General features: G+C 30.1%; 122 protein-coding genes, 2 tRNA genes and 1 riboswitch (1 of these 125 cut by a window edge). Of the genes, 117 read left to right on the top strand and 7 right to left on the bottom strand.

What is annotated here, in order from left to right; translation table 4 throughout:
* Nucleotides 1-55: 55 nt before the first annotated feature.
* Together E7Y35_RS03370 and coaD are read right to left on the bottom strand one after the other, a co-directional pair.
* Nucleotides 56-844 carry an SDR family NAD(P)-dependent oxidoreductase gene (locus E7Y35_RS03370; protein ID WP_283272937.1) on the bottom strand — a complete coding sequence of 263 codons (789 nt, stop codon included), beginning with the start codon at nt 842-844 and terminating at the stop codon, nt 56-58.
* Nucleotides 845-863: 19 nt separating this feature from the next.
* Nucleotides 864-1,286, bottom strand: coding sequence for a pantetheine-phosphate adenylyltransferase (gene coaD, locus E7Y35_RS03365; RefSeq protein WP_283272936.1), 423 nt, complete (start codon nt 1,284-1,286; stop codon nt 864-866).
* Between the two features lie 230 nt (nt 1,287-1,516).
* Here coaD and E7Y35_RS03360 point away from each other — a divergent pair, with 230 nt between their 5' ends.
* The 16 genes from E7Y35_RS03360 to E7Y35_RS03285 all read left to right on the top strand — a co-directional run bounded on the left by E7Y35_RS03360 (nt 1,517) and on the right by E7Y35_RS03285 (nt 19,959).
* Complete coding sequence (locus tag E7Y35_RS03360; protein WP_283272935.1) at nt 1,517-3,184, top strand: ribonuclease J; 1,668 nt, start codon at nt 1,517-1,519, stop codon at nt 3,182-3,184.
* Between the two features lie 102 nt (nt 3,185-3,286).
* Nucleotides 3,287-6,262 (top strand): DNA translocase FtsK, encoded by a 2,976-nt coding sequence (locus E7Y35_RS03355; RefSeq protein WP_283272934.1) that lies wholly within the window; start codon nt 3,287-3,289, stop codon nt 6,260-6,262.
* A 153-nt stretch (nt 6,263-6,415) separates the two neighbouring features.
* Entirely contained in the window at nt 6,416-7,282 is an 867-nt protein-coding gene (locus E7Y35_RS03350) for an energy-coupling factor transporter ATPase (RefSeq protein ID WP_283272933.1), read from the top strand.
* Nucleotides 7,270-8,187 (top strand): energy-coupling factor transporter ATPase, encoded by a 918-nt coding sequence (locus tag E7Y35_RS03345; protein ID WP_283272932.1) that lies wholly within the window; start codon nt 7,270-7,272, stop codon nt 8,185-8,187. Before E7Y35_RS03350 ends, E7Y35_RS03345 begins: the two co-directional genes overlap by 13 nt.
* 5 nt (nt 8,188-8,192) lie before the next feature.
* A complete protein-coding gene (locus E7Y35_RS03340) occupies nt 8,193-9,158 on the top strand; it encodes an energy-coupling factor transporter transmembrane component T family protein (protein ID WP_283272931.1) in 966 nt (321 codons plus the stop codon).
* A complete protein-coding gene (locus tag E7Y35_RS03335) occupies nt 9,158-9,898 on the top strand; it encodes a tRNA pseudouridine synthase A (RefSeq protein WP_283272930.1) in 741 nt (246 codons plus the stop codon). The genes E7Y35_RS03340 and E7Y35_RS03335 overlap by 1 nt, the downstream gene beginning before the upstream one ends.
* A 102-nt stretch (nt 9,899-10,000) precedes the next feature.
* Complete coding sequence (locus E7Y35_RS03330; RefSeq protein ID WP_283272929.1) at nt 10,001-11,797, top strand: AAA domain-containing protein; 1,797 nt, start codon at nt 10,001-10,003, stop codon at nt 11,795-11,797.
* Nucleotides 11,798-11,943: 146 nt separating this feature from the next.
* Complete coding sequence (locus E7Y35_RS03325) at nt 11,944-13,512, top strand: PDDEXK-like endonuclease domain-containing protein (protein ID WP_283272928.1); 1,569 nt, start codon at nt 11,944-11,946, stop codon at nt 13,510-13,512.
* A 144-nt stretch (nt 13,513-13,656) separates the two neighbouring features.
* The gene (locus E7Y35_RS03320) at nt 13,657-14,805 is read left to right on the top strand and encodes a hypothetical protein (RefSeq protein WP_283272927.1); all 1,149 of its coding nucleotides are present in this window, start codon (nt 13,657-13,659) and stop codon (nt 14,803-14,805) included.
* Between the two features lie 160 nt (nt 14,806-14,965).
* Nucleotides 14,966-15,042 (top strand) — tRNA-Ile (locus tag E7Y35_RS03315).
* Between the two features lie 16 nt (nt 15,043-15,058).
* Nucleotides 15,059-15,134 (top strand) — tRNA-Ala (locus tag E7Y35_RS03310).
* Nucleotides 15,135-15,353: 219 nt separating this feature from the next.
* Complete coding sequence (locus tag E7Y35_RS03305) at nt 15,354-16,280, top strand: hypothetical protein (protein WP_283272926.1); 927 nt, start codon at nt 15,354-15,356, stop codon at nt 16,278-16,280.
* A 102-nt stretch (nt 16,281-16,382) separates the two neighbouring features.
* Nucleotides 16,383-16,832, top strand: coding sequence for a 50S ribosomal protein L9 (gene rplI, locus E7Y35_RS03300; RefSeq protein ID WP_283272925.1), 450 nt, complete (start codon nt 16,383-16,385; stop codon nt 16,830-16,832).
* Between the two features lie 3 nt (nt 16,833-16,835).
* Nucleotides 16,836-18,209 (top strand): replicative DNA helicase, encoded by a 1,374-nt coding sequence (gene dnaB, locus E7Y35_RS03295; RefSeq protein ID WP_283272924.1) that lies wholly within the window; start codon nt 16,836-16,838, stop codon nt 18,207-18,209.
* Nucleotides 18,210-18,274: 65 nt separating this feature from the next.
* Nucleotides 18,275-19,492: a lipoprotein gene (locus E7Y35_RS03290; protein WP_283272923.1), complete on the top strand. Its 1,218-nt coding sequence runs from the start codon at nt 18,275-18,277 to the stop codon at nt 19,490-19,492.
* Nucleotides 19,492-19,959, top strand: coding sequence for a 23S rRNA (pseudouridine(1915)-N(3))-methyltransferase RlmH (locus tag E7Y35_RS03285; RefSeq protein WP_283272922.1), 468 nt, complete (start codon nt 19,492-19,494; stop codon nt 19,957-19,959). Before E7Y35_RS03290 ends, E7Y35_RS03285 begins: the two co-directional genes overlap by 1 nt.
* A gap of 31 nt (nt 19,960-19,990) precedes the next feature.
* On the opposite strand, the gene E7Y35_RS03280 is transcribed toward E7Y35_RS03285, so the two are convergent.
* Nucleotides 19,991-20,476 carry a hypothetical protein gene (locus E7Y35_RS03280; protein ID WP_283272921.1) on the bottom strand — a complete coding sequence of 162 codons (486 nt, stop codon included), beginning with the start codon at nt 20,474-20,476 and terminating at the stop codon, nt 19,991-19,993.
* Between the two features lie 331 nt (nt 20,477-20,807).
* Between E7Y35_RS03280 and rpsJ the strand changes: the two genes are divergently transcribed.
* The 30 genes from rpsJ (at nt 20,808) to E7Y35_RS03130 (ending at nt 36,758) form a co-directional block, all read left to right on the top strand.
* A complete protein-coding gene (gene rpsJ, locus E7Y35_RS03275; protein ID WP_040092918.1) occupies nt 20,808-21,116 on the top strand; it encodes a 30S ribosomal protein S10 in 309 nt (102 codons plus the stop codon).
* Nucleotides 21,117-21,180: 64 nt separating this feature from the next.
* Nucleotides 21,181-21,951 carry a 50S ribosomal protein L3 gene (gene rplC, locus E7Y35_RS03270; protein ID WP_283272920.1) on the top strand — a complete coding sequence of 257 codons (771 nt, stop codon included), beginning with the start codon at nt 21,181-21,183 and terminating at the stop codon, nt 21,949-21,951.
* 22 nt (nt 21,952-21,973) lie between these two features.
* A complete protein-coding gene (gene rplD, locus E7Y35_RS03265) occupies nt 21,974-22,600 on the top strand; it encodes a 50S ribosomal protein L4 (RefSeq protein ID WP_283272919.1) in 627 nt (208 codons plus the stop codon).
* On the top strand, nt 22,600-22,887 hold the full coding sequence (rplW, locus tag E7Y35_RS03260) for a 50S ribosomal protein L23 (RefSeq protein WP_070406459.1): 288 nt from the start codon (nt 22,600-22,602) through the stop codon (nt 22,885-22,887). Before rplD ends, rplW begins: the two co-directional genes overlap by 1 nt.
* A gap of 55 nt (nt 22,888-22,942) precedes the next feature.
* On the top strand, nt 22,943-23,779 hold the full coding sequence (gene rplB / locus E7Y35_RS03255) for a 50S ribosomal protein L2 (RefSeq protein ID WP_283272918.1): 837 nt from the start codon (nt 22,943-22,945) through the stop codon (nt 23,777-23,779).
* An 84-nt stretch (nt 23,780-23,863) separates the two neighbouring features.
* The gene (gene rpsS, locus E7Y35_RS03250) at nt 23,864-24,139 is read left to right on the top strand and encodes a 30S ribosomal protein S19 (protein ID WP_283272917.1); all 276 of its coding nucleotides are present in this window, start codon (nt 23,864-23,866) and stop codon (nt 24,137-24,139) included.
* A 28-nt stretch (nt 24,140-24,167) separates the two neighbouring features.
* A complete protein-coding gene (rplV, locus tag E7Y35_RS03245) occupies nt 24,168-24,506 on the top strand; it encodes a 50S ribosomal protein L22 (protein WP_004028427.1) in 339 nt (112 codons plus the stop codon).
* A gap of 19 nt (nt 24,507-24,525) precedes the next feature.
* The gene (gene rpsC / locus E7Y35_RS03240) at nt 24,526-25,284 is read left to right on the top strand and encodes a 30S ribosomal protein S3 (RefSeq protein ID WP_283272916.1); all 759 of its coding nucleotides are present in this window, start codon (nt 24,526-24,528) and stop codon (nt 25,282-25,284) included.
* Entirely contained in the window at nt 25,284-25,697 is a 414-nt protein-coding gene (rplP, locus tag E7Y35_RS03235) for a 50S ribosomal protein L16 (protein WP_283272915.1), read from the top strand. Before rpsC ends, rplP begins: the two co-directional genes overlap by 1 nt.
* Nucleotide 25,698: 1 nt before the next feature.
* Entirely contained in the window at nt 25,699-26,853 is a 1,155-nt protein-coding gene (rpmC, locus tag E7Y35_RS03230) for a 50S ribosomal protein L29 (protein ID WP_283272914.1), read from the top strand.
* Entirely contained in the window at nt 26,850-27,110 is a 261-nt protein-coding gene (rpsQ, locus tag E7Y35_RS03225; protein WP_283272975.1) for a 30S ribosomal protein S17, read from the top strand. Before rpmC ends, rpsQ begins: the two co-directional genes overlap by 4 nt.
* A 19-nt stretch (nt 27,111-27,129) precedes the next feature.
* Entirely contained in the window at nt 27,130-27,498 is a 369-nt protein-coding gene (rplN, locus tag E7Y35_RS03220; protein ID WP_283272913.1) for a 50S ribosomal protein L14, read from the top strand.
* A gap of 11 nt (nt 27,499-27,509) precedes the next feature.
* Nucleotides 27,510-27,830, top strand: a complete 321-nt coding sequence (gene rplX / locus E7Y35_RS03215; protein WP_040092936.1) for a 50S ribosomal protein L24 — start codon at nt 27,510-27,512, stop codon at nt 27,828-27,830.
* Between the two features lie 21 nt (nt 27,831-27,851).
* Nucleotides 27,852-28,394 carry a 50S ribosomal protein L5 gene (rplE, locus tag E7Y35_RS03210; protein WP_283272912.1) on the top strand — a complete coding sequence of 181 codons (543 nt, stop codon included), beginning with the start codon at nt 27,852-27,854 and terminating at the stop codon, nt 28,392-28,394.
* Between the two features lie 12 nt (nt 28,395-28,406).
* Entirely contained in the window at nt 28,407-28,592 is a 186-nt protein-coding gene (locus E7Y35_RS03205; RefSeq protein ID WP_283272911.1) for a type Z 30S ribosomal protein S14, read from the top strand.
* A 19-nt stretch (nt 28,593-28,611) separates the two neighbouring features.
* Nucleotides 28,612-29,001 (top strand): 30S ribosomal protein S8, encoded by a 390-nt coding sequence (rpsH, locus tag E7Y35_RS03200; RefSeq protein ID WP_349306601.1) that lies wholly within the window; start codon nt 28,612-28,614, stop codon nt 28,999-29,001.
* Between the two features lie 24 nt (nt 29,002-29,025).
* The gene (rplF, locus tag E7Y35_RS03195; protein ID WP_283272910.1) at nt 29,026-29,565 is read left to right on the top strand and encodes a 50S ribosomal protein L6; all 540 of its coding nucleotides are present in this window, start codon (nt 29,026-29,028) and stop codon (nt 29,563-29,565) included.
* A 21-nt stretch (nt 29,566-29,586) separates the two neighbouring features.
* The gene (gene rplR / locus E7Y35_RS03190; RefSeq protein ID WP_283272909.1) at nt 29,587-29,952 is read left to right on the top strand and encodes a 50S ribosomal protein L18; all 366 of its coding nucleotides are present in this window, start codon (nt 29,587-29,589) and stop codon (nt 29,950-29,952) included.
* A gap of 162 nt (nt 29,953-30,114) precedes the next feature.
* Entirely contained in the window at nt 30,115-30,588 is a 474-nt protein-coding gene (gene rpsE / locus E7Y35_RS03185; protein WP_283272973.1) for a 30S ribosomal protein S5, read from the top strand.
* 12 nt (nt 30,589-30,600) lie between these two features.
* The gene (gene rplO / locus E7Y35_RS03180) at nt 30,601-31,038 is read left to right on the top strand and encodes a 50S ribosomal protein L15 (RefSeq protein ID WP_283272908.1); all 438 of its coding nucleotides are present in this window, start codon (nt 30,601-30,603) and stop codon (nt 31,036-31,038) included.
* Entirely contained in the window at nt 31,038-32,465 is a 1,428-nt protein-coding gene (gene secY / locus E7Y35_RS03175; RefSeq protein ID WP_283272907.1) for a preprotein translocase subunit SecY, read from the top strand. The genes rplO and secY overlap by 1 nt, the downstream gene beginning before the upstream one ends.
* Before the next feature lie 18 nt (nt 32,466-32,483).
* Entirely contained in the window at nt 32,484-33,122 is a 639-nt protein-coding gene (locus E7Y35_RS03170) for an adenylate kinase (RefSeq protein ID WP_283272906.1), read from the top strand.
* Nucleotides 33,123-33,146: 24 nt separating this feature from the next.
* The gene (infA, locus tag E7Y35_RS03165) at nt 33,147-33,365 is read left to right on the top strand and encodes a translation initiation factor IF-1 (protein WP_283272905.1); all 219 of its coding nucleotides are present in this window, start codon (nt 33,147-33,149) and stop codon (nt 33,363-33,365) included.
* Between the two features lie 41 nt (nt 33,366-33,406).
* Entirely contained in the window at nt 33,407-33,520 is a 114-nt protein-coding gene (gene rpmJ, locus E7Y35_RS03160; RefSeq protein WP_004028447.1) for a 50S ribosomal protein L36, read from the top strand.
* A 17-nt stretch (nt 33,521-33,537) separates the two neighbouring features.
* Nucleotides 33,538-33,903, top strand: coding sequence for a 30S ribosomal protein S13 (gene rpsM / locus E7Y35_RS03155; RefSeq protein ID WP_040092949.1), 366 nt, complete (start codon nt 33,538-33,540; stop codon nt 33,901-33,903).
* A 17-nt stretch (nt 33,904-33,920) separates the two neighbouring features.
* Nucleotides 33,921-34,310 carry a 30S ribosomal protein S11 gene (rpsK, locus tag E7Y35_RS03150; RefSeq protein WP_283272904.1) on the top strand — a complete coding sequence of 130 codons (390 nt, stop codon included), beginning with the start codon at nt 33,921-33,923 and terminating at the stop codon, nt 34,308-34,310.
* A gap of 15 nt (nt 34,311-34,325) precedes the next feature.
* Entirely contained in the window at nt 34,326-35,279 is a 954-nt protein-coding gene (locus E7Y35_RS03145; protein WP_283272903.1) for a DNA-directed RNA polymerase subunit alpha, read from the top strand.
* A gap of 18 nt (nt 35,280-35,297) precedes the next feature.
* Nucleotides 35,298-35,657: a 50S ribosomal protein L17 gene (gene rplQ, locus E7Y35_RS03140; protein ID WP_283272902.1), complete on the top strand. Its 360-nt coding sequence runs from the start codon at nt 35,298-35,300 to the stop codon at nt 35,655-35,657.
* A gap of 69 nt (nt 35,658-35,726) precedes the next feature.
* A complete protein-coding gene (map, locus tag E7Y35_RS03135) occupies nt 35,727-36,470 on the top strand; it encodes a type I methionyl aminopeptidase (RefSeq protein ID WP_283272901.1) in 744 nt (247 codons plus the stop codon).
* 108 nt (nt 36,471-36,578) lie between these two features.
* Nucleotides 36,579-36,758, top strand: coding sequence for a hypothetical protein (locus tag E7Y35_RS03130; RefSeq protein ID WP_283272900.1), 180 nt, complete (start codon nt 36,579-36,581; stop codon nt 36,756-36,758).
* A gap of 46 nt (nt 36,759-36,804) precedes the next feature.
* Here E7Y35_RS03130 and E7Y35_RS03125 read toward each other — a convergent pair whose 3' ends face one another.
* Nucleotides 36,805-37,287: a hypothetical protein gene (locus tag E7Y35_RS03125; protein WP_283272899.1), complete on the bottom strand. Its 483-nt coding sequence runs from the start codon at nt 37,285-37,287 to the stop codon at nt 36,805-36,807.
* A gap of 144 nt (nt 37,288-37,431) precedes the next feature.
* On the opposite strand from E7Y35_RS03125, the gene E7Y35_RS03120 reads away from it, so the two are divergent.
* The 22 genes from E7Y35_RS03120 to E7Y35_RS03015 all read left to right on the top strand — a co-directional run bounded on the left by E7Y35_RS03120 (nt 37,432) and on the right by E7Y35_RS03015 (nt 60,046).
* A complete protein-coding gene (locus tag E7Y35_RS03120) occupies nt 37,432-38,403 on the top strand; it encodes a glycosyltransferase family 2 protein (protein WP_283272898.1) in 972 nt (323 codons plus the stop codon).
* 6 nt (nt 38,404-38,409) lie between these two features.
* A complete protein-coding gene (locus tag E7Y35_RS03115; RefSeq protein WP_283272897.1) occupies nt 38,410-39,168 on the top strand; it encodes an RDD family protein in 759 nt (252 codons plus the stop codon).
* A gap of 39 nt (nt 39,169-39,207) precedes the next feature.
* Nucleotides 39,208-41,400, top strand: a complete 2,193-nt coding sequence (locus tag E7Y35_RS03110) for an ATP-dependent helicase (protein ID WP_283272896.1) — start codon at nt 39,208-39,210, stop codon at nt 41,398-41,400.
* A 15-nt stretch (nt 41,401-41,415) separates the two neighbouring features.
* Entirely contained in the window at nt 41,416-42,324 is a 909-nt protein-coding gene (locus E7Y35_RS03105) for a hypothetical protein (RefSeq protein ID WP_283272895.1), read from the top strand.
* Between the two features lie 84 nt (nt 42,325-42,408).
* Nucleotides 42,409-42,672 carry an HPr family phosphocarrier protein gene (locus E7Y35_RS03100; RefSeq protein ID WP_283272894.1) on the top strand — a complete coding sequence of 88 codons (264 nt, stop codon included), beginning with the start codon at nt 42,409-42,411 and terminating at the stop codon, nt 42,670-42,672.
* A gap of 199 nt (nt 42,673-42,871) precedes the next feature.
* The gene (locus tag E7Y35_RS03095) at nt 42,872-44,407 is read left to right on the top strand and encodes a Kelch repeat-containing protein (RefSeq protein ID WP_283272893.1); all 1,536 of its coding nucleotides are present in this window, start codon (nt 42,872-42,874) and stop codon (nt 44,405-44,407) included.
* 269 nt (nt 44,408-44,676) lie between these two features.
* Nucleotides 44,677-45,633, top strand: coding sequence for a tRNA (adenosine(37)-N6)-threonylcarbamoyltransferase complex transferase subunit TsaD (tsaD, locus tag E7Y35_RS03090; protein WP_283272972.1), 957 nt, complete (start codon nt 44,677-44,679; stop codon nt 45,631-45,633).
* 6 nt (nt 45,634-45,639) lie between these two features.
* Nucleotides 45,640-46,455, top strand: coding sequence for a MurR/RpiR family transcriptional regulator (locus E7Y35_RS03085; protein ID WP_283272892.1), 816 nt, complete (start codon nt 45,640-45,642; stop codon nt 46,453-46,455).
* A 3-nt stretch (nt 46,456-46,458) separates the two neighbouring features.
* Nucleotides 46,459-47,289 carry a MurR/RpiR family transcriptional regulator gene (locus E7Y35_RS03080; protein ID WP_283272891.1) on the top strand — a complete coding sequence of 277 codons (831 nt, stop codon included), beginning with the start codon at nt 46,459-46,461 and terminating at the stop codon, nt 47,287-47,289.
* A 78-nt stretch (nt 47,290-47,367) separates the two neighbouring features.
* Nucleotides 47,368-48,078: a purine-nucleoside phosphorylase gene (deoD, locus tag E7Y35_RS03075; RefSeq protein WP_283272890.1), complete on the top strand. Its 711-nt coding sequence runs from the start codon at nt 47,368-47,370 to the stop codon at nt 48,076-48,078.
* Between the two features lie 21 nt (nt 48,079-48,099).
* Nucleotides 48,100-49,467 carry an asparagine--tRNA ligase gene (gene asnS, locus E7Y35_RS03070; RefSeq protein ID WP_283272889.1) on the top strand — a complete coding sequence of 456 codons (1,368 nt, stop codon included), beginning with the start codon at nt 48,100-48,102 and terminating at the stop codon, nt 49,465-49,467.
* Between the two features lie 122 nt (nt 49,468-49,589).
* Entirely contained in the window at nt 49,590-49,907 is a 318-nt protein-coding gene (locus E7Y35_RS03065) for a helix-turn-helix domain-containing protein (protein WP_283272888.1), read from the top strand.
* Nucleotides 49,908-50,073: 166 nt separating this feature from the next.
* On the top strand, nt 50,074-50,562 hold the full coding sequence (locus E7Y35_RS03060) for a hypothetical protein (RefSeq protein WP_283272887.1): 489 nt from the start codon (nt 50,074-50,076) through the stop codon (nt 50,560-50,562).
* A complete protein-coding gene (locus tag E7Y35_RS03055) occupies nt 50,562-51,038 on the top strand; it encodes a hypothetical protein (RefSeq protein ID WP_283272886.1) in 477 nt (158 codons plus the stop codon). The genes E7Y35_RS03060 and E7Y35_RS03055 overlap by 1 nt, the downstream gene beginning before the upstream one ends.
* Entirely contained in the window at nt 51,038-51,529 is a 492-nt protein-coding gene (locus E7Y35_RS03050; RefSeq protein ID WP_283272885.1) for a hypothetical protein, read from the top strand. The genes E7Y35_RS03055 and E7Y35_RS03050 overlap by 1 nt, the downstream gene beginning before the upstream one ends.
* 32 nt (nt 51,530-51,561) lie before the next feature.
* Nucleotides 51,562-52,383 (top strand): Pr6Pr family membrane protein, encoded by an 822-nt coding sequence (locus E7Y35_RS03045; RefSeq protein WP_283272884.1) that lies wholly within the window; start codon nt 51,562-51,564, stop codon nt 52,381-52,383.
* Nucleotides 52,384-52,681: 298 nt separating this feature from the next.
* Entirely contained in the window at nt 52,682-53,467 is a 786-nt protein-coding gene (locus tag E7Y35_RS03040) for a MurR/RpiR family transcriptional regulator (protein WP_283272883.1), read from the top strand.
* 78 nt (nt 53,468-53,545) lie between these two features.
* On the top strand, nt 53,546-55,177 hold the full coding sequence (locus E7Y35_RS03035) for a PTS sugar transporter subunit IIBC family protein (RefSeq protein ID WP_283272882.1): 1,632 nt from the start codon (nt 53,546-53,548) through the stop codon (nt 55,175-55,177).
* A gap of 3 nt (nt 55,178-55,180) precedes the next feature.
* A complete protein-coding gene (locus tag E7Y35_RS03030; protein ID WP_283272881.1) occupies nt 55,181-55,612 on the top strand; it encodes a PTS mannitol transporter subunit IIA in 432 nt (143 codons plus the stop codon).
* Nucleotides 55,613-55,628: 16 nt separating this feature from the next.
* Nucleotides 55,629-56,531 carry a phosphogluconate dehydrogenase (NAD(+)-dependent, decarboxylating) gene (gnd, locus tag E7Y35_RS03025; protein WP_283272880.1) on the top strand — a complete coding sequence of 301 codons (903 nt, stop codon included), beginning with the start codon at nt 55,629-55,631 and terminating at the stop codon, nt 56,529-56,531.
* 682 nt (nt 56,532-57,213) lie between these two features.
* On the top strand, nt 57,214-57,648 hold the full coding sequence (locus tag E7Y35_RS03020) for a DNA cytosine methyltransferase (protein ID WP_283272879.1): 435 nt from the start codon (nt 57,214-57,216) through the stop codon (nt 57,646-57,648).
* 556 nt (nt 57,649-58,204) lie between these two features.
* Nucleotides 58,205-60,046 (top strand): hypothetical protein, encoded by a 1,842-nt coding sequence (locus E7Y35_RS03015; protein WP_283272878.1) that lies wholly within the window; start codon nt 58,205-58,207, stop codon nt 60,044-60,046.
* Nucleotides 60,047-60,159: 113 nt separating this feature from the next.
* Here E7Y35_RS03015 and E7Y35_RS03010 read toward each other — a convergent pair whose 3' ends face one another.
* Nucleotides 60,160-60,405, bottom strand: a complete 246-nt coding sequence (locus E7Y35_RS03010; protein ID WP_283272877.1) for a hypothetical protein — start codon at nt 60,403-60,405, stop codon at nt 60,160-60,162.
* A 164-nt stretch (nt 60,406-60,569) separates the two neighbouring features.
* On the opposite strand from E7Y35_RS03010, the gene rpsP reads away from it, so the two are divergent.
* The 14 genes from rpsP (at nt 60,570) to E7Y35_RS02940 (ending at nt 71,193) form a co-directional block, all read left to right on the top strand.
* Complete coding sequence (gene rpsP, locus E7Y35_RS03005) at nt 60,570-60,860, top strand: 30S ribosomal protein S16 (RefSeq protein WP_502957510.1); 291 nt, start codon at nt 60,570-60,572, stop codon at nt 60,858-60,860.
* Between the two features lie 28 nt (nt 60,861-60,888).
* Nucleotides 60,889-61,140, top strand: coding sequence for a hypothetical protein (locus tag E7Y35_RS03000; protein WP_283272875.1), 252 nt, complete (start codon nt 60,889-60,891; stop codon nt 61,138-61,140).
* On the top strand, nt 61,141-61,632 hold the full coding sequence (rimM, locus tag E7Y35_RS02995) for a ribosome maturation factor RimM (protein WP_283272873.1): 492 nt from the start codon (nt 61,141-61,143) through the stop codon (nt 61,630-61,632).
* Entirely contained in the window at nt 61,633-62,358 is a 726-nt protein-coding gene (trmD, locus tag E7Y35_RS02990) for a tRNA (guanosine(37)-N1)-methyltransferase TrmD (protein WP_283272872.1), read from the top strand.
* Between the two features lie 50 nt (nt 62,359-62,408).
* Nucleotides 62,409-62,765 carry a 50S ribosomal protein L19 gene (rplS, locus tag E7Y35_RS02985; protein WP_349306599.1) on the top strand — a complete coding sequence of 119 codons (357 nt, stop codon included), beginning with the start codon at nt 62,409-62,411 and terminating at the stop codon, nt 62,763-62,765.
* Nucleotides 62,766-62,830: 65 nt separating this feature from the next.
* Nucleotides 62,831-63,679: a putative GTPase gene (locus E7Y35_RS02980; protein WP_283272871.1), complete on the top strand. Its 849-nt coding sequence runs from the start codon at nt 62,831-62,833 to the stop codon at nt 63,677-63,679.
* 53 nt (nt 63,680-63,732) lie between these two features.
* Entirely contained in the window at nt 63,733-64,611 is an 879-nt protein-coding gene (gene ylqF, locus E7Y35_RS02975) for a ribosome biogenesis GTPase YlqF (RefSeq protein WP_283272869.1), read from the top strand.
* Nucleotides 64,612-64,614: 3 nt separating this feature from the next.
* Entirely contained in the window at nt 64,615-65,238 is a 624-nt protein-coding gene (rnhB, locus tag E7Y35_RS02970; RefSeq protein ID WP_283272868.1) for a ribonuclease HII, read from the top strand.
* Nucleotides 65,239-65,297: 59 nt separating this feature from the next.
* Entirely contained in the window at nt 65,298-65,948 is a 651-nt protein-coding gene (locus tag E7Y35_RS02965; RefSeq protein WP_283272867.1) for a DNA-processing protein DprA, read from the top strand.
* Nucleotides 65,949-66,140: 192 nt separating this feature from the next.
* Nucleotides 66,141-66,238, top strand: a riboswitch (purine riboswitch).
* 108 nt (nt 66,239-66,346) lie between these two features.
* Nucleotides 66,347-66,871 carry a hypoxanthine phosphoribosyltransferase gene (gene hpt, locus E7Y35_RS02960; protein WP_283272866.1) on the top strand — a complete coding sequence of 175 codons (525 nt, stop codon included), beginning with the start codon at nt 66,347-66,349 and terminating at the stop codon, nt 66,869-66,871.
* Complete coding sequence (guaA, locus tag E7Y35_RS02955) at nt 66,872-68,410, top strand: glutamine-hydrolyzing GMP synthase (RefSeq protein ID WP_283272865.1); 1,539 nt, start codon at nt 66,872-66,874, stop codon at nt 68,408-68,410.
* A 348-nt stretch (nt 68,411-68,758) separates the two neighbouring features.
* Complete coding sequence (locus E7Y35_RS02950; protein WP_283272864.1) at nt 68,759-68,944, top strand: hypothetical protein; 186 nt, start codon at nt 68,759-68,761, stop codon at nt 68,942-68,944.
* Nucleotide 68,945: 1 nt separating this feature from the next.
* Nucleotides 68,946-69,107, top strand: a complete 162-nt coding sequence (locus E7Y35_RS02945; RefSeq protein WP_283272863.1) for a hypothetical protein — start codon at nt 68,946-68,948, stop codon at nt 69,105-69,107.
* A 601-nt stretch (nt 69,108-69,708) separates the two neighbouring features.
* A complete protein-coding gene (locus tag E7Y35_RS02940; protein WP_283272862.1) occupies nt 69,709-71,193 on the top strand; it encodes a uracil-xanthine permease family protein in 1,485 nt (494 codons plus the stop codon).
* A gap of 68 nt (nt 71,194-71,261) precedes the next feature.
* On the opposite strand, the gene E7Y35_RS02935 is transcribed toward E7Y35_RS02940, so the two are convergent.
* Nucleotides 71,262-72,089 (bottom strand): S1 family peptidase, encoded by an 828-nt coding sequence (locus E7Y35_RS02935; protein WP_283272861.1) that lies wholly within the window; start codon nt 72,087-72,089, stop codon nt 71,262-71,264.
* Between the two features lie 261 nt (nt 72,090-72,350).
* Here E7Y35_RS02935 and E7Y35_RS02930 point away from each other — a divergent pair, with 261 nt between their 5' ends.
* From E7Y35_RS02930 to E7Y35_RS02795, 28 genes are all read left to right on the top strand, one after another.
* Complete coding sequence (locus tag E7Y35_RS02930; protein ID WP_283272860.1) at nt 72,351-75,305, top strand: chromosome segregation protein SMC; 2,955 nt, start codon at nt 72,351-72,353, stop codon at nt 75,303-75,305.
* A 93-nt stretch (nt 75,306-75,398) separates the two neighbouring features.
* Complete coding sequence (ptsS, locus tag E7Y35_RS02925) at nt 75,399-76,721, top strand: phosphate ABC transporter substrate-binding protein (protein WP_283272859.1); 1,323 nt, start codon at nt 75,399-75,401, stop codon at nt 76,719-76,721.
* Nucleotides 76,722-76,723: 2 nt separating this feature from the next.
* A complete protein-coding gene (gene pstA, locus E7Y35_RS02920) occupies nt 76,724-78,826 on the top strand; it encodes a phosphate ABC transporter permease PstA (RefSeq protein ID WP_283272858.1) in 2,103 nt (700 codons plus the stop codon).
* Nucleotides 78,826-79,635: a phosphate ABC transporter ATP-binding protein PstB gene (gene pstB / locus E7Y35_RS02915; protein WP_283272857.1), complete on the top strand. Its 810-nt coding sequence runs from the start codon at nt 78,826-78,828 to the stop codon at nt 79,633-79,635. The genes pstA and pstB overlap by 1 nt, the downstream gene beginning before the upstream one ends.
* Before the next feature lie 20 nt (nt 79,636-79,655).
* Nucleotides 79,656-80,315: a phosphate signaling complex protein PhoU gene (gene phoU / locus E7Y35_RS02910; RefSeq protein WP_283272856.1), complete on the top strand. Its 660-nt coding sequence runs from the start codon at nt 79,656-79,658 to the stop codon at nt 80,313-80,315.
* Between the two features lie 132 nt (nt 80,316-80,447).
* Nucleotides 80,448-82,124 carry a phospho-sugar mutase gene (locus E7Y35_RS02905; protein WP_283272855.1) on the top strand — a complete coding sequence of 559 codons (1,677 nt, stop codon included), beginning with the start codon at nt 80,448-80,450 and terminating at the stop codon, nt 82,122-82,124.
* Nucleotides 82,125-82,164: 40 nt separating this feature from the next.
* Nucleotides 82,165-84,435: a 2-oxo acid dehydrogenase subunit E2 gene (locus E7Y35_RS02900; protein WP_283272854.1), complete on the top strand. Its 2,271-nt coding sequence runs from the start codon at nt 82,165-82,167 to the stop codon at nt 84,433-84,435.
* A 62-nt stretch (nt 84,436-84,497) separates the two neighbouring features.
* On the top strand, nt 84,498-85,439 hold the full coding sequence (locus E7Y35_RS02895) for a 3'-5' exoribonuclease YhaM family protein (protein WP_283272852.1): 942 nt from the start codon (nt 84,498-84,500) through the stop codon (nt 85,437-85,439).
* Nucleotides 85,440-85,676: 237 nt separating this feature from the next.
* Entirely contained in the window at nt 85,677-87,035 is a 1,359-nt protein-coding gene (locus E7Y35_RS02890) for an FAD-dependent oxidoreductase (RefSeq protein WP_283272851.1), read from the top strand.
* A 2-nt stretch (nt 87,036-87,037) separates the two neighbouring features.
* Nucleotides 87,038-88,024 carry a lipoate--protein ligase gene (lplA, locus tag E7Y35_RS02885; protein ID WP_283272850.1) on the top strand — a complete coding sequence of 329 codons (987 nt, stop codon included), beginning with the start codon at nt 87,038-87,040 and terminating at the stop codon, nt 88,022-88,024.
* 35 nt (nt 88,025-88,059) lie between these two features.
* The gene (gene pdhA / locus E7Y35_RS02880) at nt 88,060-89,163 is read left to right on the top strand and encodes a pyruvate dehydrogenase (acetyl-transferring) E1 component subunit alpha (protein WP_283272849.1); all 1,104 of its coding nucleotides are present in this window, start codon (nt 88,060-88,062) and stop codon (nt 89,161-89,163) included.
* A complete protein-coding gene (locus E7Y35_RS02875; RefSeq protein ID WP_283272848.1) occupies nt 89,163-90,152 on the top strand; it encodes an alpha-ketoacid dehydrogenase subunit beta in 990 nt (329 codons plus the stop codon). Before pdhA ends, E7Y35_RS02875 begins: the two co-directional genes overlap by 1 nt.
* Before the next feature lie 18 nt (nt 90,153-90,170).
* Complete coding sequence (locus E7Y35_RS02870; protein WP_283272847.1) at nt 90,171-91,451, top strand: dihydrolipoamide acetyltransferase family protein; 1,281 nt, start codon at nt 90,171-90,173, stop codon at nt 91,449-91,451.
* A gap of 16 nt (nt 91,452-91,467) precedes the next feature.
* The gene (gene lpdA, locus E7Y35_RS02865; protein ID WP_283272846.1) at nt 91,468-92,853 is read left to right on the top strand and encodes a dihydrolipoyl dehydrogenase; all 1,386 of its coding nucleotides are present in this window, start codon (nt 91,468-91,470) and stop codon (nt 92,851-92,853) included.
* A 118-nt stretch (nt 92,854-92,971) separates the two neighbouring features.
* Nucleotides 92,972-93,286 (top strand): hypothetical protein, encoded by a 315-nt coding sequence (locus E7Y35_RS02860; protein WP_283272845.1) that lies wholly within the window; start codon nt 92,972-92,974, stop codon nt 93,284-93,286.
* Complete coding sequence (locus tag E7Y35_RS02855; RefSeq protein ID WP_283272844.1) at nt 93,273-94,343, top strand: oxidoreductase; 1,071 nt, start codon at nt 93,273-93,275, stop codon at nt 94,341-94,343. Before E7Y35_RS02860 ends, E7Y35_RS02855 begins: the two co-directional genes overlap by 14 nt.
* Before the next feature lie 2 nt (nt 94,344-94,345).
* The gene (locus E7Y35_RS02850) at nt 94,346-95,188 is read left to right on the top strand and encodes an aldo/keto reductase (RefSeq protein WP_283272843.1); all 843 of its coding nucleotides are present in this window, start codon (nt 94,346-94,348) and stop codon (nt 95,186-95,188) included.
* Between the two features lie 141 nt (nt 95,189-95,329).
* A complete protein-coding gene (locus E7Y35_RS02845; RefSeq protein ID WP_283272842.1) occupies nt 95,330-97,378 on the top strand; it encodes a hypothetical protein in 2,049 nt (682 codons plus the stop codon).
* A gap of 60 nt (nt 97,379-97,438) precedes the next feature.
* The gene (locus tag E7Y35_RS02840; protein WP_283272841.1) at nt 97,439-97,726 is read left to right on the top strand and encodes a lipoprotein; all 288 of its coding nucleotides are present in this window, start codon (nt 97,439-97,441) and stop codon (nt 97,724-97,726) included.
* A gap of 102 nt (nt 97,727-97,828) precedes the next feature.
* Nucleotides 97,829-98,902 (top strand): hypothetical protein, encoded by a 1,074-nt coding sequence (locus tag E7Y35_RS02835; protein WP_283272840.1) that lies wholly within the window; start codon nt 97,829-97,831, stop codon nt 98,900-98,902.
* 113 nt (nt 98,903-99,015) lie between these two features.
* The gene (locus E7Y35_RS02830; protein WP_283272839.1) at nt 99,016-99,597 is read left to right on the top strand and encodes a hypothetical protein; all 582 of its coding nucleotides are present in this window, start codon (nt 99,016-99,018) and stop codon (nt 99,595-99,597) included.
* Between the two features lie 11 nt (nt 99,598-99,608).
* Nucleotides 99,609-100,364 carry a hypothetical protein gene (locus tag E7Y35_RS02825; RefSeq protein ID WP_283272838.1) on the top strand — a complete coding sequence of 252 codons (756 nt, stop codon included), beginning with the start codon at nt 99,609-99,611 and terminating at the stop codon, nt 100,362-100,364.
* A 12-nt stretch (nt 100,365-100,376) separates the two neighbouring features.
* Complete coding sequence (locus E7Y35_RS02820; RefSeq protein ID WP_283272837.1) at nt 100,377-101,117, top strand: hypothetical protein; 741 nt, start codon at nt 100,377-100,379, stop codon at nt 101,115-101,117.
* Nucleotides 101,118-101,153: 36 nt separating this feature from the next.
* The gene (locus E7Y35_RS02815) at nt 101,154-103,901 is read left to right on the top strand and encodes a hypothetical protein (RefSeq protein ID WP_283272836.1); all 2,748 of its coding nucleotides are present in this window, start codon (nt 101,154-101,156) and stop codon (nt 103,899-103,901) included.
* A gap of 86 nt (nt 103,902-103,987) precedes the next feature.
* A complete protein-coding gene (locus E7Y35_RS02810) occupies nt 103,988-104,656 on the top strand; it encodes a hypothetical protein (protein ID WP_283272835.1) in 669 nt (222 codons plus the stop codon).
* Nucleotides 104,657-104,669: 13 nt separating this feature from the next.
* Nucleotides 104,670-106,214 (top strand): AAA family ATPase, encoded by a 1,545-nt coding sequence (locus tag E7Y35_RS02805; RefSeq protein WP_283272834.1) that lies wholly within the window; start codon nt 104,670-104,672, stop codon nt 106,212-106,214.
* Between the two features lie 26 nt (nt 106,215-106,240).
* On the top strand, nt 106,241-107,800 hold the full coding sequence (locus E7Y35_RS02800; protein WP_283272833.1) for a VWA domain-containing protein: 1,560 nt from the start codon (nt 106,241-106,243) through the stop codon (nt 107,798-107,800).
* Nucleotides 107,790-108,299 carry a dUTP diphosphatase gene (locus E7Y35_RS02795; protein ID WP_283272832.1) on the top strand — a complete coding sequence of 170 codons (510 nt, stop codon included), beginning with the start codon at nt 107,790-107,792 and terminating at the stop codon, nt 108,297-108,299. Before E7Y35_RS02800 ends, E7Y35_RS02795 begins: the two co-directional genes overlap by 11 nt.
* A 34-nt stretch (nt 108,300-108,333) precedes the next feature.
* On the opposite strand, the gene E7Y35_RS02790 is transcribed toward E7Y35_RS02795, so the two are convergent.
* Complete coding sequence (locus tag E7Y35_RS02790) at nt 108,334-108,579, bottom strand: ferredoxin (protein WP_283272831.1); 246 nt, start codon at nt 108,577-108,579, stop codon at nt 108,334-108,336.
* A 102-nt stretch (nt 108,580-108,681) separates the two neighbouring features.
* Here E7Y35_RS02790 and E7Y35_RS02785 point away from each other — a divergent pair, with 102 nt between their 5' ends.
* The 7 genes from E7Y35_RS02785 to gpmI form a co-directional block, all read left to right on the top strand.
* Nucleotides 108,682-109,383, top strand: a complete 702-nt coding sequence (locus E7Y35_RS02785) for a hypothetical protein (protein ID WP_283272830.1) — start codon at nt 108,682-108,684, stop codon at nt 109,381-109,383.
* Between the two features lie 16 nt (nt 109,384-109,399).
* Entirely contained in the window at nt 109,400-110,068 is a 669-nt protein-coding gene (gene cmk, locus E7Y35_RS02780; RefSeq protein WP_283272829.1) for a (d)CMP kinase, read from the top strand.
* Entirely contained in the window at nt 110,069-111,385 is a 1,317-nt protein-coding gene (der, locus tag E7Y35_RS02775) for a ribosome biogenesis GTPase Der (RefSeq protein ID WP_283272828.1), read from the top strand. It begins immediately after the preceding gene.
* A 14-nt stretch (nt 111,386-111,399) separates the two neighbouring features.
* Entirely contained in the window at nt 111,400-112,407 is a 1,008-nt protein-coding gene (locus tag E7Y35_RS02770) for an NAD(P)H-dependent glycerol-3-phosphate dehydrogenase (RefSeq protein ID WP_283272827.1), read from the top strand.
* 71 nt (nt 112,408-112,478) lie between these two features.
* Nucleotides 112,479-113,642 carry a hypothetical protein gene (locus E7Y35_RS02765; protein ID WP_283272826.1) on the top strand — a complete coding sequence of 388 codons (1,164 nt, stop codon included), beginning with the start codon at nt 112,479-112,481 and terminating at the stop codon, nt 113,640-113,642.
* Between the two features lie 70 nt (nt 113,643-113,712).
* On the top strand, nt 113,713-114,525 hold the full coding sequence (locus tag E7Y35_RS02760; RefSeq protein WP_283272825.1) for a Cof-type HAD-IIB family hydrolase: 813 nt from the start codon (nt 113,713-113,715) through the stop codon (nt 114,523-114,525).
* 45 nt (nt 114,526-114,570) lie between these two features.
* Nucleotides 114,571-115,343, top strand: the start of a protein-coding gene (gene gpmI / locus E7Y35_RS02755) for a 2,3-bisphosphoglycerate-independent phosphoglycerate mutase (RefSeq protein ID WP_283272824.1). The gene runs 805 nt beyond the window's last position; 773 of the gene's 1,578 nt are visible here — the first part of the coding sequence; its start codon is at nt 114,571-114,573; its stop codon lies beyond the right edge, outside the window.

The following is a 115,343-nucleotide window of genomic DNA, read 5'->3' as shown; positions in this document are numbered from 1 at the left end:
AAATAAAAAAATATTGAAATTCAATATTTTTTTATTTTTTAAAGTTGTTTTTAAATTATAAACCAGCTTTTTGTATTTTATAAACTTGTTTTAAAATTATTTTGCGTGGTAAATGTCGTGCTAAAAAAGCATTAACTTTATTTTTATTACCGATTAAGACAATGTCTTTTTTTGTCTGATTAATTTTTTTAAAAGCAATTTTAGTAAATTTAGTAACACTCATACTGCCAGGGGGCAGTTTTTTGCTTTGATAGTTGGCGGTAGTTCAAAAATCAGTTGCAATTGGACCCGGACATAATGTAATAACTTTTAATTTAGCCTTTTGTTGCTGTAGTTCAAAATTTATAGCACAACTAAAATTTAAAACATAGCTCTTTGAGGCAAAATAAGTAGCGTGTAATGGTCCTGGTTGAAAGGCAGCGGTCGAAGCTAGATTTATAATTCTTTTTTCAGTGGTAGTTTTATGATATTTTAAATAAAAGTATTTAGTCATAAATTGTAAACTTTTAATATTTAAATCAATTAAGTTTAGTTCATCATCAATATTAGTTGTATCAAACATTCCAAAAACACTAACACCAGCATTGTTGATCATAATATCAAAATCAATTTTGTTAAGTTCAGAAATTAAATTTCTGTTTGTTGCAATTTGGGTTAAATCACAATTAAATGTTTGTAAATAAGTTGTTAGGTTTTGTTCTTTTGCTCATGATGCAATTGGAGTTGTATTTCGTGCTACACAAAAAACATTAATATGATTTGTTAAGTATTGTTTTGTTAATTCAAAGCCAATTCCCTTGCTTGCCCCTGAAATAAAGACATTTTTAATGTTATTTAATTTCATTTTAGTATCTCCTTTATTATTATTTTTTTAGTTGTTCAATTTGTTTTAAAAAGGTAGAAGAAATTTCAGTTAAGCCATAATCAGCAACAAAAAAGATTGTTTCAAGGTTTTCGTTCAATTTTTTATTAGCAAAGGCTAATTCCATTTCATATTTTAAATCATTATTATTACGTAATCCGCGAATAATATAGTTAACTTCTAATTTTCTTGCAAAATCACTAGTTAACATTTGATCATTAATAACAACTTCAATGTCGGGATTAATTTTTTGACATAGCGCAATAACTTTTGCTGCTCGAATGTTAATGTCTGTTTGTCCTGTTTTTTCTAAGTTATTGGTCACAACAACATATAATTTTGAAAAAAGAACACTGGCCTTTTTAATAATATTAAGATGCCCATCGTGAATAGGGTCAAAACTACCCGGAAATATTGCTTTCAATGTTATTTTCACATCCTTTTTAATGCTTTTATTATTTTAACTGAAAAAATGTGCTATTATAATAGTAATAAGATATTTTTTTAATTATTTATGTATTTTTTTAATACTAATGTATAATAATTAAGATTACATTTATTTAATTTAAAAAAACAATGTAAAAAAACATTTAAATAATGAAATGTAAATGTGTACTAAATAAAGAAAGAATAGAAAGAAGTAGATTTTAATTTATGGCAAAAATTAGTTTTTTCGCTCTTGGTGGCCTAGATGAGCGAGGTAAGAATTTATACTGTATCGAAGTAGAACAAGATATTTTTATTTTTGATGCAGGAACAAAAAATCCAGAACGGGGAATTTTAGGAATTGATGTAGTAATTTCAAATTTTGATTATTTAAAAGAAAATCGTGCCCGAGTTAAGGGGATTTTTATTACAAAACCATCTGATGAATCTTCAGAAGCAATAACTTATATGTTAAAAGAATTAGCAGTCCCAGTTTATGGAAGTGATTTAGCATGTAATATTTTAAAATTCCATTTGCAACGTTTTAAAGTACGTGGAAAAGAAGAATGTTTTAATATTATTAATGCAAAAGATGTGCTTGATTTTGGAGTTTGTCAAGTTGAAGCTTTTTCAACAACAACAAATATGCCAAATAGTTTTGGTTTTGCATTGCATACGCCAGATGGAACAATTATTTATACGGGTGATTATATTTTTGATGCCAAAGCTGATCCAAACTTTGCAACTGATTTACAACACTTAAATCAAATTATTACTAAAAATAAGGTGTTATTATTTTTATCTGAAGCTTCAACTGCATCACGACGCGATTATACAGCACCAAATCATAAAATTAAGAATTATATTGAACGAGCAGTGAAAGAAGCAGAGGGGCGGATTATTTTAGCTTGTTTTGACCAAGATTTGCATAAAATTAGTGAGCTTTTTGATTTAGTACGAGAAAATAATATTTCAGTTGGGATTTATGGTCAAACTTTATTAGAATCATTAAAAGTGTTATCAGATAGTAATAAATTAAATTTTAATGGAATTAATATGAAAGGTTTACAAGAAGCTGTTAAAGAAGAAAAATCATTAATTATTGTAACTGGTAGTGGTGAGCGTTTATATAGTCGTTTAATTAAAATTGCTTCTGGTAATGATGATATTTTAGATATTAAAGAAAGCGATATGATTATTTTAGCAACTCCACCAAATCCAGGAAGTGAATTAAACCATGCTAATGTTTTAGATGAATTAGCACGAACTGTTGCAAAAACAATTGCTTTATCAGATAAAAAAGTTTGAACAATGACGGCAAGTTATGAAGATGTTAAGTTAATGAGTTCAATTATTAAACCAAAATATTTTATTCCGGTTAAGGGATTATATAAAGATTTTGTTCAAGCAAAAACTGCGGCGATTGAAGCTGGAATTGATCCAGAGCATATTTTTATTGTTGATAATGGTGATGGTGTTGAATTTGTTGACGGGGAATATACAAAAACAACAAGTAAGGTAAAAACAGCAGATTTATATGTTGATGGAATTGGTGTTGGTGATATTGGTGCTGTTGTTTTAAATGAGCGAAAACAATTGGCAACGGATGGTGTTGTTATTATTGGGGTTTCAATTGATGGTAAAACGAAAGAATTGGTTTCTTTAATTGATACGCAAATGCGAGGTGTAATTTATATTCAAGAAAACAATGATATTTTCCGTAAGATGCAAAAAGTAATTATTGATATTATTGAAAAACATTATAAAAAAGCTGTTGCTGGTGAAATGTATGATGTTAATGATGTGAAAAATGAAATTAGATCAACAATTAGTTCATTTGTTAAAACAGAGACAGGAAAAACACCAATTATTTTAGCAATTGTGAATGAAATTTAATTTTATGATATATTTATAGTAGATAAATATTTGAAAACTTTTAAATGTATGGTCATATTTAAAGTAATTCTTAAATATTTAGAATTTTAGGAGGGCTGCACCATGAAAAAGAAATCTTATGATGATCACCTTTTAAATGATCATAATGAGAACACTGCAATCTTAAAAGTTGAAAAAAAACAACGTCGCAATGATTCAATCGGGTGAGTAATTGGCGCATTATTAGTTACTTTTTTTACGATTCTTGCGGTGGGCCGAATTACTTTAATTGGGCAATTTTTAGATGACATTTTATTTACTTTTGCCTTTGGTTGATTTAAGTATTTACTATATTTAGTGTGCTTAGTCTTGGGGGTAACTATTTTTATTGGTGTACGGATTAAATTAAAACGTCGTGTATGCTGAATGATTATTCTTTTTGTGCTTTTATCATGTTGGTTGGTAAGCAGTGTATTATTGATTTACCAATATGCTAATGGTCAAATTGCCTTTTTTAATAAGACTGTTTTTTTAGATGTTATTAATAATTATTTACAACATTGACAAGACGCTTCGATTTTTAATTCTAATCCAAGTCATCCAATTACTTTTATTGGTTTCAATGGAGCTTGAATTACTTTATATGCTGGTGGGGGAATTATTGGTAATTTTTTGGCGGGAATTTTTAGTTATACAACAATTTTTGGATCACTAATTTTTTGCTTATTAGCCTTTTTATTATGAGGCAGTTGAGTCGCAACTGGAACCGTTTGGGGCGTATTTTTGCCAAAAGCACAGCGTCAACAACAAGGGTTACGAGTTCTAAGATTATCAGCTAATCGTCGCCAAAAACAGAATATTTACCAATCATTTAATATTCCTGATGAGGAATTGTTTTCAGCTCGGCAAGTAATGCATACAACAGAAGCATCAGATATTACAATTCAAATGCCATCTTATACAGCCTTACATGATCAACGGTTGATTGATGATTTAATTGCCGATGATTTTGTTGGAAAGAAAAAAAATAAGCAAAACTATGTTCGTTTTGATGACCAAGAAGTAATGCAGTCAGGAATGCATCCGGATAAATTTAATGATTATAATCCAATGCCATCACCACGTGTCCCAAAGGCCGCCCCGCCAACCCCAGACCAATATATTCAACCACGTAATCGTCAAAATAATAATTATCTTAATAAGAAGATTGAGGACCTTCCAGTTTATAGTTCTGCTTATGGGAAAGATGTTAATATTGATGCTGCTCGTGATAAATTAAATTCTGAAACAAATATTACACCGTTTGGAAAAATTAATCGCAACCTTAATCCAAGTAGTGTTAAGCAAACCTCATTTTATGATGACCAGATTCAAGGTGAAGACTTTAATACATCAGGACAACAAGATTATGAACAATATGAGCCCGTTGTGCTTAATGATGATGGGATTTATCATCGTCAAGGTAATCAACCGATTTTTAATGAGCAAGACTCTTATCAGTCAGAGTATTATCCCTCTTATGAACCACCATTAATGAGTGGAAATACTTTTAGTATGCCTCCTCAACAACAACGTCGTGTGGCAAAACCAAAAACAATTGAAGTTAATAAAAAACTGAGTCAGACAACATCGCGTCGTAGTAGTTTTAACAATCCCCATTATAAATTACCAAACTTAGGTTTGTTAAGTCCAAAAGAAGATAATCGTCGTAATAATGACCGTAATAAAATTTCTGCCCAGAAAAAAGCGGTTAAAATTAATGAAGTTTTTCAGCAGTTTAATATCGCTGCTAGTGTGCAAGGGGTTAATATTGGTCCAACAATTACTAAGTTTGAAGTTCAAATGCAACCGGGTGTTAAAGTTAATAAAATTATGAATTTAGAAAATGATTTAAAATATGCGTTAGCAACGCAGAATGTTCGAATTGAAGCACCAATTCAAGGGAAGTCAGCAGTTGGAATTGAAATTGCAAATGAAATTAGTAACAAAGTGACTTTACGTGAAATTATGGAACGTGTTCCATTAGAAAAACAAAATAAAAAATTGTTAGTGGGAATTGGTCGTAGTGTTAATGGAGAAATTATTTTTGTTGAATTAGATAAAATGCCCCATTTATTAGTTGCGGGGTCAACGGGAAGTGGAAAATCAGTATGTATTAATACTATTTTATCATCGTTATTATTACGAACAAAACCGTCAGAAGTTAAATTATTATTAATTGATCCAAAACAAGTTGAGTTGGCGGTTTATAATAATTTACCTCATTTATTAGCACCAGTTATTTCTGATACGAAATTTGCAAATGCGGCTTTAAAAAAAGTTATTGCGGAAATGGAACGTCGTTATAGTATGTTATCAGAACGTGGAGTAAGAAACATTGAAACATTTAATAACAAAGTCCCACCAAGGGAACGTTTACCATACATTGTTGTTGTGATTGATGAATTAGCAGATTTAATGATGACAGCGGGAAAAGATATTGAAGACTCAATTATGCGAATTACTCAATTAGCCCGAGCAGCTGGGATTCATATGGTGATTGCGACCCAACGTCCGTCAACAGATGTTATTACGGGGGTAATTAAAACAAATATTCCATCGCGAATTTCTTTTTCAGTTGCTTCTGCGATTGATTCGCGAACAATTTTAGACCAAGGAGGCGCTGAAAAATTAATTGGTTATGGTGATATGTTATATGCTCCAGCTGGGCAAAATATTCCAACTCGTGCTCAAGGTGCCTTTATTTCAGATGATGAAATCCAACGGTTAGTTGAATTTTGTCACGCGCAACAAGAACCTGATTTTGATGAAGAATTCTTAAATATGGAGAATTCTAATGATGCTGGTGGTGGACATGAAGGAGAAGACATTGACCCCATGTATAATGAAATTAAGCGTTTTGTAATCTTAAACCAGAAGGCATCAACATCATTAATTCAACGTAAATTTTCAATTGGTTATAATCGAGCAAGTCGGTTAATTGATGCTTTAGAGGACAATGGGGTAATTGGGCCACAAAATGGGGCTAAACCACGTGATGTTTATATTCAAAACATTGATTTAGATGATAATGACTTTAATAATGGTGGACAGTGGTAATTGCTTTTGTGAAAAATAATTTTTTTATTGTGTATTTATAATTTTTATATATAATTAAATATGGAATTGGAAAGATAAAATTTCAATTAATATTTAAAAATATTAATATATAATTAAACTATTATGTAATATTAACATTAAGGATGAGAAGAGATGGCAAAAAAAGTAAAAAAAACAAATTCAAAATTAGAGAAACTAAATGATATTTCATTAAAATTAACTGATGTTGAATTTCGCTACCGTGAAAATCATCCTAATGCCGTGGATGGAGTTAGTTTTGAAGTCAAACATGGTGAATATGTGACGATTATTGGTCATAATGGGAGTGGCAAATCAACAATTAGTAAGATTATTATTGGTGTTTTACGTCCCCAAAAAGGAAAAGTTGAAGTTTTTGGAAATGAAATTCATTCATCAACCTTGACTGGAATTCGTAAGTTTTTGGGAATTGTTTTTCAAAATCCAGATAATCAATTTATTGGGTCAACTGTTCGTGATGATATTGCTTTTGGGTTAGAAAATCGTCAAATCGCTCAAAAAGATATGCAAGCAATTATTGACAAAGCTGCGGCAAAAGTAGGAATGAGTAATTTTCTTGATCATGAACCATTAATGTTGTCAGGAGGACAAAAACAGCGGGTGGCGATTGCTTCAGCATTAGCGTTAGCGCCAGATATTATTATTTTTGATGAAGCAACAAGTATGTTAGATCCCAAGGGTCGTAAAGAAATTAAACAAATTATGGTTGACTTAAAAGAATCGCGTGAAAAAACAATTATTTCCATTACCCATGATATGGATGAAATCTTAAATGCCGATAAAGTTATTGTAATGAACAAAGGACAGATGGTTAAATGTGGTAAACCACATGAGATTTTGTATGATGAGGAATTTTTAAAATCAATTCATTTAGATGTGCCTTTTGTTTCGCGTGTAATTGATAGTTTACGTTTACACGGGTTAAATGTTAAAAATACGCTAGACCTTAGAGAGTTGGTGGATGAAATATGTCAAAAGTAAAAAAGAAAATTAAAGTTGAGGCTTTACAAAACATTGATATTACATTTACGGATGTCTCTTATGTTTATGCACCAAAAACACCATATGAATATAAGTCATTACAAGATATTAATTTAGTTATTAAATCAGGGAAAATTACGGCCATTATTGGCTCAACGGGAAGTGGAAAATCAACTTTAATTCAGCATATTAATGGTTTATTAATTCCAACAACGGGGGTTGTTGATGCAAATGGTTTTATTATTAAAGCAAAGCAAAAACGGATTAGAAATATTAAGCAATTACGAAAATCAATTGGTTTAGTCTTTCAGTTTCCTGAATACCAGTTATTTGAAGAAACAATTGAGAAAGATATTATGTTTGGTCCCGTTCATTTGGGAGAAAGTAAAGAAGTTGCGCGAGAAAATGCAAAGAAATACTTAACAATGGTTGGTTTACCATTAAACTATTTAGAACGTTCACCGTTTGATTTATCGGGAGGGCAAAAACGAAGAGTTGCCATCGCTGGGATTTTAGCAATGGAAGGAAATACTTTAATTTTAGATGAACCAACGGCCGGATTAGATCCTGAAGGAGAAGAAGATTTTATTAAGTTATTCCATCGGATTAATCAAGAACAAAATAAACGAATTATTTTAGTTACTCATAATATGGATCATGTTTTAGAAATTGCTGATGAAGTTGTTGCCTTAAAGGATGGGAAAATTATTAAGATTGGAACTCCGTTTGAAATTTTTAAAGACAAAGATTTGTTACAAACACTTTTAATTGAACCACCAAAGATTTATAATTTAATTTATCAATTAAAAGAAAAAGGATTTGATTTAACAGATGCTAATATTCGTAATATTGATGAATTAGCAAAAGAAATTATTCAACGTAAAGGACAAAAAAGAAAGGGATAGAAAAGATGCGCTTATCATTTGGACGTTATATTGCCTATAATTCCGTTGTCCACCGGATGGATCCACGGGTAAAACTATTTATGTTGTTATCATTAATGGTATCAATCTTTTTTTCAACGGGATTTACTGGTTATGCAATTCTAGGGTTAACCATCTTTACGTTGTTCTTTTTAGCAAAATTACCACCACGTTTGTTAGTATCGTTATTAAAACCAATCTTATTTATGTTTGTTGTTTTATTATTAATTAACTGTTTTTTAGTAACTGACGGTTATATTGGTTGACATTGAGGTGGAAAAGCAACGGCAACTGGTCCTTCCGCACCTGGGGGAAAGAGTTGATTTGCCTTTTCTGAAAAAGCTGTTTTTAACGCGTTATATATGGCTTCTCGGATTTATTTAATGATTTTAATTACAACAATTTTAACAGCAACAACACAACCATTAGATTTAACATTAGCATTAGAAGATTTATTAAGTCCTTTAAAATTAGTTCGTTTTCCTGTTCATATTTTATCAACAATTATTTCAATTGCATTGCGTATGATTCCAACATTAATCGAAGAGGCGGGACGGATTATGAAGGCCCAAGCTTCGCGAGGGGTAGATTTTCGGAATGGACATTTTAAAGATAAAATTAAGTCAACAACAGCTCTAATTATTCCATTATTAGTATCAGCTTTTCAAAAAGCAGAAGATTTAGCTTATGCAATGGATGCTCGTGGTTATGACCCACATGCTAAAAGAACACGCTATCGTCATTATCGTGTCCATTTTCCTGATATTTTATTATTTATTTTTGGGGTTGGAATTGCAAGTATTATTATTGCCCAATCAGTTACGATGGGACAATATCAAACTTTTTACGAGGTTTGATATTGAGGCACAAATGGATGAACATTTGGTAAAATTCCAACAGGATTTTTACAAATTCGCATTCCTCATATTGATAATTTTGTTTTAGGATGATAATGTTATCATTATTATTAACACTTGAATACGATGGTTATGATTATAGTGGTTGAGTTAAACAGAAAAATGCTAAAACAATTCAAGGTGAATTGGAAAAAGCATTTTTTGACATTTGCCAGCAACCAATTTGAACATTAGGAGCTAGTAAAACTGATGCTGGTGTTCATGCTTGTGATCAAAAAGTCTTAGTTAAGATTCCTTTTCAACCACGAAACGTGGCGTTTTTTATTAAAACAATTAGTAAAAGTTTGCCAATCAATATTAATATTAAAGGTTATCAAGTAGTTGCTGAGAACTTTAGTGTGCGCACAACAAAATTAAAAGAGTATGTTTATACGATTAATGATCACGCTTATGATTTGTTTAATCATCGGCATGAATTAAAAGTTGATGAATTGTTGAATATTAAAAAATTGCAGCAAATTAGTCAAGTGTTTGTTGGTGAACATAACTTTGCTTATTTTTCAGGAGTAAAAGTAGGTGAAGAAATTACTACTTGTCGCACAATTAATAAAATTTATGTTAAGCGGAACAAAGCAAAAAAAATTGAGTTCCATTTCATTGCAAAAGGGTTCATTCGCTATCAAATTCGAATGCTAACACAGAATATTTTAGCGTGCTACTGGGGTAAAATTAGTTTAGAACAATTACAAAATAATTTAAAACATCCCCCAGTTGGCCAAACAACAAAATATTGTGCAAAGCCGTATGGTTTATGTTTAAAAAAAATTAAGTATTAGAGAAAGATAATTTTTATCTTTCTTTTTATTTTAATAATTTTAAATTTATGAAATAATAATATTAGTAGATTGCAAATTTATTTATTTAGGAAGAGGTTATAAATGAACATACAAGAGATTAAAGAACGTGTTGTAGCAAGAAGTAAAAATAGTTTAGCAAATTTTGTGGATTTAAAACGCCAATCTTTTAGAGTTATTGATTTGTTTGAAATTAAAAATTATTTAGGAAATCAAAACTTATTTCAAGAATTACTAATGAAAGGAAATGTATCATTAAATTTTTTAAATAAGAATACTGATTTAAAGCCTAATTTATCAATTTTAACAGATTATGAAACAGATAAAATTTATGAAAAAAATAATAAAATAGATGTTAATGATGATATTAATGAATATATTCGTTGAAGAAAAAATGAATTATATAATAAATTACTTAAATTAAGTAGAACTAATGCTGAGTCGCTTCGAGAAACGGGAATTTCACATTTGAAAATTGGGTTTCCTTTTGTATCAGGGACATATTATGATGAAAACAATAAATTAGATTATTACCGGGGACCATTATTCTTTTTTAATGTTATGGTTGAACAGTTAAGTAATAAATTTGTTATCAATTGAGATCAAACTATTAATCCAAATATTAATTTATTAAGCAGATTAGGATATTTTTTAAAGATAGATTTAACAAAAGAGATTGAAGAACTTGAAAATGATGAAAATGACAATAGTTCAATTTTTGAAATTATTAAAAATAAATATGATTTAATGCTTAAAATTTTTCGTGAAAAATTAGGGATTGATTTTCCAAATTTAGAATTTACAGAAGAATTCGAACTTATGAAATTTCCGTTTAAGTCGGAGTCATTAACAACATTAAAACGGAAAGGAGAAAATATTGTTACAACTTTAGCCTTTAGTGCTTTAATTGGATTTTATAAAACTGAAAGTGCAGAATTAATTCATGATTTAGATAATTGAGAAAATTCAGAAGAATATTTTAATGAATTAGAAAACCAATTAAGTAATAGGGATTCTGTTGATAAAAATTATAATCCAATTAAAGCAATGGGCGAAATTGTTCAAATTTCAGAATTAGATTTTTCGCAAAAATTAGCGATTTCATCAGCTTTAAAAAAGAACCTTGTTATTAATGGCCCACCTGGAACAGGAAAATCACAGACGATTGTTAATTTGTTAATTAATATTTTAAGTAATAGTAAAAAAGCTCTTTTTTGTGCCGAAAAAAGAGTTGCAACAGAAGTTGTTTATAATAGACTAAAACATTTTCAGACCTTTGCTTTATTAATTTATGATTTAAAAAATGATAAAAAATTGTTTATTAATCAATTACGAAAAAGTTTTTCTTCTTTAATAATGTGAAGTTCACAATCAGTTAAACCAACAATAGATATTTCAGCAAAAATTAGTAATTTATTAAACAAGATTAGTAATTTTCATGATGTTTTAGCAACTGCTGATGCACAAATGTATATTAATGATTTAACAAAATATAGTGGTAAAGTTTCAGATGAAATTGTTACTAAAGTAAAAGATTATAAAATTTTTAGCAATATTTTATTAAATAATTTTGATGAACAATATCAAGAAATTAAAACATATTTTCAAGCAAGTGATTATTATGATTATCTTTTAGCAAAAAGCAAGATTGTTAAAAATTTTACAAGTTTTAAAAAAATAGTAAATTTTAATTGGAATGCTGTTACAGACAGAGAGTTAGTTATTGTTCAATACTATTTAACAAATAAATTAAGAAATAAAGTTAGTTTTTGAAATAAAAGAAAAGTAAAAAAATATTATAATAGTAATACGCTAAATTCAGAATTTTCATTATTTGATGAATTTATAAATGAATATCAATATCTGGGGAAAAATGAGTAAATAAGTATTCTACAAGTTTTGATAATGAAATAAAAGATACTCGTAATCTTTTAAAAATTAATAAACTTAATTTAGAACATCTATTAAAATGTATTGGTTTAAAAAAATTTGAACCTAATTATTTAGATGTTTTTAAATTAGAAGAAATGGATTGAAAAGTTGAATATAAAAAATTAATTAAAGAAAAACAGGAACTAGATTTAAAAAATTTACATATAAAATTTGCAAAACATGCAATATTTAACATTGAAATTTTAAGTCAGGAATATCCAAAATTGTATGCAAAATTTAGAAATTTAATAGAAAATAGTAAAAGATTACCAACACTTAAAAAAATTATGGAGACATATAAAGTCTTTATTTCTGAAATTTTTCCAATTATTATTTCTTCAATTGAAGGTGGAATAACACTATTTCCAAATAAAAAAGGAAGTATTGACTATGTGATTTTTGATGAAGCATCACAAATCTTTTTAGAACGAGGTATTAGTTTAATGAATCGTGGTCAAAAAGTTATTGTGGCAGGGGATGGCAAACAATTACAACCATCAAATTTTTTTATGAAAAATCTTGATGATTATGATGATGAAGAAGATGATATTGATGAATTTAAAGCTAGTGAGTATTCATCACTACTAGAATTTGCGACTATTTTCTTTGCAAAAGAAATGTTGAATTATCATTATCGTTCAGAAAACCGTGAGTTAATTGAATTTTCTAATAAAATATTTTATGAAGGAAAACTAATAGTTTGTGAAAAACCTCATAATAAACAAAATGCAATTGAAGTTCGGAATGTTGATGGAAAATGAATTAATCAAACGAATGAAGTTGAAGCAAATGCTGTTGTGCAAGAGGTCCTTCATATTTTAGATAATAGAAAAAACAATGAGACAATCGGAGTTGTTGCTTTTAATAAAAATCAGGCAAATTTAATTTTGGATAAATTAGAAAAAATAAATGATCCATTAGTTGAATGAGAAATGAGTGGTAAATCAGATATTAATAAATGTCTATTTGTGAAAAATCTTGAAGAAGTGCAAGGAGATGAAAGAGATATTATTATCTTTTCAGTTGCGTTTGCAAAAGATAATGTTACAGGTCGTTTGAAACGAAACTTTGGTCCTATTAATAAAGCAAATGGTGAAAATCGAATTAATGTTGCGGTTTCGCGAGCTATTAAAAAAATTATTGTTGTAAAATCAATTAATGGCTCTGATTTTGGTTATGATATTTCAAATCTAAAAGAAGGTGCAAAAGTATTTGCTGATTATATTAATTATGTTGATTATTTGCAATCATCCAAGTTAGATGATGAGATTTTTCAATCAATTTGAAGTAAATATCTGATAGAATATGACAATGAGAATCATTATCAACAAATGGATAGTATTTTAGAAGAAGAAATTTATACTCAGTTGAAGCTTCATTTAAACACAGAAAGATTTGAAATCATTCCCCAAGTGAAACAATCTGGTTTTCGGATTGATTTGGGAATTAAGGATAAAACAACGAATAGTTTTGTGTTAGCAATTGAGTGTGATGGCCATGCATATCATTCTAAACCAATGGATCGGGCTCGAGATATTTGGCGACAATCAATTTTAGAAAGTAATGATTGAAAATTTGAACGAATTTCATCGTTACAATGGTGAAAAGGAAATCAAAAGAAAGTAATTAATCGAGTTTTAAAAAGAATAGAGGAGTTAACTTAAATTTAGAATAATTAATTTTTAGTTTTTAAAGCAATAATCTATTAATAAAAAAATAAATATGATACTATATATTATTTACTTTTTTTTATGCTATAATATACTTAATAAAGTATGGGTAGAAGATAGGGTAAATGAGGTGTAGTAATGAATAATGGCTTTTATATCTTACCAAATGAAGAAGGATATTTAGTGAAGTCACATGATACCAACAGTGAAATTGCATTATTTAGAAGTCGACGTGATGCTGAAGTGTTTATTAGTACACTAATGTTGTCACCACCAATTTCAGCAACAAATAGTTATCCAGCAGTATCAACAGTACCACAATATTCAACACCGCCACAACAAGTTGTTACCCCGTATCCTGCCACTAGTGGTGCTTCGCCACAAGTCTTTTTTATTCAACAACCAGCGCCAATGCAACAATCAGCACCGGCACCAGCGCCATATCCGTATTATCCAATGATGCCACCAGTCCCACCAATGGGAATGTACCCAGGAATGTATCATGGAATGTATCCAAACAACTGATCACAAAATAGTTGTGGGGGAGGATGTGCTTGTGGTCATGGTGGTTATAATGAACATCCAGAAGAAGAATATCATAGAAAAGATTCTTCGGAAAAAAAGTATCAGGGCAGTAGGAGAGATGATGATTTAAAAAAGAATGATGTTGAAGATAATGATCATCAACAAAGCAAGCAGGGATTTAATGCCGAAAATAATGGGCTAAAAACAGCAACGGTTGTTGCCAATGTTAATGATGTTAAATCTGAACATCAATCTGCACCGTTGCAAACAGAGCAGGCAGGAACAGTTGCACCTATTACTGTACAAGAACAATATAATGCTGTTCCGGCAGTTACTGCAGATAAACCATTGTTAGAACAACAAGGAACTGAGTCACCTGTTGGCAATACACCAATACCTCAGACGTTTGTTCAACAAGGTTTACCTTCAGAACAACAACCAAATCAAAATCAAACTACATCAGGAAATCCAGAATATTATGAACAAGCTTTTGTTACAAATCCAGTTTTTGTAAATCAAAATGCATCACAACCACAAACACCAGTAAAACCAATTGATTTAAGTGATGATGATTTCTTTAGTTTTATTAATGATGAAGATTTTAACCATCATCCAGAAATGTCAAAGAAAGAAACAAAACGGTTAGCAAAAGAGGAATTAAAAGCAGCAAAGTTGCAAGCTAAGTTAGAAAAACAAACTCGTAAAAAAACAAATCGTGACAATGTTAATGATATTGAAGACTTAGAACCAATTGTAAAATAAGAAGTGATTTAAATTACTTCTTTTTTAATTTCAATAGTATCTTAACATTTTTAATTAAATCAGAGGAGGACTTTCAAAATTGTTTTTATTATTTTTTTAAAATATTTTGGTTTTATAGTTGTTTTTTAAATAAAATTAATGTTATAATGATTTAGGTTTTCGGGCTATAGCTCAGCTGGTTAGAGCGCACCCCTGATAAGGGTGAGGTCGATGGTTCAAGTCCATTTAGCCCGACCATTTTTTATCTAATTTTGGGCCCGTAGCTCAGCTGGGAGAGCACCTGCCTTGCACGCAGGGGGTCGACGGTTCGATCCCGTTCGGGTCCACCATTTCAAGTATATTTAATTTAAAAAATAAACAATAAATAAAACATATCAAGATTCCAATTGATATGTTTTTTAATTTGTAAAAAATTGCTTTTATGGGAAAATAGTTAATAAGCAATTGGGGTTCTTTTAAAAGTTTTACGAGCAAGCCCTTTAATTAATTCTGTTTTTTTGTTATAATATATATAATGTAGAAGTAAAAGATATAATCAGGGGTGAAGTATGTCAATTTTTGATAAAAATGAAAATGAAAGATATGCGTATTTTTTAACAAATTTTAAAGAAATTTTATCTGATTGGTCAGTGATGGTCAATGATCAATTTATTAAGTCATCATTAGATAATTCGTCAACTAAATTATTTGGAATGAATGTTGATAAAGCAATTATTTTTTTTAACATTAATTTGGAAATAAATAGCACCTTACGCGAATTAGGAATTATCAAAGAAAGTTATAGTATTGATTTAATTAATGATTTAGAATTAGACTTAAATAAGAAACCAGAACAGAAAAAAGAGCAAAAAAATTATGATGTAATTTACAATCAAATTGATACTTTTTTTGTTGAAGATTCAGAATTGTTAAAGTTTTGTGAATATAGTTTAAATGTTGTTAATTTATCAACCCAAACCGATGGTCCAACTATTAATGCTTTAAATAATTATAAGTCACTTGCTTTTGATAGTTACCCAACTAAAATTCATGAATTGTTAGATTGATTTGGAATTGAAGTTGTTGACACAATTAGTAATGGTTACAAAGTTAAACGTTTTGGGGTAAAAGAAAATCATTTAGGTAGTAACAGAAAGTTAAGAAGAAAACCAGGGTTTACGTCAAAACAATCATTTGATAATGATAATGATGAAGAAAGAATTAATAAGGAAGCAATCTTTACGGAGTATTTTGCTAATAATGGTGATATTAGTGCAAAGTTAACGGTGTTGAATAAATTACTACCATTGTTGGAAGAGAAACGAGCAGAAATTAAGGAATTTAATCCTAAGTTAGAATATGATATTTTTAGTTTTTTACAACATACAAAATATCGTAATTCATTAACATACCAAGAAGATCCTGATGCAGAAAAACGCTTAGATAAGGTTTTTAAAAAAGCGGTTTTGTGTTTATATTTATTAGATATTGGTTAAAAACGAATTGTCTTATTCGTTTTTTATTATCCTTTTTTAAAATGATAAAAGAGGTCTTTTTTTAAGATAGTTTTCCTATATAATGGATAATAGGTGATTATGATGAAAGTTATTTTAATTAAAGATGTTAAAGGAAAAGGCAAAATTAATGATGTTATTGAAGTTTCGGATGGTTATGCTAAAAATTATTTAATCAAAGAAGGATTTGCGATTCCAACAACGCCAGCTAACTTAGCAAGGTTAAATACTGTTTTGTCTGAACAAGAAGCGCAAGCAGCAGTTACTAAAGCAACATTAGAAGAATTAAAAGCAGCTTTAGAACAATTGACATTAAATTTTAAATTAAAAGTTCATGATAATAAAATTTTTGGTTCAATCTCATTAACTCAAATTGAAGACCGCTTAGCAAAAGAATTTAATTTAAAAGTTGATAAGAAGAAATTTATTGATAATAATAATTTAACAAGTTTTGGGTTACACTATTTAAAAATTAAATTGGCCCCTAATTTAGTTGCAACTTTGAAAGTAATGGTTGATAAAAAGGAGAGTTAGGTAATGGATAACTTAAGTAAAAAAGAGTTAAATAAAATTAATGTTATTAATGATGCGGAAAAAAATGTTTTGGCAATTATTGCTCATTCAATTGCTGCCGCAGAAGAAGTTTTTTCAATTTTAACAGAAGAAGATTTTACAGTAATGAATTATAAAGTTATCTTTAAAGCGTTACAAGAACAATTTTTGGCAAAAGTAGCTATTAATATTACGATATTAAGTAATTACATGTTAAAAAATAATATGTTAAATAAAATTGGAGGGATTGAATTCTTAACAGATTTATTTCAGTCATATACTACTGATGCAAATTTGCCAGAGTATTTAGATATTATTATTAAAAACACTACTTCACGTCGTTTAAAAGCAGTTCTTGAAAATATTCATCGTGAAATTGAAACTCATCAACCAATTGATGAAGTTGTTAGTAAAGCAGAAAAAGAGATTTTAGATGTAAAAAAAGAACGAAAAGGAAACTTATTTAAAACATCATTTGATGAAGTTGATAAGGTTTTACAAAAAATTGAATTATTAGAAAACTCTGGTGAAATGTTAACAGGTAGTCCAAGTGGTTTTCGCGATTTGGATCGAATGACATCAGGTTTTCAAAAAGGTGATTTTATTATTTTAGCAGCTCGACCATCAATGGGGAAAACAGCACTAGCTTTAAATTTTGCAGTTAAATCAGCGGCACAATCAAAAAAAGCGGTTGCGATTTTTTCAGTTGAAATGCCCGCTGAACAATTAATTCAACGGATGATTGGGAGTTATTCAACCGTAGATTCAGCAAAAGTTCGTACCGGCAAAGGTTTACAAACACGTGATTGAGAAAATATTACGAAGGCTGCGGACTTTTTGAAACAGACTAAATTATTTATTGATGACACTCCTGGTTTAAAAGTTATTGAATTACAATCAAAACTTCGAAAATTATGTCGCGAAAATGAAGTTGGATTAGTTGTCATTGATTATTTACAATTATTAAGTACAGGAACACACTTTAGTGATTCACGTCAGCAAGAAGTTTCAACTATTTCGCGACAATTAAAAGCTTTAGCCCGAGAATTAGAAGTACCAATTATTTGTTTATCACAGTTATCACGGTCAGTTGAAAAACGAGAGGATAAACGACCAATTATGTCAGATTTACGGGACTCTGGAGCGATTGAACAAGATGCTGACATTATTATGTTTTTATTTCGGGAAGACTATTATGCGGCACATGATCCAAGTAACTTAGATACGCCACTGGAAACTGAAAAAGCACAATTAATTTTATCAAAACATCGAAATGGACCAACGGGGAGTGTTGAATTATTATTTGTAAAAAAACATGGTTCATTTGCTGATTATGGTTTGCAAAATTCTAAAATTTAGGTTAACATTTTAGATAGTAACAGATGCAGTTATATTAAATAAACGCTTAGGAAAAGAGGTCTAAAATGCGTAAATTATTATCACTTTTTACAGCAGCAACTTTAATTACAACAACGACAACGACAGTTGTGGCTTGTAATACAGCACCACAAGGAAATCCGGTGTCGGTTTTTGTGTACAATGGAACTCAAAAATTTAGTCATGCCCCAACTGTAACTGGAAAATCAGTTGATGGAATTGATGATGCGACAAAATCAGGAAAAGATGAAACAGGGGCTCCTTATGAATATAGTTTACAACAGGGAAGAATGGGTTTAATTAGTAATGTTATTGTTCCATTTTTAACTGGAGTGAATTTAACAAAAGACAATAGTAAAACAACAGGAAAAGGAGCAAACTGAACATCTGATCAAATTGCTGCAGGATTACAAGGACAGAAAGATAATATTATTTCAAATGCAAAGACAGATGGTAGTGATCCTTTTGACAATACAAAAAAAATTGACCAAAAAAAATTATGAACGGAATTTTTTACTAATTATTCAACTAGTTATGATTCATATTATACTCAAGTAGCATTACTTGCGAATGAAAATCAAAAGGTTCAAGATCCTAATAATAAAAATTTAGTGACAATGACTGGGAATGCCGAAAAAACATCAAATAAAGATTGAGTAAAAGAGCACACTTGATCTAATAGTAAGAAAGGAGTTTATACTCCACCATCATTAAAAACTTTATCGCCAGTTGCAACAATTTTAGATTGGTTGAATGATCCTAATAACAATTATAATAAAGGGTATAACCAAGTTGATGAAAACCGTGGTTATCAATCAGCGCGTTATATTGCTGTGACAATTCCAGATGTAACAATTCGCTTTGAATTCCAAGGAGAACATAAACGTTTTACTTTTTCAGCTACAATTGATAAATTAGTTGCTTATGCTAATTACTTGGTTTATAAAGACCCAAATAGTAGTACGGATAAACCAACATATGCGCACCAATGATTCTTTCTTAGTTATGGTTTTTATGATTTTAGTAAATTAACAAATGATGATTACCATGACTATAATTTTCAAATTCCAGGGCTTCCAATTGATCCAAGTATTAAGATTGCCTTAGGATATGTTAAACAAGGTGATAAAGATGGAACATTAACAACTGACGAAGATAAAAAAGTTGATAAAGAAGGACAGTTTCCATCATTATCACCAGATTATGCCTTCCCTGATTTAAAATGAAAAATTAATGTTGATTCAATAACAGATCAATACAATTAATGGATATTAAAATTTTAGCAGTTGGTTCGTTAGATAAACCCTTTTTAGTAACTGGTTGTGCAATGTTTTTAGAACGAACTAAACACTATGCCAAAATAGAGCTTATTGAAGTAAAAGAAATTACGAATAAAAATGAGCAAGTAGCAATTAATGAACAAACAACATTAGTTACAAAAAAACTTTTAGATTATCCCGATTATTACAAAGTATTATTAAATATTAATGGTCAACAATTAACAAGTGATAAAATTGCTGCTTTAATTGCAGATGTCAAACATTTTAAAAAGGCAAAGTTAATGTTTATTATTGGTGGTAGTCATGGTTTTAACACAGCAATACAAACTGAAGTAGCTTTTCAATTAAGTTTTGGAGCAATAACATTACCGCATCAATTATGTCGATTAATTTTATTAGAACAAATTTATCGTGGTTTTAAAATTATCAATAATGAAGTTTATCATAAATAAAAAAAGGATAAAAATGATTTTTATCCTTTTTTTATTTATGGGTCTTTTTTTTCGACTGTGTTCCTTGAGACATCATTTCAATTTTTCGTTTTCGGGCTAATTCAGAAAGACCAGTTGTATTTTTCTCTAATAATAGTTGTCGGTAATATGGACTATTTTTTTTCGCTAATTTAACAATTTTAACACGATCAGCAACAGTCATATTATTAACATCAATATAATCAGGATCATCTGTTTTAAAAGCCTGTTTTTTTAGCTGATTATTCTTTTTTTGCGCGTTTAATAAAATTTTATACATCGGATTATTTTTATCAATTATTTTTTTCTTATCAAGTTCGGGTTTTTTATTTGTCTTGCGGTATACTTCATGGGCTCGTGATGTTTTGCGCGCTAAATTATCAAGTTCAATTTTAATTCCTTGCGCTTTAAACTTTTGCAGTTTCTCATAACGCAAATCATGTTCAACAACTTTTGATTTTGCTCATATGATGGTTTTATCATCTTTTTTGTTTGCCATTTTTCTTCTCACCTTTTGTTACTTTTATACAATATTAATTATAACGAGATTAAAAAAAGAATAAAAGATAAGATAATATTTTTCTGTTGTCATATATTATAAAGAAGGTAGTACCCCTTAATTTCCGTACTTTTTAAAGAATTAATTTTATAAAAAATTTGGTTAATTTGTATTATTTTTTTAGAAAAATACTTGCATTATGAAATATTATCCAATAAAATAAACTAGCATGTATATTTTGTGGAAACATCTTTTGTGGTCTATCTTTGATACACTGATAGGCGTTGTCAATGTTTACACAAAAAATATAAATAAATTAGGAGGAAAAGTAATGGCTCAAACTAAAATGAGAATAAAATTAAAAGGTTATGATCACCGCGTGGTTGATCAATCAATTCAAAAAATCATTGAAGCAGCCCAAGCCGCAGGAGTAAAAGTTAAAGGACCAATTCCTTTACCAACTGATCGTGAAATCATTACTATTTTACGTGCAACTCATAAATACAAAGATTCAAGAGAACAATTTGAAATGAGAACACATAAAAGAATTATTGACATCATTAATCCTGATGGTCCAAAAGTAATTGATACTTTAAAACGTGTTCAATTACCAAGTGGTGTTGAAATTGAAATGAAATAAATAACCGTTCTTAAATTTAATTTATCAGCAAGATATACATGACGTATTTTCAAGGAGGAAAGAAATGAAAGGAATCTTAGGACGCAAAATTGGTATGACACAAGTTTTTGCTACCGATGGTAGATTAATACCAGTTACAGTAGTTGAAGTACAACCTAATGTTGTTTTACAAGTGTTAACTAAAGAAAAAAATGGTTATCAAGCACTTCAATTAGCTGTCGAAGATAAAAGAATTAACTTGGTTTCAAAACCAGACCAAGGACAATTTAAAAAAGCGAATACAACACCTAAGCGCTTCGTTAAAGAAATCAGAAATATGAATGGCTATAATTCTGGCGATATTATTAAAGCTGATATCTTTACTGCTGGGGAATTCGTTGATGTAACCGGAACTTCAAAAGGAAAAGGATTTGCAGGTTCAATTAAACGACATAACTATTCTCGTGGACCAATGGGTCATGGCTCAGGTTATCACCGTGGAGTTGGGTCAATGGGGCCAATTGCTCCAAACCGCATTTTAAAATCAAAAAAAATGCCAGGACATATGGGAACTGAAAAAGTAACAATTCAAAATTTAGAAGTAGTTGCCATTGATACTGTAAAAAATGCCTTATTAGTAAAAGGATCAATTCCGGGACCAAATAAACAGTTTGTAGTTATTAAAGAAACAATTAAAGGTTTAACCCCAAAGACACCAACAGAACTAATTAAAAGAACTGTTGATGCAAAAACACCAGAGCCCGAAATTAAAACAGAAAAACCAGTTGAAGTAGTTGCTGAAGCACCTGTTGAAGCAACACCAACAACTGATGCACCAGCATCAGTTGAAGAATAGTTTTGTAGAAAGGAATTTTAGAATGAAATTACAAGTACTTGATGCGAAGGGAAGTAGCATTAAAGAAATTAGTGTAAATGACACAGTTTGAGGAATTGAACCACATCAACAAGCAATGTTTGATGCTGTTATTGCGCAACAAGCCGCAATGCGTCAGGGTACACACAAAACTAAAACGAGAACTGAAGTATCTGGTGGGGGAAGAAAACCTTGAAGACAAAAAGGTACTGGTCGTGCTCGCCAGGGGTCAATTAGAGCACCACAATGAAAAGGAGGAGGGATCGTATTTGGTCCAACTCCAGAAAAAAATTATTTAAAACATGTTAACAAAAAAGTAAGAAGATTGGCAATTAAATCAGCGTTATCATTAAAAACACAAGATAAAAATTTAATGGTAATTGATCAATTTGGGATTGAACAACCTTCGACAAAAGCAATGATTGCAGTTTTAAATAATTTAAAAATTAATGATGAAAAATTATTAATTATTACAACAGAAGGTGATGAAGTTAACTTTAAATCATCACGTAATATTAAAAAAGTAAATATAATTACATCCGCTGGAATTAATATTTATGATTTATTAAATGCTGACAAATTATTAGTAACAGAACAAGCGGTTAAAGCAATTGAGGAGGTGTACGCATAATGCATATTACAAATGTTATTAAAAAACCAATTTTATCAGAAAAAACATATCGTAATATGGCTGATGGTGTTTACACTTTTGAAGTAGCGCGTACTGCTAACAAAGTTCAAATCAAAAAGGCTTTTGAAAAAATCTTTGAAGTAAAGGTTGAAAAAGTTAATGTTATTAATTATGACCCAAAAGAAAAGAAAATGGGAAAATTTGTCGGAGAAACAACGTATACAAAGCGTGCAATCATTAAATTAAAACCAGGAGAAAAATTAGATTTATTAGGAGAAGATAAATAATTCCAGGATACACTATCTGGGACTGTTTATTGGCGAAATAGGAGGATAAATAAGAATGCCAATTAAGAGTTTTAAACCAGTCACACCGAGTCGTCGTAATATGACAACGTTAGATTATTCCGTATTAACAACTGATCGTCCGGAAAAATCATTAGTTGAAACTCGGAAAAGACATGCTGGTCGTAATAACCAAGGAGTTATTACCACAAGACATAAAGGCGGCGGTCATAAAGTTAAATATCGAATTATTGACTTTAAACGAAATAAGGATGATGTTGTCGGAAAAATTGCCACAATTGAATATGACCCAAATCGTAATGCCTTTATTTGTTTAGTTAATTATGTTGATGGTGAAAAAAAATACATTTTAGCACCAAAAACAATTAAAGTTGGAATGCAAATTATTAGTGGTGAAAAAACTGATATTAAAGTTGGAAACTGCATGAAATTAAAAAACATTCCAGAAGGGACTGTGCTTCATAATTTAGAATTACGTCCTGGCAAAGGTGGACAATTAGCACGTTCAGCTGGTTCATCAGTTCAGTTACTAGGAAAAGATGAAGATGGTAAATATGTTACAATTCGGTTAACTTCTGGTGAAGTTCGCAAGGTTTTAGCTGAATGTCGAGCAACTATCGGTGAAGTCGGAAATGAAGATTATGGCTTAGTAAATTGAGGAAAAGCAGGGCGTAACCGTTGACGTGGAATTCGTCCAACTGTTCGTGGGTCAGTTATGAACCCGAATGATCACCCACATGGGGGAGGAGAAGGAAAAGCTCCTGTTGGGCGTAAAGCACCAATGACACCATGAGGTAAAAAAGCATTAGGAGTAAAAACTCGTAATAAGAAAAAAGCTTCAACTAAACTAATCGTTAGAAGACGTACTAAATAATCTTACTAATTAGGGTCGAAGCTGACTACAGTAGTTGAAAGTAAAGATTAAAGTTAGAGAGATTATTTAAAAGGAGGAACAACAATGTCACGAAGTCTAAAAAAAGGACCATTTGTTGATAAGCATTTACAAAAAAAAGTTGAAGCATTAAATGCAATAAATAAAAAAGAAGTTGTTAAGACTTGATCAAGAAGAAGCGTTATTTTCCCTGAATTTATTGGTCATACTTTTGCTGTACATAATGGAAAAGAGCACATTCCTGTTTATGTTACAGAAGATATGGTTGGTCATAAATTAGGAGAATTCTCACCAACGAGAAAATTTGGTGGCCATGGCGATGATAAGAAAAAGAAAAGATAATTAAATTCAGAAAGTGAGTATTATATAAATGGATGTAAGAGCAAACTTAAGAAGTATTCGAATATCGCCACGAAAAGTTAGATTGGTTACCGATTTAATTCGTAATAAAAAAGTGGGAGACGCAATAGTTATTCTTAACAACACAAACAAAAAATCATCAGTACCAGTTCAAAAATTAGTAAAGTCAGCAGTGGCAAACGCTGTTAACAATAATGGTTTGGACGCTGATCGTTTATTTATTAAAGAAATCTTCGTTAACGAAGGACCAACATTAAAACGATTTCGTCCTCGTGCCCACGGACGAGCATATGAAATTTTAAAGAGAACAAGTCACATCACAGTTACTGTTAGTGATGGGCAGCAATAAGAAAGGAAGATAACAAGATATGGGTCAAAAAGTTAGTCCAACTGGATTAAGAGTTGGAGTTATTAAAACATGAGATTCAAGATGATATGCTGAAAAGCAAGATTATGTGAATTGATTGCATCAAGATATCCAAATTAGAAAAGCTCTAATGAAAAAATTAAAAGGAGCTAGTGTTTCTAAAATTGAAATTGAACGAACAAAAAAAGAAATTGTTATCTTTATTAGAACTGCTCGTGTTGGTGTTGTCTTAGGGCAAGAAGGAAAAAACATCGCGGAATTAGTAAAACTAGTAAGAATTACAATTGGTGATCGTAAAATGGAAGTAAAAATTAATGTTGTGGAAATTAAAAACCCAGATACTGATGCACAATTAGTGGCAAATACCATTGCAGAACAAATCGTTAATCGTGCATCATTTAGAACTGTTCAAAAGTTAGCAATTAAAAAAGCTATGAAAGCTGGAGCAAAAGGAATTAAAACTTCTGTTGCAGGACGTTTAGGGGGAGTTGATATGGCTCGTACCGAAGGATATACGGAAGGGACAGTACCATTAGCTACTTTACGTAGTGATATTGATTATGCTTTGGCCGAAGCTTTGACCACTTATGGTCAAATCGGGGTTAAGGTTTGAATTTGTAAAGGTGAAATCTTAAGTAAAGATTTAGTTTCAACTAGTGATGAAAAGCCAAGATTTGAACGAAGAGATTTTGATCGTTCAAACAATAATCGTCGTGACTATCCACCAAAATCACAATCTGCTCCTAAGGAGGCAAAATAATGTTATTACCAAAAAGAACGAAATATCGTCGTCCACATCGGATTAAATACGAAGGAAAAGCAAAAGGGAATACTAAAGTTGATTTTGGAGAATTTGGATTACAATCACTAGACGGAGCATGAATTACAAATCGTCAAATTGAAGCAGCACGGATTGCTATGACTCGTTATATGAAACGTTGAGGAAAAGTTTGAATTCGAATTTTTCCGCATATGGCAAAAACTAAAAAACCATTAGAAGTACGGATGGGATCAGGAAAAGGTTCACCAGAAGAATGAGTAGCAGTAGTTAAAACGGGAACTGTGATGTTTGAAGTAGCGGGAGTTTCCGAAGAAACAGCTCGTGAAGCGTTACGTTTAGCAATGCACAAATTACCAGTGAGATGTAAGATTATAAAAAAAGGAGAAGAGTAAGATGAATGATTTAAACAAAAAATCAGTTGAAGAGTTAAAAAAACTGGAAGAAGAATCACGCGCTGAATTATTTGCTTTACGATTTCAATCAGCAATGGGGAACTTGGAAAAACCACATCGCATTGGTGAATTAAAAAAGCAAATTGCTCGGATTTTAACAATCTTATCTTCTCGTAAAAAAGCTGGTGAAAACACGGCAGTTAATGTCAAAATTAATTTAAGTGAAACATACGCTAAAATTGAAAAAGAATCACAAGAATTTGCAAAACAGCGTAAAGCTAAAATTGATCAAATGATGGCTGAACAACAAGCTTCAGAAGACAATATGGCAAGTTTGATGGATTTACCATTAGCTGATGCGATGCAAATCAGTGATGAAGCATCAAGTCCTGAGACAGCTACTTTAGCAGATGTTAAAAAACCAGCAGTGGTAAAAGCAGAGCCAGTAAAAGAAGTTTCTACAACGCCTGTTAAAAAACCAGCGGCTTCTGTGAAAGAAAGTAAACCAGCAGCTTCTGTGAAAGAAAGTAAATCAGCAGCTCCTGTGAAAGAAAGTAAACCAGCGGCTGAAAAAACACCAAAACCAGCTGCAAAAAAAGAAGCTGACAAAAAACCAGCAGCCTCTGTGGTAAAGAAAGAACCTGTTAAAGCAGCTCCAAAAGCAGCTCCAACAGTAGTTTCTAAAGCGCCAGTGGCAAAGAAAGAATCTGCTAAATCAGCAGACACAAAAGATGCTACTTTAAAATCTTTAATTAAAGAGAATGAAACAGCAAAAGCAGCAAGTAAACCAGCTGCACCAAAAACAAGCAGCAAATCAACAGTAACCGTTAAATCAGTTACTTCGGCAAAAGCGGAAATCGAAGTGCCAAAAGTAACAAAAAAAGCAACGGGGACTAATACTGTAAAGAAAGATGTGAAACTTAATGCTAAAGAAAAATTAGCAGCAATGAAGAGTTCAATCTCAATCGGAACTGCAAAAGGTCGCGGAACAGGTGTTAAAATTGATTTGGATTTAAAAGCAAAAGACCCAAAAGCATCAGAGTATACTTATGGGACAAATTGAAAAGAGAATCGTGATAAAATTTTAACTGCCGGAAAAACAACTAAAAAAGCCGATGATAAAACAACTACTAAGAAAGGTACAGGAAAAAAATAATGGAAAGAAATAGTCGAAAAGTGCTGCAAGGCCGTGTTATTTCGGATAAAAGCGAAAAAACAATTACTGTTTTAGTTGAAACATACAAAAATCACCCATTATATAAAAAACGTGTTAAATATTCAAAAAAATATTTAGCACACGATGAACAAGAACAAGCACATATTGGAGATAAGGTAAGTATTATGGAAACACGTCCCTTATCAAAAACTAAACACTTTCGTTTAATTGAAGTTATTGAAAAAGCAATTGGTTAATTAAGAAGAGGAAAAGAAAATGATCCAACAAGAATCAAGATTAAGAGTTGCCGATAACTCCGGAGCAAAAGAAGTGTTAGTAATTAAAAATTTGGGCGGTTCATGACGTAAGTTTACTAATATTGGGGATATTGTTGTATGTACCATTAAAAAAGCCACTCCCGGTGGAATTGTTAAAAAAGGGCAAGTTGTTAAAGCAGTTATTGTTCGCACAAAACGCGGATTAAAAAGAACCGATGGAACACAAATTCAATTTTCAGAAAATGCAGTAGTTTTAATTAAAGATGATAAAACACCACGGGGAACACGTATTTTTGGTCCAATTGCCCGTGAAGTTAAGGATGCTGGATTTGGAAAAATCGCATCATTAGCACCAGAAGTATTATAGGAGGCTAAGTTATGAGTAAAGTTAAATTTAAAAAGGGTGACTTAGTCAAAGTTGTAACGGGAAAACACAAGGGAACTGAAGGACCAATCATCCGTGTTTTACGTGAAAAAAGTCGTGTTGTCATTGAAGGAATTACTAACATTAAACATGTTAAACCTTCACAAGATAACACCGAAGGAGGAATCCAACAAGTTCCTGCTTCAATTCATATTTCAAATGTTGCATTAATTGATCCAAAGAACAAAAAAGAAATTACTAAAATTAGTTATCAAGTTGCTGATAATGGTAAAAAAGTTCGTATTGCTCGTAAATCGAAAGCCCATTTAGCTTAAAGAAAGGAATAATTATTAATAATGAATGTTAATTTAGAAAAAAAATATAAAGATGTAATTGTTAAAGAATTATTCAAAGAGCAAGGTTATCAGTCAATTATGCAAGTTCCTGTTGTTAAAAAAATTGTTGTTAACATGGGAGCTGGTGATGCAGCACAAAATAGTAAAGTCATTGAAGACATTACTAATGAATTAGCGTTAATTACTGGGTTACATCCAGTGGTTACCAAAGCAAAAGGTTCAATTGCCGCTTTCAAATTACGTGAAGGAATGCCAATTGGAGCGAAAGTTACTTTACGTGGTAAAAAAATGTATCAGTTTTTAGATAAATTAATTAATATTGCGTTACCACGAGTAAGAGATTTCCGTGGGGTTAGTGTTAATGCTTTTGATGGGCGTGGCAATTACACTCTAGGAATCAAAGAACAAATTATTTTTCCCGAAATTGATTATGATAAAGTTAAAAAAATTCGAGGAATGGATATCACAATTGTCACAAGTGCAACTAATAATAACGATGCTCAAGCATTATTAGGCAAAATGGGAATGCCATTTAAAAAATAGGAGGAAAGAAATATGGCCAAAAAATCATTAAAAGTTAAACAACAACGCCATCCAAAATTCAAGGTAAGAGGTTATACACGGTGCGGAAACTGTGGGCGACCTCATGCTGTGTTACGTAAATTTAATTTATGTCGTTTATGCTTTAGAAATTTAGCATACAAAGGACAAATTCCTGGGGTTAGAAAAGCTTCATGATAGAAAGAGAGACTAATTAATTATGATGATTGATACAATCGCTGATATGTTAACAAGAATTCGTAACGCTAACCAACGTTTACACAAAAGTGTGATTATGCCATCAAGTAAAATGAAGGTCAGAATTGCTGAGATTTTGAAAGAAGAAGGTTATGTTGAAGATTTTAAAGTATCAGGAGATGTGAAAAAAGAATTGAGTTTGACTTTAAAATATAAAGGAAAAACAAAAGTTATTTCAGGATTAAAAAGAATCTCAAAACCAGGATTAAGAGTTTATGTAACCGTTGAAAAAGTACCTCAAGTTTTAAATGGGATGGGAATTGCAATTATTTCAACCAGCCAAGGAATTATGACAGACAAAGCAGCAAAACATGCTCACTTAGGTGGGGAAGTTATTGCTTATGTTTGATAGCAAACTTTAAAGGAGAACAGAAAAATGTCTCGAATTGGTAATAGAGAGTTAAAAATTCCAGCGGGTGTTGAGGTAACAATTCAACCAAACAATGTTATTGTTAAAAGTACAAAAGGACAATTAGAACAAGCAATCCCAAGTGTTATTATTGTTAACACGAAAGATGGTATTGTGACAACAGAACGAGCAAATGATGTGAAACATAGTAAGCAATTACACGGAACCATTAATTCCTTAATTCAAGGAATGTTGGAAGGTGTTAGCAAAGGTTTCAAAAAAGAATTAGAAATCAATGGGGTTGGTTATCGTGCGGCTTTAGCTGGTGATAAATTAACCTTAAACTTAGGATATTCACATCCAATTGAGTATAAAATTCCAAAAGGAATTAATATTACTCTTCCGAAACCAACTCAAATTGTTGTTGAAGGAATTTCAAAACAATTAGTTGGGGAAGTAGCAGCTAACATTAGAAATTATCGTAAACCTGAACCTTACAAAGGAAAAGGGATTAAATACAAAGATGAACATATTATTCGTAAAGAAGGGAAATCTGCTGGTAAATAGCAGAGGAGAGGAAGAACAACAATGGCAAATTTACAAAGTCAAAGTCGAAGTGCAAAACGTAAAAAAAGACATTTCCGTGTTCGCGCTAAAATTAACGGTACTTCTGCAATCCCTCGTTTGAATGTGTTCAAATCGAATGGGCATTTCTATGCTCAATTAATTGATGATGTTAAGCAAACAACAATTGTTGCAGCCTCAACATTAAAAATGGCAGATTTAAAATCAACAAGCAATATTGCGGCGGCTGAAAAAGTCGGAACAGATATTGCAAAAAAAGCACTTGATAAAAAAGTTACAACGGTAGTATTTGATCGTGGTGGGTATTTATATCATGGTAAAGTAAAAGCATTTGCAGAAGCTGCGCGTAAAGCAGGATTGAAATTTTAAAAGGAGCAATAAGAAAATATGGCAGAGAATAAAACAGGTTTAACACCAAATACTGGTGCCTCAACACCATCACAACCACCAAAAGGCGATTTTTCACGAAATAATCCGCGTCAACCACATCAACGTTCAGAACGAAACTTTGATCGTCGTGGTGAGGATAATATGTTTGAAGAAAAAGTAGTAACAATTCGTCGTGTGACAAAAGTTACGAAGGGAGGACGACACTTCCGTTTTGCGGCAGTTGTTGTTATTGGTGATAAAAAAGGTCGTGTTGGGTTTGGAACTGGCAAAGCAAATGAAGTTCCTGATGCAATTAAAAAAGCAATTAAAGAAGCGAAAAAACAATTAGTAAAAGTGCCTTTAGTTGGAACAACAGTTCCCCATGAAATTATTGGTCATTTTGGCGCCGGAAAGGTTTTAATTAAACCTGCGCGCAAAGGAACTGGAGTTATTGCTGGGGGACCAGCTCGGGCAGTAATTGAATTAGCAGGTTTAGCAGATGTTTATACAAAATCATTAGGATCAAATACACCAATTAATATGATTAGAGCAACATTAGATGGTTTACATAAGTTAAGAACAGTTGATCAAATTGCAAAACTACGTGGTAAAACCCCAGAAGAATTGCAAGGATAAGAGGTAAGGAAGATGAAATTAAACGAATTACAATATAGCGAAGGAGCTCGTCATAGTAAGAAATGCTTAGGACGAGGAACTTCATCAGGACTTGGTAAAACTTCAGGGAAAGGTCATAAGGGGCAAAATGCTCGTACTGGTGGTGGAGTTCGCCCTGGTTTTGAAGGGGGACAAACGCCAATCTTTCGCCGTTTACCAAAAGTTGGGTTTACTAATATTTCAACAAAAACTTATACTTTATTAAACTTAAATGATTTAGAAAAACTAGGTTTAAATGACATTAACCATCAAACATTAGTTGCAAAAAAAGTGCTAAAAAATGAAAAAGAATTAATTAAAATCTTAGGGAATGGTACAATATCTAAGAGTGTTAATGTTAAAGTTAACAAAATTTCACAAACTGCAAAAGCAGCAATTGAAAAAGTTGGAGGAAAAGTGGAGGTAATATAGTGAAAACTAAGGCAAAAAAAAGAAAAACAACCCGTAAAAATGGTGATGTTGATATTGTTAAATCATCAAATTTCTTTGTTAAAAATAAAGATTTGATGAAACGAATTGGCTTTACCTTATTAGTTTTAGTTTTAATCCGCTTGGGAAGTTATTTAACAGTCCCAGGTGTTACAATTTCACAAAACTTCCAAGATCTATCAAACAATGATCAGTTCTTTAGTTTGATTTCGATGTTGGGAGGAGGAACACTAGGGAAGTTTTCTATCTTAGCTTTAGGAGTTTCACCATATATTACTGCTTCAATTATTGTTCAGTTATTATCAACCGATGTTATCCCTCCTCTATCGCGTTGAGCGAAGAGTGGGGAACGCGGTCGCAAAAAATTAGATCGTTTAACAAAATGATTAACAATTCCATTTGCAATTATGCAAGGAATTGCGACGATTTTCACTATGGCTAACCAAGGAATCATTTCGCCAAAATGAGATTCATCTGATTTTGGAACCGGAAGCCCAATTTTCTATTATTTATTAGTTCCAACCGCTTTAATTGCGGGAACAATGTTAATGTTATGATTAGCAGACCAAATGACAATTAAAGGAATTGGAAATGGGGTTTCGTTAATTATTTTTGCGGGGATTGTTGCGCAATTACCAAGTAATTTACAAACAACATTTAAGTTTTGAATTTCAGGACAAGAGGATATTAATTTATTATTTGATGGAATTTTAAAATTCTTAGTATATGTTGTAATGTTCTTGTTAGTTGTGTTGTTTGTTGTAATGTTAAATGAATCAGAACGTAAATTACCAATTCAGCAAACCGGAAGTGGGTTAGCATCGGGTGATGAAAATAATCGTCCCTTCTTACCCTTAAAAATTAATTCTGCAGGAGTTATTCCAGTAATTTTTGCCTCAGCATTGATTTCAGCGCCAATTACGGTCGCTCAAATTATTAGTGTTAGCAATCCAACGAATGGTTTTGTTCAATTTACGAATAATTACTTATCGTTTAGTACATGACCAGGAATTATTATTTATGCAGTGTGAACAATTTTATTTACGTTCTTGTATTCACAAGTTCAAATGAATCCCGAAAAGATTGCGGAGAATTTCCAGAAAGCCGGAACTTTTATTCCAGGGGTTCGTCCTGGGAAAGAAACAGAAAAATATATTAAAGGAACTATTAACCGTTTAAGTATTTTAGGGTCAGTCTTTTTAGCAGCAATTGCGATTTTACCATATGTTATTAGTAAGTTAACATCATTACCAAGTGCGTTAGCAATTGGGGGAACGGGGTTAATTATTATGGTTTCGGTTGCTTTAGAGACAATGCGTCAAGTTAAGGGTCGTATTACCCAACAAGCTTTTATTGACAAAAAGTCACAAAAGTTAGAAGATGAAACAAAAGATTCATACTTATGATAGAAAGCCAGAGAACAAACAATGCGAAACATTATTTTGTTAGGAGCACCAGGCAGCGGGAAAGGAACCCAGTCTGAGCATTTAGTAAAACAATTTGGCTTTACACATCTTTCAACGGGAAATATTATTCGCGATAACATTAACCGGAAAACACCATCAGGATTACTTTGCCAGCAGTATTCAGAACAAGGAAAGCTAGTTCCTGATGATCTTATGATTGAAATGGTTGAACAACATTTACAAACAATAAGTGGAGATTTAATTTGAGATGGTTTTCCAAGAACAATTACGCAAGCTGAAAAATTAGACCAGTTATTGCAAAAATTAAATAGTAAAATTGATCATACTTTATATTTTGAAATTGACGAAGGAAAATTGGTTGATCGCATTGTGGGACGTTTAACTTGTCCAACTTGTGGACGGACATATCATCGCACCGCGTTTCCACCAAAAGTACAATGAGTTTGTGATGATGATCAAACACCATTAGTACAACGGAAAGATGATAGCGAAGAAAAAATTAAAATTAGGTTAGCAGCTTATCAAAATGATACAGCACCTTTAGTGCAGTATTATTTAAATCAGCAAGTACTAACTGTTATTGATGCTGATATGGAAGGACATGCTGTATGAGATCAAATTATGGCAGTTCTAAAATAATGGGGATTGGAGGTAATAGATAAAATGGCCAAAACTGATTTATTAGAAGTACAAGGAACAATTTTAGAAGTATTACCAAATACAATGTTTAAGGTGAAACTAGAAAATGGGGCAGTTATTTTAGCTCACGTTTCGGGTAAAATCCGGATGAATTACATTCGCATTTTACCCGGGGATACAGTAGTTGTCGAAATGTCACCTTATGACTTAGAACGTGGGCGGATTATTTTTAGACATAAATAAGAAAAATAACAAAATAAAATTTTGGTAAAGGAGAATACACGATGAAAGTAAGATCATCAGTTAAAAAAATCTGCGACAAATGTCGTGTAATTAGAAGAAAAGGGCGTGTGATGATAATTTGTTCACAACCAAAACATAAACAACGACAAGGTTAAGAAAGGACGGGAAGAATATGGCACGTATTGGCGGAGTGGATATTCCAAATGATAAGCGCGTTGTAATTGCATTGACTTACATTTATGGAATTGGAAAACCACAATCACAAAAAATTTTAAAAGAAGCAAAAATATCAGAAGATATTCGGGTAAAAGATTTATCAGAAGATGAATTAACAACAATTAGGAATGAAATTGCAAAACTAAAAACCGAAGGTGACTTACGACGTGAAGTCGCTTTGAATATTAAACGTTTAATGGAAATTGGGAGTTACCGTGGGATGCGTCATCGTAAAAGTTTACCAGCGCGCGGACAATCTTCAAAGCAAAATGCACGTACGGTTAAAGGACCACGTAAAACAGTTGCTAACAAGAAAAAATAATAGATAAGGAGAATATTATGGCTGTTAAAAAATCAACGAATAAGAAAAAAGTTAAGAAAAATATCCTAAAAGGGATTGCACATATTCATTCAACTTTCAATAATACAATTGTTACAATTTCCGATGAAGCAGGTAATGTCATTTCATGATCATCAGCAGGAGCAATGGGTTTTAAGGGAAGCAAAAAATCAACCCCTTATGCTGCCCAAATGGTTGCTGAAGCTGCTGGTAAAGCAAGTCAAGAACACGGAATGAATAGTGTTCAAGTTGAAGTAAAAGGACCGGGTCCAGGGCGGGATGCTGCGGTTCGTAGTATTCAAGCAATTGGATTAGAAATTACTTCAATTAAAGATGTAACGCCAATTCCTCACAATGGGGCACGACCACCAAAAAGACCAAGAGGATAGGAGAAGGATTAGGCGATGAAACAATTTATTAGACCAGAATTTAAATTACAAGCAGAAGACAAAGCAAATAATTATGGAAAGTTTTTAGTAGAACCCTTAGAGCGCGGGTTTGGCGTAACATTGGGGAATGCCTTACGTCGAACATTGTTATCAGCAACACCGGGGGCCGCTGTTTTTGCAGTTCGCATTAAAGGGGCTTCGCATGAATTTACTGCTATTCCAGGGGTTGTTGAACATGTTACAAAAATAATTTTAAATATTAAGAATTTAGTATTAAAAATTAACCAAGATATTATTCCTGATGGTGAATCAGTAATCTTAAAGGTTGTTTCTTCAAAAGAAGGAGAAGTTTACGCGAAAGATTTAGTGGTCCCAACGGGAGTTGAAATTATTAATGGCAATTTGTTGTTAGCAACAATTGCTAAAGGTGGGGAATTAGAATTAGAATTACATGCGCGTAATTCTCGTGGTTATAAATCATTTACGGACAATAAAAAAGAAAAAAAATATGCGGATTTAATTGTAATTGATTCAAATTATTGTCCAATTCAACGTGTGGCATATAATGTTGAACCAACAAAAGTTGGAAAAAATGCCGATTTAGAAAAATTAGAATTAGAAATTCAAACAGATAGTTCAATTACACCAGTTAATGCGGTGGCAATGGCAGCAAAAGTTATTACTGAGCACCTAGAATTCTTTGTTAATTTAAACGAAGCAATTAAAGCAACACAAATTATTTCATCAGAAACTGAAACAGAAGAAGATGAATTAGATCGTAGTATTGATGAGTTAGAATTTACCCAACGTTCACAAAACTGTTTAAAAAGAGCAAAAATTGATACGCTCCGTGATTTAGTTTCAAAAACAGAAGACGAAATTCAAGATATTAGAAACTTAGGGAAAAAATCACTAACAGAAATTAAAGACAAAGTGGCGCAATTAGGTTTACACTTTCGTCGTGATTAGGAAGGGAGGAAGAATGTTATGTCATATCAACAAAAAAGAGGAAAAAATACAGCTTGACGAAATGGCTTAATGCGTAATTTAGCAACAGAATTAATTATTAATGAACGATTAGAAATTACTGAAACACGGGCAAAAGAATTACGTCTTCATGTTGAAAAATTAATTACATTAGGAAAGCGACAAGATTTGCACGCGCGTCGTCGTGCTGCTAGTTTTTTACGCGACATTGATGCAAATGAAAAAGAAACAGCATTGCAAAAGTTATTTAATGGTGTTGCCAAAAAATATCAAAACCGGAATGGGGGCTATACCCGCATTTTAAAATTAGATAATCGAAAAGGGGATAATGCCCCAATGGTAATTATTGAATTAGTATAAAGAAAAAACTAACAGTCCGTTAGTTTTTTCTTTTTGTGATAAAATAAACAAAGAAATGGAGTTCAAGAAATGATTACAATTAAAACTAACCAAGAAATTGAATATATGCGCAAAGCGGGAGCCATTTTAAAAAAAATTCACCAAGAATTACGGGCAATGATTAAACCAGGTGTAACAGGAATGATGCTAAATCAACGCGCAGAAGAAATTATTGCGGCGAATGATTGTCAACCTAATTTTAAGGGATTGTATGATTTTCCAGCAGCAATTTGTGTTTCATTAAATACCGTCTTAGTGCATGGGATTCCAAACAATGTCTCGTTTCAAGAGGGTGATCTTGTTTCGATTGATGCTGGGTGTGCTTATAAAGGATATAATAGTGATGGTGCTTTTACCGTTATTGTTGGTGCCAACCCAAATCCAGAGCATGTTAAGTTACTGACCGTTACACAAACAGCTTTAACAAAAGCGATTGCAATTTTAAAACCAGGGGTTCGTATTGGTGATATTGGGGCAGTAATTCAAACTTATGTTGAAGGAGAAGGTTTTTACTTACCAACAGAATTTACTGGTCATGGGATTGGTCGTGCTTTGCATGAAGACCCAATGATTCCAAATGTAGGTGTTGCTGGAACAGGAATGCGATTACAAGCAGGAATGACGATTTGTATTGAACCAATGGTTCAAATTGGCACAAAAGCAATTAAAATGTTAGCCGATGGTTGAACCCCTGTTTCTGCGTTAGGATTAGGGAGTGCTCATTTTGAACACACAATATTAATTACAGAAACTGGTTATGAGATTTTAACATAACCCTTTTTTATTATTTTTTCTTTTTTAAGTTAAAAATTGAAAAATAGTCTAATATCGTGTATCATAAATAAATAGGGCTTGATAGTTTAAACATAGGGGGAAATAATGATGGGATTCAAACAAAGAAATTGAACTTGAAAAATTAATCTTTTTGGCAAGCATATTAAAGCAGGGTCAGGAAAGCGTGATCCGTTTGATTATGGACGCGTGAAAAAAATGGCTCGTGAAGTAGCAAAGCAAGAACGATTAGCAGCAAAACAAAATCGCGATAATAATTATAATTTTTAAAACCATACTTAAGATTAAGTATGGTTTTTGATTGTGATGATTAATGCTATTTATTGTTAGGTAAATGATAAATATCGGCAATTTTCTTATAAATCATTGTTTGACAATCCGGACTGGTATAACCATTAAAGCAAAAGACACCAACAAAATGATAACCAACGCCCAATGCTTTTTCATTAAACTTTGCAAAAGCTACAAATTGTGTTTGGTTTTGCGTTTGCTGGTCGCCAAGTTTTTTTCGTTTGGCAAGATCTTTAGTGCTATCAAATTGATAAAGATATTGACCATCAAGAGCAATATAATTAGCATACCCCTTTTTAATTTCTGTTGCTAGACGGTCGGGCGGTATAATGTTTGGAAATCACACTTGTTGTTGCTCGTTAATGGTATAACCTTTTTCCAACGTTGACAGATGATTTTCATCGGTAAAAAGGGTACTTAAAACATCAAAAATCGTGCGAAAGATAATGTCATCAGCTGTTGTAATTTTTCTTTGTTGCAAAATTTTTTGTAAGGTTTTATTTTCCATTTTAAAATCTCCCATGGCAATATTTAATCATAGTTAACTTTGAAGCGGTTAAATATTTTCTTTTTTGGTCTAATATAATAATTATACTAAAAAAAGAATTAAAATGTTATAATTATTACAAGTATAAATAGGGAGGATACTAGTATGTTTTTATCATTTCTTATTGTAGCACAAAACAATCCTGTCAAACTAATGAAAACATTAATGTCAATTAAAGACCAAACTGATGATGATTATGAAATTGTTTTAGTTGATGACACTGGTTTTCAGTCCAAATCACCATCATTAGAGTTTATGAGTGAGCATTTTTATAATGTTGGGAAAAAAATGCAAGTAATTACAAATTTGCGGAGCCAAGGATTTTCATATGGTATTAATACTGCGATTACTATTGCCAAAGGTGATTATTTTATGATTGTTGATGAAGGTGAAATTATTCATAAAACAGCTGTTGCTGTTTTAAAAGAGAACGTGACAAAATATCAAGTTGAACATAAAAAAATTGATATCGTTGAGTTTCGTTTACATTATCCGCATTCAAAAGGTAATAGTGAGATTCGCAATAAAGCTAATATTTTATTATCGCCAAAAACAAATAAGGAAGTATTAGCATATACGCATTCGTTAGTTTTTACTAAAATTTTTCGTCGTAAATTGGTATTACAAAAAAACATTACCTTACTTGATTATCGTCGAACAGATGCTTTCTTTATTTACAATATTTTAGCATACACCAATGGTTTTTTAGCAATTGAAGATATTTTAGCTGACTATGAATTAGGAGATGTTAATTATAGTGTTTTTGATTTGTTGAAACAATGAATTTATATTTTTAATTTATATCGTGATTTGAACTTATATCGTGAATATCAAGAAGAATTAGAATATGCCTTCATTCGTTTTTGTCTTGTGACATTTTTACGCCTTGTTCGTTTGCAAAACAATAAAGCCTTATCGGTCAAAGCAATTCATAGCACTGAAAATAAATTGGAACGACGATATAAAAGTTTTGTTAAAAATAAATACATTAAAGATATTCAAGAACCAAAGTTTAAAATAATTGTTAGTGATATTAAAGGATTTATTAAAAATTGAAAACAGGAAAATATCAAATAAGATTTTATGTCAAAATTAGGCGATAAAACTAATCATTCGATGTCAAACAAAGATAGTAATGATGTAGCAATGACAACAACAACCAACGAAGATTATAACTTGCATCAATTAGCACGACCATTACGTGTTATTTTAGTGCGTTTTTTTGATATTATTCTTGCTAGTGTTCTCCCGTTAATTTTAACTTTAACAATGAATTCTTGAGATGCACAGCGAACAGTTTGAGCACCAATTGTGGTTATTGGAGTAACATTTTGCTTGTTCTTTTGTTACTTTGTTCTTTTGCCATATTTTTGGGATGGGAAAACGATTGGAAAGTTTTTGTTTCAAATTAAACTAGTTAATGCAGAACAAAAATTAAAATTAGGGGTTATTTTTACGCGAGAATTATTTATTATTTTTTTGCCCTGGTTTATTGTGTTATTAACAAATTTAAGTTTAAATTTAATTTTTCATGTGAATTTAGGTGATTTATTCCGAACAACTAACAAAAACCCAACAGCTTTAATTGTTATTAGAATCGTGACAACAATTTATTTTTTATGATATTTAGGTTTAATTTTTGCCGTTGTGTTAAATCCAAATCATCAGATTTTATTTGACCGTCATTTTCATTTGTTCAATGTTAGAACAAAACCAATTGTCAAAAAACAAAAAAAGGCCCCCAAAAAAACAATAACAAGAGATACTGAACATGTTCATTTACGAAAAGATCAACCAGGAAATATTTCTGATGAAGTTTTAAAAGAAATTGATGAATTATAAGGTAAAATGTAATTGTTTGAAGAGAAAGGACAGAAGAGTATGGGAAATGAATTGATTGAACATTTAAATCCAAATCAGCGTGAAGCTGTATTAGCAATTAAAGGTCCAGTTCGAATTATTGCTGGTGCGGGTAGTGGTAAAACACGGGTAATTATTAATAAAATTGCTTATTTAATTAAATATGCTAATTTAGAACCATGACGAATTTGTGCTGTAACTTTTACTAATAAAGCTGCAAATGAAATGAAGGAACGGATTGTTGCTTTAATTGGTGCTAATGGGAAGCGATGCAGGATTTCAACTTATCATGCTTTGTGTGTCCGAATTTTACGTGAAGATATTGTTGCTTTAAATTACGAGCGTGATTTTAATATTATTGATATGGCTGATCAAGAAAGTATTTTACGAAATATTTATAAGACATTTAATGTTAAATATGATGCCCAAGAAGGTCGCATCGTCAAGAATTTTATTAATAATTGGAAAAATGACTTTATTAGTCCAGCTAGTGCAAAGAGTAATGCTATTGGTGATGAAAAACGTTGAGCAGAGGTTTATGACCATTATGAAACGCGACTAAGAGAATTAAAAAGTCTTGATTTTAATGATTTAATTTTATTGACATATAAATTATTTAAGAATAATCCGGAAGTGTTAAAAAAGTGGCAAAACCGCTTTGACTATTTTTTAGTTGATGAATTTCAAGATACAAATGAATTACAATTTGATATCATTAAATGATTGGCTGGTGATAATCCTAACATTACAGTTGTTGGTGACCCTGATCAAACAATTTATTCGTGACGTGGGGCAAAAGTCAGATTAATTTTAGACCTTGAGAAATACTTTCCGGGGACAGAGACAATTATTTTGAATGAGAATTATCGCTCAAGTCAAAGTATTTTGTCATTAGCTAATAATTTAATTGCAAATAATAAAAACCGAGTTGAAAAGGACTTATTTACAAATCAGGCATTAGGCCAGTTACCGATTTTGTATTATGCCGCAAGTAGTATTGATGAAAGTGATTTTGTGGCGCGAAAAATTAAAGAATTAATTAAACAAGAAAGTTATGATTATAAAGATATTTTAATTTTATATCGAGCAAATCACTTATCACGTGATTTAGAAATTGCTTTAGCGGATTATGGTATTTCGTATCGTATTTTTGGTGCTTTCAAATTTTATGAACGAAAAGAAATTAAAGATGCTCTTGCGTTCTTAAAAATAATTATGAATAATGATCAGTTAGCGGTAGAACGAGTATTATTGTTGACCCCAAAAATTGGTCCAAAAGCGTTTGAACAAATTATGGCCCTTTTAAAAGAACAAGCAATTACTTTTACAACACTGTTAACAGATCATTTTGATTTATTACCAACAAATTTACAACATAATTTATTTGATTTACGTGCAGGGATTTTAGCTGCTTTAATGGAATTACCAAAAACAAAAACAATTGAAAATCTTTTAATGTTATTATTAAATAAAACTGGTTATCAACAACGTTTACGTGATAATTTTGAAGAAGAACGTGAAGAAAACATCTTAGAATTAATTGCTTCGGTTGTTAAATTTGACCAACAAAACGAAGAATTAATCGGGACTGATTTACTAGCTGAATACCTCCAATTAGTTTCTTTACAAACTGACAGTGACAGTGATAATTTAACTGATAATACTGTTTCTTTAATGACAATTCATAATGCGAAAGGATTAGAAAAAAAGGTTGTTTTTATTGTTGGTTTAAACGAAGGGATTTTTCCATCAAGTCAAGCCATTAAAATGGGCTATGATCAAATTGAAGAAGAACGTCGAACATTATATGTTGCGATTACGAGAGCACAAGAATTATTATTTTTGAGTCATCCGGAAGGTTATTCATATATTACAGGAAATGAACGTTTTCCTTCGCGTTTTATTAAGGAATTGGATGAAAATTTTTATCAAAGAGTTAATAGTGAATTATTTTTTAGTAAGTCAAAACCTTTTGTTATTCGTGATGGTGTTAAAACAAGTGGCGAAATTGTCTCATCTTTTCATTTACAGAAAAATATTGAACCAGTTTTTAAACCTAATTTATGGAAAGTAAATGATACTGTTAGTCATGATTTATTTGGGATTGGTGTTGTTGTAAAGATTATTGCCCAAAATGTCCAAATTGTTTTTCCAAGTCCATATAATGTTAAGATTATTTCTGCTGATAGTCAGGCAATTAAAAAAATCGGATAATGGAGGCTGAGTACGATGAAAATTAAAAATTATAAAGAGTTAGCTAAAATTGCTGGTTGTGGGGTCGGAACGATTTCTCGTTATTTTAGTGGTGGATCAATTAGTGATGAAATGCGCGAACGTATTAATGCGATTTTACAACAAAATGATTTTTTGCTAAAAAAAAATCATTTGCAGACGAATGCTACTTTATTAATTTTTGATAAAATATCAAAATGAACTTGCCAAATGCTTCAATTTTTATTTGATAAATTAGCCGATAATGATATTATGGTCAATATTGTTTTAATTAATGAGAATGAAAAACTATTTGATTTAAAGTTTCAGGCATTACAACAACAATGAAATATGAAAATAATTATTTTTACTAGTTATTATCAAGAAATTTCAAATTTAATAAAGAAATATGAAAATAATGCCAATGTGCTTATTTTTGGCCAACAAAATAATAAGTTTCAAGCATTATATTTTGATTTTGAAAAAATAATGTACCAATTAGTGACTAAAACTGCACCCCAAACAAACGCAACATTATATTTGTCATTAGGAACAGAGTGAAAAGCATTATATCGCGGTTATTTTAAAGCTAGTAACGATTTAAGTCTAATGACTAATTATCTTGTTTTAACTGGGACTGATTATGATGCTGATTTAGAAGCATTAACAAACACTATCATTGATAAACATATTGAAACAGTAATTTGTGTTGATGAAGATAGTTATTTTCTTGTCAAAAGTATTAAAACAGTAGCATTGAAAATTATTAATGTTAATTTTGATCCTAATTTATTACCTAATTATTTAACAGCAAATCAAGCCATTCAAATTGATTCTAATTGAATTATTGATCAGTTAATAACATTTTTAAGTTCCGATCTTCTCTCAAATGAACAACAAGAAGTTCCCGTTAAAATTATTGTTTAAAAAGATAAAAATGTTGAATGATAATATAGTTATTTTTATTTTTTTTGATATAATAAGTGAGTATATTTTAAAGGAGGAAATTTAATGGCATCATTTAAAGCTGTTATCGCAGATCCTGTTGGTATGCATGCTCGCCCAGCCGCATTGATTGTAGGAGAAGCCGGAAAATATCAGTCAGATATTACTATTTTCTCAGGAGGAAAAACTGGTAATCTGAAATCAATTATGACTATTATTGCGTTAGGAATTCATCAAGGTGCAGAAGTGGAAATTGTTGCATCTGGCGCTGATGAAGATGTTGCAATTGCGGGGATTGAAAAAGTAATGAAAGACAACAAGGTTATTTAAAACTTAGTTATTAAATATACAAGATTAGAATAAATACTACATTTTTGTAGTATTTTTTTATTTGGAATTGATTTGTATAGTATAATTCAAATATAACAATTAAAAAATATTTATTTTGGAAAAAATTTGAAAATATAATTATAAATTTTAGGCCCAATAAGTTATGTAATGGCATAGAACAAAGGAGGCTATAAAATTTATGAAAAAGATATTAATCGTTTTAGTTACCAGTATTTTAACAGGTAATACAATAATGCAATTTAAATCACCACTTAATCAACAGCAGAATTTGGAATTAACACAAAACAAGGTAGATGTTGAATTAATTAAAGATGAAAACGAAAATTTTGGTAAATATGATTCAAACCAAAATTTTCCAGCAATAATAAAATCAATTGTAGATTATTTTAACAGTGTTATTAATATACGTACTGATTTTAGGTTGACTACGAATACTGCTAAAGTTAGTAAAGACTGAATAAAAGAAGGTGTTATTAATGATTTTGAAATAATTTTAGAAAGTAATTTTTGAGATATAATGCGACATATTAATTTGGATTGTAAATTTAGTAATTTTATTCTACCGAAAAAGATTTCATATAAAGATACTAAACCAGGTTCGATTGATGTACAGATCGGAGTTAAAAGTACCTTGGATAAAGAATTTATGTGAACAAAAACATTAACCTATCAGATAATTTTACAACCTGTTATCTCGAAAAACAAAGCTGAGCATATTGTTATAAGCACAAGAGATAATAAGGAAGGTTTTAGTAATGGTTTTGCCTATAATAATCAACTTTATTTTACGAATGTAAATAGACTTATTCGTTTTAATCAACAAACATCTGAGGCTGATGTTGTGATGGAAATAGAAAATAATTTCACTACAAATGGTGTGCTTTATAAGGAGAAACTTTATTTTGGGGCAGAGGATGGTTATGTTTATGAATATAATCCTGCTAATAATGTAAATAATAAAATTTTAAAAGCAAATGGCATCATTAAAAGTAATGGAATTGTTGTAGCTAATAAACTTTATTTTGGAGCAGATGATTATAAGTTGTACCAATATAATGCCATAAACCAAGAAGCAAAAGTAGTGATGACAGCGAAAGGAGCAATTCGACATTCTGGAACCGCGTTTAATAATAAACTTTATTTTGGGGCAGAGGATGGTAGATTTTATATTTATGATCCGAAGTTAGAACATATTGAAACATGAAACTATGGTGCTGTTGTTTTTGATTCTGGTGTTGTTTTCAATAATAAGATTTATTTTATAGGAGTTATAGATAACATTGTTAATTGTCTTTTTAGAGTAGATCTTAAAGATGACACCGTTAAAGTAAGTACATATCGAAACAGAAGAAATATCTTTAGTTCAGCTATTATTTTAAATAATAGAATTTTCTTTTTAGTAAGTTGAGTTTCGCAGTCTGATCTTGTTGTGTTATATGAATTAAATCAAGAAGACCATAGTTTAAATTATATCAATAGTCTTAATTATGTTGGTCCATTGACACGTTGTTTAAATGGTATTATATGGCAGAATAAAATCCATTTTGTACATTCAAGTAATCTTATTAAATATGATCTTGTTAAAAATGAATTTGAATATGTTAAATTCAGCGGATATTATTTTGGGACATGTGGTGTTATTTTGAATAATAAACTTTACTTTGAAGTTATACTGAAAGGTATTCTTGAATATAATTTGCCAACAAGTTATTAAAGGATTTTTATTTTTCAAATAGTAAAAGATAATATCATAAAATAATAAGAAATTAAATTTATCATTTTTTTATATAGTTTTTAATATGTCTTAGTCTAGTGTCAATTAGAATAGCAAACGCTTGTATTTTACGAGTCAAGGGTTTATTTCAATTAATTTTGGCAGAAAACAACCTTTCATTTTTCAAACTTTTGTTAAGAAAAATATGGATATGGGTTTTTTATCATTTTTGTTAAAAATTATTATATAATATTTTTGAGGTGTATGTGATGGTAATTCTTGCAATTGAAACAAGTTGTGATGAAACTAGTGTTGCGATTTATAAAAATGGCAAAATTTTAGCAAATATTATTTCGTCTCAAATTAGTGAACACACAAAATATGGCGGTGTTGTTCCAGAACTTGCGTCTCGTTTGCATTTAAAAAATTTTCCATATGTTTTACTAGAAGCTTTACAAACAGCAAAAGTAAAAGCTACAGATTTACAATACATTGCCTACACAGCAAAACCGGGTTTAATTGGTGCTTTACATATTGGTAAAATAATAGCTGAAACTTTAGCTAGTTATTTAGCAATTCCAATTTTGCCATTAAATCATTTATATGGTCATATTTATGCTAGCGCAATTGATAATAATTTTTTATTTCCCTTATTAGCGGTGCTTGTTAGTGGTGGCCATACACAATTGATATTAATGAAAAAACACTTGGATTTTGAAATTTTAGGTTCAACATTAGATGATGCAATTGGTGAATGTTATGATAAAGTTGCACGTATGTTAAAAATGGGTTATCCTGGTGGGCCGATTATTGATAAGTTAGCATTAACGGGTACGTCAACTGCTTATCATTTGCCACTGCCGTTAAATGACCAAAGTTATAATTTTTCTTTTAGTGGTTTAAAATCAGCAGCAGCTAATTTAATTACAAAAGAGAACAGTAAGGGGGACCTTAATCTACCCAATTTTTGTGCCACTTTTCAAAAAACTTGTGTTGATATTATTATGCGAAAAACAAAATTAGCAATCCAAAATTTTCAACCGAAGATGGTTACCTTAGTTGGCGGAGTTTCTGCTAATAGCGCCTTACGAACAGCAATGTTAGCATTAGCAACACCAAACTTACAGATAATCATTCCAAAATTAGAATATTGTACTGATAATGCTGCAATGATTGCACAATTAGCAGCCCAAGAATTATTGGAAAATAGAATAAAAGGAGACTAGATTACAATGGCATCGTTTTTATCAAAATTAGAGACATTTGATTCAAAGAATTTTACCAAAAAAGAAAATGAAATAATTAAATATATTAAAGAAAATATGAAAGAAGTAACAACAATGAATATTGAAGTTTTAGCACAACAAGTTAATACTGGTTATAGTGCAATTTATGGTCTGTTACGAAAAATGCAAATTAAAGGTTATCGTGATTTTTTAATTGCGATTGCAGCAGATATTGAAATTAAATCATTGGATTTTGAAAATATGGAAAGTTTAATGAAAAAAACATATTTTGATATTCTTAATCAAAATGATACGATGATTAATAATGATGTAATGAATCAAACGATTAATGCTATTAAAGGGGCATATCGAATTTTTGTGATTGGAATGGGTTCAACTAATGCTTTGTCACAAACTTTAGCATTGGAATTATATCGCTTTGGTTTTAATGCCTTTAATTTGGATGAAAATGAAGAAGATTTAATGGTTCGTTCTCGTTTTATGAATAAAAATGATTTAATTTTAGCTTATTCATTATTTGGTGATAATGAATCAGTTAATAAAGCTTTAACAATTGCGAAGGAAAAAGGAGTTACAATTGTTGCCATTTCTGGGAAAGATATGTCAAAAGCAGTTCAATTATCAAATTGATCACACATTATTTCTACTCCTAATCAGCGTGCTAATGACCATAAGATTTATGTCAATAAACTATTACCTTGAATGTATTTTACTGATCATTTAATTAATAAAGTTTGATCATCAGATATCGTTGATAAAGAGTTCATAATGGCACAACAAGATAATCGTTGGGATTATTAACAAATGGAAAATATTTCAATTCTTTCCAAGTTATCAATGATTCAAGGGAGTTGTACTAAAAAAGAAGTTCGAATTGCTAATTACATTCGGGATAATGTTCGTAATATTCGCAATATTAAGATTGAAGAATTGTCAAAAGCAACGGGGATTGGTTATTCACCAATTTATTCGCTAATTGATAAATTAGGTTTTAAGGGTTATCGTGATTTTATTATTGCAATTGTTGCGGAACAAGAACGTTTAGAAACTAATAATTTAAATTTAGAAGCAACAGAAAATATCTTTTTATACTATCAAGATATTTTGCAACGTAATAATCAAATTTTTCATAGTGATAAATTATTAGAAACAGTCACCTTATTAAAAAAAGCAAAAGCAATTTATTTAGTTGGGGTTGGTAATACCGGTTTAGCAGTAAAAGAATTGGCTAATCGTCTCTTTAGTTTTGGTTTTGCTTGCAGTATCTTAGTAGAAGATGAAAATAATACCATTATGCGAGCAAGTTTAATGCAACCAGATGATTTATTAATTTGTATGAGTTTAGAAGGAAAAACACAAGCTGTTGTTGCCGCAGCAAAAGAAGCAAAAAATAATGGGGCAAATGTTGTTGCTGTTACTTCAAAATATAATTCTGATTTATCAAAATATTCTGATGTTAACCATATTGTTATTTCATCATCGTTATATGAAAAAAGTGAGATTTTTATTTCTGTGCTATTACCATTAATATATTGAAATGATAATTTAATTCAGGTGTTATTATCAATGGATAAAGAACATCAATATTTAGAAAACAAGGTTAAAAGTAATAAAATTTTAAAAAAGTATCGTTAAATTATCAGGAACTAATGTTCCTTTTTATTTTTTATAGTACAATATAAATTAAATATAGAATATTAAAAGGAGATTAAAATGACACCACATATTAATGCCAAAAAAGAAGATATTGCTAAAACAGTTTTAATGCCCGGTGATCCATTACGAGCTAAATTTATTGCGGAAACTTTTTTAGAAAATGTAAAATTAGTAAATGAAATTAGAAATATGTATATGTATACTGGAACTTATCAAAATAAGCCAATTACAATTGCGGGTAGTGGAATGGGTTGTCCAAGCATTGGGATTTATTCATATGAATTATTTAAATTCTATGATGTTGATAATATTATTCGGATTGGTTCAGCAGGAAGTTATGATGCTTCATTAAAAATTTATGATATTGTTAATGTAACGGGTGCTTATGGAGAAAATAATTTTGCTCAAATTGTTGCTGGTGTTAATGATAAAGTTCTTGCGGCTTCCAAATCTATTTTTGAAACAATTGAAGAAGTGGCTCAAACTGTTAAGATTAAGACTTATCCGGGAATTGTCCATTCATCTGATGTCTTTTATCGTAAAAATGCCGATGATTGAAAAAGGATTAAAGCTGAATATAACACTGTTTGTGTTGAAATGGAATCGTTTGCGTTGTTTGCTAATGCTTTAGCATTAAATAAAAACGCTGCAACACTATTAACAATTTCAGATTCATTTATTTCCGGTGAAGTTACTTCGGCTGCTGAACGCCAGAATAATTTTCATCAAATGGTTGAATTAGCATTACAAAGTGCAATTAAATTATAGAAACAAAGAAGGAGACAAAAAATGACTACAGTTTTACAAATATATCAAAATCAAATTCAAGATCAAAGTGAAGTTACAATTTTAGGATGAGTTCGTTCAAATCGTAGTAGTGGGAAATTAGGTTTTTTAGTTGTTAATGATGGAACTATTTTTGATAATGTGCAAATTGTTTATAAAGCAGAGCAGTTACCTAATTTTTTAGAACTTAGTGGGATTCGTATTTCATCAGCGGTAAAAGTTACCGGAACTTTTTGTTTAACTCCAACGGCCAAACAGCAATTTGAAATTCAAGCAAGTAACATTGAAATTCTTGACCAAGCAAGTGAAGACTATCCGTTACAAAAAAAAGAACATACTTATGAATATTTACGTGAAATTGCCCATTTGCGGGCAAAGACTAATACTTTTAATGCAATTTTTCGAATTCGTAGTAGTAGTGCTTTTGCAATTCATGAATTCTTTAATAAAAATAATTTTATTTATGTTCATACCCCAATTATTACAAGTAATGATGCTGAAGGAGCTGGAGAATCGTTTGTTGTCACAACAAGAACCGATGATAATTATGCCGAGGATTTTTTTGGCAAAAAAGCTAGTTTAACAGTTTCTGGTCAACTTCATGCTGAAGGTTTTGCCCAAGCTTTCCGCCAAGTTTATACTTTTGGACCAACCTTTCGTGCCGAAAATTCTAATACAACAAAACATGCGGCAGAATTTTGAATGATTGAACCAGAAGTTGCTTTTATTGATTTAACGGAAAATATGGACTTGATTGAAGCAATGGTAAAATATATTATTAATTATTTATTTAATAATAACCGTCGTGAACTTGAGTTCTTAAATAACAATGGTGATGACCAGTTGTTGGCAAGATTACAAAATGTTGTTGATAATGAATTTGTGCGTCTTTCATATACTGAAGCAATTACAATTTTACAAACAGCAATAAAAAATGGTCATCAATTTGAGAATGTTGATATTTTTTGAGGAATGGATTTGCAAACTGAACATGAAAGATATTTATGTGAGCAAGAAACTAAAAAACCAACTTTTTTATTTAATTATCCAAAGGATATTAAAGCTTTTTACATGAAAGTTAATGAAGACAATAAAACAGTAGCGGCATGTGATTTACTAGTACCAGGAATTGGCGAATTAGTAGGTGGAAGTGTTCGTGAAAATAATTATGATAAGATTATTGCCCGTTGTCATGAATTACAAATTCCAACAGCAGATTTACAATGGTATTTAGATTTACGAAAATATGGTTATTGTAAAAGTGCTGGGTTTGGTCTTGGTTTTGAACGATTGGTAATGTATGTAACAGGAACATTAAACATTCGTGATGTTATTCCGTTTCCACGTACTCCCCGTAACTTGTTATTTTAATTTGATGCATACAAAAATTTTATTGCAAAATAAAATTTTTCTTCTGTTATAATTTTAGCATTGCATAGATAAAGAGATATATTATTTAACTTAGTTATTTTTTATATGAAAGGAATATATAAATGAACGAAGTTATTAAGCAATTACGAATTCATAAAGGTTTGACCCAACGTGAATTAGCAAAAATATCTGGCTTACAACAATCAACAATTTGTCGAATTGAAAAAGATTGTTCAAAGACTAGTTGAAACAAAATTCTAAAATTACTAGTTGCGTTAAAATTAGATGTTAAGAAATTTATTGATAAACTATCGGCATATAATGAAACTAAGGTTTATGATTTTTTATCCTTAATTATTGATAATCCCAAAATTCGTAAAGAACTTGATCAAAACCCACGTGTATTAGCGTTAAAGGTTTTACGAATTTTTACTAATTAATTTAAAGTAGTTAGATAATATTGTCTTACCATGCAGTTGAAGCAACTATGAAGAAAAATGAAGACCAAAAGGGTCTTTTATCTTTTTTAATCCTGTTTTTACAAATTAATGATATAATAATAAGAAGTAGTTATTAATTTAATGTTATAAAATAAGGAGCAATGCGGTGAATTGGGATTATTATTTTATTTTTGATGGGGATGGAACAACACAAACATTGCGTTGTATTTGTAAAACAGCTGATGATGCAAAGCAAGCATTAGAAGATTGTTATTTAGATAGTAAATATAACACTGATATTGTTAAACAAATTTCATTTTGTTTAATTTTTACCTTTGATAATACAACGGATAATTATGAATTAAATAAACGAGCAACAGAAGAGTTTATTAAAGAATTATCTGTTTGTCAGCAATGCAATCGGGTAAAAAGTAAGTTAGATCGCCACCACCTTTGCTCAGAATGTGAAAGTGAATTATTAGGAACTGAAACATTTCAATGTGATTTGTGTAAAAAACATCGGCTTGTTCGTGATGATTTTAACCGCGAATTATTTGGAAAATTATTAGTTAATAATAAAGAATATTTAATTTGTTTCAAATGTGCGGCACAAAATTATCATATTCCAGGGCAAGAAGAAAGGGTGGAAACATAGTGAATGAGACAAAGAATTTGTATATAGTGTTTTATACTGAAAATGCACTTTATCCAGATCAAGCTAAAGTTGTAAAAATTTTTCTAAATCAAGCAGAAGCCAACAAATATTTGTTAACAAAAGTGACCTTGAATGGCAAGAAAGTTCCAAAAGATAATAAATGAGTCCTCAAAGTGTATTCTTATGTTGGTTCAAATGATCGTTATGAATATTCAAAATGAGAAACGGGTCAATTTAAAAATGCCATTGGTAATTGTATTCATTGTCATGAATACTTCTTACGAGAAAATAATGCCAATATGTGTGAAAGGTGTTTGGGTCAAGTTAAACAAGGTTTAAAAGAATGCGAAGTTTGTCATAACTTTTTCAATCCTGTTGGAGTTAAATTTGTTTCAAATGGTGATGTTTTTCCATCGTTAGCTTGTCCTGCTTGTTCAAAAACATTAATTAAAAATTTGCAAATTACAATTAAATAATGCAAAATCTTTTAAAACCTGGCGATATTGTTATGGCTGATCATTTTGATAAATTTCAAAATTGATCACGTCACCCGTTTATTATTATTGGTCTTGTTGACCAATATGCCTTGGGATTACAGTTTAGTTCTGTTAAAAAAGGAACTGGAAAAGCAATTGGTTATTTTGATAAAATGATTTTAGATACAATGTATCAACATGAGGCATTACAACCAGAGGAGAAATCTTTTGATGAACTTTGGGAAAATTTTTTTAAAACAAATGAAAGTAAATTTGAAACAATTGATTTAGATCATGAAGATGGATTTGAATATTGGTCACGAGCTAATTTGAATGACTTATATTTATTTGATTTAGAAGATGCTTCGGCATATCACTTTGATCAGAAAAGTAACATTTCACCAACAACTTTTCAAATCATTATTGATAAATTAAAAAAATACCAATGAGAAAATAACATCATAGCAAAAATATTACAAAATATTAAGTAAAAATTAATTGATTTAATATCGGAGGTTTTTGTATGTTTAAATGAAATAATAAAATTCTATTTTATGTTCGCTTAGGAGCTTTGTTAGCAATATTATCCTTTTTAATTGCTGATTTAGTTTTAACAATTGTTGACCCACAACCCCAATTCAAGGAGTTAGGTTATGCGGAACGAGTATCAAATTATTATGCTTTTTTTACAACGCAAACTAATTATATTGTTGCAATGTATTTTTTTGCTTATTTATTTGAAGGCAAGTTTGCAAATTGTAAGCCTAGTTATTTAATAAAATTAGCAGTTACAACATATATTACAGTCACAATGTTAGTTTTCTGGTTAGGAATTTTTACAAATACTCAAGATTCTAACCAATATGATGCTTTTTCTTGGGCATCAACAATTGTGTTACATTTAGTGATTCCGGTTAGTATGATTATTAGTTATATTTTAACATCGGGGAATTTTAAATATGATATTAAAAAACATTATAAATTAGCATTATGGTTGATTTTAATTTACCCGGTTTCATACTTTATTATTATTTTAATTCGTGGAGCATTACGCCATTTAGATCATAGACCAGCCAATACATGATATCCATATTTTTTCTTAAATGTTTATCAAGAATGAGGATGATTAATTTTAATCTTTGCCTTTGTTTGTATTTTAAGTTTATTTATTGGTTTACAATATTTATATATCTTTTTAAATAATAAATTATATCATAAATATCATGGTGAAACATTAAATAAACGTGTTAATGAGAAAGTATTTGGAATTAAAGAAAATAGTGTAACATTACAAAACAAAGATGTTTTTATCCCACAAACCCTATTAAATATTTTTTATAGATAATTTAATTTTTACAAATTTTATGTAACTCCTCACTAATATTAACTTTTTAAAGTTAAAATATTAGTGAGGAATTTTATTATGACAACAAAACACCAGAGCAAAAATTAAAGTGATTCAAATTATTATTTGAAAATAGGTGAACATCTGAAAGAACAAGTGAAGAGGACAGGAAATATTGTTAAAGATTGTTTTTTTGAACAAAATAAAATAGATTTTCTTAACAACAATTTTTAATAATGTACAATTTATTTGTACATTATTAGTGCTTTTAAGTCATCTTTTTAGGGGGAAATTTATTATGAAAAGCTCAAATCTAATTAATGATATTCAAAAACTTGCCGAAAATGATAATGGTTCAGTTCGTTATGTCATCTCAAAAGAACTTTTAAAACATCTTAATAATATTATACATCTTAATATTACTAAGCTTAGTCAATTAACAAGTTGTAGTAAATCTGCAATTGTTAAATATTGCAAAGATTTAAATTTAGAGGGGTATAAAGATTTAATTCGTGTTCTTTCATTTGAAGCAAGAATTTTAGAACCAATTGCAAAACAAGATAACAAAAATGTTGAACAAAAGTTGGCATTTTATCAATTAAAAATTGAAGAAAATTTTAATTATATTAATCATAATTATGTTGAACAATTTATAAAAGTTATTAATCTTTTACAACCTGGTCAGAATATTTATTTATTTGGGAAAGGACCTAATATTAATGTTTGCAATGTCTTTCATAACTATTTAATTAAATTAGGATATAATACTTTTTTTTCAAATGATTTAGATGTTCAATTAAAGTTAGGATCCTTAATTACACAAGATGCGGTTGTCTTTATTTTTTCGTATTCTGGATTAACAAAAAAAATAATAAATTTATATAACATTGCAAAAGAAAGAAATAGTAAAATTGTTTTTATTTCATCAAATTTTTTATCACCAATGTATCAAAAAGATAACATTAATATTATGACTCTTAATAATGAAGAAATTCTACCTGATGCACAGAGTAGTGTTATTTCCTTTACAATGATTGTGATGGAAATTATCTTTTTATTAAACGAAAAACTTATTTCTAAATAGGAAACTAGTTCAAGAGTTTTAAAATTCATAGACAGGCATATTGCTCCTAACTATAATCTAAATTAGGAGGATTATATTATGCGGTTTATTACAAAAAGAAAGGATAATTTTGCTTTAAAAGTTGATCAGGATAAATCATTAGCTTTAGATGATTTAAAACATGCCAAAAAAGGAATTCGAAAAATGGTTCAAAAATTTGGAAGTTTTATGGCGGGAATGATTATGCCAACCGTCAGTCTTTTGATTGCGTGAGGTTTAATGGCGGCGATGTTTTTAACAAATGTTCAAGGTGAATCAATTGGTTGATTTAATGTTCCGGCCCTTGGTCGTTTTGTTGGACCCACTATGAAATACTTAATTCCATCCTTAATTGGATTTATGGCTGGTAAAATGATTTATGATGTGCGTGGTGGAATGCTTGGAGCCTTTGTGACTTTTGCGGCGATTATTGGAAATGACTGAGTTTATGATCAGTTTGGAGCAACAATTTTGTTAATTAATGGTAAAACAATTAATGCTAGTAATTCCCCAAACCAAATTATTGGGGCAATGATTTTAGCCCCGCTAACGGTTTATGGTTTTAAAAAAATAGAAAAATTATATATTAATCGTGTTAAAGTTGGTTTTGAAATGTTAGTAAAAAATTTTAGTTTGGCTTTAATTGCGATTATCTATGCCATTATGATTTTTTATGCATGAGGATGAATAATGTTTGGGATTAGTTGAGTAATGATTAGTATTATTAACCTTTTTACAAAAACACCATGAGTTTTTCCCTTTATGGCAATTTTAACAGAACCATTACGGGCAATGTTTTTAAATAATGCTCTTAATCATGGGGTTATGGTACCGTTAGGAACTGAAGATGTTGTTCGTCAGTTAGATAATGGTGTTATTAACCCAGCAAGTTGATTTTTTATGGTTGGTGGAAATCCTGGTCCGGGTTTTGGATTATTGTTAGCATATGTTGTTTGAAGAAAACAACAACGTGCTGCTGCACTAGGAAGTAGTCCAATTCAATTACTAGGAGGAATTCATGAAGTGCATTATGTTTATATTGTTGCTGAGCCAATTATGATTTTAGCAACAATTAGTGGTGCTTTTGTTTCGTTAGGAGTTGTTGCTATTTTTAGTGGTGGAACGCGGGCTGTCATTTCTCCTGGTAGTTTAATCTCTGTTATTGCAATGTCCCCAACAGCAATTAAAATTGCAATTAATATAATTGCTGTTCTTGCAGGAGCGTTAACTGCTTTTGGTGTTGCTTCATTTATTATGATTTTTAAACGTCATCATAAAACTGACCAATTGATTGTTAATGTAACAGATGAAGGGATTGCTTTTCAAGATCCAGTAGTTTCGTTGTCACAAGATAGAAAAAAAACGCCAAATTTTAATTGAGCAAAGGCAAAGTTATTAATGGTTGCTTGTGATGCCGGAATGGGCTCAAGTGCCATGGCGGCGGCTATTTTACGGAAATGATGTGAAAAAAATAATATTGATATTATTGTTAAAAATTGTGCTGTTAAGGATTTAACACCAGATGTTGATATTTGTGTTACAATGAAAACTTTTGCTGATATTGCGCACGAAAAAATTCCTAATGCTTATATTTATCCTGTTTCTCAATTTTTAGGAAAAAATATTTTTGATAATTTACATGCTGAATTAATTACTCATAAACAAAAAAGAAAACAACAGAAAGAGGAATAAAAAATGATTTTACAGGCAAAAGATATTTACCTTAATAAAAGTTTTAGTAATAAATCAGAAGCAATTGAATATGTTGGGAATTTAATGATTGAGAAAGGGTGAATTAATGAATCATATAAAAAAGGAATGTTTCTTCGTGACCAGAAAGTGAGTGTTGCAATTGGCAATTACTTGGCAATTCCTCATTGTGAAGAAACCGAAAATATTAATGAAGAGGGAATTATTTTTCTAAAATTAAAAGATGAACTGCAGTGAGATCACCAGCCGATTCGGTTTGTGATTGGACTAGCTTTAAAGGGAAACCATCAAATTGATACTTTACAAGATATTGCATTTTTATTTTCTGATGAAGATACTGTATTAGATTTTTATCAAAAGTGTTCAACAGTGTCAGAGATTATTGCGTATCTTGCCAATGAAGAATGAGCAAATTAGAGAGGAACAAAGACAAATGAAAACAATAGGATTAATTGGATTAGGAAAAATGGGAATTAATATTATTCAAAATATGAAAAATAATAGCTATGACCCAATTGGATATGATATTAAGCAAACAGAATATGCTTTTCTGGCAGCTAAAAACATTAAAACCGCCCAAAGTTTAGATGAATTAATTATAAATTTACCAAAGCCACGTTATATTATGTTACTTGTTCCAACTGGGGAAATTACCGAGAAAGTTTTTTCGGAAGTAATTGAAAAACTAGCACCAGATGATTGTGTTATTGATGCTGGGAATTCTTTTTACCAAGATTCAATTCGCCGATCATCAATTGCCAGTGAAAAAGGAATTCATTTTGTTGATTGTGGAACGAGCGGTGGTTGGAATGGGGCTTTAAAAGGTAGTTGTTTAATGGTTGGTGGAAAATTAGAAGTTATTAAAGTGCTAACACCATTTTTTGAATCATTAGCTGTTGAAGATGGGTTTTTGCACACAGGACCAGTTGGTAGTGGGCATTATGCAAAGATGATTCACAATGGGATTGAATATGGAATGATGCAAGCCTTAGCAGAAGGATATGAAATTCTTTATAATTCAGAGTTTAATTATAATTTAGCAAAAATTAGTCATTTGTGAAATCGTGGGAGTGTTATTCGAAGTTGATTGATTGAATTAATGGCAGAAACTTTTCATAATGACCCAACATTAGATAATTTAAAAGGCGTTATGAATATGAATGGTGAAGGCCTTTGAACGGTGCAAGAAGCTTTAACACAAGGAACGCCAGCTCCAATCATAGCTTTATCAGTAATTATGCGCCAACGTAGTCAACAAAATGATACTTTTGCAGGAAAGGTGGTTGCAGCACTTCGCTTTGCCTTTGGTGGTCATGATATTGTTAAAAATAAGTAGGATTTGGGAGTTTAATTATTATTAGATTGTAAATGAAATTAACAGAACTTTGCTTTTCAAATAATTTGTAAGAATAGTTGTTGTTATTCTAAATAAAATTTACTGTTAAAAGTCTCAAATATTTCTTATGACAAAAATAGGGACAGTGTTAAGTTAAAAAACTGTCAATATCTAGCAAAAATTTCGCAAAATTATTTGATTAATAACTGGTTCATAGTATATCTGTCATATCATGGATGATTTGCTTTTGGTTTATGACTTTTAGATTTTGGTAATTTATTTTCTATCTTTTTAATGTTAGAAGTATATTCTAATAAAGTAGAAATTTTATTTTCATGTTTTAAATATAATATTTCATCAAATGTTTTAATTATTATAACTTTTGCTTTTGGTTTAAAAGTTTTTAATTTTTTATTATCATATGCCGTATATTTTTTATTTTTATAGCTAATTGATGAACCATTATTTGTTACTCTTGTTGAAGTTATTGATAAAAATAAATTAATTTTTTCACTCGCAGGTGCATCAACAAATAAAGAACCAATTTATTTGAAATGAACAAAGATAATTTGCAAATATTAATTTATAAAAAGCGAATTAAATTCAAGGAATGCACAACTAGTTTTAATCAAGGGTGTGTTTGAATAACTTATAAGTTAAATATTCCAGGAGGGCAAATTCAATGAATCTAGTCAAAAGTAACAAACGAATAAAGGTATTAGAAATTTTTGGTGGAATTGAATCCCCAAGAAAAGCTTTAGAACATTTAGGTTATGATATTAAGTCAACTGATTATATTGAAGTTTTAGACTATGCAACAATTGCATATAATCGTTTGTTTAAAAATAAATATTCACCACAAGATGTTTGGAAATGAACTACTCAAATTGATTTATTGGTTCATGGTTCACCTTGCCAAGATTGAAGCAACGCTGGGAAAAAGAACATTGAATCAACTAGGAATTTATTATTTTTAGAAACAATTAGGATAATTGAAAAAAATGAGTGCATAAACTTAAATATATTGTTTGAGAAAACGTTAAAGGCTTATTACAAAAATGTAAGCATAAATATGGTTACTGTCTTGCTTGTGATGATTTTAAAGGTATCCTACTAGATCAAAAAGATTTTTCTTGCTATGAAAATGATGTAAATTGTCAGGAATATATTAACAAGATAATTATTAATAATGAAAAAAGAAAAAAAGACTTGTTAGAAATTAACAATTTAATTATTGCAAAAGATAATTTAAAAGATTATTTAGATAATTCGGAGTTAGATGAAAATAACAATATTATCAGCATTAATGAAATAAAAAATAAAATAATTACTTTAGAGAAACAAATAAATCAATTAGATAAAAATTTAACTTCTGAGAGAAAGGTGTGTCATTGTAAAAACTTGCCTTTGGCAAGTTTTCTTCAAAAATTACTAGGTAATTTCTTTTGTAAAAAGTTGTTTGCTTCTAGTTTCACAAACTTTTTTTTTTTTTTTTTTTTTTGTTCAGAATATAACCAAAGATTTAAAAATTTTATTAAAAATGATGTTGAAATTAGTTTACAATAATTGATGAAGAAATAAGAAATCATCAAAAAAATAAAATATAAGATAAAATTTTGATATAATTAAAATGAGTTTATAAATAAAATTCGAAAAATTTGGAGAAACAAATTATGAAAAAATTATTAAGTATATTAGGAGTTGTAGGATTATCTAGTACTTCAATTAGTGCTATTGCTTGTACTGCTCCAAACATTGACTGACCAAAAGACCCTATTAAAAAAATTAATTTAACAGAAGTAGCAAATAAAATCAAAACTATTGATGGGACTACTTTATTTTTAAATGATTCAATTAATGATGAAGCGTTAGAATTAATTTATACTTTTTTACCAGAAAAAGTTAATATTAGTTATGAACAAACACCAATTTATGTTGTTGGAACATCAAATATAAATGTTAAAATTTGACAAACAGATTTAACATCAAATTTTTTAGCAAATGTTACAATAAAAATTAACAATATTCAACCAAAACCAACGCAAGTAGATTTAGACTCAATTGCAGCAAATTTAACTTCTATTAATGGGAAAAGTTTATTTTCAGGACAAAAAAATGATGAAATTTCAAATTTATTAAAAAATATTATTAATGATATTAAGGTTAAATTTGAATTTAAAAACCCAAATGATGTTTTAAATGTTGGTGATAATCTTGTTAATATTACATTAATTGATCGAAATTATTTAACAAATACAAAAGAAGTAGCAGTGACAGTCAAAAATGTTCAATTGGCACCAGTTAAAGTTGATCTTAATTCAATTATTACTAATAGAAATCTAGGTGAGATTTATATTGGCACCGCGTTAGAACCTGATGGCACTAAAATTTCTAATGTATTAAAAACAAATAACACAAATTTAATGATAAATAAAGTTAAAGTTATAAATGTTAAAGTTAATAATTTTGTTGGTTCAGCTGTAATAACTCCTATTGATAATATTTTTTATTTTAATGATGTTACAGTTAATTTTACAATTACAAATATTGAAGCAATGCCAACTGAGTTTGTTCCTATGCATAGTTTTATAAATGCAGGAGATGGAGCAATATATTTAATTTCTAATGATTATAAAGTATATAAGTTGTTAGCGGATGGATCTAATTTTGAAGCTGTTTTTAAAAATAATTATAAAGTTTTTGATTTAAAAATAACATCTAATGGAACTATTTATATTGGAACAGAAAGTGGATTATATAAATCTTCAGATAATGGCAATAATTTTATTAATGTTGGTGCTAGTTCAAATCTAGAAGTAAATGATATTTATCTTTCAAATAATAATAAAAGAATATATATCAAAGACAAAGAAGAGAAACTTTATCAATATGATGACGAAAAAAATACTTTAACAACTGTTCCAGAAACTGGTTTTACAATGTTTGGAGAAATTAGTCAAGTTCTTGTTACTAATGATGGTACTGTATATTTTGTTAATAAATCTAGATATGATAAAACAAAGATTGGTTTGTCAAAATGAAATAAAACTATGAGTAATCTTCAAAAAATAACAGAATTAGAAGGAATAATTATTAATAAATTACAAGAAGATCAAAGGGGAATAATTTTTGTTACTACAAATAGTGGTTTATATAAGTCTTCAGATAATGGTAATAATTTTTTAATAGTAAGTGAAATAAAAGGACTGGTTGATGCAATTTTTATTAATTCTGCGGGAGATGTTTATGTAGCAGGAAACATAGTTTATAAATGTGCTTTTAATGAAGGCACATTTAAGAATGTAACTTCAACTCCAAGTCATGGAGAGATTGAAGTTCTTAAAGTAGATCAAAATAATAATATTTATTATATTACAGTTTATGGTTCAGTTCATAAAAACAATAATATTAACCTTGCCACTTCTGGTTTATCTCCTATGGACTTTACAATTGATAAAGCTGGTAATTTATATTTTGCTTCAATGAGTGCTTGTTGAAAAAGTGTTAATTTTTAAAACTGTCTTTTGTTGTAATATTTAATATGTAATTAAAAACTAAATAATTTGCTCCAATTTGCGGGTAAGTAACAAAGTATGGATTTATTAAAAAAATAAATCTTTTTTATTTGTTAAATTATAAGTTTTATAATTTTGTTTGATCAATTGTAAAATGTTTGTTTCCCTCTATAAAATAATTTAATTAACTGATTTAATGAATAGGTTTTAAGATAATATTTATGACATAAATTAAAATAATTCGATAAATTATTATAAATATAATTTGTTTCCTTAGTTGCTGTAACTTGCCTATATCATTTTTTAAAACTACGATGTAATTTATATAACTCGTTTTCTGTAATAATACTTGCTATCATTTTAAACCTCCTAATTTAATTTTAAAGATTTAGGTGGTCTTAAATGTGTATGGTTTTTACACAGTGTTAAGTTAAAAAACTTGACTCTTTTTTTTATTTAAGGTATGATACATAAGATGTTAAGTTTCATAGTTTAACAGGAAAAAAAATTAGAAAGGAAAAGATTGATGGTAAAATTACGTTTAAAAAGAACAGGTAAAAAGAAGGCAGCATTTTATCGAATTGTTGCAACAGATGCTCGTGTCAAACGTGATGGGGAATATATTGAATTAATTGGAACATATAATCCTCTTAATGGGGATGTGAAAATTGATCAAGATATTGCTTACAAGTGATTATCAACAGGAGCACAGCCAACTGATACAGTCCGTAATTTATTAAGTAAAGAAGGTTTAATGACTAAATTACATAATGAACGACAAGCTTCAAAACCCAGAAAAAGCACAAAAAAATAGTTATAATTTAAAATTTTAACAGTTGACAATGTATATTACAGAATTTAAAAATTTAATTGAGCCGTTAATTTCTCAAGACAATAACGAACTATATTATGAGATTCGACAGTTGCCAGAAACAAAAACAGGTGAAATTGATTTATTAGTAATGTGTAGTGAAGAAGTTTTTGGGTATGTTGTTGGTAAATCAGGTTTAATTGCCAATAGTTTGCGAGCATTATTAAACATTAGAGGACAAGTTGATCAGCATAAAGTTAATATTAAATTTGAGGTTTTTTAAATGGAAGATTTATTAAAAATTTTTAGAATTAATAAACCGCATGGAATTAAAGGGGAAGTTAAGGCAACCTTATTAATTAACATCAAGGATGTAAAACAGTTAGTTAATAAGTTAATGTTTTTAAAGTTGCCATTGCTTTATCAACCAGTAACATTAATTAAAATTACACTTGCTAATCAAAGTTATATTCTTAAATTTAAAGAATTTAATAATATTAATGAAGTGCTAGGTTTTAAAGAATGTTATTTGTTATGCCAAAAGGCGGATTTGGAATTAGCAACAATTATTAGTCAAGAAGATTTAACTAATTTTAAAGTTTTTTATCAAAATGTTGTAATTGGAACATTATTGCATCAATTTGAAACAAAAGCACATGTTGTTTTTGAAATTAAAAAAACTGATGAAACAAAAATGATGATTCCATATGTTGATGAATACATTGAACAAATTGATTTGTCTCAACAAAAAATAATTTTAAAAAAGGTGATTTAAATGAAACAGTTTACAGTATTGACTTTATTTCCAGAAATGTTTAATGATTTTTTAACAACATCAATTATTAAAAAAGCTTTAGCAAAAAAATTAATTACAATTAATATTGTTAATCTTCGGGACTATAGTATTGGTAAACATCAACAAGTGGATGATTACCAATATGGTGGTGGTGAAGGCATGGTCTTAATGATTGAGCCATTAGTGAAGGCAATTAAAGCCCACCAAACCAAAAATAGTATTACTATTTTATTATCACCCCAGGGAAAACAATATAATCAGCAACAAGCTCAACAATTAGCAAAACAAGAGCAGGATTTAATTTTAATTTGTGGTCATTATGAAGGTTTTGACGAAAGAATTTTATATTATGTTGATTATGAATTATCAATTGGTGATTATGTTTTAACAGGTGGAGAATTAGCGAGTATGATTGTGATTGATAGTGTGGCAAGATTATGCAATGATGTTATTAATGTACAGTCACATCTTAATGATTCTTTTACAAATAATCTTTTAGATTATCCTGTTTATACAAAACCAGTTGCATACGATGGTCATCTTGTTCCTGAGGTTTTGTTAAGTGGCCATCATCAAAATATTGCCCAATGACGAGAATATGAGGCGTTAAAAAAAACTTGATTAAAACGACCAGATTTATTATCAAAAATAACTTTAACACCACAACAAAAAGTCTTATTAACAAAAATTAAAAACAAAAAATAAAATTATTAAAATAAAATTGGTTTATTAACCAGTAGAAAGGAAGAATAGTTATGAATATGCGTTTAACAACAGAAGTTACAAAAGATCAACTTCGTACTGACTTACCTGAGTTTTCTTCAGGAGATACTATCAAGGTTCACTATAAAATTCAGGAAGGAAATAAATTTAGAATCCAAGTTTTTGAAGGAGTAGTAATTAAATTACAAGGTAGTGCTATTGCCAAATCAGTAACCATTCGTAAGATTAGTAATGGTGCAGGAGTTGAAAGAAATTTCCCGCTACATTCACCTTTAATTGATAAAATTGAAGTTGTAAAATATGGACGTGTTCGTCGTGCTCGTATTTACTATATGCGCAATCGTGTTGGTAAAGCGGCACGGATTAAGGAAATTATTAAAACTAAATAAATTAAAAAGACTGTTAAAGTCTTTTTAATTTCTACTAAATTATAAAACAAGGAGGAAACACAATTATGTGTGATAATACATTTGTAATTCCAAGTGAATTTATTAAAAATAATAAAAGAGTTTATAAACTAGCAGAAACAGCAGAAGTTATTATTGAAGTTGTTGATGCAAGAATTGCGTACTCTGGTGCTAATCTTTTAAATTATGCGAAATTAAAACAGGCAAAAAGAATTATTCTTTTTTCAAATACGCAGAAAGCTGATGTGGAACAAACAAAAAAATGATTGCAATATTATCATGAGCAAGGAATTTATTGTCAAATGCTATTAAGTCCTGATCAACAAAGTGAAGAAGAATATCAACAGTGCTTAAAAGGGTTTAATGCTTTTTTAAAAGATTATGTTGATAAAAAAATATTAATCATTAGTTTACCACATAGTAATAAAGAAATTTTATTGGAAAAACTATTTAATAATAGTGAAACCTTTGAAAAAGCAAGACTAGCATTATTTGGTCGTGAAAAAGTTCATCGTTATAATAATGTTGAATTTATTGACACAGCGCCAATTACTGGTGTTAATTTTAATACACCAAGTGTTTATTGGAATACCCAAATTTTAGGATTTTTTAATATCGAGGATAACACAGAAGTTGTGGCCATTAAAGCCTTTAAATTATTGTTAACAAAATATCAAGAAAAATTAGAAACAGCATATAGTGTGCATGTTCAATTAAAATCATCAGTTGATGAGCTTGTAAAAGAATTTATTAAATTAAAGTCAGCTAATGTATCATTACCAGAAGGTGAAACAACTGATAATTTATTACTTTGTGCTGATTTTTTGACAGATCTTCAAAACGGAAAAAAAATTCCAGGGATTTCATTAGAATGAGTTGAGGATTATTTTAAATAATTGTTTTAGAATCCTATTTTTAAAGGAGCACATTAAGAAGGGAAGAAAAGAAAATGCCAACAAATATTCATTGGTTTCCTGGCCATATGGCAAAGGCAATTAAACAAATTGACGAACAAAGCAAATTAATTGACTTGGTTATTGAAATTGTGGATAGTCGGATTCCTTTTTCTTCTGCTAATCCTTTAATTGATAAATTACGAGGTTTAAAACCAAAACTAATTATTTTAAATAAACAAGATTTAGCTGATCCAATCATAATCAAAGCATGGCTTAATTATTATGATCAACAACAAATTGCTGTTTTACCATTAGATAGTAAACATACTAAAATTAATAAAATCATTGTTGAAAAGATCTATGCTGTTTTAACTCCTAAAATTACACGTGATAAAGCACGCGGAATTAAAACACCAAAGTTAAAAGTATTAGTAACAGGAATTCCTAACGTCGGAAAATCAACTTTTATTAATGCCTTGGTAAAACGTAATTCGGCCCGAGTTGGAAATAAACCGGGGGTAACAAAAGGCCAACAATGACTAAAATTAAATGAACAAATTGATTTAGTTGATACACCCGGGATTTTATGACCAAAAATTGAGCAACCCCAGGTTGCTCTTAATTTAGCATTTACGCGTGCAATTAAGGAAGACATTTTACCAAAAGAGGAAATTTGTTTAGCAGCAATTAAATGGATGTATCAACATTACTTTTCATTATTAGCAAAACAATATCACTTATTACCGACTGACCAGTTTGATGTGACTAACGAAGTTGAATTGTTTCATTTATTGTTAAAAATGCAACAACATCGTTTTCATAAAGTTGATGAAGATAATGTGACAAACATTGTAACTGATTTTTTAAATAAATTATGAAATAATGAATTTGGATTAGTTTCATTTGAATTTCCTCCGCAAAAGGAGGCATAAATTATGAATAGTTTTGAACAAAAGATTTTAACAACATATCCAGTTACAACAATAATGGCAGGAACAGATGAAGCTGGTCGGGGCTGTTTAGCAGGACCATTAGTTGTCAGTGCTGTTATTTTACCAGTTGATTATTTTAATCCGGCAATTAAAGATAGTAAAAAGTTAACTGTAAAGCAACGCACAATGTTAGCAACAGAAATTATGAATGTTGCTATTAGTTATACGATTGAAATAATTTCTGTTACAATGGTTGAAACACTTAATCCAAAACAAGCAAGTATTATTGGAATGCAAAACGCAATTGATAAGTTAACAGTTAAGCCAGATTTGATTTTAACTGATGCTGAAAAACTAGCAGCATCTTATCATCATCAAGCAATTATTGATGGTGATAATCTTTCTCAGTCAATTGCGGCAGCTTCAATATTGGCAAAAGTAACTCGGGATAATTTAATGCTAGAATATGATCAGACATATCCACAATATGATTTTAAAAATAATAAAGGTTATGGGACTAAAAAACATTTATGTGCCTTGCAAAAATATGGAATCACAGTTATTCATCGAAAAACTTACCGGCCGGTTCGAGACCTTATTTTAAAAAATAATGTTAATGATAAATAAAAATTAAGAAAGTAAAATTCTTCGTGTTATATTCTTTATGTTAATAGAAAGGAAGCAAGATGCGTCGAGTTTTACTTTTTTTTGCATTAAAATATGATGGGAATTGACTTAAAATTTATCAAGCCTTAGAGACAAAAGAAAAAATTGCTTATGAAGATTTGGTTGATATTGAATCCAAAATCACTTGTCAGTATATCACAATCATTGATCAGGATTATCCAAAAACACTTTGCAATATTTATCGGCCACCTTTTGTGTTATTTTATGATGGTGATTTAACAATATTTAATAATAAGACTCATAAGTTAGCAATTTGTGGAACAACAAAACCAGATGAAACAGAACTGTTAATTACTAAAATGTTAACAAAAAAAATTATTAGACGGAAACTAACTTTAATTGTTATGTTCGAAAAGGGCATTAATGAGTGTGTAATCGAAAATCTTGGTTCGGGGAATAGTATTTTAATAATTAAAAAATGACAAGATTATTATTATATTTGTAAAAAATACCCCCATGTTAAATTTCAAATTGCTATTTCTGAATCATATCAAAATAATTTAAAGAAAACAAAGTATGAACTCTATCGAATTATGTCTGGTTTAATGGATGGTGTTATTATTGTTCAAACAACTCCTGATGATGATACACATCGTCTCGTCACATTGGCAAATCATGATGGTAAAGAAGTCTTTTGTTTTCCTGAATAAATGACAGTTGCTAATAAAAACAAGAGTTTTATTAAAAATGAGGAATTGTTGGTTGGAAAGGCTAATGATATTTTTTCAAGTGACAAAGATTTATGAGAGTAAGTTTACTTTAACAAAATTAATAAATATGAAGAATGAGACATAATTTTAGAATTGTGTTGCATTACTAGCAAGAATAAGTTATAGTTGTTGTGTGATAAAAAATAAAATGCTTATATATGTTAGTGTTATGGACTAATGTTTCTACATCTTACCGTTATTAAGATACTATAGGTCATGAAGGTTCTTTTGTTTTATTTTATTAATTTAACAAAAATAATTTGCATAACCTATTTAGAGTTTATTTATAGTAGTTTATGCTTTTATTTTTTTTATTTTTGTAAAGGAGATTATTAATTGTGCAAGTGGATAAACTAGAATTATATCTTTCGGAAGTTAAAATTCAGCAAGCAATTAAAACTTATGCTGAAAAAATTAATACCTTATATGCTGGGAAAAAATTATATTGTGTTGGTTTAATGAATGGTGCACTATTTTTTATGAGTGATTTATTAAAACAACTTACCAACTATATTGTTGTTGATACAATGAGTGTTTCAAGTTATCAAAAAACAACTTCTACCAACAATATTATTATTCATAAAGATATTTCAAAAGATATTACAGGCCAAGATGTGTTGCTTATTGAAGACTTAATTGATACTGGTCAAACCTTATCAGTTGTGATTGAAAAACTACAAGCAAAAAAACCAAATAGTTTACGAGTGGTTTGTTTAGCAGATAAAATCGATATGCATCCTGAATTTAAATATTCTTATGATGCCTTATTTACTCTCCCAAATGAATTTGTGGTTGGTTATGGGTTTGACTATGATGATCAATATCGTCAATTACCTGATGTATATATATTTAGAGGTGAATAAATGAAAACAGAAAATAAAATTATTATCTTAGATTTTGGGTCACAATACACCCAATTAATTGCGCGACGAATTCGTGATTTAGAAGTATATTGTGAGGTGTGGCCATACAATACACCATTAGAAAAAATTAAAGCAACACCAATGAAAGGAATTATTTTGTCTGGTGGTCCTGCTTCAGTTTATGCAGAAGATGCTTTTTTAATTGATTCAGCATTATTGCAATTAGACTTACCAATTTTAGGAATTTGTTATGGGATGCAATTAATTAGTCATTTATCTGGCGGGAAAGTTCAACGAGCAGCAAAACAAGAATTTGGTTTTTCAGAATTAGTTGTTGATGATCAACATGATTTATTTGCTAATATACCAGTTAAATCACAAGTATGAATGAGTCATGCTGATCATATTGAAGTGATGCCATTAAATTTTGTTCAAATTGCGCATAGTGAAAATTCAATTAGTGCAATTAAACATGCAACTAAAAAAATTTATGGTTTGCAATTTCATCCCGAAGTAACACATACGTTAATTGGCCAACAGTTATTAAAAAATTTTGTTTTGAATATTTGTAAATGTGCTCCTGATTGAAAGATTTCCGAATTTATTGCTGCTGCAACAACGGAAATTAAAACAAAAGTTGGAGCTGATAATGTTGTCCTAGCATTATCGGGAGGGGTTGATTCTAGTGTTTGTGCTGTTTTATTACATCGAGCAATTGCTCAGCAACTAACCTGTATTTTTGTTGACACTGGGTTATTACGTCAAGATAGTGGTTGAAATGATTTACAAAAATTTCAAAAACAATTTGGGTTGAACATTCTCAGAATTGATGCTAAAGAAAGATTTTTAACAGCTTTGGCGGGTGTTACTAATCCAGAACAAAAACGAAAAATTATTGGAAACTTGTTTATTGAAATTTTTAATGAAGAAGCCCAAAAAATTAAAAATGTTAAATGATTAGGGCAAGGTACTATTTACCCCGATGTGATTGAATCAGTCTCGGTAAAAGGACCTTCTGCAACAATTAAATCACATCATAATGTCGGGGGTTTGCCAAAAGACTTACCTTTTCAATTAATTGAACCATTACGTGAATTATTTAAGGATGAAGTTCGTAAAACTGGTGAAGCATTAGGCATTGCGCCCAAATTTGTTTATAAGCATCCTTTCCCGGGACCAGGTTTAGCGGTCCGCATTATTGGTGAAATTACATCTGACAAAATAGCATTATTACAAGCAGCTGATCAAATTTTTATTGATGAATTATATAATTTTAATTTATACAATCAAGTTGCGCAAGCTTTTGTTGTTTTATTGCCAGTTCAATCAGTTGGAGTAATGGGTGATGTGCGAACATATGGTTATACTGCCGTTGTTCGTAGTGTTGATACAACTGATTTTATGACAGCAAATTGATCGCGACTACCGTTTGAACTATTAGAAAAAGTTTCATCACGAATTGTTAGTGAAGTTCATGGTATTAATCGTGTAACTTACGATATTACTTCAAAGCCCCCAGCAACAATTGAATGAGAGTAGAAACTACAACATTGTTTTATAAAACAGTAGAGAATGTTAGTAGAAAGAATATTAAGAAAAAATAATAATGTAATCTATTTTGTATTATAATTAAAGATAAGGAAGTTTTTGAAATAATCTCCAAGTTAAATAACAATAATTTAGTATTAATGTTTATATTGCAAATTAATTGGAATTGAAGTGAAAATTTATGCAAATTATTAACAATACTAAATTTTATTATAGAGTTATGCTTTTGCTTAATTTTTTATATGCATAGTATTTGATTTTATTTCAGAAACAATATATACTACCATTATTTTGACTTTTAAATTTTAAATAAAACTAAAATGAAAGAAGGAAAAAATAATGAAAAATTTAATAAGTATTTTAAGTAGTTTAACAATTGTTGGGAGTACTATCCCTAGCACTATGTTTAGCAGTTTATATCATATAAATAAAAATGAAAGTATTTTATATACTAATTATCCGACTAAGGATGATAACTTTCATTCAACAGCTGGAGTGCAGTTAAATCCAGCAATAGGTTGGTAGCATGGACGCCCAAAGCATTAATACTTCTGTTCCAGATAATCCTATAAGACTAATAAATAAGGTTCATCTAAAAGACTTTTTTGCAATTAATGATGGAATTAATAGAAAAGAATATCGCGAAGTAACTATTTTAAAAGACTTGGATAAGTCTACTACCAAATAACTAGTATTTACATATAACTAATCAAGTCGAAAATGGGAGCGATTCTGATCCTAACGGATATCGCCTTAGCAAAATTGAAATTAAAGTTACAATAAATCTTGTTAAACCATCAGGTAATGAGTATACTGTTGAAATTGAACATATTATTAATGGAACGATTCGAAGTACCATTCATCTGCTTCGTATAACAAGCTATATTAATACTGTCATTTTTCAAGATTATTCAGCATAAGGTATTGGTTTGTTAATTTCATTAATTTTTAATGTAATATAAAGAATTAAAACAGTAAAAAGTGAGAGGGTTATCCTCTCATTTTTCATTATTTTATTGGATTATAATGTAATTAAGAAAGTGTAAATTATTTGCAAATTATTTTAAAAATGATATCATTTATGTTAAGAATGTTGAGGTATAAAATGCAAATTAAGATGCTACAAGAATTTAAAATTTTTTTGCAAAAAAATAAATTAATTCTTTTTGATATCTTTAATATTCTACAAAATAAAAATATAATGCAAATTAATAATGCTATTTACTAGTTGGTAATCTTTACAAACTAGTTTTTTTATGCAATTTTAAGAATGAAAGGAGAAAGAAAAAATGGAAAGAGAACAAGTTCCAAGCATTGATAATAATATTAAATTATTATTAGCACCTCATGAACGACCAAAAAGTATTTTGCAATGGTCAATTTTATCCTTACAACATGTTTTCGCAATGTTTGGTTCAACGGTGTTAGTGCCATTAATTATTAATCAAACAGCGGGTGTTGAAGTTATGAATATTTCAATGGCTTTATTTTGTTCAGGGGTTGGAACCTTAATTTACATTGCCATTACTGCAGCAAAAGTTCCAATGTATTTAGGAAGTTCGTTTGCCTATATGGGAGCAATGGGGGTTTGTTATCCCCTTTATGGAAATGCAATTTTTATTGCTGTTATGATGGTCGGAGTTATTTACATTACGTTTGGGATTTTAGTATATTTTATTGGCAATAAATTTTTAGAACGTTTATTACCAGCAGTTATTGTTGGACCATTAATTATTATTATTGGAATGTCAGTTGCTCCGAGTGCCATTAATAATGCCGGATTTAATCCAGCAGCTTGAAAAGAAAGTTATTCACACTGAATTGGCATTGGGATTGCAGTTTTCACGTTTTTAGTAACAGCAATTATTGCTTTAAAATGTAAGGGGTTTGCAAAAGTGGTACCAGTTATTATTGGTGTTGTTATGGGTTATTTACTGTGTGTTATTTTGCATTTTGCAATTGGAACTCAATATCATATTTTAGACACATCAAAAATTGTTGATCCAAGCCAATGACAATGGTATCCATCTTTTAAAAAAATTTGAGATTTAAAAGCAAGTAACATTGGACCCGCAATTTTAGCAATTAGTCCCTTAGCAATTATTGCAATTGCTGAACATATTGGTGATCATATTAGTATGGGGCAAATGACAGGTAAGAATTTTGTTAAAGACCCTGGAATGCATCGAACATTAGTTGCGGATGGAGTTTCAATTATTTTTGATGGACTAATAGGTGGGCCAGCAAACACAACTTATGGTGAAAATGCATCAGTTGTTGGAATGACCAGAATTGCTTCAGTGTGAGTAACTGGTTTAGCAGCACTGTTTGCGATAGTATTATCTTTTATTGCCCCTGTTAACCAGTTGGTACAAATGTTACCAGGGCCAGTAATGGGCGGTATTAGTATGATTATGTTTGGGTTAATTGCTACTAATGGAATTCGGGTTTTAATTAATAATCGGATTGATTATACAAATATGAAAAATGTTTTTGTTACCGCAATTATGCTAGTTTTGGGATTAGGTGGTGCCATTTTTAACTTTAATATCGGTAGTGGTAATTTACAATTTACGGGTGTTGCCTTAGCAGCTTTTGTTGGCATTTTCTTAAATTTACTTTTACCTGATCACCAAAATAATGGGTTCTTATGATGAGAAAAAATAAAGTTAATTATGAAGAAGAAAAAAGAACATTCAATAACAAAAAATGACAAAACAAAGCAAAAACAAAAGGTAAAGCAAAAGCAAAAAACTGATAAGAAAAATGACTAAGTTAATAAAAGCAAAAAAGCAATAGAAATTGCTTTTTTTAATATGTTTTTAGAATATTAGTGTTTAATTTAATTATTTTTGATAATATTTTGGATTCAATCATTAAAAGCACCAACAGCAGTAAAAACAGTTGGTAATGGTGTTGTTCAATCATAAACACCATGACTAACAATTCCTTCTGTTACTCAGTGGTTATCAATTTTTTGAATGACAGGACCACCACTATCACCAAGAGCGGAGCTTATTCTTTTACCAGTAATTGTTCCACCTAGGAAATCATAGTTTTGATCAAAATTAGAAACTTGATATTTTGGATCTTTGGCAATTGCTGGGTCTTGAATTGGCATCAACGCCTTTTTCATGTGAGTTGGCCAAACTGGTTGCCCCTGGGAATCAACACCACTAATACCAAAACCAGTTACAATTGTGTTTTCTCCTGCTTGGGGGATTTGTGTTTTATTAGCAATTTGAATTGGCGCAATATCTGTGATGGGATGATCTAATTTAACTAAGGCAATATCTTTTATCATATCATAATGAGTACCACCATAGACAAAATATTTGTTAGCATATACTGTTTCTGGTTGATAAGGTGTTATTTTGTCATAAACACCAAAAGTAATTTGCATTGTTAATTGAGCAAATTGGAAATCACTGGCAACATGTGCTGCTGTTAAAACCCAATTTGGTGCAATTAATACTCCGCCACCAGAACCGGTGGTGGTAATTGGGGCACCTTTGTTACTTATTAGACCATATCATGGAAATTCACCATTGGTAACATCAACACCATTTGTAACTTCAACATTACTATTTTTATTATTAATAACAATTGTGCTAATTGCACTTGTACTAGCCATTGCTAGACTAGTAAAAAGAACCAGTGTTTTTTTCATAGTTCCATCTTCTTTCTTAAATTATTGGTTCTAGGATGAGGGTGGTTAGTTCTCAATTATTTTATAACCGGTTTTATTATATTCTTAACAATGTGCAAAAAAGTTGTTTTATATTTTTTTATTACGAAAATTATTTCCGTGTTTTTCTTTTTTTATGAATGATTTTAAAAAATTTAGTTGCAAATAAGTGACTTTTATAGAATAATTAATAAGGAATAATTCGGTTTGTTATTAGGTTAGATTTTAAGGAAGTGAAAATTAGTGCTATTTTTGAAAAAACTGGAGGCTTTTGGATTTAAGTCATTTGCTGACCCATTAACTGTTAATTTTGACCATGAAATGATTGGAATTGTTGGTCCTAATGGGAGTGGAAAATCAAATATTAGTGATGCAATTCGTTGATGCCTAGGTGAACAATCAATTAAATCACTTCGTGGAAATAATAGTGAGGATGTTATTTTCAATGGTTCTGAGACAAAATCAGCTTTAAATATGGCAGAAGTTAAATTGACTTTTGATAATACAAAACGTATTTTTGCGTTGGATTATGATGAAATTGAAATTGTTCGTCGTGTTTTTCGTGGAACAGGAGAAAATGAATATTTTATTAATAAACAACGTGTTCGTTTAAAAGATATTCAAGATTTTGCGATGGATAGTGGCTTAACTAAATCGTCGTTAGCTATTATTTCGCAAGGAAACATTAATGCTTTTGCAGAAGCAAAACCTTTGGATCGTCGTGCTTTATTTGAAGAAGCGGCCGGAGTTGCAAAATATAAGCGTCGTAAATTAGAATCATTAAAAAAATTAGAACGTTCAAATGAAAATTTAGCTCGTTTAAAAGATATTTTAAATGAAATTGAACGAAAATTACCAAGTCTAAAACGACAAAGTGAAAAAGCTTTAAAATATACTACTTTAAAAGACAAATTAAATGAAATTGAATTAGCAGTTTTAGTTAAAGATATTACTTTTTTTAATGATAAATTACTTGAATTACGTGAGCAACAAAAAACAGTTACAAGTACTAAACAAGACGCTGATCGTGAATTAAAGAATAAAGAAATTGAATATAATGAATTAAATAAAGAAAATTTTAATTTAGATACAAAAATCAGTGTTTTAAGTAAAGAGTTTCAAAGTTTAGTTTCAGAAATTAGTGATTTGAAAGTGCATAAAATTGAATTAGATAATAAAGAAGTTGCTTTAAAAATGTCAAATAATGATATTACGATTACTAATATGCTTAGTGATTATAATGAATTAATTATTAATCTTCAAAATGAGCAAGAAAAACTAGAGACTTTGGAGAAACAACAACTGGAATATCGAACTCAACGTAATACTTTTAATACAACCCAAGCGAAATTAAATGAAGATTTGGGGGCAATTAATAAAACAATTGTTCGTTTAGAAAGTGACTTAGAACGAGCACAACATAAGTTTGAAAATCAGGATAACTTACATGAAGGAGTTAAAAACATTATTAATAATAAGAACGTCTTGCCAGGAATTATTGGGTTAGTACAAGAAGTAATTAATGTTGATGATAAATATGAACAAGCAATTGTGACAGCTTTAACAGGACGGTTACAAGATATTTTAGTTAAAAATGTTGATAGTGCAAAACGAGCAATTTTATATTTAAAACAAAACCGAGCTGGGCGAGCAACTTTTATTCCATTAGATGTTATTTCACCGCGTTATTTGAGCAGTGATGAAGAATTCGTCATTAAGTCAGTACCCGGATATTTGGGATTGGGAAATAATTTAGTTAAAACAAGCAAAGAATATCGCATTGCAATTGACTATTTATTAAGTCGATATATTATTTGCAATGATTTTGATAGTGCACAAGAAGTTGGAAAATTAACAAAATATCGTTATAATATTGTTACTTTAGATGGCGAAGTAATTCGCCCACAGGGTGCTGTATCGGGTGGAACACGGCGTGCTAAAATGACAATTGCAAATCCAGAAAAAGAAATTAATGAAATTAATGGGCAATTGGTTCTTAAGGCTAATGAACAGCAAGAAATTACAAAACAATTAAGTATAATTCGTCATCAATTGGATGAAGTTAATGAAATTATTGCTGAAAACCAGGCTTCAATTGGAGCAGCAAAACGTCAAATTGAAATTATTAACCATGATCAGTTGAAATTGCAAAGTGAATATCATCTTTTAACAGCAAAAAATATTGACGAAACAAAATTAGAAGAGAATCAAGAGGTTTTAAATATTGTTGATAAAATTAAACAAAAAGAGTTTTTAAAAACAAAATTAGAGCAACAATTAAATGTTGCTCGCAGTTTAAAAGATAAACAATCACTTAACATTAATGACCTAAATAATTATATTTCTGAAAAACGTTATTATATTTCAGCCTTACAAGAACAAATTAGTAAAATCAATACTGATTTATCAATTATTAATGTTAAAATTCAACAAAATTTGACACGATTAACTGAAGAGTATCAAATGACATATGATCATGCTAAAACATTGGAGTTAAAAGTAATTGATAATGAAGATTTTATTCGTGATGAAATTAAGCAATTACGAAGTGATTTGGCCCAAATTGGTAGTGTTAATTTAGAAGCAATTGATGAATATAAAGAAGAGTACGAACGCTTCCAGTTTATGAATAATGAGTATAATGATTTACATGATTCTGTTAAAAATTTATTAAAATCAATTGATGAGATGGATGTTATTATGGAAGAACAATTTGATAACACGATTAAGGCAGTTAATAAAAATTTACCATCAACCTTTGAAGTTTTGTTTGGGGGTGGTTCGGCAAAAATTATTTATACTGAACCAGAAAATTTATTAGAAACTGGTGTTGATATTAAAGTATCACCACCTGGGAAAAATATTACTAATTTGAATTTGTTATCTGGTGGTGAAAAATCATTAGTTGCGTTATCAGTTTTATTTGCAATTTTAAAAGTTCGTCCAATTCCGTTAGTTATTTTAGATGAAGCAGAAGCACCATTAGATCCAGCAAATGTTGAACGTTTTGCTAAATACATTCGTACATTTGTTGAAACAACACAGTTTATTGTTGTTACTCATCGCGTGGGAACAATGGAAAATTGTGATGTTCTATATGGTGCCACAATGCAACAAAAAGGGGTAACTAAGATTGTAGGAATTAAATTACAACAAGCAGAAGAAATGATTAAAGAGTTTGAAAATAAAAAAGCATAAGATATTTTATGATTTTTTATTTTATTTGATACAATTAATGTGAACAAATTAGAAAAGTTAAAAGACATATTACAGCGGGAGGAAACTTAACAGATGAAGCCAAACGAATCTACTAAAGCTGTTTCAAAAAAGAAAGAAAAGAAAAATTTCTTTAAAACTTTAGTAGGAGAGATTAGCAACCATAAAATGATTACTTTAATTGGTTTTGTTTTAGTGTTAGTAATATCAATTGTCATTTGGACAGTTGCTTCTGCAAGTAATGTTATTGTCGCGGGGGGAAGTACTTCTGTTGCACAAGTAATGGCAAATATTACTGAACAATATAAACGTGATAAAAAAGAAGACATCTTATATAATTCATTAGGAAGTGCAGCTGCTTTAGTTGGTGTTAAAAATGGAAGTTATGCTTTTGGTTTTTTATCAAAAGATGTTAAGTCAACTCCAACTCAAGGTGATAATCGTGCTAATGCCCAACAATTATGAGACGATTATCAAACTTCTCGTTTTGTGTTTGCTCGTGATTATATTGTTTTGTTTTATCATTTACCAACTGGTTCTGAAATTAACCCTAATCAACAGTCATTATATTTTAAAAGTTTTTATGGTGGAGAAGGAACGGCATTAATTAAACGAATTTACACTGATCCTAATTTTACATGACAACAGGCTTTTGGTTCACAATTAGTTGGTAGTGGCGGTAATAATAAATTTTATACTTTAACTCGAGAAGCGGGAAGTGGAACAAGAGACTTTTTTGAATCAGCTGTAATTGGAACGAAAAATTATGAAACTAATCAAGTTGCAGCATCAAACGGAGCGATGTATCAGGCTGTTTCAACTACACCAGGATCAATTGGTTTTATTTCATTTTCATATCTTAAAACAATTATTGATGATAATCGGTTAGGCGCAAAATCAATTGCCGGTGTAATTGGAAAAAATATAACTACCCCCGAATTACCATACCGAGTTGTTGAAAATAATTTAGAGTTTAACCCAGCATATTCTTTAACCCGACCATTTACGGGAATTGTTAATTATCGTGGTTCACAATTTGATAAAGCATTGGCTTTTATTGCTTGAATGTTAGATCCTCTGCCATATGCAAAAACAAAAAAATATCTGAGTGATGGTACCGATAATCCTTATTATGATTCAAATTTTAAATTAAGTGTTCATGATGCAGCATATTGGTATATTGAAGAGGGCGAAGAACCGTTAACGTTTGATGATATTTTCTTTCGAAAATATAATAATAATACAACTTTTGCCAAAAGTGGCAAAGCAACAGCTGATGAAAAAGTTCCATGAAATTTTAGAGCAGATTATAGTAGCATTTGAGATACTATTTTACAAAAATTTCCTGGTCAATATCAAGCGTTTCCTGGTTATGAGTATAAAGGATTGGAGAACTAACAATGGCAAATAAAGATGTTAAAGAAGTTGTGACAGCTGATAAAAAACCAATGGGGGAAAAAATGCGAATGTGACGCATTCGTTTTGCCAATAATTTTCGTGGTCGAAAACAGTTAACTGATTTTGGTTCTAAAATTATTATCTATAGTTTTGCGATTTTAACAATCTTAATTTTATTAACACTAGTTGGATTTATTATTTATAAATCAATTTATTTTTTTCAACATTATCCAGGTGGTTTTTGAGGATTTTTATCGGGTCAAACCTGAAATGCCAATAATAATCAATTTGGAATTTGGCGAATTGTTATTGCAACCTTTTTTGTCTTGTTAATTGCTTTACTTTTTGCAATTCCGTTAACAATTTTTTCTTCATTATATATTTCAGAGTATCTAAGTTCAACGCTTAAACGCCGGGTAATAGGAATTATCCAATTGCTTGCCGGAATTCCGTCGGTTGTTTTTGGGTTATTTGCTTTAGCCATTTTAGGACCATTGTTTATGTTAATGGGAGCACCATCCACATCAAACTTATTGGTAACATCAATTACTTTAGCATTTATGGGATTACCAATTATGATTTCTTTATCAATAAATGCATTAGAAAATGTTCCCGATTCATATCGTTTTGGATCATTAGCATTAGGTTTAAGCAAAACACATACTACTTATCGCATTGTTTTACGATCAGCATGGTTTAAAATTATTACTGCCATTATGATGGGGGTTGCTCGGATTATTGGAGAAACAATGGCCGTTATGATGATTGCTGGAAATGCACCAGATGGATTAAAAATTGGGAATGGTTTTTTTAATTTTATTTTCTCAGCAATTGCAACCTTGGCTTCAACAATTGGATTAGAAATGTTAGAAAATTCTGGGCCAATGCATGAATCAGCCCTATACGCAATTGGGTTGGTCTTATTTGTAATTGTCTGTATTATTAACATTTTCATTATTTCATCACAAGCGTTTAATAAACGTAAACGAAATTATCATACTCGTAAAACAACAAAAAGTTTGCGTTTAAGTAAATCATATAATGGTAATAAAATTAATAAATTATTTTATGAACGGATTGAAAAAACCCGAGGAATTAAAAAAATTAAAGACGGCTTGGGAATGTTTTTTCTAATTTCATCAACAGTGATCGTCGTATCTTTTACCTTGATTATTTTAATCACTATTATTTGAAAAGGGTTATTTGGCATGGTTTGACGAGACTTAATTTCTACTTCAACATTTGATGGCGGTGCTGGAATTCTTTCAACCTTTTTAGTTACTTTATTACTAGTTATTTGTTCAATGATTTTTGCTGTGCCATTAGGGTTGATGGTGGCAATTTATTTAAATGAATATGCTCGTCAAAGTAGTATTTTTGCTAAAGCAGTTCGTTTTGCGATTGATGTTTTATCATCAACACCAAGTATTATTTATGGAACATTTGGTTTGGCCTTCTTTATTGGTGTTTTACGATTGCCATTATCAGTTTTAGCGTCTGGATTGACTTTGACAATTGTTATTCTACCAATTATGATTCGTAGTATTGAAGAAGCGTTAGCGGGGGTTGAAGATTCAATGCGAAATGCCTCGCTGGCTTTAGGAGCAAATAAAACAGCAACAACTTTAAAAGTTGTGTTACCAAATGCAATGCCTGGAATTGTAACAGCAATTATTTTAGCAATTGGTCGCGTAATTGGTGAATCAGCACCAGTTTATTTAACATTAGGAACGGCCGTGCGGTTGCCAATTGCTGGCTTTATGTCACCAGGAGCAAGTATGACAACGCAAATTTTAATGTTATCAAAAGAAGGTGTAACAGCTGATGCTATGCGGATTATGTTTGAATTAGCCTTTGCAATTATGGTGTTAATTTGGTTATCAAATAGTTTTGCCCATATTTTAGGGAAAAAATTTGCCCCAAATTATGTTAAAATTGGATTTAAGCAGAAGTGAAAAATGCGAATTACTAGTTTGAAGTTTTTCTTTTCAAGAGATAACTATCTTCATCAAAAAGAAAATTTTAATAATTTTTGAAAAAAATTTGTATCAAAGAAAAAACGAACAGCAAAAGAAGAAAAAAACGATAAGAAAGGAGAGAAATAATGGATCCAAAAGTAATTATTAATAATCCAACATTTGATTCATCAGATAATAATCCAGATTTAATTGAAGTAAAAAATGTTGATTTTTTCTATAAAGGAAATAAACAAGCACTTTTTAATATTTCAATGAAAATTAAAGAAAATACGGTAACTTCTTTTATTGGTTCATCTGGATCGGGAAAATCAACATTATTACGATTATTTAACAGGATGAATGATGTTGAGCCTAAATCAGTTGTTAAAGGTGAAATTCTGATTAATGGAAAAAATATTTATAGTCCTGAAACAGATATTGTTAAATTACGTACTGATATTGGTATGGTTTTTCAAAAACCATCACCATTTCCAATGTCAATTTATGATAATGTTGCTTATGGACCACGAAACCAGGGGATTCGTGATCGAAAACTAGTTAATAGTATTGTTGTTGAAAGTTTAAAACGAGCAGCATTGTGAGACGAAGTGAAAGATAATTTAAGAGATTCTGCTTTTGCTTTATCGGGAGGACAACAACAACGGTTATGTATTGCTCGTGCCATTGCAATGAAACCAAAAATTTTATTAATGGATGAACCAACAAGTGCTTTGGACCCAATTTCAACATCAAAGATTGAAGAATTAATTACACAGTTAAAAAAAGATTTTACGATTATTTTAGTAACACACCATATGCAACAAGCAGCACGCGTTGCTGATTATACTGCTTTTTTTGCAAAAGGAAAATTAATTGAATATAATAAAACTAAGATTATTTTTTCACGTCCAGCTAATAAAAAAACTGAAGATTATATTACTGGTCGTTTTGAATAACAACAGAAAGGAGAGAAATGATGAGTGTTAAAATTGAAAATGATCTAGCCCAAACAAAACAAATGATTATTGATATGATTGCGATGACAAAAAATCAATATGATGATATGGTTAAGTGTCTTGAAGAAAATGATATTGAACTTGGTCAAAGTGTGATTTCATCAGATGAAACAATTAATAAAATGCAAGAAGCTTTCATTGAAGTTTCATTATGAAAAATTGCCAAACAACAAATGGTGGCAAAAGACTTACGACGAGCAGTTGGTTTTATATTAATTGTTAAAGAAGTTGAACGGATTGCTGACTATGCAAAAGGGATTTGTCGTTACTACATTAAATATAAACCCTCAACTAAATTAATTAATTTTTTAAAAAAATTAGTTGCCAAAGTTATTGAGATGTTAACTGAAGTATCAAATATTTTTGAAGAAGAACGAATTGAATCAGCATATAATATTTTAAAATATGATACAGAATTAGATAAACTATATAAAATTGAAAATGATGCATTAATTGAAAAAATTCGGGAAGCAAAAACAAAGGAAGAAATTAAAGTTATTACTCTAACAATGCAACAATTACGTTCAATTGAACGAGCAGGGAGTCATATTATTAATATTGCGGAAACTTTAATTTATATTATTGAAGGAAAAATCTATGACTTTGAATTACCAATTTAAAATAATCTTCTTTATGAAGATTATTTTTTTTGCTTATAATATTATTAAAAATAAGGGCTGATTTACTAGTAATTTGTTATAAATATTATAAAATAAAATTGTTAAAAGGGTTAATTTTAAAGGAGAATTGATATGTCATATTTAGATAATTTAAATTTATGGAAAAAGGCTAAAAACTTAGATCGAACATTAGCGGCTGAATTTCAGCAAATGTCTGAACCCGAATTAATTGCTGCTTTTTCTAATGATTTAGAATTTGGAACAGCTGGTTTGCGGGGATTGCTTGGTCCTGGGACGGGAAAAATGAATTTATATACAATTAGAAGAGCAACTTTAGCATTTATGCAATATTTAAAGATAATTTATTCAGAAACAGATTTAAAAACAAAAGGTGTTGTCATTGGCCATGATAATCGCCATTTTTCCACTGCGTTTGCACAAGAAGTAGCAGATATTTTTGCTACTAATAATATTAAAGCAATTTTATTTCATAATAATGACTTACGACCAACACCAATGGTATCATATACTATTCGGAAAATGGGTGCTACTGCAGGAGTTATTATTACTGCTAGTCATAATTCTCGTGAGTATAATGGTTATAAAATTTATGATCATAATGGTTGTCAATTTTTGCCTGTGGCAACAGATATTATTGGGGCAAATTATTTAAAAATTAAAGAGGAAGTTTTTAATTTAACATTAAAACCAAATCCAACTTTGATAACTTATGTTCCATTAACAATTGAAGAAAATTATATTACTGATGTTAAAGCAATGCAGTTTTATCCAAATCAACAACGTGATATTAAAATTGTCTTTTCTAATCTACATGGAACAAGTAAAGATTGAACCCCACGAATTTTACAAGAATGTGGGTATAAAGTTATTATTGTCGAAGAACAATTTGCAAATGATCCTGACTTTACTTTTGCTCCTAATCCAAATCCAGAATTAACTGAGTGTTATGATTTAGCATTAAAATATGCCAAAAAGGTTGATGCGGATGTTATTATTTTGAATGACCCCGATGCTGATCGTTTGGGGATTGGTGTTAAAACAGCGGATAAGGAATACTACTTGATGACAGGAAATGAAACTGCTCCGGTTTTAATTGAATATTTATTTTCACATTATAAAAAGAACAAAACATTACCAACAAATGGGGTTTTATACAATACTTTTGTAACAGGTAATTTATCAGATAAAGTTGCTGAAAGTTATGGTGTTAAAGTCATTAAAACACTAACTGGCTTTAAATGAATTGGTGATCAAATGAGTAAGGCGTCTGCAAATGGAATTCAGTTTTTATTTGGATTTGAAGAAGCATATGGATATGTTTTAAAAGATATTACCCGTGATAAAGATGGGATTCAATCATCATTAGTATTGGCTGAAGCTTGTTGATATTACCACCAACAAGGAAAAACACTATATGATATTTTAGTTGAACAATATGATAAATTTGGGTATTTTTATTGTAATACCGTTAATTTAATTCGTGATAGTGTTGATGGGAAAATTATTATTAAAAATATGTTACAAAAATTACGACAAGAAGCAATTCCTAGTTTAAATGGAATCAAGTGTATTAAAAAAGAAGATTACCTTGAGGGACTATATGATATGCCAGGACAAGATTTATTAAAGTTTTATTTTGAAGATGGTAGCTGATTTGCTGTTCGGGCAAGCGGGACAGAACCTAAAATTAAGTTTTATTTTGTTTGTGTGGATAAATCAAATGATCAAGCAAAAGCCAAAATGAAAGCAATGTACCAAGAATTAGAAACTAATTATTTAAATGCTTAAAAGTGTGCTAAGATATATTTAGAAAATAGGGGGGTACTAAATGGCAAAGATTATATTTGAAGCTGATGATAATCGCAAAGGTATTATAGATAAACTTTTTGTTAAAAATCACCAAAAAGTTCAAGCAGGAGATAAAATTGCTAATGTCATCACCCAAAATAAAGTATATGAAATAAAAACACCAGAAGCCGGTGAAGTACAAAATCTTATTGCTTATGAAAATAAAGTTATTAATAGTGGTGATATTTTATTAGAAATAGCACCATCAGAACCTACTCTTAATGAACAAAAGTATGAAACTAGTCAAGATTATAATACTAGTTCTTTTAGTGGTTCATCAAAGTATAATACACATAACAATCCATCTGTTGATATTAAAAAATCAGAAACTGAAATTTTTCGTGAAGAATTAATCGAAACATTATTAGCCCGAGAAGTTGCTGGCGAAAACCCTAAGAATGATTTTGATCCGACAATTGAATTGAAGTCAGAAGTGTCATCAGCACAACAAGTGTCAGAAAATTTATTTCAAGATAGTGTTAGCACAACATCATTTCTTTTGAAAGATAAGGTTGAAAATGTTATTGAAAATATTCCAACTGAAAATAATATTAAAACTTTGAAAAAAGACCTTGGACAATTAAAAGACAATTTAACAATGGTTAAAGATGATTTGGAAACTATTAATATTCAAGAAGAAATTATTGAAGATATTGCACATTTAGAACAAGATTTAGCATTATCAGCAGAAATGAGTGAAAGAACACAAACCTATGATGAAATATCAAATACGATGATTCATCGTATGTATACTGATATTCAAGATGAGTTAAATCAAGAGAGTAATGAAAAGGAATTAATTTTAGGTGATGATAATCCAGAAACAATTTATTTTAATGAAGATTTAACATTAGAAGAATTAGGGGAAGATATTGTTTTATCTACTTCAAATATTGAAGGAATTAATGCGCCCTCAAATTTAGGGCATGATGTTTTAGAAGACCCAAGTGTAACTACAACAAAAGTAAATAATAATTCACATTCGACAGATGTTGAAGGTCATTCTCCCCATTTAAAACCGCCTGTTGTTTCACATTCAAAAGTTCATAGTAACGATGGTGAAACTGTTGTGCATTCTGCTGAATCAAAGCCCCATTATGTCTCGGATTCAACACATGCTGACCACGATAAAACAACAAAACCGCATGTTGTCCCACATACAGTGGTGCATAATAATCATAGTGAATCTGCTACATCTAATGAAGAAATAAAAACCCATTCGGAACATTCAAAATCGCATCCCGCTTCGCATTTAGAACCGGCTGAAAATGCAAAATCACATATTACGCATTCAAAAACCCATTCTGATGAAAGTTCTAGTTCACATTCTGCTTCGCACTCTAAGCCACATCAGGTATTGCATTCAGCGCCTACTGAACATGACAAAGCAACAAAATCACATGTTGTTTCACATTCAAAAGTTCATAGTAACGATGATGAATCTGCTGTGCATTCTGCCGAACCAAAAGCTCATTCAACAACACATTCAAAATCACATCTTGAAACACTAAAACATATTAAAGAAAAGGCAATTGTTGATAATGATAATCAAGATTTGCGTGCTGATCAAGTTAAATTAAATCATCAAGCAATTAAACGGGCAAAAGAAATTATGGAGAGTAGAAAAAATATTGCCCATAGTTTTATTGATGTTGAAGTTGATGTTAGTGAATTAGTTAGTTTACTGTCAATTATGCGCGAAGCATATGCACCAAATGAACTTGAATTAACATTGTTGCCATTTTATATTAAGGCAGTTTATGATGGTTTAAAAAAATTTCCAATTTTAAATTCATCATTTATTAGTAAAGAACATGCGCTTTTACTAAAATGATTTTATAATATTGCTTTTAGTGTTGATATTGATGCGGGAGTGAAAATGCCTGTCTTATATGATTTAAAAAATGAATCAATTAAGGAAATTGCTTTAAAATCAACAAGATTAATTGAACAAACTGTTAATGACAAATTAACTGAAAAAGATTATCAAGATGCTTCCTTTTCAATTGTGAATTATGGTGAATATGGAATTACACGAGGGACTTTTACCATCCCAGAAGATAATGTTGCTGGAATTGCAATGGGAATTATCTTTAAAAAACCAGTTGTTGTTGAAAAAAATGATATTACAATTCGTGATATTATGGTTATTACACTTGGTTATAATGAAGCGGTGGTTGATGTTACTGAAGCAAGTAAATTTGCTCATTATGTTGCATATTTATTATCAAATCCAGGATTATTATTATAAAGCAAAAAAGTGATGTTTTTCTTCATTACGCACTTTTTTATTTTTAGAAGGGAAAGAAGACAATGAATATTAAAGACTTAACAAAAGAGACCAATAATATTGAATTAGTGGTAATTGCTGATAAAGTAACACAAGGAACTGCCTCAAATGGGAGTACTTATTTATCAATCACATTAAAAGATCGTACAGGAACAATTGAGGCACGGTTATGAGATGCTCGTCCTGCTGATATTGAATGTTGAAATAAGGGGAATTGCTATAAAGTAAATATTAATATTATTGAATATCGAAAAGTATTGCAAGCAAAAATTAATACTTATGACATTGTTGATAATGATAGTATTAACTTAGAAGATTTTATTGAAGTCGCACCACTTTCACCTGATGTAATGTATGATGAAATCATTGCCACAGTACAAGCAATGCAAACACCAGAATATCGGGAAATTATGACATTAATTTTAACCAAATATGGTGAACAATTTAAAATTTGACCAGCAGCAATTCGTAACCATCATGAAATTAAGTCGGGGCTAATTTGACATAGTTTAACAATGTTAAAAATGGCTAAGAATGTTGCTAATGTATATTTTGACCGTTTAATTGATGCTGAACTTTTATATTGTGGTGTTATTTTACATGATTTAGGAAAAGTTATTGAAATTACAAGTGGTGCAACTAATGATTTTTCATTAGAAGGTAAATTACTTGGTCATATTTCAATTATGGCAAATGAGTTAAACCATATGGCTAAAATTAATAATTTAAATTCTGAGAAAATTATTTTATTAGAACATATGATTTTAGCTAGCCATGGCCGCTTAGAATATGGGTCACCAGTTGAACCACACTTGTTAGAAGCTGAAATTTTGTCATTTTTAGATAATTTAGATGCACGAATTTATCGAATTGATAAGGAATTAGAAAAAACACCAGTTAATGAACAAACACAACGGTTATTGGCGGTTGAAGGACGCTGATTTTTAAAGCATTTTGAAAAATAACCTTTATTGTATTTAAAAATACCATAATTTTTCAAAAATTTTGGTATTTTTTTAGTTTTCTTGCGTTTTTAGTGTCTTTTTCTTTTCTATTTTTTGTGGCAGGTATATAATAGAATTACGGTATGATTTAATTTTCAGGAATAAGTGCCGCAGTTTTAAATATAACTATGAGCATTTTTTTAGTTGGTTATATCGAAAAAACTAAAAATATTATAAGAATAGAGAAGGAGAATAGAAATGAAAGTTATTGTAGTCGGAACTAATCATGCGGGGACAACTGCTGTTAGAACTTTAAGAAGACTAGATCCTAAAGCAGAAATTGTTACTTATGATAAAAACAACAATATTTCGTTTTTGGGATGTGGGATTGCATTATGAGTTTCAGGAGAGGTAAAAGATCCAAAAGGCTTATTTTATGCTTCACCAGAAATTTTGCAAAGTGAAGGTATTAAAGTAAATATGGAGCATGAAGTATTATCAATTGATAATAAAAGTCAAAAAATTCGAGTAAAAGATTTAAAAACGGGCAAAGAATTTGATGATAATTATGATAAATTGATTTTAGCAATTGGTTCATGACCAATTATCCCACCAATTGAGGGCATTAACCAAGAAGGCGTTCATATTGTTAAATGATACCAACATGGGGAATTGGTAAAAAAAGCAAATGATGATAAAAATATTAAAAATGTAGTTGTGTGTGGAGCAGGATACATTGGCGTTGAATTAGTTGATGCTTTTCACCAAAAAGGGAAAAATGTGACCCTAGTTGATATTTCAGATCGTATTATGCCACGTTATTACGATAAACCATTTACTGATAAAGTTGAAAACGCAATGCGTGAAGCAGGTGTTAATTTACGTGGTGGGGAAAAAGTTGTTAAATTCGAAGGAAATAATAACAAGGTAACAAAAGTAGTAACTGATAAAGGATCATATGATGCTGATTTAGTAATTTGATCAGTTGGATTTAAACCTGCAACAGAAATTTTAAATGGTGTTGTCGATTTAGACAAAAATGCCGCAATTATGGTTGATCAATATATGAGAACTTCAGATCCAAATATTTTTGCTGTTGGTGATTGTGTTGAAGTTTATGATAATGCTAAAAAAGCACCAGCATATATTGCTTTAGCAACAAATGCTGTTCGAACAGGAGTTATTGCTGCTGTTAATGCTTTAAAACTAGAAGGTTTAGCATCACCAGGATTTCAAGGTTCAAATGCAATTAATGTTTTTGGTTGAGCATTAGCGTCAACAGGAGTAACTGAAACAGTTGCTAAAGATCTTGGTTTTGATTATGAACAGATTACTTTTACGGATAATGATCGTCCAGAATTTATGGCATCTTACCAAGAAGTTTTAATCAAAATTCTTTGAGATAAAAAAACACGAAAAATTATTGGAGCACAAGTTGGTTCAGTAGCTAATCATACAGAAGTTATGTATATGTTTTCATTGGCAATTATGAAAGGAGTTACAATTGATGAATTACCATTAGTTGATATTTTCTTCTTGCCACATTTTAATAAACCATATAACTTTATTACTTTACCAGCATTAGAGGTATTAGGTTTAAATTACTTTAAAAAATAATTATGATTTGTTTTAAAAATCCTTCCACAGATGTTTATTTTAATTTAGCTTTAGATGAATATCTTTTAAAAAGTAATATTAAAGACAATATTTTCTTTTTGTGAAAAAATTCTAATACAATTGTCATTGGTCGTAATCAAAATACAATTGAAGAAATTAATTTACAAGCAGTTGAAACTGATAAAGTAAATGTTGTTAGACGAATTACTGGGGGAGGAGCTGTTTATCAAGATGATGGAAATTTATGTTTTTCTATTATTGTTGATAAAGATAATGAAATCGCAAAAAATTATGAAAGTATTTTGCAACCTATTATCAATGTTTTACAAAAACTTGGTTTAAATGCTAAATTTGCCGGTAAAAATGATATTGAAATTGATGGTAAAAAAATTTCTGGAAATGCTCAAATAAGATATAAGGATCGCTTATTACATCATGGAACAATTTTGTTTGATGTTGATTTAAGCAAGATGCAGAAATATCTAAATGTTGATCAGAGTAAGATTGTTTCAAAAGGAATTAAATCAATTCCAGCGCGAGTAACTAATATTCGACCATTGTTAGAAAATGATATTACAATTGATCAATTTATGAATTTTATTATGAAAGAACTATTAGCGCAAGGAACAACGGTAGTTGATTTGCCGTCAGATATTATTGCTGCTGCTAATAAATTAGCGGATGAAAAATATCGCACATGAGATTGAAACTTTGGTAATTCACCAGAATTTAGTTATCAAAATAAAATTCGTTATGAAGGAAAAGGAACTGTTGATGTTCGTTTAAATGTTAATGAAGGAAAAATTACAAATATCAAATTTTATGGTGATTTTTTAGGTTCAGGTGGAACAAACCATCTTGAAGCATTGTTAACAGGTTGTGAATATAGCCCGGAGAAAATTAAAATTGAATTATTAAAAAGTGATATTAAAGAAATTTTTGGAGAAAAATTTGAAACACAAGAAATCTTAGATGTTATTTTTAATTAAAAAGTGACACAAGAACAGAAAGGATGTAATTAAAAATGTATTTTGACAAGTTTAATTCGTTAAAAAATGAAATGCTTCAAATTATGGATGCAACAGGAAAAATTGTTAAACCAGAATTGATGCCGAAAATTAGCGATGATGAAGTTTTAACCGCTTATAAGTTAATGTGTTTATCACGTCGTCAAGATGATTTTCAAAATAAAATTCAGCGTCAAGGGCGAATGTTATCGTTTTTATCTTCGACGGGACAAGAAGCAACAGAAGTAGCATATGGAATGCAAATTATTAAAGGAAAAGATTGATTTTCTTCAGCATACCGAAATAATGCTGCTTGATTAGCAACGGGCGTTCCAATGCGAAACATTATGTTATATTGATGTGGAAATGAAATGGGAAGTAAAATGCCAGAAGGGATTAATACTTTGCCAGTAAATATTCCAATTGCAACGCAATATTCACATGCAACAGGTTTAGCGTTTGCTGAAAAGTATAATAAACGCGATGGAGTTGTTATTACAACAACTGGTGATGGAGGTACTTCAGAAGGAGAATTTTATGAAGCAATTAACATGGCTCAGTTACATGAAGTACCAGCAATTTTTATTGTAGAAAATAACCAATATGCGATTTCAACACCACGTCGTAAAGCAACAAAAGCAATTAATTTTGCAGTTAAAGGAGTTGCGGTTGGAATGCGTAATATTTTAGTTGATGGTAATGATTTTTTTGCGGTATATGGTGCCGTGCAAGAAGCAATTAACTTTGCTCGTAAAGGAGAAGGACCATCACTAATTGAATGTAATACTTATCGTTTAGGAGCACACTCATCAGCAGATGATCCAAAAGTTTATCGTGATGAAAAATTACATGAAGAAGCTTTGAAAAAAGATCCATTGATTCGTTTAAAAGCATATTTAATTGCGCAAAAAAAATGGTCAGACAAAGAACAAGAAGCATTAGATGCTGAACAAGATAAATTTGTTAAAGGTGAATTTGCTTGAGTTGAGGAAAATAATAATGTTTCAATTCATGATATTTTTGCTTATACATATGCTGAAATGCCAAAATTCTTAGAAGAACAATACCAAGAGGCAGAAGCATTTTTTGCAAAATATCCAAGTAAAGGAGGACATCACTAATGCCAGTTGTAAATAATATTCAAGCATTAACACATGCTTTAGATTTAGCAATGGAAAAACACCAGAATGTTGTTGTGTATGGAGAAGACGCTGGATTCGAAGGAGGAGTTTTCCGGGCAACTGTTGGGTTACAAGAAAAATATAGTGAAGACCGTTGTTTTGATGCGCCAATTGCCGAAGCAACTTTAGTTGGAACTGCCGTTGGAATGGCTATTAATGGAATGAAACCAATTGTTGAAATGCAATTTGAAGGATTTTCATATCCTGCGTTACAACAGCTTTTCACACACGTGGCGCGTATGCGTAATCGTTCACGCGGACGTTTCACTTGTCCATTAATTGTTCGTATGCCAATGGGGGGAGGAATTCGTGCCTTAGAACATCACTCAGAAGCAATGGAAGCGATGTTTTCGCATAACCCTGGATTAAAAGTAATTATTCCTTCAACACCGTATGATACTAAAGGATTATTGTTAGCTGCTGTGGAATCACCAGACCCAGTAATTTTTTTAGAACCAACAAAAATTTATCGTGCCTTTAAACAAGAAATTCCGGATGAATATTATACCCTACCAATTGGGGAAGGTTATAAAATTCAAGAAGGAGATGATTTAACAATTGTTACTTATGGAGCACAGGTTGGTGAATGTGAAAAAGCATTGGCACAATTAAAAGAAGAAGGAGTTAATGTTAATGTTGATTTAATTGACTTACGAACAATTCAACCATGAGATCGTGATATGGTTATTGAATCAGTTAAAAAAACTGGTCGTATTTTAGTTGTCCACGAAGCGGTTCGTTCATTTTCAGTTGCAGCAGAAGTAATTACAACAGTTAATGAAAATTGTTTTGAATATTTAAAAGCCCCGGCTGGACGGGTAACAGGTTATGATATTATTATTCCGTTTGATCGTGGAGAACATTATCATCAACCATCAGTACAAAAAATTGTTGTTAAAATTAAAGAATTAATTAACTACCAATTTTAGATAGGAGTTGTAAGAAAAATGGTTAAATTTAAATTTGCAGATATCGGAGAAGGATTAACTGAAGGAAAAGTTGCTAATATTATGATTAAAGTTGGCGATAAAATTAAAGATGGAGATGAAATGTTTGCTGTTGAAACAGATAAAGTTAATACAGAAATTTATGCTCCCTGTGATGGAATTGTTAGCAAAATTAATATGAATGTTGGTGACACAATTTATGTTGGTGATGTTGTAGTTGAAATTGATGATGGTGGTGCAGATAGTGCTGATTCAGCATCAGCACAACCAGTAGCAGCTCCAGTAGAAGAAGAAAAAGCAGCTGGAGTAGTGGGGGCAGTGCCAATTTCAAATACTGTTTTAGCTCCTCGTCATTTACCAAGTAGTAATAATGAAAATAATCAAAACAATAGTAATGTCTTATCAACACCACTTGTACGAAAAATGGCCGCTGATTTAAAAGTTGATTTGACAAAAATTCAAGGATCAGGACCAAATGGGAGAATTATGAAAGCTGATTTATCACAAGGTGGTGGAACAGCAGCAACAAGTGGGCCATCATTATCAATAACACCAATTGAAATTCCAAAAATTAATGCAACAGGTGCTGTTCGTCGTGAACCAATGTCACCAATTCGTAAGGCAATTGCTAAACAAATGACATTGTCAAAAACAGTTATTGCCGAAACAACATTAATGAAAAATATTGATGTTACAAAATTAATTGAAATTAGAACGCAATTAAAAGGACAAGCAGAAAAACAAGGTGTTAAATTAACTTATATGCCGTTCTTTATGAAAGCTTGTGCAATTGCTTTGAAAGATTTTCCAATTTTAAATTCTTCATACGATCAAGAACAACAAGAAATTATTTTCAAAGATTACTATAATATTGGGATGGCAACCGACACTCCAACGGGATTAATGGTTCCGGTTGTGAAAGGTGTTGATCAGTTAAATGTAATGCAAATTGCGAAAATGGTTAATGATTTAGCATCAAAAACACGTGAACGTAAATTAAAACCAGATGAAATGAAAGATGGAACTTTCACAATTACAAATTTTGGGTCAGCTGGAATTGAATTAGCAACACCAGTTATTAATTTCCCAGAAGTTGCAATTTTAGGAGTTGGAATTATTAAGAAAACCCCAATAATTAATAGCAACAATGAAGTTGAAATTAGTTCAATTTTACCATTGTCATTAACAATTGATCATCGTTTAATTGATGGCGCTGATGGTGGACGCTTTTTAGCACGTGTAACTGAATTATTAGAATCACCAGCTTTATTATTATTGTAAGAGAAGAGGTCATAAGATGGAAAATAAATATGATGTAATTGTTGTCGGTGCTGGTCCAGGTGGCTATGTTACGGCAATTAAAGCAGCCCAAGAAGGTTTAAAAACATTAATTGTTGAAAAAGAATATTATGGTGGGGTTTGTTTAAATGTTGGTTGTATTCCAACCAAAGCGTTATTAAAAAGTAGTAAAGTTTATGATTTAATTGGGCATGCCGATGCTTATGGAATTGATATTTCAAAAATGGCAGAAGTTGCTCCAAATTGAGTAAAAATGCAAGAGCGAAAAACAAAAGTGGTAACGCAATTAACAAAAGGGGTTGAGTTCTTATTGAAAAAAAATAAGGTTGACTTAGTTAAAGGCGAAGCAAAAGCAATTGATAAAAATACTATTGAAGTCGCGGGAAAACGTTATGCAGGGACAAACTTAATTATTGCAACAGGAAGTGTTTCACGTAATTTACCATTGCCAGGGTTTGAACAAGCGGAAAAAGATGGTTATGTTATTTCATCAACAGAAGCTTTATCATTACCGCAAATTCCAAAAAAACTAGCAATTATTGGTGGTGGTGTTATTGGGATTGAATTTGCTTGTTTATACCGTCGTTTAGGAACAGAAGTAACAATTTTACAAGGTTTAGACACAATTTTAGAAATGTTAGATAAAGATATTCGCGAAGAATTAACAAAACTATTAATTAAAAATAAAGTTAAAATTGAAACCTCGGTTAAAATTAAAGAAATTAAAGGTAAAACAGTTATTTATGATAATAGCGAAGGTAAAGAAGTTAAATTAGCAACTGACTATTGTTTAGTGTCAGTTGGGCGTGCTCCTGTGACAACTGGTTTTGAAAATATTGGTTTAAAAATTGGGGAACGAAAAAATATCGAAGTTGATGATCAATGTCGTACTAATTTACCTGGTGTTTATGCGATTGGCGATGTTGTTGGAAAAGCAATGTTAGCACATGTTGCTTCAGCACAAGGACTTTTAGTAATTGATAATATTAAAGGAAAAAATGAAAAAATGAATTATAATCGTATTCCGTCATGTATTTATTCATTCCCAGAAGTTGCAACAGTTGGAATCACTGAAGAGCAAGCAATTAAAGATAAAATTGCTTATAAAGCCTTTAAGTTTCCGTTAGCAGCTAATGGAAAAGCGCTTGCTGATGGTGAAACTGATGGATTTGTTAAAATTTTATGTGAACCAAAATATGGTGAAATTTTAGGAGCTCATATTATTGCAGCAACAGCAACGGATATGATTTCAGAAATTACATTATGTATGGAAACGGAAGGAACAATTCATGAACTTGGAAAAACAATTCATCCGCATCCAACTTTATCAGAAATTATAATGGAAGTTGCGCACGGTTTAGAAGGACATGCCATTCATATTTAAAGTTACAATAAGTAACTTTTTTTGTTTTTTTGTTTGCTTGATTAAGATTTTTTATATTCTTTCATTTTTTGTGTTAATATTATATATGTTACTAAGTAGTAACATATAAGAGGAAAATATGACCAATACAATCGAATTAATAAAAGAACTCAATTCACCAACAAAAATTGTTATTTTATGTTGATTATTAAAATGCAAAGTATTAACTGTTGCTGAATTAGAACAAAAATCAAAGATAAATAGAGTCAACATTTCAAAACAAATTTGTGAATTACATTGTAAGGAAATCGTTGTAAGGGAAAAAGAAGGAAAAAATAATAAATATTATTTAAATCCTAATTTAAATGAATTACTACTTGGAATAATTAAAGATGTAGTAAACTCTTATCATATAATTGATGAAAATAAAGGTGAGAACTATGAGAAATATTAGTGATAAAGCAGAATTGATTCCTGGTTTAAAATCAAGGAATAGAATAATTATGCCACCAATGGATACATTAATGGCAAAAGACGGGATTGCGAATGAATTTCACATTCAACATTACGGGGCAAGAGCATATGGTGGGGTTGGTACAATCATTGTTGAATCAACAGGAATTTCTAGTGAAGGAAGAATTAGAGAAAGTGACTTAGGGTTATGAGATGACAACCAAATTGAACCACTAAAAAAAGTGGTTGATTTAGTTCATAAAGCTGGTGCAAAGATTGGAATTCAATTAAACCATGCTGGTTCAAAATCAATTTTAGACCAAGAAACAATTGGTGCGACAAGATTTTATGATTATTTAGATCAAACTAATTTACGAATAGCAACGCAAGAAGATTTAGATATTTTAGAAGAAAAATTTATTGCAGCAGCATATCGAGCGCAAAAAGCGGGTTTTGATTTTGTAGAATTACATTCAGCTTTTGGTTATTTTATGAGTGAATTATTGCATCCGATATTAAATGATGTCATTAAAAGTGATGATATTTTAGTTAGAGGAAAAATGATTTTAAATATTGCAAGAAGATTAAAAGAAGAAGTAAAAATGCCATTTGGAATTAGAATTTCAATTGGAGATGGTGATGGCAATGTCAAAACAGAAGATATGTGTGAACCATTTATAAGAGAATTAAATAAATATGTTGCATATTTTAACATTTCAACAGGTGAAACAATTAGTAAAGTTAGAATGGCCGATATTATTAGAGATTTAGGAACAAAATTATTTACCTTATATTATGTAAATAAAGTAAAACAATGAACTAATAAAACAATAATAACCGCCGGAAATTTTCAAACACGTGAGGATATTGAAATAGGCTTAAAAGCAGCTGACTTCATCGCTATCGGGAGAGAATTAATCTTTAATCCATCCTTAGTAATTAGTACAATTTTAAATACAAATGAAATGAATGAAATAGATTACCATTGAAATGATAATCTATGATTTAATCCAGTTACTTATAAAGAAATGATAGAAAGACTAAAAGGAAATGAATAAAAATGAAATACATTAAATTAAACGATGGTAACGAAATGCCAATCTTAGGATTTGGAGTTTTCCAAATTCCAGAAGAAGAAACAGCAACAGTAGTTTTGAATGCTGTAAAAGCAGGATATAGATTATTTGATACCGCTCAAATTTATGGAAATGAAAAACCAGTTGGAAAAGCACTAAAAGAAAGCGGTGTAGATAGAAACAATTTTTTTATTACTTCAAAAATTTGAATTTCAAATGCAGGTTATGCAAAAGCAAAAGCCTCAATTGATAAGTCATTAGAAGATTTACAAACTAACTACATTGATTTAATGTTAGTACACCAACCATTTGGCGATTATTATGGAACATGAAGGGCTTTAGAAGAAGCAAAACAGGCAGGAAAAATTAAATCAATTGGTGTCAGTAATTTTGCGCCAGTTCTTGTTGAAGACCTTATAACATTCAACAATATTTCACCGACGTTAAATCAAATTGAGTTGAATCCATTTTATCAAAGACAAGATGAAGTAAGTTTTTATAAAAATAAGGAAATTCAAATTCAGTCATGAGCAAGCTTTGCTGAAGGAAAAAATGGCATTTTTACAAATGAAATATTAGCAAAAATTGGCAATAAATATAATAAATCAGTTGCCCAAGTAATTTTAAGATGATTAATTCAAAATGACATTGCGGTTATCCCAAAATCAGTAACACCATCACGGATAAAAGAGAATATAAATGTCTTTGATTTTGAATTAACAAAAGAAGATATTATTGCAATAGAACAATTGGATTTAGGAACTACCCAATTTTTTGATCCAACAAAACCAGAAACTGTTTTAGATTTGGCTCAATATAAACTTTAATTTAAAAGAACAGATTTAAAAAAATTAATTGATCCTAAAATTCTAAGTTAATCTTTAATTGCATTTATTCTTAATTTTGCTATAATGAGTCCATATTATATATTAAGTAGGTTATGCAAAGGGGAATTAAGGGAAAAACTAATGGCAAAAAAACCAGGAAGTTGAGGCAAACTTAATAAATTAACAAAAAATGTCACTGTTGCTTCGCGAAAAAAAGGGTGAATTGCAGCAATTTGTGCATTATTATATATTGTGGCTCTGGTTCCGTCATCTTATTTTGCTGTGGCATTTTTAGCAAAAATCTTAAGTTATGGTGGGATTCAAACGGATGGTCTGTTGCCAGATTTTGAGTCAGGGGATTATTTTCAAGTTAATTTTGCTAAAACAGAACTACGAGATAATACTAAAACAACCCCTGTTTTTGAAATGTATGAGCTTCCTCCTGATCCCACAACCGGTCATGTTGCAAAAACACAGGTTAGAGCAACATCATTACGGTTAGAATATGCTTATAATGTTATTTTTAATAATGCTCCCAAAAAATATATTGCTAATAATATCTTTTTTAAAGGGAAATATGGTGATGATAAAGAAATTCAAATTTTAAATATTTATACTGATGCGCAAGGAACAAAACCATTAGGGCTTGCTGATGTTCAAAAGAATAAGTTGAATTTAATGGAAAATATGTTGTATTTAAAAATTAAATACAGAGGTGAAGACCAATCAACATTAATTTGAATGCCGACCTTGTTTATTGGGATTGAAGGATTTTTATCAAACTTTTTATATTTTAAAGCAGCAGAAACAATGAACAAGGATAAAGCTAATCCAACAATTTGAGAAAATCAGACAAAGATTCTTGGCAGTCAAGCAAATAATCTTATGTTAAATGGAAACAATAATAGTTTACAGTTGGATGATGCTGTGTATGCCGCTTATAAGACAAAATTTACTGCTTTTTATGATGAAAATAAGGGTGCAGATAAAGAATTTATTGGTGATTATAATCCGTATAGTAATTTTGCTATTTCAAGTGTTAATCCAAGAGATGAAATTTTGCCAAATGTTTTTGTTGATAGTGTTGGATATATGTTTGATATGAATCGAGTAATTCAATCAGCTCAACAAAATAATAAAGATTTTAACAAAGGATTAGGCTCAAATGAAATTAATATTGGTGGCAAATATATTCCGCAATTATTTATTTTTCTAACTAATGTTTTAGAAACATCAGAAAATCGTGGGATGGTTTTACCAAAAGATTTAGTTCCCGAGGATTGGAAAAATTGATATGAATTAATTACCCCAAAACGATTGGATGTAACGCAACCAGAACAATTTTATTTTATGTTCTTACCAAAAGATGAGACAATTCAAAATATCATTAGTAATCGTCTTCGTGAACAAGTAAAAGATGTCTTAAATGGGAAAGAATCGTTAGCGACTGCTATTAAAGATTTACAAAGAGATGTTTTAACTAATCCTAATGATTCAAAATATAAATGGGTGTATGATTGAAATGTTTTACCATTCCAATCATATGGTGTTATTGAGAAAAATGATTATACTGTTGTTAAACGAACAATCCAAGAAAATCAAAACTTAGTAATTGATTTTAATGGTAATCCCGCTCCGGGGACAGAATTTGTCACAATTGATCAGCCATCTCTACATTCAATCACTAATTTAGTTCATCCAGGAAATCCTGATGCTTATACAATTGATGATCCGCAGAAGCGTAATACATTATTTACAAAATATTGAAGTGCTAATTTATATGGAGCAACTACACCATTAAATCAAATTGATATTGATGTTAGAAATATTGGTCCTGATCAAGTAACTTTTGAAACAATGTTGATAAATCAAATTATTGATTCAACATGAGACTTTATTCAAAATATTGCGCGAACAACAGGCAATAAATTAAATATTATTAATGGTGTTTCAAAAGCACAATATAGAACAACTTGTACAAATGAATATCAAACAACATTTACCCCCGTTAATAATTATCATAGTAGTGCGGGTTCATTTTCAGAATGATTTGATCTTATTCGTGCTAATAATGAAAAAGATTATAGTCAATATACTGTTCTTGATATTAAATTAGCATTGCAAGCAGTTGCTAATATTCCAAAAAATTTACAGACTGTTACTTTCCGTTTTAATATTAATTATGAATAAAACATTAAACAGTGTATAATTATATTAGTAAATATTTTTAGAAAGGGAGGAATGGTCTAAATGCGAAAAATTTTAGCACTTTTAACAGCAACTGTTTTGGTCAGTACTTCATCTGTTAATGCAATAGCATGTGGTTCGCCCTCACCTTCTAAAATTGATGGGCGAGAAAATGTTGCAACAGAATTTACTTTAACAAATAATGTGATTGTTACTGACGATAATGTGCCAGTTATTGATTCAATTTTTGAACAAGCAAAAACAGAACAGCGAATCTCTCCACTTTTAACATTGGATATGTTTTTGATTTCTGATTCTGATAATTTAACAAAACCTGTTAATGCAATGTAAGAAGCAAACTTAGTAAATGGACCAAAATTACAAGATTTTGATGTAACAAGATGAGAAACAACTTTAAAGCAAAATTGACCTAACATTGGTGGAACAAAAGTTGTGACATTAAATACAATTAATCTTAACACAAATCTAATGTTTAGAGGTGATATTGCAATTGAAGTTGAGCTAATTAATCAAGGAACTGCCATTAATCTATTACAGGTTGATCCAATTTTATTACTTCGTCAAGATAATCATAATGTTGATTCAGTGTTAGAATTAGTTTGAGATAAGGTTATTAAGACACCAGAATGAAATCCTAATTTATCAAAAAAATTAAGTAATTTTATAATTCAACTTAAAGACAATCTAAAACGAGCATTGGAAAATACAAAAGGCAACGGTGATTGAGAAACCTATGTTATTTCTATTCTTGGTTATGAAGAAGATGGAACTGGTCGTGATGTTGCCATTACTGTTCACGGTAAAATTAAAATGATTGATAATCCAATCACAACTAATTTAGCAATTGATTTAACAAATAAAAATTATCATTTTAATGCAACAAAATTAGATACATCAGCATGACAAGGATTTTATTTGGGCAGTCAAATTTGAGAAGATGTTGTTAAACAACAACCATTTACTGACATACAAGCAGATACTTTTGGAATTTCAAGAAATCAACGTGATTGAAACGTTACAGAATTAGGACGCACGATTGGTGATAAAATTGAAAATTATAATCCCAATATAGCGCAAGACATTTCTTTACAATTTGAACTTATATTAAACAATCCTGGAAATTATCAGGGTAAAATAACTGTTACTTTTAAATTAACGCCAGGAAATCCAATATCATTTGGCGATGTTGATTTAAGTGCTAAATCAGTGCCAGTGTTTATTCGTAAGTTACCAACAACCGAAAATGAAAAAGAGTCCTTATTAGACACTATTATGAAGTCATTATTAAATGATCGGATTACAAATAATTCTGCTTTACATAATCAACATCCAAATGTTCCGTTAAATTTATTTGTTTATAATGCATTTGATCCAGCAATTTTGAAGCAATTAGCATTACCAACAGAAGCAGAAACTGTTAAGGAAACAACTATTACAATTCATCCAGATATTCCCTTGTTTGAAGGATCAATTAAACTTAAAGTAAAACTTATTTATCAACCATAAAAATTCTTCTAACTTAGAAGAATTTTTTATTTTTTAGGGGGATAGTATTTTTTGAAGAAAATGCTATAATCATTATAAATTAAAAGGGGAAATATTAATTTTGGGTGGTATTGATGAGTAAACAAAAATGAACGACAAAACAAAACTCACAAGAGCATGATATTCGGTTAACACGAATGTATTTTAATAATACAATGGAAATTATTGGTCGAATTATGATTTTAATTGGGCAAGCAATTATGTTGGGAGTTATTATTATTGTATCAGCTTCATTGGCAATGATTACAACTAGTAAGTTACCAATTCCCGCTGTTTTTAATAATTTTGGGGTTGCGGATGGCGTTTTTCGTGGTCTTACCATCATTCTTGCTCTTTTAGGGATTATCTTTTCATTGGTTTTTGTTATTCCGACTTTGATTGTTCGTAATATTAAATCAGTAAAATTAACAGGAATTATTTTTAATACATTAGGATGTTTTTTTGCTTTATTAATGTTAACAATAAGTGTTGTTGCTTATCTTTATATTCCGGTTCGTTTAAATTTTCCAGGCGTTATTATGGCAGGGATTTGTGCCTTAGTTTTGTTTTGAGGTAGTTTTTTCCTATGATTTTCAGCAGCACAACAACAAAAACGGATTAATATTGCTATGGCGGAAAGTTTAGATTTTAGATCGCAATTAAAAGTGGTTGAATAGGAAGGTGTCAAATGAAAAAAGAAAAAGTAATATCAACAAAAAGTGAAGCATCACACCAGCCGCTGCAGACAATTCAATTTGTGGAAGATAATCGACCTGCATCATTGAAAAGTTTGGATAAAACAGTGGTTGATAAAACAGTAAAGTCGTTAGGTGAATATGAATTAAAACGCAAGGAACAAAGTAAACCACTTCCTTATCATTATAATGTGGATGCAACTAAATATTATTTTGCAACAAAAAGTGAAACCTTAGCACGAATAATGATTGTTTTTTCCCAGTTATTATTAATTGTTGTTGCAATGGTCTATGTGCCAACGTTAGGACAAGTTCTTGCTCAATTTCTTATTGCCCTGCTTTCAAAAATAAATACATCTTTTACAGGATCAATTGTTGCAATTGGACAACCAATTGTTATTGGTTTAATTATTGTATTATCAATTGCATGAATAACAACATTCTTTTTCTTAACAATTCCAATTTTAATTGCAAAAACATTACGCACGGTGCATATTTGAACAATTGTTATAAGTATTGTTGGTAATATTAATTGTTCAATTGTCTTCTTAATTGCGGTGTTACAAATAGTTTATGTCAAAGGTTCGGTTGGAGGATTAAATATTAACCCATTTATTTTGCCGGGGGTAATTCTTGCTTCTTTTGTTTGTTTTATCTTTGGATGCATGTTCTTACAAAGTAATCGTAAGAAATATCAACGAAGAGTTGAAAATGAATTATCAAATCAAATTCGAGCAACAAGAGGATAAGGAGAGATTAGGATGTTAACAAAAATTAGTTCAAAACGAGATGAATTAGCATTACAATGAAATACTAGAGTTGAAGTTGCAACCCGATTATTAATCATTGGTTTTTCAATTTTAGGTACTTTTATGGGTTATTTTATTGGTGCTGGTTGTGCTATGGCATACAATAATATTAAAAATTTAACGGGTGTTATTTCACATCGAACTTATGAAATTCATTATATTATTGCTGGTGTTGCTGGCTTTCTTTGTGCCTTCTTTTTCTTCTGTTTTATTGGGCTGCCATATCTTAAACTAAAAAGGGCTGCTAGTTTTAAAAGTTGAATCATTATTTCAACTATTTTTGCGATAGTATATTATGTAATTTGTTTTGTTTTAGCGGTCACTTATATTGGGATGTTTAATACCATTAATAATTATTTTATTGTGGCTTTTACATTGATTAGTGTTTGTATTTTGGTAATTTTTCCTTCGTATGTTTTATTGTGACGAGAGGTTAAAAAACAATGAGTTTTACGTAAAAAAATTGAATATCTAACAGATGAAGAACAAATCAAAAGGGTAGAAACAAAGCTAGTTACATTAGAACAAGAACGACAACATCTTGTTGAATTAGAAACAATTAAGTATAATAAAGAAAAGTATAATTTAAATAATTTAAAGGAAAAAAATGAACGAGTTTATGTTCAAAAACCAGTTTTAGAACAACAAGCAAAAAAACAAGGAACGAAGGAAAAAGAGTTTAAAGAAGATTAATGATAAATTAATGGCACATAGGAGGGAAAACTAATAATGGTAACAGAAGAAAAGAATAATAATTCTTTAGTATCATCACCATCACCAATGCGACGAAAATTGTCGCGAAAAACAAATTTAAAGATTTTCGCTGTCATTGGGACCGTAGCGATTGCTGCTGGTTTGGGTGGTGTTATTTATTCAATTGTGACGCCTTCTTCATATCATAGTAAGAATCCGTGAGCTAATGCTACTTTGTTGGATAATAAAATTACAGGAATGATTAATTACCAATTGTCAAAACCATTAGTTGATCTTAATGGTGATTCAGTTCCAAAAAATTTAGCAACATATGTTTCTTTTAATGTTGGTGAAAAAGATAGCATAGATATTTATGCTAATTTAGATAATATTAAAGTTATTCAAGAAATATTTGCAAAAAATGATTGAGTCAAAAATAATTTAAGTATTGTTGAAACAATGCTAAAAGGAACTGGAGCAACTTTATCAGGAACCCAAATAATTTATCAAGGGAATCGGTTGAATTTAGTTTTACGACCAAAAATCTTAACTTATCCGTATAATGATGGCGATGACAAATATGGGTTAGTGACAGTTATTCCTGTTGATAAAGACCGGGGGTTATTTACTTATAAAATTAGATTTGCTTTACAATTAATTGGAACTGATAATGTTGGTTATTATGTTGATTTAAATAAAACTTTTGATTATACATATGATACTACTCAAACCGCAATTCCAACATGATTAAATTTAAGTCAAATGCTTAATTTAATGAGTAATAGGAAGATTATTACTTTAGTTCAAAAGTATGGAATTGTCTTAGATACTAGCAATGAAACAATTTTAAATGCCCTTTTAACAGAATATTATCCTATCGCAAAAGCTGATAATAGTATTATCATTAATGAGGAGATTGTTAATAAAAATGGAGCACCGTTTGCTACAATTACGGATAACCCTTCTGCAAGTAACTTAGCTTTAAATATTAAGTATAATTCTAAAAAATTTAATGCCTTAAAACAATTTGGTGCTAGTCTTTTTGATTATCATAGTAATAATTATGGAGCAGTTGCAAATATTTTTACCAAGATTGGAATTAAAATGCCAACTTTTACTAATGTTAAAAATAGTTATGATTTATATGATCGAAACACTGATCGGACATTTTTAGATGGGGCAATGCGAAATGAACGAGTTAATTCTTATCGCGGTTATATTGAAGAAATGGGATTAGGTTCTGACAATGTTTCTGACAATGTTAATTATGAAAATAATGATTTTAGTCGTTATGTCTGAGGTTCTGAACACCAAATTTTTTCTAATGAAGTGTTAATTCAGTTTTTAAATATTAATAATAATGGTCTTGCTGATAAAGTTAATCGTGATCCAACGAAAATGTACTATGATCAACAGAGCTATACTGATCGTTCAATTAATTATCAGCAATTTAATGTTGTTAATAATGTAAAAGATGTGATTGATAATATTCAATATGATGATTCAGAGCAAACAATTGATAATCTTTTAACAAATAAAATTGCGGTAATTAAAACAAGTTTAAAAAACTATTTGTTAGAAAACTTAAATAATAAATATATTAATATTGATAATATTGTTAAAGAAATTACGGTTGGTGTTAGAACAAATACGACAACAATTGCGGGAACAACGTTTAATAAGCAGCCACCAGTTAATGGGATGCTTCGTGGAAATAATAATAAGGTATATCAAGACAAGATGCTAACTTTTCCGAATATTGTTATTAATGTGAAATTTTCATATGATGGAACTATTAATAATATTTATGATTTGTCTTATGAATATGAGATTCCAAATAAAGTTGTGAAGGATCCGCGTGGTGTTGATAAAAACATGCTTGATGTTTTACAACCAAACTTTGTCTTACCAAAAACATATACAACTTTAGATAGCATGAAAGAATTATATAATGATTATCAGCAAGCAATTATTCAAGGTGCTAATGAATGAGAACGTAATCATCCAATGGGAAGTGGTCAACCAGGTAACAATTATCCGGTTGAAACTTCAAGAGGTGATGCATTTAATATTGCGGTAAATGAAGTTTCTGTTGGGCGATACAACAATAATAATTTGCGAGTTGGAGTATATAATGCAAAAATTACTGCAACTAAAAACTCATTAAATTATCAAGGCCATTTTCACACAACTGGTATTACTGTTACAGCAGCGCCAATTAGTGCCATTTCCTTACCGCAATTAGTTGTAGATAGTTCTTGAACACAACAGCGTGCTTATCGTGAAATTAAAACACAAATTTTAAGACGGGCACAAAGTAGGGGCTTAAATTTGAATGAGTATGATTTTGGCATTAATGGTGTCTCAGAAAATAGCTTAGTAAAATTAGAGACAGGAGATAAAACAATTACTATTACTGCTCTTGGAAATGACAATGTTTTAACAGGAACGGCAACTTTTAATTTAATTGTTAATCCGGTTTGAATTAGTAAATATCAAGATGCGATTAATCTGGGCAAGCAAAAAGTCGGTAGTTCTGTCCGCAATGTAATTAGTACATTAATGAACCAAGTAAAAGAAGCAGTTAATAGGGATGGTTATAATATTAATGATATTAGTAATTATGTTACAATTATCATTATTGATTCAAATGGCGTTTGATTAAATGATAATGATATTTTTCGAACAGCAGGGACATATTGATACAACATTGAAATAACAACAATAAATGGCGCAAGATATTTTGAGGGTAGAATTCATCGAGATTTTGTTGTTGAAAGTTAGGAAAAATGCAATTTAATTGCTTAAATTTATGAAAAAATGCTAAAATTATAACAATATGGTTTATATCTAACAAAAGGGGGTTTAAGATGAATAAAAATAAGCCAACATATGGAAGTAAATTTCCTGATTTGGAATTGCTTGATACAGAAGAAGAACGACAAAAGTATGAAGAAGAAGTGAAGGAATTATCAAAACAAGAACAAAAGCGCTTTAGTTATACTTCACCAATTCAAAATAATGATTTTTCACAACGCCGAATGTTTTGAGACAGTTCGTTAGAACGAGTTGGCCGTAGTTTTATTATTCTTGGTCAAGTACTTGCAATTACTTTGGCTTACTTTATTGGTCAGAAAGCAATTTTAATTGCTTTAAGTAATTTTGTTAATCCCAATGTTAAAGTTTTTGCTAATATTTATGTTAAGGACCTCTTAAGTTATGGTTTTTTATTTATTACCTTATTATTTAGTTTATTATATTTTATTCCAATGGGAATGGCGCGAACTGCCGGAGTTGTTTATGGTTGGTCAATTGCCTATATTATGTTAGCAATTTTGTATTTTTTATTTGTTGAAATTTTATGTGCTACTTTATTAATTTTAGGTAGCATTAAAGCGAATACCTCAGAACCAGTTAGTCAGTGGTTATTAATATTTATTGTTTTAGTTTTAGTCATTACCTCAATTTGAATTGTTGGGGCATGTCTATTGGTTGTTAAATCAGATGATGTCAAACGAAAAATTAATTTAGAAGTTTAAGGAGTAAAGAAAAATGATGACACTTACAGAAAGATTAGAAGAATTAACAAAACAATTACAGCAAAATGTGTATGAAAAAGAAGAAATTTTTAATTTAGCAATGTTAGCAATGTTAAGTGGAGAATCAATTTTTCTTTTAGGAAAACCAGGAATTGCCAAATCATTAGTTTCACGACGTTTAAAACATGCTTTTAAAAACGGAACAATTTTTGAATATTTGATGAATCGTTTTTCAACACCAGAAGAAATTTTTGGTCCAATTTCAATTGAAGATTTGCAAAAAGGAGTTTATAAACGATTAATTGATAAATATTTGCCAACCGCAGAAATTGTTTTCTTAGATGAAATTTGAAAGGCGGGGCCTTCAATTCAAAATACATTATTAACAATTATTAATGAAAAGATTTTTCGTAATGCCGGAGTTGATATTAAAGTTCCAATGAAGTTATTAATTTCTGCTTCAAATGAGTTACCAGCAGAAGGACAAGGGTTAGAGGCGTTATATGACCGTTTTATTATTCGTTATATTGCCCATGGTTTAAAAGATGAAGCAAATTTTAATGATATGATTGCTGGAGTAACGGAATTAGATGTTAAAGTTGATGAAGCATTGCAAATTACGCACGAAGAATATGATGTGTGACGAAAAGAAATTAATAAAGTTAAAATGACGCAGTCAACATTTGATTTTATTGCACGTTTTCGAAAAGCAATGTATATTGCAACTGATGGCGAATATTATATTTCTGATCGTCGTTGAAAAAAGATTGCTCATTTAATGAAAGCATCGGCTTTTTATAATGGTCGTGATACAGTTGATAAAGCTGATTGACTAGTTATTCCATATTGTATTTGAGATGATGAAGAACAAGAAGAAGAATATAATGCTATTTTCAATGAGTTTTATTTAGATGCTTTAACTTATGATGTACGTGAAAAAAAGAATCGTTTGAGTAAAGAATTAGAAGAATTATCAGCGCAGTATGAAGATATTCAAGAAGTTAATAGTCGGAAAAGTGAATATTTAGATGTTTTTGATGGTAAATTGCAAGGAACTTTTCATCGTATTCTTTGGAAAAATTCACAGTATCCAATTTGTTTTATTCGTGTTGAAGATTTGATTGATGCTCGTCATAATAAAACCCAGCCAACATTAGTTGAATTATATTACGGAGAAGACTTAGATAATATGGTTGATGTTTTACAAACTGAAATTAGTTATGTTAATGATAGTACTTTTAAAATTATTAAAACTGATGAAGAAATTAAAGTGGAAATTAAAAATTCGAAAGTAGAGGATAATAATTCAAAACTTGAGAAAAGAATTCTGGCAGTTGAACGTGAAATTGATAGTTTGGCAACTGCTTTTCCTGATGAAAAAGAACGTTTATTAGAATTGAATTGTATTTTTTTCAAGGACCGTTTCCTTTTAGCAGTTAATAATGCTTTTAATGATAATAAATTAAATTTCAATGAGGATATTATTGAAGCTGATTATCGATCAAAAGAAAACCCAGAAGCTAATCTTAGTAGTTCCTCAAACTTAGTTAAAAATTAGTTTTAAAAACAAAGGAGTCTTTCACTATGAATCCATATTTAGAGCAAAAAGCAGGAGTTAAATTAGCAGAGAAATTAACAGAATTAAAAAAGACTGATTTAGCTAGTCCAAATTTTGCTCTGGTAAAAAAATCAAATCAATGGTTAAGTAATATTTTTGATTCAGAAATTAATAATTTTTATGATCAGAAAATTGAAACTGAAATTATGAAAATTAAATTAAGTCCAAATATTGAAAAAGAGATCTATTTATTTCATTGAATTAAGGTTAATGGTTATGAAGGGTTAAAAAAGAATTATTCTTCAACCCAGGATTTTTTATTTAAAGTCAACTCACCATTTTATGATCGTTTGAATTATTATCGTTATGAATTTAATAAAAAAAATAATAATCCTAATATGTTATTTCGTGATTTTGTTGGCATATGAGAATCAATTCTAATTAAAAGAATTAATGATTATCGTTTTGCTAAAATTGAAGAGTTGCGGAGTAAATTTATGCAAGATTTATACAATCGAATTCAAATTTATAATAAAGCTAATAGTTTGCTAAAAACAGTATGAAATTTTTTTGGTAACATGTGAGATCCTGTGCAATTATTAAAGCCAGGTGTTGATATGAGAGCAATTGATAAGTTTGCCAAATTTTTGGAAAGTAATCCAGCAATTATGGAAATTGCAACTTTATTAGGTCGCTATCAAGGTGAAAGTAACTTAATTGAGCAACGAATTCTAGAAGAAGTTGTTATGGATTATGAATGAAAACCTGTTGGTTCGTCCCCAGAAGAAATTATTGGGGCAACTGAATCAAAAGATTTGGAGCATATGTTTCCTGCGGAATTAGTTTTACTACGAGATCCAGTTTTAAAATATATTTTTTATAAGAAATATATTGAAGGAAAATTAACAACCTTTGAATTTTTATCCCAAGATAAGGTTCCAAAAGAGCAAATTAAGTTAACAACTTTTGAATCATATGTTCCTGAAGAAAAAGGTCCAATCGTGCTTTCAATTGATACCTCTTCTTCAATGCGCGGTAGTCCCGAACAAATTGCCAAAGCATTAGCATTGGCAGTTGCGAAAATTGCTTTGTCAGAACATCGTCCTTGTTATATGATTAATTTTTCAAAAAGTTTAGATGTTTATAATTTATCACAATTGAAGGATTCTGTTCCAAAGTTAATTGATTTTTTATCTAAGAGTTTTGGTGGTGATACCGATGTTGAACCCGCTTTGCAACATACTTTAACCGTAATGGATAGTAATGAATATTTTAATGCTGATTTATTATTAATTAGTGATTTTATGACTTCTGATTTATCGCCAGATATTATTGAAAGAATTGAGATGTTACGAACAAGACGGAATCGTTTTCATGCGATAGTCATTGGTACAATGGGGGAAGAAGATGTTGCTAGTGTTTTTGATAATGCTTGAATTTATGACCCCCGTGATCCATTTGCTTCCGAACGAATTATTGCTTCTTTAACGGGAGAAGTTGTTAAAAAATATGATAAAATTCCCGGCGCAAAAACTATTTTAAATAAAATTAGAGCAGAACAGGAGGTTGCTAAAAATGTTAAGTAACAAAACTTTTGCATATTTGCTTGAAAATCAAAAAAAACTAGATCATCACATTTTGACAAAATTCAACTTAAATGATGAGCAGACATTAGATAAACGAATTTTGGCTTTTTTAGTTGAGTTAGCAGAATTTATTAATGAACAACGTGATTTTAAATATTGAAGTGTTAAACCAGCTTCAAAACAAGATATTTTATTAGAAGAATATATTGATGGAATTCATTTTTTGATTAGCATTGGGAGTAGTCTCCAAGTTGACTTTAATAAATACCATTATCAAAACAAATATGTTGGCAAATCGTTTAGTCTAACAAAACTTTATTTGGATTGTTTTGCTGTTTGTACTAAATTAATTAAAAAGCAAACAGCTAAAATTTATTTTCAAGTGTTAAATCAATATTTAATTATTGCTGAGGAATTAAAATTTACCGAAACCGACTTAATTACGGCATATAATAAGAAAAATAAAATAAACTTTGCTCGGCAAGAAAATAATTATTAAAAAAATGTTTTATAAGTATTTATAAAACATTTTTTTAATCAGTATCAAGACTACTTTTGCGCTTTTCTTTAAATTCTTCTAATGTTTTAATGAAGATCGCTGCTGTTGGACAAACCATTTGTGCTTCAACTAGTTCTTGATCATTTTCTGTTGTATTTGCAAAACCATCATCATCCATAAAGAATGTTTCAGTTTCATCAATCATAATGCAGCTTCCACAAGAAATACACAAGTCAGTATTAACATATGTTCTTTTCTTTGAAATATCACGGTTCGCCATTGAGATCCCCCCATTATCTTATTTATTATTACTATAATAATAACAAAAATTTTAATAATAATATATAATTTTAATGTAGTTTGAAAAAGTTGGAGGGGTACAATGGAAACTAGAATGGAAAAATTTGCCCAACTACGTGAAATGATTAAAAAGGAAATTGAATTAGATCAAGAAATTAATCAGGCAAATCAAGTAATTAATAGTTATATGGCAAAATTAAATGTAATTGATGCTACTTTCTTTAATAATATTAAATCAGATTTTGAACAAGAATTTAGTTGAGAAAAAGTATATTTGGATAAAAATCCAGATGAGCAACCATATCCATCTGATTTTAAATATGATTTACAGCAATTATTAGAGCAAGTTGTTAGTACAACAAATTCCACAGCACAGGTTAATCCGAAAAATGACCAAGATGCGGGTGATGTTATGCATAATATTTTAATTGCTGAAACTTTATTAAACAAACCAACTTATCAAAAATATCAAACAATTTTAGAAAGCATTTTAGCTGAAAAAATTACATACCATCGTTTAAGTGATAAAATCCAAGCAGAAAATAGTAATTTTAAAATTAATTCAGCAAATATTGAATTTAGTACAATTGCACATATGCGTAAAAATGACAGTCGTAGTACAGCAGAAATGCTTAAAGAATCAAGTATTTTATTAGAAGAAAAACATAATAATGTATTAGTTACTTATCGTAAAATAAAACTACGCTATAAAATGTTATTATTAACGATGCTTTTATTTGTTATATTATTAGTTGTTTGTTTAGTATTAATCTTTGTGTTATAGAAAATGGGAGAAGATGATGAAATTAAATATAGCTATTGATGGTCCGGCTGGTAGTGGTAAATCTTCTGCTGGTTATGAATTGGCCAAAAAATTGAATTATCAGTTTATTGATACAGGACTAACTTATCGTGCTTTTACTTATTTTTGTGCAAAAGCACAAATTGATTTTAATGATTATCAACAGTTACAAACCCAGTTAACAAATTTTAATTATCAAGTGTTAAATAACAAAATTTATGTTAATAATGAAGATGTAACATTGATGTTGCAAACAAGTTTAGTTCTTGACAATATTAACAAAATTACTGGTCTTGATTTTATTCGAACCGCAATGGTAGCTTTACAACGCCAATTAGTTATTAATAAAGGCAATGTTGTTGTTGGACGCGATATTACAACTGTTGTTTTACCTGATGCAGAAGTAAAAATTTATTTGACAGCTAGTATTGCCGCTCGAGCTGAACGAAGATGAAATCAAAATAATGAGAATCATATTGCTCCAAATAATTTGACAGAAATTACAACAAAGTTAAGAGAACGTGATTGTGCTGATAAAACCCGTGCAGTTGGACCACTAAAAATTGCTGCTGATGCAATTGTAATTGATAGTAGTATCTTAACATTTGAACAAACAGTAGCAGCAATTTATGAAGTAGTAGTAAATTATAAGAAGGTAGGAAAGTAAATGGCAAAAAAAGGAACCGTAGCAATTGTAGGACGACCAAATGTTGGAAAATCAACATTATTTAATCGTATCATTAAAAACCGTCTTGCCATTGTTGAAGATACTCCTGGTGTTACGCGGGACCGGATTTATGCTTTTTCAGAATGATTAACACGTGAATTTTTAATGATTGATACAGGAGGAATTACATTAGATCATGAAGCAATGTTTGCCCAAGAGATTAAAATGCAAGCAGAAATTGCTATTGCGGAAGCTGATGTTATTATTTTTGTTTTATCATATAAAGAAGAGGTCACTCCTGATGATGAAATGATTGCAAAAATATTGTATCGTGCTAAAAAACCAGTTTTATTAGTTATTAATAAGTATGATAAACAAGAAAAAGAAAGTGAGTTATATGAATATATGACATTAGGATTTGGTGAACCAATTGCTGTGTCGGCAACGCATGGGATTGGTATTGGGGACTTATTGGATAAAGTAATTTCTTATTTAGATCAAATTCCAATTCAACCAAGAACCGAAGGAATTCATTTTTCCTTAATTGGCAAACCAAATGTTGGAAAATCATCCTTGACAAATGCTATTTTAGGAGAAGAACGGGTAATTGTTTCTCCAATCGCTGGAACAACCACTGATTCAATTGATACAACCTTTAAACGAAATGATCACCTTTATACTGTTATTGATACGGCAGGAATTAGACGGAAGGGGAAGGTTTATGAGAAATTAGAGAAATATAGTGTTCTTCGTGCGGTTAGTGCGATTGAACGAAGTGATCTCGTTTTACTAATTATTGATGGGACAATACCAATTACTGACCAAGATACTAATATTGCTGGAATCGCTTTTGAACAAAACAAACCAATTATTCTAGTTGTTAACAAATGAGATGCAGTAACAGAAAAAAATGATCGTTCAATGCAAGTAATTGAAAAACAAATTCGTGGTTATTTTAAGTACTTAAATTATGCTAAAATGGTTTTTGTTTCGGCACTAGAAAAAAAACGCGTGCATATCTTATTTCAAACAATTGATGAAGTTTATGCTGGATTAACTCAGCGCATAAAAACTAGTGTTTTAAATGAAATTTTAGTTAAAGCACAACTACTAAATCCTCCGCCTGATTTTAATGGTGGTCGCATAAAAATTTATTATGCTACGCAACCAGAAAGTATGATTCCAACTTTTATTATGTTTTGTAACAATCCTAAATATATTCATTTTTCTTATAAACGGTTTCTTGAAAATCAAATTCGTGAACATTTTGGATTTGATGGGGTACCAATTAAAATACTATTTAGAGAAAGAAAGTAATGAGGTAAATAATAATGAAAAAAGAACAAAAGAATATCACTATTATTGGCACGGGAGCATATGGCACTGTTTTGGCCAATGTTTTAACAGATAATGACCATAATGTTATTATGTATGGAATTGATAGTAAAGAAGTCAATGATATTAATAATGAGCATTTAAATAGCCATTTTTTTGGTGATTTAAAAATTAATCGTGAAATTAGAGCAACAACTAATTTTGCTGCAGCTGTTGAAGATGCTGAATATATTATTTTGGGAATTCCAGTTATTGCTATTAAACCAGTTATTGAAAAGATTAATCAAACAGTAACAAAACCGGTTGTGATTATTAATGTTGCAAAAGGATTAGATCCTGAAACGCATGAAGTATTATCTCGCTCAATTGTTAAATTAATTGATGATAAAATTTTAAAAGCATATGCAGGGATTTATGGGCCAAGTATTGCCATGGAAGTTTTGCAGCGAAAACCAACGTGTATTATGGCAGTTTCAAGTGAAATTACAATTGCACAAGAAGTGCGAGATTTATTTAACAATGAATATTTTGTTACTTTTGCGAATACAGATGTTGTTGGTGCTGAATATGCTGTGGCATTAAAAAATGCTGTTGCAATTGCATCAGGAATTTTTAATGGTCTTTATGCATCAGATAATGCTAAAGCATCATTAATTACAATGGGTTTAAATGAAATTCAACTTTTTGCAAAAGCAAAAGGAGCTCGCATTGAAACTTTTTTAAACTTTGCAGGATTAGCAGATTTAATTTTAACTGCGACTTCAACAAAATCACGGAATTATTCTCTTGGTTTTGAAATTGCCCAAGCAGATGATGCCAAAAAAGTATTAGAAAGTCATGCTAAAACAGTTGAAGGTGTTTTAACTTGTAAAACAATTGTGTTAGATGCACGAGTTAATAAAATAGTATTACCTTTATTTGAAGCCTTATATGATATTTTATATAATAATAAACGCCCAAGTGCAATTATCAATAGTGTTTTTACAAAAGCAATATTGGCATAGGAAAAACTCTCATTTTATGATATAATTATTATACAATTACGTATGGCAATATTTAAATGAGAGGGTATAAAATGAGTTTACAACATTCTTGGACTAATAATGGTTTAGAAAATAAACCGGAAAATAATCAGCAGCAACTTTCTCCCAACCAAGGGAATAATTTTACTGCTGCTCCACAGCAGTATCAGCAGGGTGTGGCACCCCAACAGTATCAGCAGCAAGCAGCGCCAATGCCGCAGCAATATGCGCAACAACAAGGATTAATGCAACAGCCTCCACAAAGTGTCGCTCCGCAGCAATATTCACAACAACAGGGTGTGGCACCCCAACAGTATCAGCAGCAAGCAGCGCCAATGCCGCAGCAATATGCGCAACAACAAGGATTAATGCAACAGCCTCCACAAAGTGTCGCTCCGCAGCAATATTCACAACAACAGGGTGTGGCACCCCAACAGTATCAGCAGCAGGCAGCGCCAATGCCGCAACAATATTCACAACAACAATCACCGCAGAATGCAACAGCACCCCAACAGTATCAGCAGCAAACAGCGCCAATGCCACAGCAATATTCACAACAACAATCACCGCAGAATGTCGCACCCCAACAATATCAGCAGCAAATGATAAATCAACAACGTGCTAATTTTGCAGCAACAGGACAGCAAAGTTCACAAGGAACAAATTCAATGCCTAACAATTTGCAACAGTCATCTGCTGCAACAACACAAAACCAAACGTTAGCGGAACGAATTGCTAATTTACAAAGTGGTGGTTTAAATCAAAATGAGAATTATAATAATCAAAAAAGTATTAAACCAGCAGATTTATTAAATGTTCCAATTGATCCTAATATTAAAGTAGGTCTTGGGAAAAATATGAATATTGCATCAGTATTACCAACAGATTTATTTGAGAATGAACTTGAAAAAACAAATCGTAAAAAAAATCAAAAATTAAATGTTGAGATTGAAAATGATGGATTACAATGCCAATGTAAAAATTGTATAAAAAAATCGCGTCCGTGGTTAACAGTTTTAGTTAGTGTTTTAATAATGTTAGCAATTTTGGGTGGATGTGTAGGTGCCATTTATGGTTTTCGTGTTGAAATTAAAAATTGATTATTAGAAACAAAATTAACTGTTGTTAATTCACAATCAGTTTTAAGTAATCATCAACAAGGAACATTGGCAGATGGCAAATCAATTTTACCAACTACTTATTATTTAAATTCATAAACCATATTTAAAAATATGGTTTTTTCTTTTACAATATAATTATGAGATTCTTAATAGAAAGTAGGGAATTATGAGAAATATTAAATTAATTGCATTAGATATGGATGGAACCGCTTGTCGCTTTCATCAAGGAATTGAAGCGGTTAATATTATGCCAATTATTAAAGCACAAGAAATGGGTATTCGGGTTATTTTTGCAACGGGACGACCAATTTTGACATCATTACCAGAAGCCTTAAAAGTAAAAATGGATTATTTTCATCAGTATTTTATTGGTTTTAATGGTGCTTGTATTTATGATATTAAAACAAATAAGATTGTGCATCAACAAACATTATCTGTTTTACAAGTTAACTTTTTATTTCAATTAGCTAAAAAATATCAGAAAAAATTATGATGCTATATTGATGATTTAACGAAAGTTATTGTTAATTTTGACCCCGTTGCCGAAAACAATCCAGAATTAACTTTTTTTCATGGTGAATTTATCCAGTATGATAGTCTTTCTGAAATTCAAAATGCTGCTTATAAATGTATTGCAATGGATGTGCAGGAAACAGATGAATTCGTTACTTTAGCACGAGCTAAAAATATTGAAATTGCAATTGATGCGGCGCATGCGGCAGAAATAAATGCTCCTGGCATTAGTAAATTAACAGGTTTAAAATGAATTTCTAAACAATGGGGAATTGCGTTATCTGAAATGATGGCAATTGGTGATAGTATGAATGATTATTGAATGATAAAAAATGTGGGGTTGGGAATTGCAATGAATAATGGACAAGAACAAATTAAAGCAATTGCCAAAGATATTACGAGCAATGTTGAAGAAGGTGGCGTTGCAAAAATGATTGAAAAATATATTTTCAATAATGAAAAATAATTATATAATTGTTGAGGAAAAAGAAAAAGAGGAGAAAATATTAAAATGAAAGCGAAACAACCAATTTTATTAGCAATTCTTGATGGATGGGGAATTGCCCCTGATTCAAAAGGAAATGCAGTTACACAAGCACATATGACAAATGTTGAAATGTTAAAAGCAAAATACCCATGAGTAGCTGCTCATGCATCGGGAGAATGAGTTGGGTTACCAGATGGTCAAATGGGGAATTCTGAAGTTGGCCATATTCATTTGGGAGCTGGTCGGATTAAATATGAGTCATTAACATTAATTAATAAAGCTATTAAGGATGGAACTTTTAATCAAAATCCCGAAATTTTAGCAGCAATTAAATTTGCAAAACAAAATAATGGGGCTTTTCATATTATGGGATTATTTTCAGATGGTGGTGTTCACTCACATCTTAATCATATTTTTGCAGCCTATCAGTTAGCAGCAGTAGAAGGGGTTAAGGAAATTTATTTACATTTATTTGGAGATGGTCGAGACACTAAACCAGAATGTATTAAAACATACATTGAACAATTTAATGTCTTACAAGCAAAGTTAAAAGTTGGCGCAATTGCTACAATTGGAGGACGTTATTATGCAATGGATCGTGATAAGAAATATGAACGTGTGCAAGTTGCTTATGATGTTTTAGTTTCTAGAAAAGGAGCTGAGTTTAGTGATCCGTTAGAATATATTGACCAAGAATATCAAGTTGGTCGAAATGATGAATTTTTAATGCCAGCTTATAATATTAACACCCCCCAAGGTTACATTAAATCCGGTGATGGAGTCTTTTTTGCTAATTT

This window comes from Spiroplasma sp. SV19, from assembly GCF_030060925.1.
Classification (GTDB): Bacteria; Bacillota_I; Bacilli_A; order Mycoplasmatales; family Mycoplasmataceae; genus Spiroplasma.
The sequence above is the reverse complement of the archived record's forward strand: the minus strand, read 5'-3'. Positions and strand labels throughout refer to the sequence as shown.